We start from the raw sequence: 115,343 nt of genomic DNA, 5'->3' as shown, positions 1-115,343 counted from the left end.
CGTCCTCGGGTTTTAGGAATTGCGCAATTTTCATCGATTGGCCCATGGTGTGTCCGGTCATCCTTTGCGGCCGTCATGGCTATTCGGGTGGAACGATCACGCCTGATCGGCATCTCGCAGGCGGTAGCCGATACCGGTTTCCGTGATGAGATAATGCGGCTGATCGGGCACGGTTTCGATCTTCTGGCGTATCTGGCGAACATAGACGCGGAGATACTGGACGTCCGCCGATGCGCCCCAGACCTCCTTGAGCAGATAGTGATGGGTGAGCACCTTGCCCGCATGCTGCACGAGGACCCTGAGGATATCGTATTCCTTCGGCGAGAGTTTTACCTCCCGGCCCGCGATACGCACGATCCGCCTGACGAGATCGACGGAGAGTTCCCCCGTTTGAAAAATGGGTTTCTCGCCCTGCTGCTGCAGCTTGTGGCGTAGAGCCACCCGGATACGCGCGACGAGTTCGCGCATACCGAAAGGCTTTGTCACATAGTCGTCGGCGCCGTGTTCCAGAGCCTGGACGATGCCCGCCTCATCGGTCCTGCTGGACAGGATGATCACCGGCAACGCGGGCCGTGTCGCCTGCCAGCCTCCCAGCAGCACATGGCCGGGCTTGTCCGGCAATCCGAGATCGAGGATGACGAGATCCGGCGCCTCGGCCTCCACGGCCTCAGCGGCAGCCTGGGCGTTGCCGGCTTCGCTCACCGCAAAGCCCTCCGCCGTCAAGCCAAGCCGCAGGAGCTTGCGGATCGGCGGTTCGTCGTCCACGACGAGGATCTTCACAGCGGATGTCGTCATCGCAGATCATCCATTTCCGGCGTGTCATTCGCCAAGGGCAGGCGGATGAGGAAGATCGCTCCCGAGCGGTCCGTCCTGTTCATCGCAGTGATGGTGCCGCCCATGGCCTCGACGAAACCGCGGCAAATGGTGAGGCCGAGGCCGGTGCCCGCCAAAACCCGGTCCGTCTTCGCCACGCGGTAGAAGGTATCGAAGATGCGTTCGAGATCGCCAGGCGGAATGCCCGGCCCCTCGTCGATCACATGCAACGACAGGAAGCCGCCATCCGCTGATCCCTGGATGCGGATCAGCGAGCCCGCCGGCGCGTATTTCGTCGCATTGTCGATCAGGTTGAAGAGCACCTGCTCGAACAGAACCGCATCCAGCCTCACCATGGGAAGCGTTGGTGGAATATCGACGATGATGCGGTGGTTGGCGAGGATCTTCGCGGCGCGGCGCACGGCCGCGCCGACGATGTCGCCGACATAATGTAGCGACGTGTTCGGCGCCATGGCGCCGGATTCGATACGCGTCATGTCGAGGAGATTACCGATGAAGCGGTTTAAACGTTCCGATTCATCGACGACCGTGGTGAGGAGGTCAGTCTGGTCGCCGACAGGCAGTGAACCGCGATAGTCGCGCAGCGTGCCGGCCGCGCCCATGATGGCGGCAAGGGGCGTCTTCAGATCATGGGATATCGAGGTGAGCAGGGCGGAACGCAACCGGTCGGCCTCGGCGGCGAGGCGGGCGCGGTCGACATCGGCGACGAGCTGGATGCGCTCGATGGCGACGGCCGCCTGATCGGCGAGGGCATCGAACAGGCGCCTTTGTTCCGGCGTGAGGAGCGGCCCTTGGCGGTCATTGTCGAGCCCGACCACGCCGACGGGCTTGCGGCCGGTCTTCAAGGGCAGGTAGAGGCGCTTGGCGCCGGGAAGCGTGTCTGCGCCACGACCGGCCGGCCGATCGTGCTCCCAGGCCCAGCGGGCCGCGGCGATGTCGGCATCGACGAGGGTGTCGTCGGGAGGATAGCCGGCCCTGACCGCAATGGTATCGTCCTCCGGCAGAAGAATGACCACACGCAGCTTGAGCATGGCGGCCATCTGATGGGCGGTCGCCCACAGCACGTCATCGAGCGTACCCGCGCCCGCGAGCTTCTTCGAGAAAAGATAAAGATCTTCCGTGGTGCGGGCGCGCTGCCGGGCGGCTGTCGCCTGTCGCTGCACGCGCGCCGTCAGATTACTCGCGATGACGGCAACGCCAAGATAGAAAAAGAGCGCGATAACGCTCTCGGGATCGCCGATATCGAGTGTATAGAGCGGCGGCAGGAAGAAGAAGTTGAACGCCAGCGCACCAATAAGCGAGGCGAAAAGCGCAGGCCCGAGCCCCGCCGTGACCGCCGATGTGAGCACCGCCATCAGGAAGACGAGCGCGATGTTGCGCACGTCGAGGATGTGGGTGAGCAAAGACCCGAACAGGGTCGCTACCGCGATGTAGACAAGCGCGAGGCCAAAGGGCCTGACGTTGAACCCGCTTGGCTCGATCACGCGGACGCCGCGACTGGGCGAGGTCTCCCGCTCGTCGCCCGCAATCACGTGGACGCTTATGTCGCCAGCGTCGCGGATGAGATCGTGGGAGACCGAGCCGAAGAGAAGCTCCCGCCAGCGCGGCTTTTTGGGTGTGCCGATCACCACGTGGTTGAAGTTGCTGGCGGTCGCATAGTGCAAGATGTCCTGCGCAACATCCTGCCCGGGTATGGTCAGCGCCTCGCCGCCGAGCTGTTCGGCGAGGCGCAGCGTCGTTGCGATCTGATCCCGCTCGGCCTCCGAGAATGTGGTGGAACTGCCGGTCTCGATATGCAGCGCGGCCCAGGGCGCGCGCAACCGGTCCGCCTGCCGCCGCGCATAGCGCACCAGCGAGGGGCCGCGCGCCTGCTGGTCCACGCACACCAGCACCCGGTCTCCCGCCGACCACGGGCCGGGGATGGCATGGGCCTGCATGTGGCTGAGCAACTGGTCGTCGACCCGCTGCGCGGTGCGGCGCAGCGCCAGTTCCCGCAGGGCCGTGAGGTTGCCGGGGGAGAAATAGTTGGCGGTGGCCCGCTTCGCCGTCTTGGGCAGATAGACCTTCCCCTCGTTGAGGCGCTTGATGAGATCATCGGGCGTAATGTCGATGATCTCGATATCGTCGGCGCGATCGATCATCGAATCCGGAACGGTCTCTCGCACGCGGATCCGCGTGATCTGCGCGACCACATCGTTCAGGCTCTCGACATGCTGGATGTTGAGCGTCGTGTAGACGTCGATGCCACGATCGAGCAGTTCCTCGACGTCGAGATAGCGCTTGGGATGGCGGCTGCCCGGCGCGTTGGTATGGGCGAGCTCATCGACGAGGGCCAGCGCCGGCCGCCGGGCGATCAAGGCATCGAGGTCCATGTCCTCGAGCACATGACCCTCGTAGGCGATGCGCGCGCGGGGCACGATTTCGAGCCCGGGGAGCAGGGCCTCAGTCTCCCTCCGCCCATGGGTCTCGACGATGCCAACGACAACGTCGACGCCGTCGGCTCTGGCCGCCTGGCCGGCCATCAGCATCTCGTAGGTCTTGCCGACGCCGGGGGCCGCGCCGAGGAAGATCTTCAGCCGCCCGCGCGAGCCCAAGGATGCGGTCTGGAGGAGCGCATCCGGCGAAGGGCGGCTCTCACGATGGGCGATTTCCTCAGGCATCACGTCTAGCTTAATCCTTGCGGCGATCGGGACCTAGCGACTGGTTATTATTCAGAGGCACGCGTCCGTCCTCGGCTCGTGTCATCCCCGGCGTCGCGCAGCGACGGGAAGGGGATCCATGGAACCATGACGGTTGATCTCTGGATCCCCTTCCCGGGCTGCTGGGCAGCCCGCCGGGGATGACACCCGTGGTTCCCGAGAGCCCCCTTCCTACAAGGGCCCTCGTCCCAAGGGCTCTCCACTGCATCCTAACGCGCAACTGTGCCATCAAGGTCCAGATTGAGGGCGAGCACATTGACGACGGGCTCGCCGAGAAGGCCGAACTGGCGGCCCTCGACATGGCGCGCGATGACGGCGCGAACGGCGGCCTCGTCCAGACCGCGCGCCTTGGCGATGCGCGGGGCCTGGAAATAGGCCGCTTCCGGCGAGATATGGGGATCGAGGCCGCTGCCCGAGGTCGTCACCAGATCCATGGGGATGGCTGCCTGCGGGTTGCTCGCCCGCAATGCTTCGGCATCGCTTTTGATGCGCTCGATCAGTTTCGCGCTGGTCGGTCCGAGGTTCGAGCCGCTGGAGCTCGCGGCATCATAGCCGGCGCCGGCGGCGGACGGGCGTCCGTGGAAGTAACGGTCGCTGGTGAAGGCTTGTCCGATGATCTCGGAGCCGATCACCTTGCCGTCCCGCGCGATCAGGCTGCCCCCGGCCTGATGGGGGAACAGGGCCTGGGCGATGCCGGTCATGCCGAGCGGATAGATGAGCCCGGTGAGCACCGTGAAGGCCGTGATCATGACGAGCGCGGGGCGCAATTGCTTGAACATGGTGGCTGTCCTTCAGACGAGGCCGAGGCCGGTGATGACGAGGTCTATCGCCTTGATACCGATGAACGGGACGATCACGCCGCCGAGGCCGTAAATGAGGAGGTTGCGCGACAGGAGACTGCCGGCGCCGACGGCGCGATATCTCACGCCCTTCAGCGATAGCGGGATCAACGCGATGATGATGAGCGCGTTGAAGATGATGGCGGACAGGATGGCGCTCTGCGGCGTCGCGAGGCCCATGATGTTGAGCGCGCCGAGTTGCGGGTAGAAAGCGAGAAACATCGCCGGGATGATCGCGAAATACTTTGCGACGTCGTTGGCGATGGAGAATGTCGTCAGCGCGCCTCTGGTCATCAGGAGCTGCTTGCCGATCTCGACGATCTCGATGAGCTTCGTCGGGTCGCTATCGAGATCGACCATGTTGCCGGCTTCGCGCGCGGCCACCGTGCCGGTGTTCATGGCGACGCCGACATCCGCCTGGGCGAGCGCGGGCGCGTCATTGGTGCCGTCGCCGCACATGGCGACGAGCTTGCCCTTGGCCTGCTCCTCGCGGATGAGCGAGAGCTTGTTCTCCGGGGTCGCCTGGGCGAGGAAATCGTCGACGCCGGCTTCCGCGGCGATGGCGGCGGCGGTCATCGGGTTGTCGCCCGTAATCATGACGGTGCGGATGCCCATCCGCCTGAGTTCCGCGAAACGCTCACGGATGCCACCCTTGACGATGTCCTTCAGGTAGATGACGCCAAGCAGCCGGCCGTCCTTCACGACGGCGAGCGGCGTGCCGCCCGCGCGGGCAATCTCATCGGCGATGGCGCGGAGCTCGCGCAGGCTGTCGACGCTGGCGGGCGGCCGGCCCGTGGCGAGGCCCGTGTCTCCGACATATTTGAGCACCGCGTCGACGGCGCCCTTGCGGATCGTCGTGCCGTCGTGATCGACGCCGCTCATGCGGCTCTGCGCGGTGAAGGGCACGAAGGTGGCGTGCAGGCTCGCCATGTCCCGCGCGCGGATGCCGTATTTCTCCTTGGCCAGCACGACGATGGACCGGCCTTCCGGCGTCTCGTCGGCCAGCGAGGCAAGCTGCGCCGCATCGGCGAGCTCTTTTTCGCTGATGCCACGCACCGGCCGGAACTCGGTCGCCTGGCGGTTGCCGAGCGTGATCGTGCCGGTCTTGTCGAGCAGGAGCGTATCGACGTCGCCGGCCGCCTCCACGGCGCGGCCGGACATGGCGAGCACGTTGAAGCGCACCAGACGATCCATGCCGGCGATGCCGATGGCCGACAGCAGCGCGCCAATTGTGGTCGGGATAAGCGTGACGAACAGGGCGACGAGCACGATCACCGGAATATAGCCGCCGGCATAGGCGGCAAAGCTCGGGACGGTCACCACGGCGAAGACGAAGATCAAGGTCATGCCCGCGAGCAGGATGTTGAGGGCGATCTCGTTAGGCGTCTTCTGACGCTCCGCGCCCTCGACGAGCGCGATCATCCGGTCGATGAAGGTCGAGCCGGCGGCCGCCGTGATACGCACGCGGATCCAATCCGACAGGACCTGTGTGCCTCCGGTCACGGCCGAGCGATCGCCACCGGACTCGCGGATGACGGGCGCGGATTCGCCCGTGATCGCCGCCTCGTTCACCGAGGCGACGCCCTCGATGACCTCGCCGTCGGAGGGGATGATGTCTCCCGCCTCGACCAGCACGATATCGCCGACCTTGAGGCTCGCGCCCGGCACGATCTTGTGGTCGGCGCGGCCCTCCCCGGTCAGCAGCTTGGCTTGCGTTTCACTGCGCGTGCGACGCAGCGAATCCGCCTGCGCCTTGCCGCGTCCTTCCGCGACCGCCTCGGCAAAATTGGCGAACAGCACCGTGAACCACAGCCACAGCGTGATCTGGAAGGAGAAGGCGATGTCCTGCCCGCCGACCGCGATATCGCGAATCAACAGAATGGTGGTGAGCGCCGAGACGATCGCCACGACGAACATCACCGGGTTGCGCGCGAGGCTGCGCGGATCGAGCTTGCGCACGGCATCGCCGAGGGCGGGCACAAGGATACGAGCATCGATCAGGCTCGTGGATTTGGACTGGCTCATATGAGGCTCCAGCGAATGGTCCGGCGCTTGGCGGCGCGGATCAGACAGCGGCCAAAAGGGTAGCGAAGGTCGTGAGGAGTAACGCGATCGCGAGGGTGACGAGCATCATCGCCAGGATGATGCTCGAGGCGCGCGGATGGTGAGTGGCTGTCATCAGAAAACCTGTCCTCCGAGCACGGCCAGATGTTCGACGATCGGCCCCAGCGCCAGCGCCGGGAAGAATTCCAGGCCGCCCATGATGACGATGACGCCGAGCAAGAGGCCGACGAAGAGCGGGCCGTGGGTCGGAAATGTCCCGGCCGAGGCGGGGGCTGCCTTCTTGGCGACGAGCGATCCGGCCATGGCCATCACCGGCACGATCATGAAGAAGCGCCCGAACAACATCGCGATGCCGAGGCTGACCGTGTACCAGGGCGTGTTGGCGGTGAGGCCGCCAAAGGCGGAACCGTTGTTCGCGGCCGCCGACACATAGGCATAGAGGATCTCCGAGAAGCCGTGCGGGCCGGGATTGGCGATGCCGGCGAGGCCCGCCGGAAGCACGGTCGCGATTGCCGTGAAGCCCAGCATGAGAAGTGGCAGGATGAGCAGGGCGAGCATGGCCATCTTGATCTCTTTCGCCTCGATCTTCTTGCCGAGATATTCCGGCGTGCGGCCGACCATGAGACCGGCCACGAAGATCGCCACGATCACGAACAGCATGATGCCGTAGAGGCCGGCGCCGACGCCGCCGACGATGATCTCACCCAGCATCATATTGACGAGGGGCACCATGCCGCCGAGAGCCATGAAGCTGTCATGCATGGCGATGACCGCGCCGCAGGACGCGGCGGTGGTGATCACCGCGAACAGCGCCGACAGGGCGATGCCGAAGCGAACCTCCTTGCCTTCCATGTTGCCGCCGTCGATGCCGAGGGCATGGACGATGGGATTGCCGGCGGCCTCCGCCCAGTAGCAGACCGCGACGCCGACGATGAACAGCACGCCCATCACGGCGAGGATCGCCCAGCCCTGCCGCTGATCGCCGACCATGCGGCCGAACACATTGGTAAGCGCGGCGCCGATCGCGAAGATCGCGACCATATGGATGAGGTTGGTCAGCGCGGTCGGATTCTCGAAGGGATGGGCCGCATTGACGTTGAAGAAGCCGCCGCCGTTGGTGCCGAGATGCTTGATCATCATCTGCGAGGCGACGGGACCCTGCGCGATCGTCTGCTGCGCGCCTTCCAGCGTCGTCGCGACCGTATAAGGCGACAGGTTTTGCGGTATGCCCTGCCATACCAGAACGAGTGTACCCACCACGCAGATCGGCAGCAGGACATAGAGAATGGAACGCGTCAGGTCGACCCAGAAATTTCCGAGAGTTCTTGCGGATTTTCTCGAGAACGCCCGTATCAGCGCGATGGAGATGGCGATGCCTGTCGCTGCGGACACGAAATTCTGCACATTCAAGCCCACCATCTGCGTCAGATAGGACATGGTGGTCTCGCCACCATAGGACTGCCAGTTGGTGTTGGTGACGAAGCTTACCGCGGTGTTGAACGCGAGATCCGGCGCAATGGCGGCCATTCCAGCCGGGTTGAACGGCAGGATATCCTGCAGGCGCTGGACGATGTAGAGGACGATCAATCCGGCCGCATTGAAAAACAAAAGTGCAGCCGTGTAGGTCGTCCAATGGTGTTCGTCCTGATCACTTGTGCCGGCCAAGCGGTAGAGGCCGCGCTCAAGGGGGCCGAATGCCACGCTCAACCAGGTGCGCTCACCGTTGAACACGCGCGTCAAATAGTTGCCGAGCGGTTTGACCAGGAGAATGATAATCCCGCAGTAGACGGCGATTTGTATCCACCCGTTAAGGGTCATGATCATTGCTTTCGCTTGGTTGGTCTTCGCGCTCAGCCCGCGACGTCCGGATCCCCCCCCCCGCGAAGCGCGAGCTTCCGCGAGCCACGCCATGCGATGGCAAGGGTGATCACGGGAAGGGCGCGGGCGCCGGATCAGCTTGGCGTCAAAATCGCTCGGGGCGAACGAGAGCGTAAGTCAGATAGACAGTGAGAAAGAGGGCGACTGCACCGCCCAAGGTGTATTCAAGCAGCATGTCGCATACTCGCTAGAGTGCGTCGCATATCCAAGTATAGGAATGCGCAAGCAGGAAGAAAAATGCCGATATTCCAATGAAAATAACATCCATATCAAGGCCTCCACGCCCAGCGGCCGTGGCCATCGGCATGGCAGCGGCATTGCCGGATATATGGCACTGAAGGTCATAAAGGTTCGAGAGCGCCGGAAGGGCGCGGATATAAAAATCTCATAAAGAAACAGGCGGACTGAACATGAAAAACCCCGCCTCAATTAATGGGCAGGGCTGGTTATCCCAAGGGGCCTCGGCTGGATGTGTTCGTGGGCGAGGACACGCTTAGATCCCGCTGCGACCATGCGCAGCCAACCTTGCGATCGTCGGCCGTTGCGCGCTCCATCTCATTACGCGCATCGACGCCCCAAAGACGCCTGTATGCAGGCGTTTCAAGCGATGCGCATGGGGAAGGACGACTAACTCATCAACGCTCGCCAATATACGAGAGCCCTCCCCGAGCGGGGAGGGATCAGGACGGCGGATGGCAACAACGTAGCTTCCGCGCCGCAACTGACTTGATGGCTCGGCCTCACCAGGCGCCTAACACGCCTTCAGCCTGCTCAGCCCGCAAGGTGAGCCGAGATCGCCTCTTCCAGAGCCTCATGGGCTTTGTCCGACTGCTCGCCGAGCGCGGAGACGGCCTTCGCGTCCGCTTCAAGTCGCGTCTCGGCCGCGCCGATCTCGCGTAGGATGGCCTCGGGCGCCGGCCCGCCGTAGATGCCGCGGCGACGCACGAAGGCGGCCGGGTCCATGGCATCAGCGAAAACGGCATCAGGAAGCCCTGGCGCATCGATTCCGAGCGTCTCGGCTGCCTTGTCGAGGGACGTTGATGTCGCCTTGTCGGGCGTGATACCCGCCTCGATGTTCTGGCGCACGAAGACGCTGACAATCTGATGTGAGGTGCGCCAGTCGATCGCCCGCTCGCGCACCAGCGCCGAGGCGAGATCCGTGACCTGCGCCCAGTTGGCGCCGGCAAGCGCCCGCATACGCTCCACCCGCACCTTGAGGTCGCGCATCAACGGGCCGAGCGTCTCCAGCCGCACGCCGAGGCCACGGCCGAGGTCCCACAGAATGGCCTGGCTGTTGCGCCGCTCCATGATGGGGAAGCCCGTCGGCCCCTTCTCCGCCATCATCACGGTCGCGACGATGCCCAGCGACTGGGCGGCGACGCCCTTGATGTCCTCGAGCCCGTCGGGGTTCTTCTTCTGCGGCATGATGCTGCTCGTGCCGCAATAGCGGTCCGGCAATTCCACCATCGCGAATTCGATGGTCGACCAGAGGAAGAGGTCGTCCGCCAGCCGCCCGATGTTCTGCGCCAACACGGCGAGCACACCGGCATAATCCATCTCCAGATCGTGGCTGAGGATGGCGTCCATCGTATGCGACAGCGGCGCGTCGAAGCCCAGAAGATCCGAGATACGGTGGCGATTGAGCGGAAAATCGCTGCCGGTCATGATCGCCGCGCCCGCCGGCGAGCGGTTAACCCGGCCGTAGAACGAAAGGAGCCGCTGCGTGTCGCGGGCGAAGACCTCCTCGAACATCGTCAGCCAATGCGCGAAAGTCGTCGGCTGGGCGTGCTGGCCGTGCGTGTAGCCCGGCATCACGGTCTGGCGATGCTCGCGGGCCAGCGCGAGCAACGTGCCGCGCAGCCCGGTGAGTGCGGCGAGCATACGCTGGACGTGGCTGCGGAAGGTGATGCGGCGCGCCACTTCGATGAGATCCCCGGAGCTGCGGCCGAGATGCAGCCGGCCGCCAATGTCCTCGCCGAGTGTCTTGGTGAGATAATGCTCGCCCGAATGCATGCCGCCATCGGCCTCGGCGCGGGCCTTCTCGACGCCCTCCCCTTCCATCTGGCGGAAGGCCTTCAGCATCGCGACGCCGGTTGCGCGCGGCACGATGCCTTCCTCGCTCAACATCAGGGCGTGGGCCTTGTCGAAGGCGTGGATGGCGTGGACGGATTCACCCAGAAGGCTCGAGCGGTGGAAATCGAGATGGGCGAGCGGCTCCTCGGTCAACCGGGCTCCTGCGGTACGGAAACCGCGATAGTCCGTCGTCTTGCTCATGATGAACTCTCCGCAGAAACGGTCGCAACAATTGAGATGTCAGGCGCGGGTAAGGGCCGCGCTCACTTCATCAGGCGCGCGCGCCAGGATAAGGCCTTCTCCAGCCGCGTGATGAGGTAGAACAGGATCGCGCTGATCGCGACGATCAGGGCGAGCGCCGCGAAGAGCTTCGCGGTCGACAGCGAGGCATTGTAGGCGAGCAGGAGATAACCGAGCCCGCGATTGCCCACGACCCATTCGCCGACCACAGCGCCGATCACGCTGACGGTCAGGGCGAGCTTCAGCCCGGCGAAGATATGCGGCACGGCCGAAGGCAGGCGCACGTGACGGTAGACCTGCCAGAAGCGCGCATCGACCGAATGCATCAGTTCAAGATGCCCCTTGTCCGTGCCCTCGAGCCCCGTGACCGTATTGATGAGAACGGGAAAGAACGCGAGCAGCGCGATGATGAAGATCTTCGGCTCGACGCCGACGCCAAACCACAGGATCAGCAAGGGCGCGATGGCGATCTTCGGGATCGTCTGCGAGGCGACGATCAGCGGATAGAGCGCGCTGCGCACCGGCGGCAATAGCATCATGAGGATCGCGAGGCCGACACCGAAGATAACGCCCACGGCATAGCCGGCCGCGAGCACGCCGAGCGTAGTCCACATGTTGTCGACCAGCTCACGCCAGTTTTCGATGGCGGCGCGCACGATCACCGAGGGAGCGGGCAGGATGAACTCCTTGATGCCCCAGGCGATGCTCGCCCATTCCCAGAAGGCGAGGATCGCGATGATCGTTATTCCGGGCAGGAAGCGGTTAAACCGGTCCATGTGCTTGCTCCCAACTAGCGCATGTTGCTGACGAGGTGGTGATGGATCGTCTCGGTCGCGCGGGTCAGTTCCGGCCCGAAACGTTCCGCCGCCCGCCTGTCGCGCGGCATGTCGATGGCGATGTCGGCGACGACACGTCCCGGCCGGGGCGCCATCACGAACACCCGGTCGGATAGATAGACCGCCTCGGCGATGGAATGCGTCACGAAGATCACCGTGAGGCGGTTCTTCGACCAGATGCGCACGAGCTCGTCATTCATGCGCTCGCGGGTGAGTTCGTCCAGCGCGCCGAACGGCTCGTCCATCAGCAGGATCTTCGGCTTCAGGGCGTAGGCACGGGCGAGCGCCGCGCGCTGGCGCATGCCACCGGAGAGTTCATGCGGATAGTTGTCGATAAAGCCGCCGATGCCCACCATCTCGGCGAGGTCCTTGACCTCCTGGCGCGAGACGGGCCTTCCCGCGATATCCCCGAGCAACGCGATGTTCTCGCCGATGGTCTTCCACGGCAGGAGCGTCGCGTCCTGGAACATCTGCCCGACGAGGCGGCCGCGCCGCAGCTTCGCGGGTGGCTCGCCGTCGATGGTCAGCGTGCCGGATGTCGGTGCGAGCAGATCCCCGAAGATCTTCAGGAGCGTGGTCTTGCCGCAACCGGAAGGGCCTATCAGCGAGATGAACTGGCCGTTCTCGATGGTGAAGGAAACGTCCTCCAGCGCCGTTACCGGCCCGCTGCCGTGGCCCTTGTAGGTCAGGTTCAGGTTCTTGCCGACAATGGATTGCTGTCCAGCAGTCATGAAGCCATCTCCGTGGCGGGGCGGGGCAAGCCGCTCATGGCATAGTTCGCGCGTCCGATGGCGACGAGGGCGCCATCGGGCCCGAATACGTCGATGTCGACGAAGGCTATGCTCCGCCCGCTCTTGCGGATCGTCGCCCGCGCCGTCAACGCCTCGCCGACGATGGGGCGGAGATAATCGACGCGGAAATTAATGGTCGGCGGCGCGGCCCCATGCAGCATGATGAGCGCCACGTCGCCCGCCGTGTCGATCATCGCCGAAACGACACCGCCGTGCCAGCGCCCGGTGTGTCCAGCAGAGCGCTCGAATTCCGGCTTCAGCGCCATCCTGAGCGTCAGGGTGCCGGCAGCCGCGTCCATCTCATGCAGTTCGAGGCCGAGAAAGGCGATGAAGGGCGATCGGGCCAGCCAGCCCGACACCCCGGCAGGCGCGAGCGGCTTGACCGGCTCGTTGCTTTCTCTGGCTGTGTTGGGCAGATCAACCGTCATGGGCGGATCAACACTTTGCCGAGGACACGCCGGTTCTCGACGCGCTCGAAGGCCTCAGCCGCGTTTTCGAGCGTGAAGGTCTCATCAATCAAGGCCTTCAGCTTGCCCTCGCTGGCGAGCTCGAGGCAGCCCTCGATGTCTTCCTTCATATAGGCATTCGAGCCGAGCACCTTGAGCTCGAACACCCAGATATAGCGGATGTCTTCCTTGGGATCGAAGCCGGCGGTGGCGCCGCAGGTAAGCAGCCTCCCTCCCACGCGCAGCGTCTGCAGGGATTTCACCCATGTATCGCCACCGGTATAGTTCACGATGACATCAAGGCCATTGGTGGCGCGCGGCCCGCGCCGGCTCGGCTTGCCATAGATTTTGTGGACTTCTTCCAGAAAATCCGTCTCGTGGTAGTTGATGACGTGGTCGGCGCCGAGATCCTTGAGACGCGCCAGCTTGTCCGCGGAGGAGGCGAAGGCCACCACCTCGCAGCCCGCGAGCTTGGCAAGCTGCACGCAGCACACGCCGACCCCGCCGCTCGCGCCGAGAATACCGACCTTCTCGCCGGCCTTGACGTCGCCGTTGGTGTACATCATGCGCAGCGCCGTCGCATAAGCGGTCGGCATCACGGCGGCGGTATCAAAATCCACATTGTCCGGAATGCGGATGAGCTGATGCGCGGGCACGGCGCAGTATTCCGCGAGGCCACCGTCCGTCGTCTCGCCCACCACACCGCGGCTGAGGCGGTTGATCGGGTCGATGACCACACGATCCCCCACCTTCCAGCCCTCGACCCCGGCGCCGACCTCAACGATCTCGCCGGCCACATCGAGGCCGGGCACGACCGGCAGGTGAAGCGTGATGCCGGGCATGCCGCGACGGGTGAAGATGTCGTGGTAGTTCAGCGTCGAGGCGCGCACGCGCAGCACGACGCCGCCGGGCTGGACGACGGGATCCGGGTAATGCGCATCATACACGCAGGCCTCGGGGCCGCCGTGTTCCTTGATGTAGAATGCCTTCATGGCAAGCTTCCTCGCTTGTTGGTTTTATGACGTCAGCGCCAGCGCGCGTTCGGTCAGGGCCCGCCTGTCGACCTTATTGGTCGAGGCGAGCGGGAGTTCCGGCACGATGAAAACGCGCCGCGGATGCTGGTAGGCGGGGCCGTTGGCCAAGGCGAAAGCCTTCACCTCGTCCTCGCTCACGCTTTCGCCGCGCTTCGGCACGACGAAGGCGACCGGCTTCTGGCCCTTGATGGCGTCAGGCACCGGCACGACGCAGACCTCGGCGACAGCGGGCAATTGCATCAGCATGGCCTCGACATCACCGGGAAAGACATTTTCGCCACCGCAGACGAACATGTCGTCGGCGCGGCTCACGAAGAAATAAAAGCCGTCGGCGTCGCGCTCGAAGATGTCGCCGGTGATGTAGAAACCGTCATCGGTCATCGACTTCGCGGAGAGTTCGGGCTTGTTCAGATAGCCCATCATGACGGCGCGGCTGCGGATCTGCAGGACACCCTTGTCCGGCCGCACCTTGCCGTCCTCGACGAGCCGCAGCTCCACCGCCGGATGCGCATAACCGACCGACATGTCCGGCTGCGGCAGGCCATCGGGATGCGGGCCGAAGAAGATCGGGCCTGCCTCGGTCGTGCCGAAGCCGTTGACCACCTTCGCATTGGTGAAAATCCGCCTGATGTCGGCCATCAGCTCCGGCGTTGCCGGCGCGGACGAGACGCGCACCAGCTTGACCTTGGAAAAATCGAGCTCTTGGAGAAGGTCCGTGCGGCGGGCGAGCATCGCGATCATGGTCGGCACGGCCGTGATCATCTCGACGCCATAGGCGGCGATCGCCCGCACGAAGGTCTCCACCTCGAAGCTCGGCAGCAGGATCACCGTGCCGCCGCTGCCGAGCGTCGCCTGCGACGAGGCAAGACCGTTCTGGTGATAGAGCGGTGCCGCGACGATGGTGCGCTGGCCGACGGGGCTGTTGGCGCTGGTGCGGTGATCGAGCGCCCACAGATGTCCCCGGTGGGAGAAGATCACCCCCTTCGGCACACCCGAGGAACCGGACGTGTAGATGATCATGGCGACGTCTTGCGGCCCAGGTTCAACAGCCGTGAAAGGACCGGGATCGCGGAATTGGGCAAGCGCCGTCCCCTCCCCGCGATCGTCCATGCGGATGCGCTCGTAGGAGGCTGGGACGAGCGGCTCGCGCGGCCCATCGCAGAACACCAGCCGGGCGTCGCTATCCTCCAGGATGAAAGCCACCAGAGACGGCGGCAGCTTGTAGTTCACCGGTACGACCGTGATGCCGGCCCGGAGCGCTCCGAAAGCGATGGCGATGAAATGCACGCTGTTGGCGGCGACGATGGCGATGCGCTCGCCGGGTCCGATGCCCCGCCGCACAAAGCCGCGTGCATAGGCTGATATCAGCGCATCGAGCTCCGCGTAGCTGTAGCTGCGCGGCTCAGCGGACCCGAGATCGATGATCGCGGCCTGTTCGGCCGGAACATGGGTCGACAGGGCCGCGCCGAGATTGCTGAACATCACCATCAGAAAAATGCCTTTACTGCTGGAAGACCACCGCGCCGCCGGCGATCACCGTATGGACGAGATCGTTCTGGTCGATGAGCACGTAGTCCGCGTCGAAACCGGGGGCCACCTGGCCTTTGCGCGCATCGAGACCCAGCACGCGCGCAACGTTGGTCGTCATGGGCTGGAGCGCCTGATCAAGGGGAAGGCCGAGCTCATGCACCATTCGCACCAGGTCGCGGAAGAGCACGCTCGGCGGCACCGTGCGGTAACCCGTGAGCTTGCCATCCGCATCCCGCACCGCGGCCGGGATATTCCCGTCAGTCGAGACCGTGATCTGCGCGAGCGGGACGCCTCTCTCCAGACAAATGCGCATGGCGTCAGGAACATCGACGCCCGTCAGGTTTCCATCCAACCTGGAGACGCAGCAGGTCATGTCGATGGTGCCGCCGCGCAGGGCGAAGGCGATCGCCTCCTCGAAGACCGGTGAGAAATCCGGAGTGCGGTTGACATGCGTCGGGATGATCTGCTCGATCGGCATATCCAACTCGTCCACAAGCCGGACGAGAGGCGCCAGCGCCTCGTCGAGCGAACCGACATGGCAGTGCAACACAGCCGCCTTGCCGGACATCGCGCGCGCCCGCATCACCTGGCCAGCGAGGTCTGCCAGATCATTCCAGTCGCGATTGGGATGCAGACGCTCCGCGACGGCGGATTTCGCGCCGATCACCTGGTCGATGAAGGACACATCGGCGCAGATGCTGTCGAGAAGATGCCGGGCCGGCAGCGGCATGCCGCCGGTATAGATGAAGGCGGTCACGCCCCCAGCGCGCAATTCATGCGCTTTGCGAAGCAGAAGCCGTAAATCGCGGGTTTCGTTGTCGACGCCGAGCAGACCGACCGCTGTCGTCGTGCCAGCGGACAATAATTGCCGCGCCGTCAGTTCCTCGACGCGCCCGCGTGGGCCGTTGGCATCGCCGCCGCCGACGAAATGGATATGCTGGTCGATGAGCCCCGGAATGAGCCGGAGCCCGCGCGCATCAATCCGCCTGACGCCCTCAAGGCTCGCAAGCTGATGCGCCGCGTCGTCGCCGAGCCATAGGGTCCGGCCGCCGCCGGCGACGACAGACGTCGTGCCGAGCGGTGCTGGTGCGTAAACCTCCGCGCCCTCAATCACCAGGCAGGCGGTCGCCTTCGACGATTTTGACACGAGCTTGCAACCTCTTGCTGAACGCGGAACGCGCTGACCTCTTGCCGCCCAACGGTGTGGTATCGGGGGCATAGCGGAATAGCCCCAGACACGCAAAAGGCACCCACGTGTCATCGACGCGGGCGCCTCTTGAGAGCAACCCGCCTATTTCTTGGCCGGCAGATAGTCGTTCGTGTAGAGATCCGACACCTTGTAGCCGGGCTTCAGCACACCACCCTCCGCGAGGCCGTTATAGAGATTGTTCCAGGACGTATCGTCCATCCAGCCCCAGCCGTGTTCCTTCGAACGCGGGCTCTCCGTCAGATCGGCAATGATCTTGATGGCCTGCGGCAGGGTCTCTTTCGGCTGCGTCGGATCGATACGGCCCATCATCGCCACGGTGGCCGGGATGTCGGCGGATGCCTCAGCGTAGCCTCGGGCGGTTGCCGCCAGGAAGGCCTTCACGGCGTCGGGGTTCTTGGCGAGGAAGTCGCTGTTGGCCATGATGACATGACCAAGGATCGGGTATTCATCCGTGTTGAACGGCAGGAACAGCGGCTCGACGCCTTTCGCCTTGACCTGCAGCGCATGGGCGAACTCGAAGCCCGTGCAGCCGTCGGCCCGTTCGGCGAGCATCAGGGTGCAGACCGTCTGGGGATCGACCGAAAGCACCTTGACCTTGTCGGTCATGTCGCTGCGCTTCAGCGCGGCGCGGAGCAAGGTCGCAAGCGTCGTCGAATCCGACGTCACGATGGTCTTGCCGCCGAGATCCTTGAAGCTTGTGACCGGTCCCTTGGCCTTGTCGACGATGACGCCGGTCGCGTCCTTCTGGAGATGATTGGCGATGACCTTGATCGGCAGTCCCTGGATGCCGCCGGCCAGGGCCGAGTCGGCGGCGGCAATCCCGAGCTCGGATTGCGCCGCGCCGGTCGCCTGAACGGCAAGTGGCGACCCGCGCAGATACTGGAAGCTCACGTCGAGCCCCGCATCCTTGTAGTAGCCCTTCTCGTCCGCCCAGTACAAACCGTACCAGGACAGCTGCGGCACGTTGAAATGCATCGAGATCTTGACGGGCGTGGGGGTCTTGGCCTGCGCCAGCGCGGCTGACGCGGCCGGCACGGAGAGGCCGAGCGCGAGACACAACGACAGGAAACGCGGAAACTTCATGGATTACCCCTCTCTGGCGATCGCTTTATGGAAATGCGGCCTCACATGGCCGGCCCTTTCTGGTGGACCCGGCGCCCCAGCGCCCACCGACGATCAGACACGGCTATCATTGCAGCTATGAAGCAAGAGCCGCGACAGGGGCACAACTGATTATTCATCAGCAAAGACATGACGTAGCATCATGTTTAAAAATGAGGCGCCCTGCATAAGGTGGCGTCAAATCGCCAATCGATGAAATTTCTTCAGGCGATCACTGACAATCGATCACTTCACGCGGATCCTCTTCGATGCCTAACTAGCCGCCAGAATTGGCTAGGAGCGTTCCGTGACATCTCTCGATCTTCTGCCCCCGGGGCTTGTCGTCAATACCATGAAGGGCGATGTCGCCGAGCATCGCGCCGGTGCATGGCTCACCTGGGACGGGACCCTGGATCTCGACTGTGCGCTTGTCGGCGTGCCCTATGACGGCGCCTCGGTCGTTCGCACGGGCTCCCGCCACGGGCCTGACGCGGTGCGCCAGGCGATGATGTATTTCACCACCTATTCGAGCCGCGATCGCCGCGCCATGACCGATTTCCGCGCCGCGGACATCGGCGATGTCGAGGTCGTGCTGACCGATATGGAAGGTACCTTCGCGCGCATTACCGAGACCGTGCGCCAGCTCGTGTCGCGCGGCATTGTGCCGGTGATGATCGGCGGCGATCACTCCATCGCCTTCCCAAACCTCCGCGGTGTCATCGAGGCCATGGGCCCGGCCAAGAAGCTCGGCGTCATCCATTTCGACGCCCATCACGACCTGCGCAAGGCCCATCTCGGGGCCGAGTCGAGCGGCGTGCCGTTCCGCAAGGCACTCGAGCTTCCCGGCACCCTCCTCAACGGCCGCAACCTCGTGCAGGTCGGCATGGCCGAGTTCACCAATTCGCCACAGCTCGACGATTACGCCAAGGAGATGGGTGTCACAGTCATCTCCGGCCTTGAGGTACGGGAGCGCGGCATCGCCACGGTCGTCGAGCAGGCACTGGCGATCGCCGGCGAGGGAACGGATGCGATCTATCTCTCCGTCGATATCGACTGCCTGTCCCACGCGCAGGCGCCAGGAACCGCGGCGCCCAACCCCTTCGGGCTCGATCTCCATGACGTGCAATTCGCCATGCGCAAGATCGGCGCGAGCAACAAGCTGATCGGCGCCGATCTCGTGGAAATCTCGCCCCCCTTCGACCCGCGCAACATCACGGGTGCCAGCGGCGCGTCACTGATCCTCAGCCTGCTCTATGGGTTGTCATCACGCACCTCGGCGGCGTGATCACTCTCGCCATTGAGCGTCAGCAGCTTCCCGAAGCGACCCATCAGCCAATGCAGGAAGAGGCGATTGCTCGAACGCTCCAACCGGTAGCCGTCGCAGACGACATACCAGCCGCCGGTTGCCTGGATCATCGCCGCGAAAGGGCGCATGAGGCTACCCTCGCGCACATGGGCCATGGAGAGCGTATCGCTGACCATCACGACGCCGGCGCCCTCGACCGCCATGTCCATGGCGACGCTGAGGTCGTTGCAATAGAGGTGCCGGCGGTAGAGGCTGAAATCATGCTCGCCCTCATCCGCCAGCCAGCGGCGCCATTCGGAGCCGTCATCGCGGTGGAGAAGCACCACGTCGCGCAGATCGGACGCGCGCGTCAGCGTGCGTCCGGCGCGCTGGAACAGGAGCGGGCTGCAAGCCGGGGCGATAGAGACATTCTCCAGGAGGAAGGAGCGCTTGCCTGGCCAGTCCCCGGTCCCGAACTGGATGCCGATGTCCGCGTCAGCCACCTCGGCCACGCGGTCGTTCTCGGAGAGGTGAATATGGCATTCGATCGCCGGATGGTCCTCGCAGAAGGCCGGCAAATTCCGGGCGAGCCATTTGCTGGCGAACATCGGCGAGCAGGCGATCATCAGACGGCCGCCCTCAGCGTCGGCATCGACAAGACTGTGCGCGGTCCGGGCGATGTCCTGCAAAGCCGCTCCCACGGAGCGCGCAAAGATGCGGCCGGCGTCGGTGAGGGCGACACCGCGGCCGGATTTCTCGAAGAGATCGAAACCGAGCGCCTCTTCCAGCTTGCGCAGCTGGTGGCTGACCGCGCTATCCGTCAGGTTCAGCTCGGTGGCTGCCTTCGTCAGGCTCCCGTGGCGCGCCGCCACATCGAAGGTGCGCAGGGTGGCGAGCGGCAGGTTACGCGCGACCATGCAGCCCGCCCCGCCCTGAATGCCGCTGCCCATCGTCCGCCATCGGCCGCACCATCTCCCCGTTGCTCATCGTGTCTATCATAACCACACCCGGCAAGCGCCTTGCCGATCCTCGCATTCCGCTTAATCCCGAGGCTTCCGCATGACGACTATCCCCGCCCCCGCCAATCCCGCTCCGCCCGCCCCTGAATTTCCCTGGCCGCAGGGCAAGCGGTGCGCCTTGTTCCCAGCTTTCGACGTGGACGCGGAGTCGGTCTGGCTCGGCGGCGATCCCGCCAATGCCGACCGCCACGTCACCCTCTCCTACGGCGGTTACGAGGCCCGTGTCGGCATCCCGAAGATCCTCGAACTGCTGGCGCGTCACGAGATCCGCGCCACGTTCTTCGTGACCGGCTGGGCCGTCGAGGCCCATACAAGAAGCTGCGAGGCTATCCTCGCCGCCGGCCACGAGATTGCCCACCACGGCTATCTGCATCTGAAGCCGGACGCCGGGCGCTTCGATGTCATGATCGAGGAGATCGACCGGGGCCTCGACGCCATGCGGCGTGTGCTTGGCATCACGCCGGTCGGCTACAGGGCGCCGTGGGGCGAGAGCTTCCCCGCCCTTCTGCAATTGCTCGTGGATCGCGGCATCCGCTATTCCAGTTCCTGGCGGGATGACATCCGTCCCTATCGCCATGTCCTGCCCCAGGGCGCGGGGCCGGTCGAGATCCCCGTGAATTACAGCTTCGACGACTGGAGCTACGGCCTCACGCATCGCTCCAGCCCCAGGGCGCTGTTTGGCCGCGAAGCCGTACTGTCCATCTGGCGTGACGAATTCGACCAGACGCGGGAATGGGGCGGCGTCACGACCATGGTCATGCATCCGCAGGTGACCGGGCGGCCCATGCGCATCCGCATCCTCGACGATTTCCTGACCCACGTCCGCGCCTATGACGATGTCTGGATCGCGACGGGCCGCGAAATCATGGAGCACTACGAAGCCTGCGAGGCGGACGCCGGCGGGCCCCACCACCTCAGCCGCCCGCCCTCAGAATGATTTTCCCGACATGCCGCCCCTCCTCCATGTAGCGATGGGCGGCGGCGGCCTCGGCCAGGGGGAAGATCCGGTCGACCACCGGCTTGATGCGTCCGCTTTCGAGATGCGGCCAGAGATCGCGTCTTACACCGGCGATGATCCGATCCTTGGCGGCGGCGGGCCGGTCCCGCAATGATGTGGTGAACAGCGACGCCCGTTTTGCGAAGAGCGCGGCGAGCGAGAGCGACACCTCGCGACCGCCCTGCAGGCCAATGACCGCGATGCGCCCATCCTTGGCGAGAGCCTCGATGTTCTTCGGGAGATAGGAGGCTCCCATGTTGTCGAGAACGACATCGGCCCCGCGCCCGTCAGTGTGGGCGAGAACCTCGCGCGCGAAATCCTCTGTCCGATAGGAGATCGCGCGGCTTGCGCCGAGCTCCTCGCAACGCCGCAGCTTGTCCTCGCTTCCAGCTGTCGCCAGAACCTCCGCCCCCCAGGCCCGGCCGGCCTGCACGGCAAAGGAGCCGATGCCGCCCGTGCCGCCATGGACCAGGAGAACCTCTCCCGGCGCTAGCGCGCAAGTGTCGATGAGGTTGGACCATACCGTCGCGGCCGCCTCTGGAAGCGCCGCCGCCGTCAAAAGGTCGATCCCGCGCAGCAAGGGCAGGAGCTGACTCGCGGAAACAGCAACCCGCTCGGCATAGCCTCCGCCGGGGACGAGCGTGCAGACCCGGTCGCCTTTCTTCCACCCCGCGACACCCTCACCGACCTCGATGATCACACCGGAGCATTCGATGCCGAGAATTGTCGGGAGAGCGACGCCTTTGGTATAGGTACCATTGCGCTGCATGAGGTCGGCGAAGTTCAGCGCCGCCGCCTCCACCGCAATGACGACCTCGCCCGGCTTGGCCGCAGGGTCCTCGATTTCCGTGATATGCAGGACGTCCGGTCCGCCCGTCTCAGCCAGGATAACGGCGCGCATGTGCCATCCATGTAGGTTCAATGTATGAGGCGGTATAGGGCAGTGTGACTGAAAATGCCCGCTGTTTCAGCTGGTCGGACCGGGACTCCACCATCATAGGGCGAGTGATGCTTCTTCGGATGCGTGACGGGGCATACGGCCCGTGGCGCTCCTTGCCGCGCCCCGCGGCGCCAAATGGATCCCCGCCAGCATACAGCGCACGGAGCCGCCGGCCAGTTCGATAGTCGGCACATCGAGAGGCAGTAGTCCAACATGGCTTTCCAGCGCCGAGCGCTGGTCCGCCGTCAGGGCACGGAGCGCCCGGGTCGACAAGGCAAGCACCCTGCCGTCTCGCCCGTCGAGTTCGATGGCATTGCCGGCAAACTCATTGACCTGGCCGTGCGTCAGGTCGATCACCACGCGGCCCGTGTCCGCGAAGCGACCGGCAATCTCCGCTCGGCGTTCTGGATTGGAGATCGCGGAGAGGCCGATCATGCAGAAGTCCGTGCCAATGCACATCAGCACATTGGTGTGGTAGATCGGCCGGCCATCGCGATCGACCGCGTCGAACACCACCGGCTCGAAGTTGAAATGCGTGCAGAAGCGCTCGAGCGCCACTTCGTTGGTGCGGTTGGACCGCGCGGCATAGGCGACGCGCTCGATATGATCCAGTACCATCGCCCCGGTACCCTCGAGATAGACCGCATCCTGCTCCAGGCCGGAATAGTCGATGACGTCCTGCACCCGATAGCGATGCTTCAGCATCTCGATGACATCGCCGCGCCGCTCCCGCCTGCGGCTGGGCGAGAACATGGGATAGATGGCAACATGGCCGCCGGCGTGGGTCGAGAACCAGTTGTTGGGGAAGACCGAATCCGGAGTGTCACGGCTCTGGTCCTCGAAGAGGTGAACCGTTATCCCCGCACCGGCGAGCTGGTCCGCGGCGCGGCTCACCTCGTCATAGGCCGCTCCCGCGATCGCCTCGGCCGTCCGTTCACCGTCCTGCGCCTGGAAGGCGTTGTCGTGAGCCGTGGCGGGGTTCGGCGAAAAGTGATGCGGGCGGATCATGACGACGCTGCGCGGCGCCTGGACGGACAATTTATGGGCCATCATCGCGCCCCTCCGGTCGAAGTCATGGCAGCCGCGCCATGGTGCCTGGCGATCAGTCCGAAGAGATCGCGCGGATCCTCGGGCTCGGTCACGAGATCGATCTCGTCGAAGAAATCCGTGCCCGCCACGCGGTCCCGCAAATAGCGCAGCGCGGAAAAATCCTCTGTCGCAAAGCCGACCGAATCGAACAGCGTAATCTGCTCCGGCGCGCGTCGTCCGGGCGCTTCGCCGGCAATGACGCGCCAGAGCTCAGTCACCGGAAAGTCAGCCTCCATCTGCTGGATTTCACCCTCGATGCGTGTCTGTTCAGGGAATTCGACGAAGACATCGGCGCGCAGCAGGATGTCGCGATGAAGCTCTGTCTTTCCCGGGCAGTCTCCGCCAACCGCGTTGATATGCACGCCCGCCCCGACCATGTTGTCGCTGAGAATAGTGGCGTTGAGCTTGTCCGCGGTCACGGTCGTGATGATATCGGCGCCGAGCACTGCCTCTTCGGCACTGGCGGCGCTGGTGATCGAGAAGCCATAGCCTGAAAGGTTGCTGCGGAACTTGGCGGTCGCGGCGGGGTCGATGTCGAAGATCCGCAGGTTGCGAATGCCCAGCAAGGCCTTGAAGGCGAGTGCCTGGAACTCGGACTGCGCGCCAAGGCCGATGATCGCCATGCTGGATGCATCCGGGCGTGCGAGATAGCGGGCCGCGAGCGCCGACGTCGCTGCGGTCCGCAAGGCGGTCGTGATGGTCATTTCAGACAGAAGCTTGGGGTAGCCGGTCGCGACGTCGGACAGGACACCGAAGGCCGTGACGGTCTGCAGGCCGGACCGTGTGTTCTTCGGGTGACCGTTGACATATTTAAAGCCGTAGAGGGCGCCGTCACTGGCGGGCATGAGCTCGATGACGCCGTCCCGGGAGTGGCTGGCGACCCGTGGCGCCTTCTCGAACGCGGCCCAGCGACGAAAGTCTTCCTCGATATATCCCGCGAGCCCGACGAGAAAGGGCTCGACGCCGATCGTCTCGACCAGCCGGATCATATTGTCGACGCCGACATACTGGACCATAGCCGCCTCCACGCGCTGATATCATTCCGGAAATTGTATCCCGAGCGAATTGCAGCTAAAATTGATAAGCTGTACGAATCTCTCCGGTATTTTGAGCAAACTGCTCAATCAGATTGCGCATAGTGGACAGATGCATATCTTCGATGATCTCGATCGCCAGCTGATCGCCGCCTTGCGTGAGGACGGGCGGGCGCCGATATCGAAGCTCGCGACGATTCTCGGTATCTCGCGCGCCACCGTGCAAAGCCGCCTTGACCGGCTGCTCGAAAGCGGCGCGGTACTCGGGTTCACCATCCGCTCCCGTCAAGATTACGACGCCAACACCATCCGGGCGATCATGCTGATCGAGGTCACCGGCCGCTCGACCACAGCAGTCATCAAGCAGCTGCGGGGCTTGCCGGAGCTACACTCCCTCCACACGACCAACGGCGCCTGGGACCTTGTGGCGGAGATCCGCGCATCGAGCCTGAGCGATTTCGACCGCGTGCTCCGCGAGGTGCGTACGATCAACGGAATATTGAACAGCGAGACCAGCATCCTGCTCTCGTCGGTGGAATAGACGGACATCAGCCCGCCAATTTGCTGTGAGATCCTCATGTCTGGGCTGTGGCCGCGGTTGCGAATCGCCCGCCACCGAGCGCAGCATCCTGCCAACAGCCGGAGGATCGATGGCATCGGCACAGCAACCCAATTTCTTCGCGCTGCTCGACGGGGAACCAGACCCGCTGGAAGCGGAAGCGCGGGAGAAACCGCGCCGCAGGGCACGCACCAAAGCAGTTGCTGCCCCGCCGGCTGTCGGCCGTCTTCCGGTCGTCGCCTACGACGCGCAGCAGGAAGCCTGGGCTTGCGAACTGGAACGGTCCGGCCGCTATCGCATCCTGCGTCAGCTACAGTTCCGGCCAGTCGTCGCCCGCGCGCCCCTGCCGGATGAGAAGGTCGCGGTCATCGTCGATGTGGAGACGACAGGCCTCGATCACACCAGGGATGAGGTGATCGAACTCGGCATGGTCGCCGTCACCTACAAGGACGATGGCGGCTTCGGCGACGTGATCGCCACATTCAGCGAATTGCGCGAGCCGAGCATCCCCATCAGCGCCGAGAGCGTGCGCATTACCGGGATCACGCCGGAGATGGTCGCGGGCAAGGTTCTCGACCTTGATGCCATCACCCGGTTCATCGAGCCGGCATCTCTTGTCATCGCCCACAACGCCCGCTTCGACCGGCCGTTCTGCGAGAAGCTGACGCGCGGCTTCGACGTCAAGGCCTGGGCCTGCTCAGCCTCGGAAATCGACTGGGCTAGCCTTGGGTTCGAGGGCGTCAAGCTCGGTTATCTCGTCGGCCAGTCCGGCTGGTTCCACAATGGCCATCGCGCGGTGGACGACTGCCACGCCTTGCTCGAAGTGCTTGGAGCACCCCTTAAGGAGGGGAGCGGATCGGCCTTTCCACGACTTCTCGCCAGCGCCCGCCGCGCCCGCTACCGCATCTGGGCCGAACACAGCCCCTTCGACATGAAGGACGTGCTGAAGGGACGCGGCTATCGTTGGAACGACGGCTCCGATGGGCGTCCCAAATCCTGGTGGGTCGAGACAACCGAGGAGACCCTCGAGGCTGAACTGCAATTCCTGCGGACCGACATCTACCAGCGCGATGCCGAGCCGCGTGTTGACCGCATTACCGCCCTCGAGCGCTTCAAGTCCGCGCGATGATCTCGGCGGGTCAGGGGTTGTTCTTCAGGAATTGCTGATAGCGCTGCTTGGTCTCATCATTCATGGGATAGAGGCCGGGCAGCGCCAGGCCGCGATCCACCTCCTGCATGATCCAGGCTTCCATGCGCTCCTGATCGACCGCCTCGGCAGCAACCGCCTCCATGAGCGCGGCGGGAATGACGACGGCACCGTCATCGTCGACCACGATGACGTCATCGGGGAAGATGGCGACGCCACCGCAGGCCACGGGCTCCTGCCAGCCGACAAAAGTGAGCCCGGCCACGGACGGTGGCGCCGCGACGCCCTGGCACCAGACGGGAAGGCCCGAGGTCTCGACGCCGGCGATGTCGCGAACCACGCCATCGGTGATGAGGGCGGCCACGCCGCGCTTAGCCATGCGCGCGCAGAGAATGTCGCCGAAGATGCCGGCGTCTGTCACGCCCATCGCATCGACGACGGCAATGACGCCTTCTGGCATGGCTTCGATGGCAGCGCGCGTCGAGATCGGCGAGGCCCAGGACGCTGGGGTAGCCAGATCCTCGCGTGCCGGCACGAAGCGAAGGGTGAAGGCGGGGCCGACGAATTTGCCCTGGCCTGCCCGCAGCGGCTTGGCGCCGCGGATCCAGACGTTACGCAATCCCTTCTTCAGCAACACGGTCGTCAGCGTCGCGGTGGAGACGCCTTCGAGCGTCGCGCGCAGATCGGGGGAAAGCGCCATTGAACTTGTCCTCGCCAGAATTGGGTGACGTATGACTACGTCGCGCGGCGGCGTGGGACAAGGGCCGCGTGCTCAGAGCTTGGCGACCGTGTATTCCGTTTCAATGGACGAGGCGTGCATCTGATGATCGAAACCGTAGATGTGGATGGAAATCGCCTCGCTGTCACCGCAGTTCTCCATACGGTGGATATTCGGCCCTGACGGCAACATGCAGGCGACATAGCCGGGCGCGCGGTCATGCACCTCGGCCGGCACCGCCTGCGTCGCAGTGATGGCGCGGTACCAGGTCTCGCGTACAACGCCGCTCACAACCCCGAAGCAGCAGGAACAATGGTGATCATGGATGGATGTCGCGCAGCCGGGGCTCCAGACCATCGCCCAGATGCTGACCTGTGCATCGCCGGCCAGCAGGTTGCGGGCATAGCCGCCGGGCTTCCGCTGCAAGGACAACCCCGCGAATGGAGCGGGCTGCGCGACGAGATCCTCAAGAACCCGCCGCGCTGCCTTGAGATAATCCCGCGACAGCGTATCGGAGTCGGTGTGCAGACCACGCAGGAGCGCGCTGCCGCGCATCTCGTTGATCAACAGTCCCTGCATGACAGCTCCTCTCTCCGGCACCACGAGAGAATTCTACGTCCTAGCCCGGGAAATAGGTTTGCGAGTTTGGCCCGCGATCTCAGCGCCTGGAGAATTTTTTTCCATTCATGACGTGAATCGAGAATGATTTTGCGTGCTAACCAAGCGCATTGACACAGGGTTTCATCCAACCATACTGCCGCGCATGAAACTCGACGCCTTCGACCGGAAGATTCTGGCCTTGCTGCAGGACGATGCGAGCCTGCCCCTCGCGGAGATCGCCGCGCAGGTCGGGCTGTCGCAGACGCCATGCTGGCGACGTATCCAAAAGCTCGAGGCGAGCGGCATCATCCGCAAGCGTGTGGCGCTGCTGGACCGCAAGCAGCTTGGCGTCGGCGTCACGGTGTTCATCGCCGTCAAGACCAACGTCCATTCGCTCAAATGGCTTGAACAGTTTCACGATGCCGTCCGTGAACTGCCGGAGATCATCGATTTCTACCGTATGAGCGGTGATATCGACTATCTGCTCAAGGCCTATATTGCCGATATCAGTGCCTATGACGCGCTCTACAAGAAATTGATCTCGCGGATTGAGCTGAGTGACGTCACATCCATGTTCGCTATGGAAGAGCTGAAATCGACCACCGCCATATCCCTTGCCAGCGCCGGAACGTCCTAGGCCAACCGGACCTCAAGCGTCTTCACACAACACAGGCTAGTCGGCACGTGAGTGAAATCTTACCGTTTCCGGGCGATTGATAGCCTTTGAGATCAAACTTCGCGGCGCGATCAGCGCAGGAAGCGGCGAAAACGGCGCAGCGCGAGGAAAAAGAGAACCCCGCCAATCAGAGCCAGGGCCGCGAATTGTGGCCAGACCACCGACAAGCCCGCGCCCCTGAACAAGACGGCCTGCGCCAGCATCACGAAATGCGTGTTGGGCGCAGCCAGCATGATCGTCTGGATGACCTCCGGCATGCTTTCCCGCGGCGTCATCCCCCCCGACAGGACCTGCAGCGGCAGCAGAACGAGCATCAGCAGCAAGCCGAACTGCGGCATAGATCCAGCGACGGTCGCGAGAAAAATCCCCATCGATGTGGTGGCGAAGAGTTGCAGCGCCGTGCCCGCCAAAAAGAGCGCGACGGAGCCCTGGATCGGCACGGCGAGAATGCCCTGGACAATGAAGATGATGGACAGGCTGGATGCAAGCAGGACGACAAGCCCCATGGACCAGATCTTGCTCACCATGATCTCGGTGGCTGTGACCGGCATCACCAGAAGATGCTCGATCGTGCCGTGCTCACGCTCACGGATCAGCGCGGCTCCCGTCAGAACGATGGAGAGCATCGTGATCGATGAGATGATGTTATTGATGGCACCGAACCAGCCTCTATAGAGCTGGGGATTGAAGCGCGCGCGCAAGGCGAGCGCGACAGGTACGTCAACCTCGCCGCGATGACGGTTGAGAAACTCTGTAACCTCCCCAGATACGATCGTCTGGATATAGCCGCCGCCCGTGAAGGCCTGGGACATCCGCGTCGCATCGATATTGAGCTGTATGGTCGGGGAGCGACCGGCGAGGAGATCGCGCTGGAAATTGGGCGGAATATCGATGGCGAAGGTATCGAGCCCCGCGTCCATCCGCGCGTCCATCTCATGAGGGCTGATCACTCGAGGCACGACGAAATAGGGAGGATAGAACGCTGTCAGGATTCGGGATGAAACGGGTGACTGATCCTCGTCGACCACCGCGATCGCGGCGCGATTGAGCGTTTCCGGCATCGCCGTGGCGGCCGTATAGACGGCGAGCGTGAACGAATAGACGATCAGGATTAGGAGCATGGGGTCGCGGACCAGCCCCCGGAGCTCCTTTATACCGAGATTGAATACATTCGCGAGCCGCATGGTCAACTCGCCTGTTTCTTGAGAAGCAGCGTCCCGAGGCCGAACATGACAGGCACGGCGATCATAAGTGGCACGAAGGAACTCGCGAGATCGCTGAAATCGAGCCCCTTTGAGAAGGTGCCGCGCGAAATCGTCATGAAATAGGTCGTCGGATAAATCCGTCCGATGAAGGCCCCCGCCCCCTCAAGCGACGACACCGGATCGATCATGCCTGAATACTGGACGGCCGGGATGAGCGTGATGATAGCCGTGCCGAAGATCGCGGCGATCTGGCTGCTCATGAATGTCGACATCACGAGGCCCATGCCGGTCGTGAAGATGACATACAGGAGAGCCGCCATAGTATAGGTGAGGAAGCTGCCAGTGAACGGCACCCGGAACACAAAGACCGCGAAAGCTGTCAGCATCAGGAAGTTCAGCATCGCCAGCCCGATATAAGGAAGCTGCTTGCCAAGCAGGAACTCCATTTTTGTAACCGGCGTCACGTAGAAGTTGATGATGGAACCGAGTTCCTTCTCCCGCACGACGCTAAGGACGGCGAGCATCGCGGGGATCATCAGAAGAAGGAGCGGGATGACCGCGGGCACCATCGCGACCAGGCTCTGGACGTCCGGATTGTATCGGTAGCGTATTTCAAGCTGGAAATTGCCGATCGTGGCGGCATTGCCATAAAGCTCCCGTGCCTTCTGGGTCAGCCAGGTCTGATGCATGCCCTGCACATAGCCACGCACGGTCTCGGCGCGCTGCGGCATGGCGCCATCGATCCAGGCGCCCACCTCGACGGCGCGGCCGCGTGCGACATCACGACCGAAGCCGGGGGGAATCTCGATGGCCAGGCTGATTTCGCCGCTCGCCATGCGCCGGTCGAGATCCTCGTAATTCGTGATCGGCGGCTGTTCGATAAAGTAGCGCGAGCCTGCGATCTGCTGGACGTAGTCGCGGCTGACCGTCGTGTCGTCACGGTCGAGGACCGCGAAGGTCAGGTCCTCGACATCCATGTTGATGCCATAGCCGATCACGAACATCAGCAGGACGGAGCCCAGGATGGCCAGCGTCGCGCGGATCGGATCGCGCCGCAGTTCCAGCGTCTCGCGCTCGCTGTAGGCGAACATACGGCGAATGTCGAAGAAGCGACGTCTGGCTTCCCCGGCGGGCTTCCCCTCCCGCGGCTCGACGGGCGCGGCTTCCACCGCGGTCGCGGATGCCGTATCCGGCCGCGTTCCTGTGGCAGGCGTGGGCACTGCGTGTTTGGGCGATGCAACCTGGGGCGACGCATCCTGGGCCGATGCGTCTTTGATGGCATCTTCGAGATAGCCGACGAAAGCCTCCTCGAGCGTCGCTGCGGAACGCTTCTCCACGATGGCCTTTGGCGTGTCGCTGATCAGCACCTTGCCGGCATGCATCAGCGAGATGCGGTCGCACAGCTCGGCCTCGTTCATAAAGTGGGTCGACACGAAGATCGTGACGTTATCCCTGCGCGAGAGGTCGGACAGGATCTGCCAGAAGCCGTCGCGCGCCACCGGATCAACGCCGGAGGTCGGCTCGTCGAGGATAAGGATGTCCGGCGAATGAATGAGCGCCACCGCCAGCGACAACCGCTGGCGTATGCCAAGCGGCAGGGCATCCGGCAAGCTCTCGAGCACATCCTCGAGATCGAAACGTCGCGTCATGTCCGCGATGCGGCCGGGAATGTCGGCCTCGGGCAGGTTGAACAGGCGGGCATGGAGCTCGAGGTTCTGCCGGACCGTCAATTCCGTGTAGAGCGAGAAGGCCTGCGACATGTAACCGACACGCCGGCGCACCTCGATATCCCGGGGATCGACCTCCCGACCAAACAACCGCGCCGTGCCATCGCTCGCGGGCAGTAGTCCCGTGAGGACTTTCATGGTCGTGGTCTTGCCGCAACCATTCGAGCCGAGGAAGCCGAAGATCTCACCGCGCGGAATACGGAAGCTCACGTTGTTGACGGCCGTGAAGTCACCGAAGCGGACGGTGACATGCTCGGCCTCGATGGCGACCTCTGCTTCCGCGCCGTCGGCGCGCGGCGGGATCACCACCGCCTTGTGATCGCGCCGCTCATCCTCCGGCAAAAGTGCGATAAAGGCCGCGTCGAGATTGGCCGTTCCCGTCTGTTCCAGGAGTTTCGCGGGGGAGCCGGTGGCCAGCACCTCTCCCGCGTTCATCGCGACGAGCCAGTCGAAGCGCGCGGCCTCCTCCATATAGGCGGTGGCGACGATGACGCTCATGCCGGGCCTGTCACGTCTGATATCGTCGATCAGTTCCCAGAACTGCCGCCGCGACAACGGATCCACACCCGTTGTCGGCTCATCGAGGATCAGAAGATCAGGATCATGGATGAGCGAGCAGCACAGGCTTGTCTTCTGCTTCATGCCGCCGGACAATTTGCCGGCGGGCCGGTGGGCGAATTTCTCCATGCCCGTGCGCTGAAGAAGCTCGCCAATGCGCCGTTCGCGTTCCTGCCGCCCATGGCCGAAGAGGCGACCGAAGAAATCGATATTCTCGAAGACAGAGAGGGTTGGATAAAGGTTCTTGCCGAGCCCTTGCGGCATATAGGCAATGCGCGGGCAGGTAGCCAGCCGGTGCGCGGCGTCGGCGATATCACCGCCGAGCACATGCACGGAGCCTTGCTGCACGGCACGCGCGCCGGCAACGAGAGACAGCAGGCTCGACTTGCCCACGCCGTCCGGCCCGATCAAACCGATCATGCGGCCGGCGGGCACGTCCAACGTCACATTCTTCAACGCGAGCACCTTGCCATAGGCGAGACTGACGGCGTTCAGGCGGACGACAGGATTCGAGGTGGGCAACGGCTGGTCTGCCGACGGTGTTGTCATTGAACGAGCGTTCCCGACAGTCGCGCGGGCCATTCGGCGCTCGGATCAAGCCGGATATAGGCCATGCCGGGCAAGCCTGTTTTCACGTACTGGATGTATTTCTTGAGGAGTTCCTTGGGAATGCGGGCCTTGACCCGGAACATGAGCTTCTGCCGCTCTTCCTCGGTCTCGACACTCCTGGGCGTGAACTGCGCGACGTCGGACACGAAGGTTGCCGTCGCAGGGATCACATATTGCGGGGCCGCGTCGAGAACGAGGCGCACATCCGTGCCAATTGCCACGCGCCCAGCCTGCGCCGTCGGCAGGAAGAAGGTCATGTAGACCTCACTGAGATCGACGAGATTAAGCACCCGGCCACCGGCTGAAAGAACTTCGCCCGGCTGGGCCACGCGATATTGGACACGGCCATCACGCGGGGACCTCAGCACCGCGTCGTTGATATCAGTCGTGATGCTTTCAATCTGTGCCTTGGCCGCATCGACGGCCGCCTCCGCATCAATGACCTGGGCCTTCGCGGCACCGATCGCGGCCTCGGAAGCGGCAAGCTGGGCCTTGGCTGCGCTGATCGCTGCCCGCGCACCCTGGGCGGCGGCCCTGTCATCGTCCAGCGTCTGCTGCGATGTGGCGTTCGTCTTGATCAGTTGTTCCGAGCGCGCCAGCTTGCGATCCGCCGAATCGAGTTCCGCCTCGCGTTGGGCGACCACCGCCTCAGCGGCCGTCCGCTCAGCCTCCCTCTGCGTGACGAGGCTGCGCGCGGTATCGATGCTGATCTCGGCGCGACGCAACTGAGCCTCCGCCTGCCGACGCTGGGCTTCCAACTGGTCAGTGTCCATGCGCGCCAACACCTGACCGGCGGTAACGAGATCTCCCTCGTCAACCAGGATTTCGCGGATGCGTCCCGGTGTTTTCGTCGAAATATCGATCTCGACGGCTTCGATGCGGCCGTTGCCGGAAGCGATGCCAACGGGCAGATCGCTTCCTGTCAGCTTCTGCCAACCATAGTAAGCCGCCCCGATCACGATCACCGCGAGAACAGCGAACAGCCAGGGTCTTTTACTCCAGGTCATGACATCAGCTCCGTATAACTCATCAGCTCAAGGGTACGGGGTAAGACGAGCAAGTGTCACCCACTTCAACGATCGACACAGAATTTCCTATCCCGTCTTGTGCTGAGGAGCGGCCAAGCGCTCACGCGAGGGACCACTGCTTGCGATGGCCGCGAACAAGGGATGCGGAGCAGGCTATGACGTTCTTCGCATGAGAAATCAGCCTTCCGGCTGATGCCGTGTGGCAGTCACGGCATTCCGGCCTGCTTCCAGGCAGGCCTCCAGCATATGGCATGCATAAACGTTGCTGCATGTCAGAATATCAGCCGGATTCTCGCAAGCCGCGAGGTCCTTCACGTAATCGGCCTGGGCTTGCAGCCCGCGAGCGGTGGCTTCCAGAGCCTGCCGTGCAAAGCCTGCATAGAAACGGAGGGACGTGTCAAAAGGATAGGCCAGTTGGATCCCGTCTGCCCCCATGAAGGGCGCATTTGCGGCGGTTTTTGAGTAAACCATGATCAACTCCCTGAAACACCCGCCCAGAACCAATCCGGGTAGCCTAGCGGAAGAGCGGAAAACCACTTTGACGCATGTCAACCGCCTGTCAACATCCGTTGACTAGGCAGCTGTGCAAGACTAGCCTCCGTTGTGGGGACTGTTCCAAGACGTCAACCCACGGGTTGAAGCGCCTGACGTTAAAAAGCTCCGGATCAGCCACTTGCAGCGCGACCTGAACATGATGAGTATATTCTGCCGAGAGGCAAAAATCGCCAGCCGGTTCGACTTGGATGAAAACTTTCTCGCAACAGGCTGCAAAGCCTGAAAAAATTGGAACTCTCATGGGAACCGCAGCCGTCTGCTTATCACCGCCCTCTTCAACGCGTTCCCGTATCCTCAACGCGGCCATCAAACGTTTCGCCCGCTTCTCCTACGAGGAAACGGGACTGCGCGACATCGCCGACGACGTCGGTGTCGACGTCGCCTATGTCCATCGCAGTTTTGGTTCCAAGGAACGGCTGTTCGCCGAAGCGGTACGAGCCACCGCCCAGGCGGACCGCATTACCGCTCTGGACGAAGCGAATTTTCCTGGCGAGCTCGCGCGGGAATTCCTCGCCGAGGATCCCGAAACCGAGCACGGCGTCCGGCCGTTCGATATCTCCGTTCGCTCGCTCTCGAGTGCCTCGGCCGCACCGGTACTGCGCGAATTCATCCTCAACGACGTAATCGTTCCGCTGAATGACAAAATTCAATCCACCGATCTGAAGCGAGCTGCCATGGTCGCGGCGCTGCTTTCGGGTCTTGGAATCCTGAGGGATGTGCTCAAGATTGATCCTCTCGTCAGCGATGACGATGGTGAACTGGAGCTCCTCATCCGTGACACCGTCGCCGCCATCATCGAGCACCCGGGCCGGAGATAGAATCCGCGCGCATATGCAGATAATGCGAGGCAGATGGAAATATTTTTCCCATTCACCTCAATAACCCGGCAATAATCCTCTCCTATAGTACCAGATTGATCCCATCGCTTCGAGTCTGCATGATGATAAGTCCGGCCACAGGGCGGTGTGATCTGGCGCGCGCGGGGGATGTCCGAGGCGACCCTGTCGGCCGTATCGCCGCACAAGCGGTTTGCGCCCTATGTAGCTTCGTACGCTGCGGCCTGCTCGGTACCCTGCTCATTCTGCTAGCCGCCTGCGCCACAAGGCCCGGGCCCGATGCCCTCAATATAGTCAGTGCCCCGCCGCGAGGGGCCAAACTGATCAAGGTCTATGTCGCAACGACCCGCGAGCGAATGAGCAGCAACAGCAACGCCTTCTCCGCCGGCCGCGCGCCGGGACTGAACTACGCGGAATTCACCATCGCAATTCCGCCAGGGCACAAGCCTGGAGAAATCGAATGGTCGGCGGGAGCAAGCGATCCAGCGCGCAATTTTGTTGTCGTTGCCCAGGAGATTCTTGACGCGCAGCAATTCTACAGACAGGTCGCGCGCCAACGTGGAGGCAAGGGGCCGGAGCGGATCGGCGTATTCGTGCATGGCTTCAACACCAACTTCCAGGAAGCGCTGTTTCGCCTCGCGCAAATGACCGCCGATGCAGACATCGACGGAGTTCCGATCCTCTTTGCATGGCCCTCGGAGGCCACCGTAACCGGCTACATCGCCGACAAGGACGCCGCTACCTATTCGCGCGACGGGCTCGTGCAGCTGCTGACCACGCTCGCGCGTGCGTACCCCAACGACAAGATCACACTCGTAGGCCACAGCATGGGCGGGTGGCTCACGGTGGAAGCTCTGCGCCAACTCAAGCTGACGGGGCGTTTCGGAGTGCTCGACCGCCTCGATGTCGTCCTCGCGGCCCCTGATATCGACGTCGATGTGTTCCGCAGCCAGATGATGGTCATTGGTCCCCTGCGCGAACCTATCACGGTGCTCGTGGCCTCCGATGATCGCGCGCTCTCGGTGTCCGGGAGGCTCGCGGGCGACCGTCCCCGGCTTGGCGCGCTCGATATCAACGACGCACGCATTCAGGAAGCGGCCCTGAAAGCCAATCTGCAGATTGTCGACATATCCAAGCTGACGGCCTCCGACAGCTTCAACCACGACCGCTACGTCAATCTCGCCCAGCTCTATCCGAGCCTCGCCGCGACAGCGGGCAGCGGCGCGGGGAATGGGTTGAGACGCGCCGGCGCATTCATCTTCAACGCGGTTGGAACCACACTCTCCAGTCCCTTCGACCTCGCGGGCCGGGCCCTGGCGCCGGATTGAGGCCCTCAAGGCAAGCCCCTGGCCGGGGTACACCGAACCTCAGGCAACGATCAGCGGCTCCAGTTCCTCGTCCAGCCTGATCGTGCGGATGAGCCCGTCCTGGCTGTCATGGCGCAACACGACGAGGGCCCTGAGGCCGCGGCTGATCTTGCCGACATAGCCGAGATCGTTGAGCAGCGAACTCAATTGCAGGCCATCGATCTCATTCGCGCGCAGGGCCGCAAATGCGTTCTCGCGGAAATGAACCTCGAATGTCCGGATATTCTGATCCAGCTGGTTGGTCAGCGCCTCCCAATCCGCCTCGTCCGCATTGGCGGTGCCACGGATTTCCTGCATGACGGTGATGAGCTGGCGCCGCAATTCGACATACGCGCGTCGGACGGGAGAATCCGGCTGCCGCAGATAATAGCCCAGGTTTTTCTGGAGATGTTTGGCATCCTTGACCGTCTCAACCAGTTGCAGCGCGGCGAGTTGGCAAACTGTCCAGAAATTCTGCTTTTCCGGGCTCTCCTTGCTCGTATCGATGCGCCCCATGAAGCTGAGGAGATCGCCGTACACGCCCTTGATGTGGCGCTGATACAGCGTCTCGGCGTCCGCGTAGGTGTCGGCGGGGCGCGATGCGAGCAAAGCCTCGTCATGCTGCGCGCGGTCCAGCTCGCTCACCGGCAGATAGAGCGCATGGCAGATGACCTCGGCGCCGAGACGTCCGAGATGCTGGAGCTCCATCACCACGGCTGAAGCGGCCGTGTCGGGCGAGCTCAGCGCCTGCTTCGTCAGGTATCGGGCGCGGGTGCGCTCGAGAGGCGCGGCGGCCCCAGGCCCACTGGGCAGGAGGACGTGCGGCTCCTCTTCCTCCGGCAATACTCTGCGCAAAAAGCCGGCGAATACGTCAAGCAGGGGCCAGAACAGCGCGACGCCAAGCCCGTTGAACAGCGAATGGAAGATCGCTAGCATGATGAGATCATTGCCGGCGAAGCCGATCAGACCGGCGATCTCCTTGGTCAGCCAGAGGAAGCCGGGCAGCAGCACGAAGGCAACGACCGCCGTGACCACATTGAACAGGACATGCGCCAACGCCAGTTGCTGGCCGCTGCGATTGCCACCGAGCGCGCCCGCGAGCCCGGTTGTCACACTGCTCCCGACATTCGCGCCGATCGCGATCGCGGCTCCCTGCGTCACGTCGATCTGACCGAGCGAGAGCGCTGTCAGTGTCAGCATCAGCGTGGCATGCGTCGACTGCAGGACAAGCGTCAGCACCAGCCCAGCGCCGAGGAAGACCAGGCTGCCGAGCCATCCCGTGAGCTGAACCGACGCGAGATCGAGCGTCTCAGTGACGCTCGAGAAGCCCGCCCTGATCTGGTCTATGCCAAGCAGGATGAAAGCGATGCCGAGCAGGATGCGCCCGGCGGCTTTCGCCTTAGGCCCCATGAAGCTGGCCAGGACGCCAAAGATCATCAGCGGCATGGCCAATGGCGCCAGCCCGAAATTCTGGCCCGCCAGTGCCAGCAGCCATATGCCAGTCGTCGCGCCGAGATTGGCGCCGAAGATGATGGCGATGCCAGCGACCAGGCCGATCAGGCCCGTCGTGATGAAGGCGATCGTCATCAGCGAGACAAGCGTGCTCGACTGCAGCACCGTCGTGCCGATGAGGCCGATTATCAGGCTCTTGAAGCGTGTCGAGGTGCCGCGCGCCAGCATGCTCTCCAGCTTCTCGCCGGCCAGATTGCGTAGCCCCTCCTCCAGGCATTGCATGCCGAAAAGAAACAGCGCCAGCCCCGCGCAGAGCGTGGTCCAGTTCCGGCTGTGCCAGAAACTCGCGGCGAGAGCGCCCACCAGGAGAATGACGAGGCTATTCGTGGCGAAGCGGCGCCACGTCCCCCCCGTCCCATCCAGCGCGTTCATGGTCGCGGACTCCGTTGACGGAAGCCTCCGCGCGCTCCCAGCGCGCTTTCCGCCGGGGCTGCTCCTGCCATTGACGCTTCTCCCCATACCGAGGGCTTCGTGCCCATACTATACCAGCCGCCAAGAACGATTGCCGGCTTAGCACAATACGAGGCGAGGGAAAGCGTCTTCCCAGGTGGAAATCACAGGCTCAGGCTTGGGACGTCGGCGTCCTGAGATAAGCGCCATGCGAACGCAGGTCATCCTGGAGTGCCGCGACATTGATGTTGCGCGGCGACACGTCCCCCCTGATCGCGAGCTTCGCGGCCCGGCCCGCCGCCTCTCCCATGGCCATGCAGGTGGCCATAACACGGATCGCACCCATGGCCTCGTGCGTGGTGGAAATGGCGCGGCCAGCGACGATCAGCTGTTCCACCTTTTTGGGAAGCAGTGACCGGTATGGAATGTCATAGCAGTCACCACACCAGATCAACGTACATCCGTCGTCACCGGGCCGGTGGATGTCGATGGGGTAGCTCGCGACGGCGATCGCCTCGTTGAAGTAACGGCAGGAGAGCACATCATCCTGATTCATTATATAGTCACCGACGATCCGCCGCGTTTCCCGGATGCCGAGAAATGGCGCGGTCTTGGTGAAGTAGGCGCCCTCGAAGCCGGGAACGTAGTTTTTCAAATAGGTGAAGATGTCGTCGATCTGGTGTCGCGCTTCGATCTCGCCCATGCTGAGACTGCGTGAATCCGTGCCGTCGACACCCTTCACGCGGGTCATGTTGATCCATACCTCGCCGGAGCGCAGCCCCGTGATGATGATCGTTCGCTCGTTCGGGATCTCGAGCCCACGTTCCTCGCGCGCCTTGGCTATCAACTCGCGTAGGCCGACGACGATGAACTGGTGGTTCTGCCCGAAATATTCGGCCGGTATGAAGTCGGTCAGATAGGTCCGCGGCTGGACCGCAATGCTGTTGCGCAACTTGTCCGTGTCCACACCGGCAATACAGAACATCAAGGTCGGCGGCTGCATGCCGCCGTGCTCGTCCCCCTTTTCACATGGCACCCCGGCCCGGTAAGCCACATCCGCGTCACCGGTACAGTCGATGACGACCTTGGCCAGAATGGCCGAGCGACCGTCCTTCCCCTCAGTGATGATGCCGCGTATCGTATCGCCAGCCTCGTTCATGACGACCCCAACGCAGGCTGTGTAAAACACCACATCGACACCCGCCTCCAGCAGCATGTCGAGGGCAACCGTCTTCACCGCCTCCGGCTCGACCAGCGTGATGCCCATATGCAACGGGCATGGGCGGTGCTCACTAGCACCCCCGCGTGCTTTCAGGCGATCAATGAACTTCTGGGGCAATCCCTCGATGACCTGATTGCCCTTTTGACCAAGGAAGCCGAGCACCGGCAGGCCGATCGTCATATTGCCGCCGACGAAGCTCCTGTTCTCGACGAGGCCGACGCTCAGCCCGTCCTCAGCGGCCGCCAGCGCCGAGGTCAGGCCTGCCGGACCACCGCCGACGACCAGCACATCATATTCAGCGCGCACCGGCGTCGAGCGGGCAGGTTCATGGATCGCGAGTTGTTCCGTCATCATCAGACCTTCATCTTGTCCAGCCACGCACGTCGGGCCTCAGGCCACACCGGTAATTCGCAGTCGTGACGGCGCCCCACGCGCGAAGACATGGGCGCGGGGCGGCCGTGAATTCATGCGGGCAACAGCGGCCTCACACGGGAGGCGATGTCGGCGACAGCCGCCTTCACGGGCTTGCGGCCGAGAACAGCCAACTGCACCTCCTCAAGAAAAATGGTCTGGGCACGAGCGGCCTCCGGGAAGGGTGGAAAGGCACCACGCGCGTTCTTGAGCACCGCCGCCTCTACCGCCGCAACCGGATTAGCTGCCGCGAAATCCTTCTCCGCGTAAGTCGAAACGCGCACAGGCCCATTGCCGTTGATTGCCATGCCCAGGGTCACACGCTTGCTCGCCACCTCGCGCAGGAAGCTCCAGGCGAGATCCTTGTCGCTGGCGTTCGCGGGAATGACCATGCCCCAGGATTCGACGACCGAGGCCATCGGCGTCTTGCCCTTCAGGCTTTCGGCGATCGGGAATTCCACCGCCTTGATCTTGCCGGGGAAGCTCGACTGGTCCTTGTTGTTGAGCTGGGCATTCCGGGCGAATGGCAGCACGGTGTAGGCGGCGCGTCCCTGCTGCAACCAAGTGACCTGGTCGTCGTTGCGTGTCGTCGCGTAGCTCCGGGGCAACGCCCCCGCGTCGAAAAGCTCCTTGAGCACGGAGAGCCCTTTCTCCATGGCCTCGGGATTGGGGAGCAGCTTGAAGTCACGGGTGATGAAGTCCCCGCCATAGGCGCGGGCAAACATGACGGGAAACACCGCGAGATCGCTCGCCAAGACAAGACCGACAACCGGAGTGCCTGACTTGGTGGTGAAGGTCAGTTGCTTGGCTTGCTCGACCAGTTCCTCCAGCGACGCCGCTGGTGCCTTGATGCCTTTTTCTTCAAGCAAGTCCTGATTATAGAACAGGCCTTGCGTTGCGTGCCGAACCGGGATGCCGATCATCTTGCCGCCCACGGTCATCGCCTGTACGAGACCGGGAGCGATGTCGGAGAAATCCTCGATGGGCGCCTTCGACTGATAGTCGTCCAGCGGCGTGAACAACTTGGCGATTTCGGCGGTCGGCCGATTGTCGATAATGTAGCCCACACCAAAGTCGCTCTTCGGCAGGCTGGCCTCGCGGAAAAGACGATCCTGCAGCGGGTTGGAATCGAACGTCACCCAAGAAAGTTCGGCGTCGTTCGCCTTGCGCCAGGCTTCCGTGAGATCACCGGTCGCCGGGCCGTTGAGAACGGTTTGGTGCACCTTGTGGCTCAGAATATTCAATGTCTTCGCCGCCGCGAACGCAGAGCGCCCGGCTAAAAGGCCGGCCCCCGCCAATGTCGTGCCGAGCATCCGTCGGCGTGTCATCGTGAGTCTATTTTTCTTTGTCATGATCTCCTCCCTCCACATCCCCAGTATTCGCGCCCATTCCAAGCGCTTTTCTCCGATGGATCACCCCTTGGTAGCACCAGCCGTCAGACCTGCGACGAGATAGCGGTGCATGAAGGCGACGAACAACAACACGGGCACGAGCTGCACGGTCGCAGCCGCGAACAGGATCCCCCAGTCCACACCGTCGATGGAGCCAATCATCTCCGAGATGACGAGCGGCGCCGTCTTCGCGCGCGTCGCTGTGAAGACAAAGGCGAACAGGAACTCGTTCCAGGCGAAGACGACGACGAACACCGACACCGCGAGGATGCCTGGCGCGACGATAGGAAGGATGATGCTGCGCATGATGGTAACCCGCGAGGCTCCGTCGATGAGTGCCGCCTCATCGAGTTCGCGCGGGACCTGATCGATGAACGTACGCATCAACAGAGTGCCAAGCGACACGAAGAAGGTCGCGTAGAGCAGGATGAGGACGAGATGCGTATCGTTCAGTCGCAACCAGTTCACGACGGGAAACAGAGGCAGCGTAATCGCTATCGGCGGAATAAGGCGCACGACGATGAGAAAGACCGCACTTGCCGTAAGAAACCGCCCGCTATGGCGCGAATAGATGTAACCCGCTGCAACACTCGTGACGACCGCCAGCAAAGTGGCACCGACGGTAACGATGAAGCTGTTCAACAGCCCGTCAAAGAAGCCGCCCCATTTGGCGACAAGCTCCATATAGTGCCGCACTGTTGGCTCGAAGACGAATTTGGGAGGCGCCGCGAAGATATCCTTCGCGGGCTTCAACGACGACATCAGCACGAATGCGATCGGGAAGAGCGACCAGATCAGGATCAGAGCCACCGCGACCAACCGTCCGCCCATGGCGAGGAGGCGTTCAATGCGCATGGGCGCCTCCCTGACGACGCAGGATGAGCACATAGCCAGCCGCAAGGAGGAGCGATATCAGCACCATGATCCAGGCCGTCGCTGCCGCCGTACCGAAGGCATTGAAGCGGAAGGCTTCCTGATAGAGATAGACCGCGACCACCTCGGTGGAACGGGCGGGACCGCCCTGCGTCATCAGCCACACTTCCGAAAACAGCCGGAAAGCGAAGATGTAACGAAACAGCAAGGCAATCAGCATGGCCGGCCCGAGCAAAGGCAAGGTCACGCGGCGGAAACTCTGCAAGGTCGTCGCGCCGTCGACCTTCGCCGCCTCATAAAGCTCACCGGGAATGGCAAGGCGGGCCGCGTAGAGGATGACGAAGGTGAAAGGCAGGTGCAGCCAGATCGTCAACAACGCGATGATCAGAAGCCCATGAGACGGCACATAGGACCATTCGAGGATAGGCAGATGAAGCGCCTTCAGCGCCATCGTGACCGGCCCGATGTCCGGATCGAAGAGAAAGCGCCACATGGCGACCGCCGTCACCTCGCTGATCGCATAGGGCGCCAGCACCGCGACGAGAAGGAAGCGCCGGCCGGGCAGCCCGCCCGCGAACAGAAGCGCCATCCCGAGCGCGAGCACCAATTCCAGATGCACCGCGACGACGACGATGATGCCCGTATTGATGAGGGCTTCGCGGAATGCGGGGTCGGCCAAAACCTTCATGTAGTTCGCCAAGCCGACATAGACAGGCGCCTGGCCAAAGCTCGATGTATTGAGACTGAGCCAACCCACATAGAATGACGGTATAACAATAATGCTCAGCAGAAGCACATGTACAGGAGCAAGAAATGGGAAAAAGCCCAGTGCATTTCTCACACGTTCCGGGATGCGGATGATCCGCGCTGGCGTCCGGCCCGGCTGGGGCGATGACCTGCGGGCCGCCCGTTCCCTCTCCGGCACGGCATTGGCATGAATTGCGCTCACGGATTGGGAACCTCCGTCATGGCGCGCAGCCGATGCATTCCGTCCTTGAGGGCGGGATACAGCGACCGGTAGACTTCGAAACAGGCGTCATAGATGCGCTGCTCCCGTTCGCGTGGTTCAGCACTGGCGGCAAGCCGCACCCATCCATCGGCAGCCTGCCGCGCGCTGACGAGGCCGGCCCCGAGTGCAGCCAGAAGTGCCGCCCCCATGGCCGCCTCCACGTTCTCGGCAATGGTCAGGACACGTCGTCCTGTCACATTGGCGATGATCTGGAGCCACAGACTGGATTGCGCCGCACCTCCAACCACGATGAGATCCTCGTCGAGAAGCGTCGTGTCGCTTGCCTCGATATTGTGGCGGAGTGCAAAGGCAACGCCCTCGAGCACGGCGCGATAGGCGTGGGCGCGCGTATGGTACAGGCTAAGGCCGACAAAGGCCCCGCTCGCCCGGCCATCCCAGATGGGGCTACGCTCTCCCATGAGATAGGGCAGAAAGATCAAGCCGTCCGCTCCGGCCGGCAACGGGGCAGCCGCCTCGTTCAGCAGGTCATGCACGTCGCATGCGCGATGCAGTGCAGCGTCCGAATCGGCCTTGCAGAACTGCTCGCGAAACCATGTGACGGACGCCCCCGCCGCGATCGCGCCGCCGAAGACATAGGCGTCGCACTCGCCATTGAAGACATGCGGCATGCTCACAAGCTTGCTCGCGGGGTCGACCTCCGGCGTGATGTGTCCCCAGCACATGCTGGTGCCGATCATCGCCACGTGCTGCCCCTGGCGCGTCGCGCCCGCGGCGAAGGTCGCGACAGCCGCATCCACGCCGCCAGCGACCACCGGCGTACCCGCGGCAAGGCCGAGCCGTGACGCGACATCAGCCTTGAGCCCCCCGACGATTTCATGGGAATGGACCAGCCGTTCCGGCATCATCGCCAATGGAATACCAAGCCGCGAAAGCATCTCCTCTGACCAGCAGCGCCGACCGAGATCATAGACACCGCCGATGTTGCCGGCAGAGGAATGATCAACAGCGAGCTCACCTGTCAGCGCATGGATGACGAAAGCATTTGGCGGCAGCCAATATTTCGTTCTCGCCCAGATCTCCGGCCTATTCGCCTTCAGCCACAGGATCTTCGTATAGCCATAGTAGCTGTCGACGTGGTTACCCGTGATTTCCGCGAGCCTCTCCAGGTCGATGGTGCGCCGGACCCACGCCACCTCGGCTTCGGCGCGTCGGTCCATCCAGATCAGGCAAGGATGAAGAGGATTGAGATCTTCATCGACCGGTATGCCGGAACCGCCGTAGAGGCTTGATATGCAGATCGACTTGATCTGCGCGGCTTCGAAGCCGGGAACGATTGCGCGGGCGCGCTCGACACCGCCCGCGATACTGGCGAGCGTTGCCTCAAGCCAGACCGAAGCATGCTGCTCGGCCCAGAGCGGGCGGGGCGTATCGGGATGGTACCCCCTGCTCATCTGCGCCACGATATGTCCACTCGTGTCGCAGAGGAGAGCCTTGGTGCTTTGGGTGCCGATATCGACGCCAATCACATAGTTCATGGCAGGGACCGTCCGCTCTCCGGTTGCATCAGCACCTTGATGGATTCGAGCGAACTCGCGACCTTTATGGCCTCATCCCACGCCTCGAGCCCATATCGATGGGTGACGATGCCTTCCGAGGTGACGAGGCCCCGCGCGAGAAGATCGATTGCAATGGGATAGCAGTAAGGCCCGAGATGCGCGCCGCGCACGTCGAGCTCCTTCCGGTCTCCGATGATGGACCAGTCGACCGTGGCTGGCGCGCCGAAGACAGAGAACTCCACGAAACGTCCGAGCTTGCGGACAAGCGTGAGCCCTTGTTCGACACCGCTCGGCGAGCCGGTTGCCTCGATATAGGCGTCGCAGCCATAGCCGTCGGTCAGTCCGCTGACGATCGACCAAGCATCATCCTCACACGGGTTGATGGCCACATCAGCTCCGAACCGCCGGGCGAGCTCCAGCCGCGCCGGCACCAGGTCGATGACGACCAGTTTCCGCGGTGTCTTCAGGCGCGCCACCTGCACCATCATCAGGCCGATCGGCCCCGCACCCGCGATGACGAGCACATCGTCGAGCTGCACCTCGGCGCGATTGACGGTATGGATGGCACAGGCCAGAGGCTCGATGATGGCTGCGTCGTCCAACGAAATGCCATCGGGTATTTTGTGGACGCGCGCGGTCGCGGGAATGCGCATGAATTCGGCCATGCCGCCCTCTGCCACTTCGCGCTGAAAGCCGAAAATATTGTGTACCTCGCACATCCAGTATTGCCCCGAGCGGCAATAGCGGCAGCGGTCGCATGGAACGATCTGTTCAGCGATCACCCGATCCCCGATGGCAACGCCGAAGTGTTCGGCGGCACCCACGCCGAGCTCTTCAACATATCCGAAGAACTCGTGGCCCGGGACGACTGGCGCCTTCACCCACGGGCTCTCCCCACCCCAGAACATTTTCGCGCCAGACCAGCATTTGCAATCGCTGGCGCAAACGCCGCAAGCACCGATACGGATGACCATCTCGCGATCACCGGGCCGTGGCCGGCCGACGTCTTCGACGCGATAATCTTCCGGACCGTGACAAACGATGGCTCTCATCGTCGTCGATCGACGGGAATTCTCAACGCGCGCATGCGTATCCGTGAAAGCCATCTGTCGATGCCTCTGCCTGTTTCTGTCTACGGGTCGCGCCCTCGCCGACTGCGCCTTGCAGCCCGTTCAGCGCCGTGGTGCGATCGTCTGTCCGCTACGAACCCCGTCCGGAGCCATTGTTGCGCCGGAGCGGATGGTCATCCGGTGAGGCGATGGATCAATGAACTGTGTCGCGTTCTGCCGATGCAAGCGCCGGAACACGGAGGGCGGCATGCCACGCAACGCGATGAAATGACGATTGAAATTCGAAAGATTATTGAAGCCGACCTCGAAGCAGATGTCAGCCACGCCCTGCTCGCTGTTACGAAGCAATTCACAGCCGCGATCGATGCGCAGGCGATTGACGTAGCGGACGAAAGTCAAACCCGTGTGTTGTTTGAAGGCCCGCGAGAAAGCCGACGGCGTAAAGCCGCTGAGCTCCGCAAGTTCCGCCTGCCGCAGATCACTGCAGAGATTGCGCGCGATATGGTCCAGCACATGGTTGAGCGGTTCGGCGACGTAATTCTCAGGCCGCGACCGGTAGCTCGCGCTTGCAAGCTGGTGGAACTCCGAGCCGCGCAAGACGCTGAGCAGATGGAAAAACAGGCTGATGCGCTCCGGACCGCTTGCCGCCAGCAGTTGTTCGATGACCGGTCGGACCGACGCGCCAACCCCGTCCGCGAATTCCACCCCTGAGCCGGAGGCCGCGAGCACAGGCTCCAGCGACCGCAATTCCGGCATGGTTGCGATGCAGGCCTGGATGAATTCGTGAGTGAATTGTACCACAAGCCCGCGTTGAGCGACGACCTGTCCCTTTTCGATGTCACTGATCCAGTTATGCGGAAGATTCGGACCGGTCATCACGAGATTTCCCGGTTCGAAGGTGCCGATGTAATCACCGATGAAGGATCGCCCGCATGTCTCCGTTACCAGATGGATCTCGTACTCCGGGTGGAAATGCCAGCGCACTGTGCGAAAGGGGTAGCCATGCGCCCAAGCCTTGAAGGAACTTTCCCGCGGCACATCGACGACTTCGAGATCCGGTGAGGTATCAAGCCGCCCATCCACCTCACACCCGGACTGGCCGCAGGCCTCGCAGATCCGCACGTCATCATCCGAAAGAGTATTCCCAGCGGATTGCGACAACCTGCCTGACCGCAATACCTTTCTTTTCTGCGAAGACTTGCCCTGGGCCGTCGCAATGCGTGCGTCGCCTAACGGTTGCGACGCGTATACGCTTTCGGTCAACGCGGGATGCCATGCGTATTTTTTTGCGGACCCTATGTTGCCGCATAATTCGCATGAAGATGCAGCGCCGTAGCGGTCGTGTGGATGCACGTGAAATCCTCCCACGCCGTGCATTCTCTTCTTATGGCGAGATTCATCGCATGGGCGGTCATGGGCCTGCAACCACGTTTCGGCGCGAGAACCGATACTTTTTTGCGGGAGGCGGCACCTGGAGAACCCTCCGATCGCCACGCGGTCGGAAGGGCAATTCCGGTTTGGTTTAACCTGGATGTCCAGAGCATAGTACGACCGGCGTGGAACGAAGATCGAGAAGATTATGCTTTCAACAAAAAAAGGTTAGGGCGCCGATCTGACTGAATCAGATCGGCGCCCTAACCGTGCAGCGTCGCCGGCGCGCGGGCTCCTGACAGGGAGGCAAAGCGGTCAATGCCGAAAGGCGCTATCGGCAGATGTGTCACCTTGTCCACCACAAGGTCCCTCACGATACGTCCGGTGATGGGCCCGAGACAGAAGCCGTGCCCGGAAAAACCCATGGCCACGACCAGCCCCTCGGCACCCTCGGGTACGTCGATCACCGGCAGCGCATCCGGCGTCAGATCGATCAGGCCGGACCAGATGTCCTCGATCTCGGCGCCTTGAAAGGCTGGGATGACCTCACCGATCAGACGAACGACTTCCCCAATGCTCTCAGCCGTCGGCAGCACGCGTGGCCTGATGCCCTCCGGCCCCGCCACGTCCAGCATCCCGCCCGGCCAGCTCTTCAAGCCGCTCGTGACACGAAAGCGGCCGTTGTGTTCCTGGCGGCCGGCACAGTCCGCATTGGCGACGCCGATCACCTGTTCGAGCATGGCCCTCATGGGAGCCGAGCGCAGCACGGTGACCATGGGGACCTCAAGGGGCACGTGAAGGCCGAAGGGGGCGATCAGTTCATTGCCGAAGATGCCCGCGGCCACCACGACATGGCGGGCGGGAATGCTGCCCTTGTCCGTCTCGACGCCCGCGATCCGTCCCCGCTCGGTCTGGAGCCTGATAACCCGTTCGCCGAAACGCAGCGTCGCGCCAAGGCGCTCGGCGGCCCTGACGAAGGCCGCGACGCTGGCGGCCGCATCGGCGCTGCCGTCGCTCGGGCACAGCGAAGCGCAGACGACCCGCTCCGAGAGCGCTGGCGCGACGGCGCGTACGTCGGCGGAAGTCGTAAGAAGCGTAATCTCCAGCCCGGCGGCGGATTGCTCATCGACCAACTGGCGGATGACCGTCGCTTCCGCCTCGGTCCGCGCAAGACGCAGATTGCCGCCACGGCGATAGTGGGTTTCGCCGTCGAGTTCACTCGCCAGCGTCGGCCAAAGCGCGACGGCCGCCCGTGCCAGCGGTAATTCAGCCGGATGGCGGCCGGACTGGCGCACTCCGGCGAGCGTCCAGCCCGATGCCATCGCGGCGGGACCGAAGCGATCGACAAGGACGACATCAAGCCCGGCCTTCGCCAGCTCATAGGCGCTCGCGGCGCCGCTGATGCCAGCCCCGATGACGACCACGTCGCTCATAGTTATAATCCTCTTTGGATGGAATCGAGGAGATCAGCGAGGCCCTCGGTCCACATCAGGGCTGACTGGCGACGCGCGGTGCGCGGCCGAAGAACGCAACCTTGAGAAACGCCGCGCGCGCGGGGGAGCGCCCGCGTGGATCGAGGACATCCCGCAGGCCGTCGCAGAGCGCGTTCAGCAGCAGCACGGTCAGGCTCAGCGCGAGACAGGGCCAGATCAGCAGGAGCGGCGACTGCGCCATCGTGGCGCGCGCCGCGCCGATCATCAGTCCCCATGATGGCGTCGGCGGTACCACGCCGAGCCCGAGGAAGGACAATCCCGACTCCAGCATGATCGCCGCGGCGGTCGCGAGGCTGACCTGCACGATTACCGGCCCCATGATGTTGGGAAGTATGGTGCGCAGCATGATGTGCGTGCGCCCCGCGCCGATGACCTGCATGGCGTCGACATAGTCCTGGTTGCGCACCTGCAGCACGCCCGCATAGGTCACGCGCACGAAGCCCGGCAGATAGACGATCGCGAGCGTGGGGATGAGCGTGCCCGCGCCCGGCCCCGCCAACGTGACGACGAGGAGGGCGAGCAGGAGCGGCGGGAAGCACTGCACAACGTCCATGCTGCGGATACAGAACAACTCCGCCCAGCCCCTGAGATAGCCGCCGAGAAGGCCCAGCGTGACACCGATGACGCAGGCGATGAGCGACGCCGAGAGGGCCACGAACAGGGAGATGCGCGCGCCCCAGAGCAGGCGCGAGAAGACGTCGCGGCCATACTCATCCTGTCCCAGCCAATGGGCGGCGGACGGGCCGGCGAAGCGGCCCGCGACATCCATGGCGGTCGGATCCTGAAGGCCGAGCACGGGCACAAGCAGCACGACGACCACAAATGCGATGGCGATGAAAAGGGGAACGCGTAGCCTGTTCATGAGCGTCGCACCCGCGGATCGAGGACGCCATAGATGAGGTCGACGCCAAGGTTGATGAGAACGAACAGGATGGCGATGACCAGAACGACCCCTTCCACGAAGGGGTAATCGCGCGCGTTGACGGCATCGACCATCAGTCCCGACAGCCCAGGGAAATTGAAGACGTATTCGACCAGCACCGTGCCGCCCAGAAGCGTGCCGAGCTGCAGGCCGAGCACGGTGACGACTGGCATGAGGGCGTTGCGCAACACATGCCGGGACATGATCGCGCCATGCGACAGACCCTTCGCCGTCGCGGTGCGGACGAAATCACGCTGCAGAACCTCCAGCACGGACGCCCGCGTCATCCGGAAAATGATCGGAAAGAGGCCGAGCGCGATCGTGAGGGCCGGCATGGCCAGCAGCATGAAATGACGGGCGGGATCGGGCCAGAGCGGTACATAGCCGCCGGCCGGGACGAGCCCCAGCGTTTGCGAGAACACGAGGACGAGCAGCGTCCCCACGACGAAGATGGGCACGGACAAGCCAAGCGCCGACATCCAGCCCGACAGCCTATCGAGCCAGCCGCCGGGATGGTTGGCGGCGATGAGCCCGGCGGGAATGCCGAAGATGAGCGCCAGAAGCGCCGATACCGCAATGAGTTCCAGCGTGCGTGGCAGACGCCGCATGATCTCGGAGGCCACCGGCGTGCCATCCGTGAGGCTTTCACCCAAGTCGCCGCGGAAGAGGCCGACGAAGCGATCGGCGTATTGGACCGGCAAAGGCTTGTCGAGCCCGAGCTGGGAATGGATCTCGGCGACGAGCGAAGGATCCGGCGCGATACCGCCCTGCGACAGCAGAATCTCGGCCGGATCGCCCGGCACCATGCGAATCGCCAGGAAAACGATGCTGGCGACGATCCAGATCAGGATGACTGATACGCCGATCCGGCGCAGAAACCATGTCATGGCGGCTCACTCCTATCGCGAGACGGCGGGGGAGTTGGCGGTTCCTATGATGCCGGCGGAGGCCCCCTTGCTGGACGCCTCCGGGGCAGACTTCGCCGCTCAGGCGATGGCGGTCGTTTCCAGCGTCATGCCCGAGAAGAACGTGAGCTGGCTCGGCAGGTTCACGAAACCATCGACGGCGGTCTTCATCGCATAACCCTGTTCGCGCCAGGCAAGCGGCGCCAGCGGCACCTGGTCGAGGAAGGCCGTCTCGAGCTTCTTGTACACGGCCTTGCGTGCCTCCGGCTCGAAGGTGCGCCGCCCTTCGGCGAGAAGCGCGTGGATCTCCGGCACATCGAGCTTGAAGCTTCGCACGAAGGACACCGGCAGCGTGCCGTCGATCAGCGAGGCCAGTCCGTCGGGGTCGTTATAGTCGGCCGTGTTGCCCACTACGGCCATATCGTACTGGCCACGATTGCCGAGTGTCGTATAGGTCGCATAGTCGGGCAGGTTCAGCTCGGCCTGGATGCCGATCGCCGCGAGACTTTGCTGGACGACCTCGGCGGTCGAGCGGTGCATGCCATATTGCGCGTTGGACAACAGTTTGCAGGCGAAACCGTTGGGATGGCCGGCCTCCGCAAGCAAAGCCTTGGCCTTCGCGGGATCGAACGCGAAGTGGTTCGCGGTCGCCGGGTCATAGAACGGGCTCTCCTTCGCCAGCGGCATCCCTTCCAGCAGCCCACCACGACCGAAGAACGCACTCTTGACGATATCGTCACGCTTCACGCCATAGGCGACAGCCTGGCGGACGCGCTTATCGGCGAAGGGCCCGGACTGACCGTTGAAGGTCAGGTACATGAACGGGCCGAGGGTTGTTTCCAGCTTGAACTTCTTGTCCGCCTCGATTTCCGCCATCGCCTGCCAGGGCACGTATTCGATCAGGTCGACATCCCCGGATTTCAGGGCGGAGACCCGCAAGGTCTCGTCCGCGTAGGCCACCATGCGCAGCTTCGCCATCTTCGGCAGGCCCGGCTTGTAGAACTTGTCGAAGCGCTCGAAATCCAACGCGACACCGCGCTCCTGGCGGACGAGCTTGTAGGGGCCGGCGCCCATCGGCAGGGTGCTGCGCTCGAAGACCGTGTTCTTCGGCACAATCATCATATGCGGCATGGCGAGGATGAGCGGCAGCGTCGACAATGGCTCCTTCATGACGATGGTCACCGTTCGCGCATCCGGCGTCTCGATGGCCTGAACGCCTTGCATCACGGCGCGGTAGTAAGCGGTGGAATTGTCCTGACCGATCTGCTCGAAGCTCCATTTCACATCGGCCGAGGTCACCGGGCGCCCGTCGTGGAAGACGGCGTCGCGCAGCTTGAAGGTCCAGCCGGCGTCACCCGCCCGCGCGAAGCTTTCGGCGATCTCGGGCTGGATCTCTCCCTTGTGGTCGAAGGACAAGAGACCGCGATGCGTCATCAGCTTAACGGTGGTGGCGGCGGTGCCCACCTGTCCCCACACGGAGAAGGCGCCGGGATAGGCGGAGAGGCCGAAGGTCAAGGTTTCCTTGCCGGCCGCGAAGCCGCGCGTCGTTCCCAGGCAGGGGAGCGCGATGCCGGCGGCGATGAGACTACGGCGAGTAAGCTGCATGGTGTCTCTCCTCATTGTCACTGAACCGCCGCGGCGGTGTCGGCAAAACGATCGATACGGAACGCTTCCAGGGGAATTTCGGTCTGGCCGTCGAGGACGAGCTCGGCGAGGATCGATCCGATGGCGGGACCGAGCTGGAACCCATGTCCCGAAAAACCGAAGGCATGGAACAGGTTGGGGATCGTCCGGCTCGGCCCTATGACGGGGATATGGTCGGGCATCTCGCCGTCGATGCCCGTCCACGAGCGGATGACCGTCGCTGAGACGAGTGCCGGCACGAGCTGGATAGCCAGTCCCATGATCTCGCGGCTGACCTCCGGCAGGGGGCGCGACCATGGCACGGACGGGTCGCTGATGCCGTAGCCGCCGCCGAAGACGATGTTGCCGCGTCGTGTCTGTCGGAGGTAGACGTTGCCGCCGACCACACCGAGATTGGGCACGATGAAATAAGGCATTGGCTCCGAGACCATCATGTTCGGATTGAAGGGCGCAACCGGCACGGGCTCGCCGAAGCGCTCCGCGATCGCCCCGCCCCAAAAACCTGCCGTATTGATCATCACGGGCGCGCGGAAGGTTTCGCCGCCGGCCTCGGCCATGAAGCCCGCACCGTCATGCTGGATACGGTCGACGTTCATGAACTCGCGAATGATGGCCCCGGCGGCACGCGCCGCATGAGCGATACCCGGCGCGAGCAGACGCGGATTGGCCACGCCATCCTCGGGCGCGAAGGAGCCCGCGACGATCGTCGGCCCAAGAAACGGGTAGGCCTCATGGACCTCGTTGTTGCCCATGAAATGCAGCGGCAGCCCGTAGTCCCGCGCCACATCGAGATATGCGACGAGGTCCGCCTCCTCATCGGCGTTCCGGGCGAGCTTGAGGTGGCCCGTGTTCTCGAATTCCGCATCACTGCCGATGAGCTCGGGCAGTCGCCCCCATATCTCCCGTGAACGCCGGGCTATCGGCAGTTCCGCCGGATGCCGTCCTTGCTGGCGCACGCCACCATAGTTCACGCCCGAGGCCTGGCCGCCGATCTGGCCGCGCTCGAGCAGGACAACCTTGGTCCCGCGCAGCGCGAGATGCAGCGCCGCCGAAGTGCCGGCGCCACCACCGCCGACGATCAGCACGTCGGCATCATGGAGGGAGGACAGGGCGCTCATGATGCTTTCGCCTTGAGCACCACATCTGCATCAGCGCGGATAGGGATTGGTTTGACGGGTGACTGACCGCGCAGACGGCCCACCTCCGGCAAGGCGCAGCCGAGCGCCGCCGCCAGAACCTCCGCGCCCGCGGGACCGCAGACTCGCCCCTGGCAGCGGCCCATGCCGACACGCGTGAAGGCCTTGGCGCGGTTGACCTCGGGCGCGGCCAGCCGGACTTCCTCGCGGGCGGTCGCGCGCAGCTCTCCAGCGGTAATTCTCTCACAGCGACACAGCACGGTCTCATCGGCGACGCCGGCCGCGAGATCCACCGGGAACGGACCCGCCTTCTCCACCGCCCGGCGGAAACGGTCCTCGCGCGCGAGGGCGCGGTCTATCCTTGCGATCGCCGTTCTGTTCACGGCGACGCCAATGTCCTCCAGCAGGGACCAGCCGGCTCGCGCGCCGGCCAACTCCGCCACATCGGCGCCGCCGATGCGGACGCCGTCGCCGGCCATATAGACCCCCTCGAGCGGTGTGCGCCCCGTCGCATCCACCTGGGGTAGCCAGCCGCGCTGGCGTTCGCTGTAGGCGAAGGGCACACCGGCGAGATCCGCGAGCTGGGTCTCCGGCTTGAGACCCCAGCCGACGGCTACAGCGTCGCACGCGGTTTCCTGCTCCACACCCTTGGCATCGCGCCAAGCGAGAGCGGTGACCCCGCGTTCTCCGCTGATGGCACATGGAGCGGCGCCCTCGACGACGCGGACGCTGTGGCTCCTCAGCCAGCCGTAATAGTAGACACCCTTGGCGAAGGTTTTCGGCGCATTCAGGAGGCCGGGCGTCGCCGAGGCCTTGTCCCCGAAGGTCGCCGTATCGAGCACAAGAGCGACGTTGGCGCCAGCCTTGGCGTATTGATAGGCGACGAGGAAAAGCAGCGGCCCGGTGCCGACGAAGGCGACCCGCCGCCCGATGCCGACGCCCTGCGCCTTAAGGGCGACCTGCGCGCCGCCGAGCGTCGTGACACCCGGCAGCGTCCAGCCGGGCAGCGGGATGACCCGGTCCATCGCGCCTGTCGCGAGGATCAACCGGTCATAAGCCAGCCGATCGTAGTCGCCATCACGCATGAGGTCGAGCTGCCCCTGCCCGATATTCCAGACAAGCGTGCCCGGCCTGTAGTCGATGCGCCCGGAAAGCGCGTCGAACGCGCCGTGCACCGCCCGTGCCTTCTTCGCCTCGAAGCCGTATAGCGTCTCCGGCGTGCGGGAAAAGCCCGCCGGCTGGCGTTGGTAGACACGCCCGCCGTTGGCGGCGGCCTCGTCGATCACGACGGGATGCAATCCGGCAGCGACAAGGACCTCCGCCGCCCGGGTGCCGGCTGGCCCCGCGCCGACGATGGCGACGCGCGGCTTGTCGCTGTCCCTCATCATGTGCGTATCACCTTCATGCCGTCCTCAACGGGGGTGGAGCAGGCGCGCAAGCGCCCCCTGCCCTGCACGGTGACCCAGCAGTCCTGGCATGCGCCCATCCAGCAGAAGCCGGCACGTGGACCATCGCCAAACTCACTCGCGCGGACACGGCCATCGGCAGCGAGGATCGCGACGAGCAGCGTGTCGCCGACGAGCGCTTCCGTCTTCAAACCGTCCAACGTGAAGGTGATCGCAGGGCGGGCGGTCTCGGCCAGGCGGACGATCCGCATGGCCTCACCGCCCGCCCCGTCGCGGGGTGCCCTCAGCGCCGCGCGCTCAGCCATAGATGGCCTCCGCCGCTTCGGCCGTGATCGTGCCGTCAGCCACATCGCGGGCGATCGCCTCGCGCGAGCGCTCCGCCGCAGGACCATAACCGCCCCCGCCGGGCGTCTGGATGGTGACGATCTGCCCGCGATCGAGCTCGCCCTGGCCGAACAGAAGCGGCTTCGCGCCCTCGCCGAGATCGAGATGCGAGCCGGAGGCCTTGGCGCCGCCGAAGAGGCCCCAGGGCTGCGAGCGGATGCGCGAGGTGTCGAACTCGATCCGGCAATCGGCTTCGGCGCGGTAGACGCGGCGCAGCCCGAGGCCGCCGCGATGGCGGCCGGCGCCGCCCGAGCCTTCCGCGAGCTCATAGCGCAGCACGGTCAGCGGATATTCCACCTCCAGCGCCTCGACCGGCAGGTTCGACGTATTCGTCATGTGGACGTGGACCCCATCGAGACCGTCCTTGTGAGGCCGGGCGCCGAAACCGCCACCGATGGTCTCGATGTAGATCCACGGATCGCCGTTCGTGGGATGCACGCCGCTGAAACAGGCCATCATCACCGTGCCGCAGCAGGCAGCCGTCACCCGTTCGGGCACCGCCTTTGCGAGCGCGCCATGCACGAGATCGACGACACGCTGGCTTGGCCCGATGCGGTTGAACACCGCGGCCGGCGCCTTGGCATTGACGACGGTTCCGACCGGCGCCGTCACCGTCAGAGCGCGCGAAAGGCCCGCGTTCGGCAGGATGGTCGGATCCACCACGGTCTTCACGGCGTAATAGACCGTGGAGAGAAGCGCGGTATAGGTCATGTTGAAGCCGGCGCGCATCTGCGGCGGCGCGTCGAAATGCAGACGCATCGCGTCGCCCTCGACAGTAATCGCGATCGACAGCGGCACCTCGCCATCGAATTCGGGATTGTCGTAGACATCCGCGAAGGTATATGTGCCGTCCGGAATGGTCGCGATACCCGCGCGCATCTTGCGCTCGGCATAATCCATCAGCGCACCGCCGGCGGACAATACGATATCCCTGCCGTATTTCTCACAGAGCACCTGCATGCGCTGCACGCCGAGGCGGTTGGCCGCCATCTGGGCGCGCAGGTCCGACAGACGCTCGCGCGGCACCTGGCAATTGAGCAGGATGAGATCCTGCACGTCCTTCTGCAACGTGCCGGCGCTGTAAAGCCGGATCGGCGGGATGCGGATGCCCTCCTGGTAGATATGGGCGTGGCCGCGATCAGCAAAATCGGAATGGTGGGCGGTATTGATGGCCCACGCCACGATCTCCCTCTCGAAGAAGATGGGCTCCGCGAGCACGATATCCGGCAGATGGGTGCCGCCGCCCTCGTAGGCGTCATTGCCGATGAAGACATCGCCCGGCTGCATCTCCGCCACGGGAAACCGCTTGGTGATCAGGGGGATCATGGCGAGGAAGGAGCCGAGATGCATCGGGATGTGCTCGGCCTGGCAGAGCGTCTCGCCGTTGATGGTGAACAGAGCCGTCGAGCAGTCGCGACGCTCCTTGATATTGGTGGAATAGCTGGCGCGGACGAGAGCCTCGCCCATCTCTTCCACGATGGAGGAGAGCGCGCTGCCGATGACCTCGACGGTGATCGGATCGACCGCCACGCGCTGGCGGGGAGCGAGGAGCTTGTTCATGCGTCTTCCAGGATCAGGTTGAGATAAGGATCGACGTGGGCCGACATGCCGGGGAGCACGACGGTGGTGGTGTCCATCTGCTCGACGATGGCCGGCCCCTCGATGCGGTTGCCTGTGGCGAGGGCTTCGCGGGAGTAGACGGGGCATGTCACGAAGCCGCCCGCTTCGGGCATCCACACCTCACGAGATCCAACCCGCGCCGAGGACGCATCCGCGCCCTGGTCGCTCATCGGCTCGAAGCGGGCCTTACGGACGACGCCCGCGGCCTCGACGCGGAAGGTCACGAGCTGGATGGTTTCACCCTCGGCGATGAAGCCATACATGCGCTTATGGGCAGCCTCGAAGCCGGCGGCCAGCGCATCGAGCGTCGCCTTGGTGACCGGTCCGTCCGGCAGCGGGATCGAGAGTTCGTAATTCTGACCCTGGTAGCGCATGTCGACGGTGCGCGTCAGACGACGGGAGGCGGGCAGGATGCCCTCGTTTTCGAGCCAGCCGTCGGCATCCTTGATGAGGCCGGCGAAGGCTTCCTCGATTGTGGGCAGGATATCGGTCTTCAACACCATCAGCCGCGTCGTCGCGAAATCCGCGCGCAGATCGGTGAGCAGGAGCCCCATGGCACAGAGGATGCCGGGGTAGCGCGGCACCAGGATACGCTTCATATCGAGCTCGCGCGCCAGCCGCGCGGCATGCAGCGGCCCTGCACCGCCGAAGGCGGCGAGCGCATAGTCACGCGGGTCATGGCCGCGCTGCACGGAGATGACGCGGATGGCGCGCGCCATATTCGCCGTCACCACCGCAATGATACCCTGCGCCGTCGCCATGACATCCATGCCGAGCTTGTCGGCCAGGCGTCCGATCGCGGCCTTGGAGAGGTCCTGGCGGATGGCCATGCGGCCGGCGAGCAGATGCGTCGGGTTCAGGGTCTGCAGGACGACATTGGCGTCCGTCACCGCCGGCTCCGCCTGGCCCTTGTCGTAGCAGACCGGGCCGGGGAAAGCGCCGCAGCTCTGCGGGCCGACCTTCAGGAGCCCGCCCGTGTCGATATGGGCGATCGAACCGCCGCCTGCGCCGACCGTATGGATGTCGAGCATGGGTGCCTTGATCGGGTAACCATGGACGATCGCCTCGCTGGTGAGGCGGCACTGGCCGTCATGCAGAAGGGCGACGTCCGTCGAGGTGCCACCCATGTCGAAGGTGATGAGGCGGTCCATGCCTGTCATCTGACCGATGGCCTGGGCGGCAACGACACCCGTGGAAGGCCCCGAGAGCACCGTGCGCACGGGCAAGCGCGCCGCCTGCTCGAAACCGATGACCCCGCCGTTCGATTGCGTGAGGTGCGGCGCGACCTTCAATCCGAGTTCCTTGAGCCGGTTCGCCAGTCGATGGATGTATTTCTCCATGACCGGACCTAGATAGGCGTTCACGACGGCAGTCGACATACGCTCATATTCGCGAAATTCCGGCGCGACTTCATGGCCGGCAGAGAGAAATACGTCTGGTAATTCTTCCTTGAGGATTTCGAGAACCCGCGCCTCATGCTCGGCACGCACGAAACCATAGAGAAACGAGATGGCGACGGCGGCGACCCCCGCCTCCTTCAGGGTACTGGCGGCCTCGCGCACGGCGGTCTCGTCGAGCGCCGTTTCAATGCGGCCATCGTGGCGGACGCGTTCGGGCACCTCCAAACGCAGAGACCGCGCGACCAGCACCTCCGGCTTGTCCGCATTGAGATCATAGAGGTCCGGCCGCTTCTGGCGACCGATTTCGAGGAGATCGCGAAATCCTTCCGTAGTCACAAGGCCCGTCTTGACACCCTTGTGCTGGATAAGCGCGTTGGTTCCAACAGTCGTCCCATGACCGAGATAGGCGATATCGCTCGCCGCGATACCGATATTATCTATGCCTTGCTGAACACCCTCGGAAATACCACGCGAGGGATCATCCGGCGTCGACGACACCTTCCAGACCACAACCTCCCCGCTGTTGTCCTCGAACATACAAACGTCGGTGAAGGTGCCGCCTGAATCGACGCCAATTCTCCAGACCATGGCCTTGTCTCTCCTCGGATAGAACCCACACCGGATGCGAACGCCCATGCGGCCGCACCCCGGCAAAGACATCGCGTCCGCCACACGGACCGACGCGACTATCGCTGATATGACGCAGGCATCGGGCCTTAATCGCGCAGCGGATGCCGGCTCAACACGTCAAAGCGCGTGTTCGTAGCGGCAGTTGACCAATAACTCGGCGACCGCCGCAGTATTCGGAAGCGTTACGATAGTACCCACTAACCGCGCCAGATCCTCAGCCTGGATCATCTCATCCGGGGCCACGGAGGAAACATCAGACGTCATCTCGGTGCTGACGTAGCCGGGGCAGAGCGCGACGGCACGAATACCGTGCTCCCAGCCAGCGCGGCGAATAGCGTGGTTCAACGCCATCACGGCGTGTTTGGACATCTGGTAGCCGACATTGAGGCCCATCACACGTTTGCCCGACAACGACGCGACCGTGACGACGCGTCCACGACCACTTTGTTTGAGAATCGGAAATGCCGCCCGAGCAAGACGGAAGGGAGCCTTCACATTGATATCAAGGAGGGCGTCGAGCATCGCATTCTCCGCTGCCTCATCCTCAGCCTCGAGGCCCACATGGCCAAGGATACCCGCGTTGAGCACAAGCGCATCCAGACCGCCGAAACGCGCGACGACGGCATCAACAAGGGCTTTTTCCCCGCCCTTCTCGGCATCATAGACGAAGACGGCGGTGTTCTCGCCGACAAGTTCGTCGGGGATACGGGAGGGGTCGCGGACAGCGAGGGCGATGGAGAAGCCGTGCCGGCGCAATTCGAGCGCGATAGCGCGGCCAATCCCACGGGAGGCCCCCGTGATCAAGGCGATGCTCAATTCATCTTTCCTCTCTGGAATTTCCCAAAGGAGACCAGAGAGGGCCGGATGCGTCAAGACGATTTCATATGTCAGAACTTGACAGCAATAAGTATTCCGATTATCGGAAAATATGGCAGACAAGACGATTTCCGAAACAGTCGAAAAAGCGCTCATACTGCTGTCCCATCTCGCCGAGGGTGGCCACGATGGCCTGAGCCTCGGTGACGCGGCGGAGCGCGCGGGCATCAGCAAGCCGACGGCTCACCGCCTGCTCAATACGCTGGTACAGCAGGCCTTCGCCGAGCGCCCACCCTATTCCCGCAACTACCGGCTCGGGCCCGCCATCAGCGCTCTGGCGCGCGTGGACATCGCCGCTGACCTTCATGGGGAGCGCTGGCGCACCTGCCTGTCCGAGATATCGGCGGAAACGGGGGCGGCAGCATTTCTATTCGTGCGGGCGGGCGATGAGGCGCTGTGCGTGGAGGCGAATTTCGGCGCTTTTCTCCTGCCGACGCTTTCGTCTGGCATCGGCGGCCGCGTTCCACTGGGCTTGGGGCCCGGAAGCATAGCCATCCTGGCCGGCCTCGGCGAGAGCGAGGCCGAGGCCATCCTCGCGCGCAACGCGCCGCGGTTGCGCCTCAGTGCAACCCGCACCCTCGAAACCTTATATGCGCAGGTCAAATCCGCCCGTTGCAATGGCTATGCCTTCGACCCCGGAGAAATATTGGCCGAGGTGCGGGGCGTGGCCATCGGGGTTGTCCACCACGGCAACGCGTTGCCGATGGCCGTCACCACGGCCAGCCTCGCCTCACGTCTTCCGGAGGATCGCATTTCCGAGACCTGCGGGCTGATGCGCAAGGCGGTGGCACAGGCATTGGGCGCGCGGTCGTAAGATGAAGATTTACGCCCGTCCGTAGGCACTTTCCGTCAACGATAGCGGTCGCGCGACCTCGCCAGCAACGCAAAAATCCGAAAGGAATGAGCACCTTGGATGTGCTCACAAAAAGCCGGATATCCGCCCTGCCGCGTGAAAGAGCAGGGCGGACGATATTTTAAGCTCAAAAAGAATGAAATTTCATGCATAATCCCGATCGTCGGATTTGCGCCCATAGGCAAGCCGGCGGAAAGAGGCGATGATCGCCCGCCAGAGGGGATAGAAGGGAGCGTGGATCGATATGACCAGGTTTCGGCAGAAACAGCGCCGGTCGGCGCTTGAGCGTAGCTTTAAGCTTGAGCATGGCCTGGTGTTGGCTTGCGCCATCGCGGCGTCGGCGGCGGGGCTCGCGACGGCCAGCGCACAAACCATTCCGACGATTCGCGTGGGCTGGACCGTTCCGGCGGAGGACGCGAAATACTGGATGATGAAGCGCCCCCAGGAATTTCCCAATCTCGGCAAGAAGTATAACGTCGAATGGGTGCAGTTTCAGGGCACCGCGCAGATGGTGCAGGCGATGGCGGCCGGCGCGCTCGACTGCTCGACCCAGGGCGTCCTGTCGCTCGCGCAGGGAGCCGCTTCCGCTGGCCTGCAAACCTACATCGTCGCCCAGCATGTCGGCGAGAAGGCTCCGGAGAGCTTTTCCGTGTATTGGGCCGTGAAGGACGACAGCCCGATCAAATCCGTGAAGGACTTCAAGGGTAAGACCATCGGCCTCAATGTGCTCGGCACCGGCATCTGGGGGCCGCTTGCCATCGCCCTGAAGAAGAACGGCATCGATCCGGACAAGGATGTCAAGCTCGTGGAAGCGGCCTTCCCCACCCAGGAAGACGCCATCAGGACCGGCCGTCTTGATATCGGCGTGCTTAACCAGCCGTTCGCCGCGCGTGCGGAGGCGAAGGGCGGGCTGCGCAAGGTCTTCTCGATTTCCGAGGAAATTCCGGACATTGTCCATATCCTCGAGGCCTGCAGTAAGACCTTCGTGGACAAGAACCCCGAGCTCGCCGCGCTCTATGTCGAGGATCTCACCGCGGGCATGGGCAAGGCCCTCGCCAACCGCGACGAGACCCTGAAAATCGTCACGGAGATCTTCAAGGCGCCGGTCCAGGTCTTCGATCCATTCTACTTCAAGACCCGCGCATCCAATGATGCGCCCCTGGGCTCGGCGGATTTTGCGCGTGATCCGGGCGCGGCCGCCAACTACGATGGCATTCAGGCCATGTTCAAGCTTTACTACGATGTCGGCATGCTGCCGAAGCAGCTCGACGTGAAGGACTTCAAGCACGCAAAAATCTTCGCCCCCCTCAAACCATGAGCCAAGCAGAACTGATGCAACAACGGATCGCGGCCGGGGGGCGGAACGCGTTGCCTCAACGCTCGATGATCTCCATCGAGAGCGTGTCGAAATTCTTCGACACGCGGCGTGACAAGCGTCATCTTGCTCTCAGCGAGATAACCCTCCCTGTCGCGCGTGGCGAATTCGTTTCGATCCTCGGGCCTTCCGGCTGTGGGAAGTCGACGTTGTTGTACATCGTTGGCGGCTTCGTGCAGCCGTCTGCGGGGCAGGTACTGGTCAACGACCGGCCTGTCGAGGGGCCGGGGCCGGATCGCGGCCCCGTCTTCCAGGAATTCGCGCTCTTCCCCTGGAAGACTGTGCTCGGCAATGTGACCTACGGGCTTGACCAGCGTGGCGTGCCGAAAGCAGAGGCCGTGGCGCGCGCGCGGGAATTGCTCGCCATGGTCAGCCTCTCCGGCTATGAGAATTTTTACCCGAAGGAGTTGTCCGGCGGCATGAAGCAGCGCGTGGCGATTGCCCGCACGCTCGCCTATAAGCCCAATATTCTCCTCATGGATGAGCCTTTCGGCGCGCTCGATGCACAGACACGCACACGGTTGCAGAACGATCTCCTGAAGATCTGGGACGAGGATCGCAAGACGGTGCTGTTCGTCACCCATAGTGTCGAGGAGGCCGTGTTCCTGTCCGACCGTGTGGTAATGATGTCGCGCTCGCCAGGCCGCATCCAGGAGATCATCGACATCGACCTGCCGCGCCCGCGCGATCGGGCCTCGCTCCTTCTTGACCGACGGTATCAGGACTACGTCGTCAGTATCGAGCGCATGATGGACGCCCAGACCGGGGACCATTCGTGATAGCGCGGGTCGCGTCGATCCCCGCCCTGGCGACCGCGCTGGCCTGCGCGGGCATCCTTGTCGTCTGGGAACTCCTGTCGCTCTACTTCGGCCTCGACGGCCTGCCGCCACCGTCGGTTGCGCTGTGGCAAGTGCCGGTCATCCTCACCGATCCGCAGTCGCTCTACGATATCGCCGATTCCCTGCGGCGCATGGCCATCGGCATTGCGCTGGCGCTCGTCTTCGCCATCCCCGTCGGTCTGTGGATGGGCCGCAGCCGGCTCGCGGCGGCCTTCTTCAATCCGCTCCTGTCCGTCATCTATCCCGTGCCGAAGGCAGCCCTGATGCCCATCATCATGCTGTGGCTCGGCGTCGGCGATGCCTCGAAGATCCTCGTCATCTTCCTCGGTGTCACCCTGCCGCTGATCTACCACAGCTATCAGGGCAGCCGCGCGGTGGAGGAGAAGCTCCTCTGGTCGGCGGCAGCCATGGGCATGCAACCGGCCGCGCGGCTCGCCCGCATCGTGCTGCCCGCCGCCTTGCCGGAGATCCTCGTCGGCTGCCGCACGGCCCTCGTGCTGGGGCTGATCACCATGGTGACGAGCGAGATGATCGCCCGGCAGACCGGCATCGGCAATCTCGTCTTCCAGTCGCTGGAGATGGGCATCTATGACACCGTCTACGCGATGATCGTCATCATCGGCGCCCTCGGGTTCATCCTCGATGCCCTGTTCGAGCGGCTGCGCGGCTGGCTTGTCGGCTGGGCGGAGCCTGCGCAGTCCATCGTCGTGGGTTCCACATGAACGCGCGTTATTCGCCCGTCGTCATCGGCATGCTCGGCGCGCTTCCCATCGTCGGGCTACTCGTCCTCTGGCAGGCTATATACGTCTCCGGAATCGCGCCGCCGGCGCTGCTGCCCTCGCCGGTGGCGGTCTTCACGCGCTTCTTCCAACAGCTGGGCGATGCGAATTTTCTGCAGAATGTCGGCGTGACGCTCTACCGGCTTTTCGTCGGTTTCGCCGTGGCGGCGATACTCGGCATCGCGGCCGGGGTCCTGGCGACCGGCAGCAAGCTGTTCGCAAGCTTCCTGCTGCCGCTCGTGCGAGTGCTCGCGCCCGTGCCGAAAATCGCGCTGTACCCGGCCTTCACGCTGACGCTCGGTTATGACGATGCCTCGAAGATCGCACTCGTCATCGCCGACGCGCTCTTTCCCATCCTGCTTGCCACCTACCAGGGAACATCAGCCGTCGAGCCCAAGCTCGCTTGGTCGGCGCGCGCGGCCGGGGTATCGCCGCTGCGCACATTGTTCACCGTGGTCTTGCCCGCAGCCCTTCCCTCGGTGCTGACAGGCTGCCGCATCGGCCTCGTCATCTCCTGCATCGTGGTTTTTCTCGCGGAGATGATCACCTCGACGGATGGCCTCGGCCATCTCCTGATGCGCGCGGCGCGCAATTTCCAGACGGTCGATATGTTCGTGCCGCTGATCGCCATCTCGATCCTCGGCCTCCTCCTCAATGCGGCCTTCAACGCCCTGAGGCGTCATCTCCTGCGTGGATTTCCCGAGGAGAAATAGCCGCCTATCGCCGCGTGCGCTCGGCGCGCTCGCGGATCAGCAGATCGAGAGCCTTCAGGATCATGGCGCGCTCCTCCAGGGTCAGAGGCGCCAGCATGGCGGTCTCATGCTCCTTCGCCGCCTTCAGCATGGGGACCGCCCGCGCCCGTCCGTCCGCGGTGAGGTGGATGAGGACCCGGCGTCTGTCGCGCGTGTCGGCACGCCGCTCGACAAGTCCCTGACGCTCCATGCGATCGAGAATCTTGGTCATGCGCGACTGGCCCATGATGGCCATGGCCGCGAGATCGCTGACACCGAGACCCTCGGCGCCCGTGAGGCAAGCCAGCACCCGATATTCGGGCACCGACAGCTTCCAGGTCTTGAGCTTCTGGTGAAAGCCGCTCGCAACGATATGGCTCGCGCGGGCAAGGAGATAGGACAGATAGGTCGCGGCGAAGCTGTCGGACGGCTTCTCCGCCGAAGGCGATGCGATCGTGATCTCGTGCGGTGCGTCCTGCATGCGTCCTATCCGACCGCCCTTCTGTACGGCCTATTCCTTTTCATATAGTCTTCATCCAAGCATGGCCTGTGCATCGGGGCTTGTCCATCTTCTCTCGCTGCTCGTCTTGGCCGGACGATCGCCGCTGACTGATCAAGGCTGAGGTGAGATGGCATTTGGACCATGATCCAAAGCAACACGCTTCGCCATGTCGATATTTTTTTGGCCATGTCGGTAGTTTTGCGGCGGAATTGACGGATCAATCAAATAGAATGATCGATGCGTTCGCCGAAATAAAGTGCATACTGCGCCAGGGGGTTGACGATGCTTGCGGATCGTATCGAGGGAAAGTGGATCGACGCCTTCACGGAAGTGATCGGGCGCTGCGGAATCAAGCCGGGCGAGACTGCCGCCATCCTGTCCGAGACCCAGTCGCGCCCGTTGAACGTGCACCTCGCCGAACTCGCGCTTCTGCGCCTCGGCGCCCGGCCCTTCCACATCGTGCTGCCGACGCCGCGCAATCCCCATCCCGTGCCAGTGCGGTCCACCGGTGCCAGCACGGCGATCGGGGGGCTTGAACCTGTCATCACGGCGCTGTCGCAGGCAGGCTTCATCGTGGACTGCACGATCGAGGGGCCGATGCATGCGCCGGAAACGCCGGCAATCCTGAAATCAGGCGCGCGCATCCTGTCCATCTCCAACGAACATCCGGAAGCCCTCGAGCGCATGCGCCCGGATCCCGTCCTGGAGCAGCAGGTTCGCAACGCCGCGCGCATGGCGCGCGCCAGCCGTCGCATGGCGGTGACGTCGGCCGCGGGCACCGATCTTACTATCGACATGACGGGCGCGTCGACCGTCGGCATCTGGGGCTGGACGGAGAAGCCCGGCACGCTCGCCCATTGGCCCGGCGGCATCGTCGTCAGCTTTCCGGCCAAGGGCACGGTCAATGGAACCCTGGTGCTCGATCGCGGCGACATCAACCTGACCTTCAAGCGCTATCTGGAATCGCCGATCCGGCTGACGCTCGCGGATGACTACATCACGGACATTGCCGGCGATGGCACCGACGCCGCCCTCATGCGCCGCTATCTCGAAGCCTGGGGAGATCGAGAGGCCTATGCGGTCTCGCATGTAGGCTGGGGCATGAACCCCGGCGCCCGCTATGAGGCCCTGACGATGTATGACCAACGGGATACCAATGGCACCGAGCTGCGCGCCGTGCCCGGAAATTTCCTGTTCTCAACCGGCGCCAACGAGTTCGCCGGGCGCTTCACGGCCGGACATTTCGACATTCCTGTCATGAACACCACCATCAAGCTCGATGAAACCGTCGTCGTGAAGGACGGGATCTTGCAGGATGTGTTCGGCTGAGGCCACGTAGGCAGCAGTGGTCGGCCGCAGTGGTGGGCATGGCTGTCGCGACATCTGTTCAGACCTGGCCGGCAAGCCTGAACGTCGGATCCTGATCAGCCCCCGCCGCTTTTCCCCTGCGCCATCCGAGCGCCCGCGCATAGCTGCCGAGCAAGCCACTGGCGGCAAGATCCGCCTCCTCGGGGATAGCGCTCGGCTCGGCGATCGGGCTGACATAGAGTGCATCGACGGGGCAATAGATCTCGCAGAGAAAACAGGTCTGGCAATCCTGCTGCCGCGCGATGACGGGCACGCCATCTTGCGTGGCCTCAAAGACATTGGCCGGGCAGGCCTTCACGCAGATATCGCAGGCGACGCAGCGGTCGGTGGACAGGATCTCGATCATGAGGCGGCTCGCATGGGGTAAGCAGGCGCGAGGAGCGACGCCGCGCGAGACGTATCGAGCATGGCTTTCCCACCCAGGGTGATCCTGCGCGTGTCGCTGTCAGGGCCGGCCGGCCGATCAACGCGGCGATGCATGCCTCTGTATTCGTCACGCAGCAGCGCCGCCGTATAGGCGAGCCGCCCTGTGAAGGTCATAGCCGCCGCCTCGCGCTCTCGCAGAGGGCCGGCTGGCGATACCGAGGCCACGACGCCGAGACCGGTGGCGGCATCGTTCCAGGCACGGTCCAGCCTGTCGAGGGAATGCTGCAAGACCGGTTCCGAGCGGAAGAAATTGCGATCGAGCGGCAGCATCTCCCCCTGGACCAGACGGGTAAGTTCGCCGGCGTCCACGCCGCCCGCCCTGTGCGATGGCCGCAAGCCCACCCCGCCAAGTGGCCGGACAGGCCTGTCGCGATGGCTCCCCACGATGCGGCCGAAGACGGCGGCCGCCTCCCCCGCCGCGACGCCGGTCGCGATCGCCCAGCCGGCGTTCGGGCCACCTCCGCCCGTGGTCGCGCCGGCGAGATCCTGCCGATCCAGGGTATCGCCGGCGGCAAAGAGACCGGGCACATCCGTGGCGCCGCGCCCGTCGGCCCGAATCCCGCCGGTCCCCCGAACCGTCCCCTCGCAGCGAAGGTCGACGCGGAAGCGTTGCGTGAAGGGATCGATCCCGAGACGGTCGAACGGCAGGAAGCAGTTCGGCTGCCGCGCCGCAAGGCGTCCTGGATGGCCGGCGTCGCGAGGTCAAAGGTCGCGAAGACCGGACCATCGGCCATGGCCCGCGCGAGCGGCGGATAGCGATCCACCACCGTTGCGTGGATCGGCGTTCCGTCCTCACGGAAGAAGCTCGCGAAGGTGAAGGATATACCCTTGTTCACCGCGCTGCCGAGCGGCGCGATGCCATATTGCGCGGAGAACTCCATGCCGGAGAAGCGCACGCCCGCCTCAGCGCCCATGAGATAGGCATCCCCCGTCAGGCCGGTCGCGCCGAGGATGCGGTCTCCGAAGGCGCAACCGCCGGTCGCCAGCACCACCGCGCCGGCACGCGCCGTCCAGGGTGTCCCGTTCTGGCGGGCGACGCCGCTCGCGCCGCCGATGCCGTCGCCCGCCGCCAGCAGCTCCAGGGCCGGATGATGGTCGAGGATCCTGACCCTTGCCAACAGAAGCTGCCGCCTCATGAAGCGCAGATAGTCCGGCCCGCGCAGATTGGCGAGATAGGGGTTGCCCTCGTCGTCGCGGGGAAAGGGATAGCCCCATTCCGCCAGTCGCTTGATATGCTCGGTGGCGACTTCGACGATGCGTGCCATGCGGACGCCATCGCCGAGCCCACAGGCGCGCCCTAGCCGTCGCTCGACCAGGGCATCCCGGCGCCTCTCGTCCGCCGCGAACCAGACGCCTGTCGTCGAGGGCGCGGTCGCGCCGCTCGTGCCGACATAGCCCTTGTCGACGAGGATGACGCTGGCACCGGCGAGAGCCGCAGTCAGCGCCGCCCAGCAGGCGGCGGGGCCGCCACCGACGACGAGCACGTCAGCCGCATGGTCGGATGCCGGAGCTTTGTCGTGCTTGGCCATGGCTCAGTTGACCAGAGCCTTGCCGTCATCCGCATAGCGCGTCCAATAGTTGGTCAGGCCAAGCTCCTTCAGCGCCGCATCAAGATATTTCGGCTCAAACCACGCGTCGACGCTGACATCCCGGCGGACCAACCCAAATTCCTTGGATTGGGCGGCGCGCGTGCGATACTGCCCGATGATGAAGGGATCAATCAGCGGCGAGTGACGAAATGCAAGCGGATCAGGCGCGAGGTCGGCGCGCAGGATCGATTCCGGCGTGCCGGATTTAGCCCATAGCGCAATCAGCGCTTCGCGGTTCTGTTCCTCGGACGACCACTGGGCGGCCTTGACGAAAGCCTTCACCACCCGCGCCGTGATGTCCGGATGGGCTTTCTCGAAGTCCTCGGTCACGAAGGTCGAGCCCGTCCGGCTGAAGATCGGATTGTCATCGTTGCTGTTGTAGGCGATCTCGACGAGCCCCTGCTCCTTCAGGCGCAGGAAGCTGGTGTCGCCGAAGGCGGCATCGACGTCCTTGCTGGCGAGTGCGGCATTAGCGGAGCTGGCATCAAGGTTGATGATCGAAACCGTCTTGTCGGAAAGCCCGTGCGCGGCCAGCACCTTGGCGGCCGACAGATGATTGTTGGTGCCGAGCTGGAGGGCGACCTTGCGGCCCTTGAGATCCTCGATCGTCTTGATTGGGGACCCCTTCGGCACGGCGAGATAGACGGGACGACGCGTCCCGCCGACAAGAAGGAGTTTGGTCTTCAGGCCGTTGGAACGGCCGATGATGGACGGAAGATCGCCCTGCGACGCGAAATCGAGCTGCTTGTTGGCGAGGGCCTCGTTCACCGCCGGGCCCGCGCCGCGGAAGAAGTACCACTCGAGCTTGATATTAGGATCGTTCTTGAACTCCTCTTCGAGAAAGCCGCCAGCATGGGCGGTGGCCCAGGTATTGCCGCTGGCAAACTGGCGGTTGTCGGCGCCGACGCCGGCGTAGCCGAGCCGTATCACCAGCGGCTCGGCCGCCTTGGCCGGCTGCGCGGCCCAGACGCCGAGCGCGGCCAGCGCGACCAGAAAGGGTTTAAAAGAGATGCGTGCCATGGGATCGATTCCATCGCTGGAGGATTGGTAGGTCAGCGGGTCGCCGCGGTCGCAGCTGCCACGGGCTTTCCGTCCGGCGCGTAGACCGTCCAGTAATCTTGCAGGCCCTGCGCCTTCAGCGCCGCTTCGAGATATTTCGGCTCGAACCAGTCGTCGACGGTGATATCCCGGCGGATCAATCCGAATTCTTTTGCAAGCTTGGCCTGCACTTCGAAATGCGCGCGGATATAGGGGTCGATCAGCGGGCTGTTGCGATACTTCAGGGGATCCCCCTCGAAATCGGCCTCATAGACGGAGATGGGCGTGCCAGATCTCGCCCAGGCCTCGAAAAGTGCCCTGCGATTGGCTTCGTCGGATGACCAGCGCGCCGACTTGACCAAGGCATTCACAACCCGCTGCACGACTTCCGGGTGGGCCTGCTCGAAGTCTTCGCGCACGACGAGCGAATTGTTGCGCTGGAACGGCTTGTCCTGACCACGGGTCGTATAGACGAACTTGCCGGTTCCATTCTGGATATTGCGCAGCAACGCTGTGCTGCCGAAAATTCCATCGATATCTTTACTGGCGAGCGCCGCCACCTGGTCGGATGGATTGAGGCTGACGAGCTTGAAATCCTTCTCTGTCAGGCCCTGGTTCGCGAGAACACGGCTGATCGTCAGATGGCTCGAAACACCCCGGTGAAAGCCGACCTTGCGGCCCTTGAGGTCCGCGATTGTCTTGATGTCGAGATCGGACCTCGCGACGATATAGACGGGCGCGTGAACACCATCGGCGGCGATGATCTTGGTCTTGACGCCCCCGGCGCGATGGACGATCGACGGCAAGTCGCCAATCGTCACGATATCGATCTGGTTGGTCGCGAGGGCCTCGTTGGCGGCCGGCCCCTCACCACGAAAGAACACCCATTCCACTTTGACGTTGGGATCGTCGGCGAATTCCTTCTCGTAGAACTCAAGAGCCCGCGCCGTCGCCTGCGGTGATCCGCCGACATAGGGCCGGTTATCGGCGCCAATGCCGGCAAAGCCGACCCGGACCGTCAGCGGTTCGGCGAGGGCTGGCGAAGCCGCAGCGAGGGCCAGCGCCGCCACAAGGAGGCGCGACAGGGTTCTTTTCATGATCAGATGTCCTTGATGGAAAATTACTCGGCAGCTTGGACGACCGGCGTCGCATAGCGACTGGCGGGCCGGCGCAGGCCGAGATGGTCGCGGAGCGTGCGACCGGCATATTCATGACGAAACAGGCCCCGGCGCCTGAGTTCGGGAAGGACGAGTTCGACGAAATCGTCGAGGCCCGTCGGAGACGGTGGCATCACATTGAAGCCGTCCGCGCCGAACGACACGAAGCGCTCTTCCAGTTCGTCGGCGATCTGCTTGGGCGTGCCGACGAGCTGCCAATGCCCCCGCGCGCCGGCAATCCGCAGATAGAGCTGGCGGATGGTGAGGTTCTCGCGTCGGGCGAGGTCGAGCAGCAATTGCTGGCGGCTCTTGCCGCCGTTCGTCTCGGGCAGAACATCCGGCACCGGGCCATCGAGCGGGTAGCCCGAGAGATCGGCCCCGCCGAGATGCTGCGCGATATAGGCCAGTCCGACCACCGGATGGACGAGCGACTGCAGGAGCTCGAACTTCTCCCGCGCTTCGTCCTCGCTGCGTCCGACCACCGGGAACACCCCCGGCAGGATCTTCAGGTCTTCCGGCGCGCGGCCAAAAGAGCGCAGGCGCTCCTTGACATCGCCATAAAACTCCTGCGCCTCGGCCAGCGTCTGCTGCGCTGTGAAGATGACCTCGGCGGTGCGGGCGGCCAGATCACGACCATCGGCTGACGAGCCTGCCTGCACCAGCACGGGCTGTCCTTGCGGAGAACGCGGGACGCCAAGCGGACCTCTGACGGCAAAATGCTCGCCGCGATGGTTCAGCGCATGGAGCTTGGCGGGATCGGAATAGACGCCGTTCTCCTTGTCGAAGAGAAAGGCATCATCGTCCCAGCTGTCCCAGAGGCCCTTGACCACATCGGCGAATTCGCCGGCGCGGCGGTAGCGCTCGGCATGGCGGTAATGGGCCGGCAGGCTGAAGTTTGCCGCCTCCAGATCCGAGCCTGATGTCACCAGATTCCAGCCCGATCGCCCACCGCTGATCTGGTCGAGCGAGGCGAAATAGCGCGCCATGTTGAAGGGCTCGTTGAAACTGGTCGAGACCGTGGCGATCAGGCCGATCGTCTCGGTGACGGCGGAAAGGGCCGAGAGCAGGGTCAGCGGCTCGAACAGCGAGGCGCGGGTGGTGCGGCTGATATAGGCGAGATTGCGATCGCTGACACCGGCGGTGTCCGCCAGGAACACGAGATCGAATTTGGCGGCCTCCGCCAGACGCGCCAGGCGCGTGTAATTCTCGATATTGACGCCGCCGTCGGGCAAGGCATCCGGATGTCGCCAGGCGGCCACGTGATGCCCCGACGGGTGGAGGAAGGCGCCGAGGCTGAACTGCCCGCGCGCCGAAGCCGGCTTGCTCATCGTTATCTCCTATTCGGCAGCAACCGCGGGCGGGACCACCTGTCGGCGCGGCGGGCGGCGCAGTCCCAGATGGTCGCGCAATGTCTTGCCCTCGTATTCGGTGCGGAACAGGCCGCGCCGTTGCAGCTCGGGCACGACCAGTGCGATGAAGTCATCGAGACCCGCCGGCAGCTGCGGCGGCATCACGTTGAAGCCGTCAGCGGCCCCATTGACGAAATGATATTCAAGCTCGTCGACGATCTGCGCCGCCGTGCCGACGATCTGCCAATGCCCGCGCGCGCCCGCGATGCGCAGATAGAGCTGCCTGATCGTCAGGTTCTCGCGCCGGGCGAGATCGACAAGCAACCGCTGCCGGGATTTGCCGGAGTTGCTTTCCGGAAGATCGGGCAGAGGCCCATCAAGCGGATAGGTGGAAAGATCGACCCCCGCATTGATGGTGTTGAGCATCGACAGCCCGACGACCGGGTCCACCAAGGCCTGCAGCGCGTCGCATTTCTCGCGGGCCTCGGCTTCCGTTCGTCCGACGACCGGCAGGACGCCGGGCAGGATCTTGAGATCATCGGGCTCGCGCCCGTAGAGCGCCAGCCGGCCCTTCACGTCCGCATAGAACTCGCGCGCCTCCGCGAAGGTCTGATGCGCGGAGAAGATGACCTCGGCGCTGCGCGCGGCCAGATCCCGGCCGTCCGGCGAGGCGCCGGCCTGCACCAGCACCGGCCGGCCCTGCGGTGACGGACGGACATTGAGGGGGCCGCGCACCTGGAAATAGGGTCCACGATGGTCGAGCGCATGCAGCTTTGCGGGATCGAAATAAACGCCTTCGGCCTTGTCGAAATGGAAAGCGCCCTCATCCCAGCTGTCCCACAGGCCCTCGACGACAGCCGCGAATTCGGCCGCGCGCCGGTAGCGCTCGTCATGGGCGAGCGGTGCCTCGAGCCCGAAATTGAACGGCTCGGCCTCGTTGACCGACGTGACAAGGTTCCAGCCTGCCCGCCCGCCGCTGAGAAGATCGAGCGAGGCGAAGCGCCGCGCCAGATTGAACGGGTCGTTATAGGTGGTGGAGGCCGTCGCGACGAGCCCCACCCGCCGCGTCAGTGGTGCCAGCGCCGAGAGAAGCGTGAACGGTTCAAGGTGAGCGGCCCGTGATGTGTGATGCAAGGCCGGGCTTTCGGGAAAGCGGATCGAGGAACTGTCAGCGAGGAAGACGAGATCGAACTTGGCGCGCTCGGCCGATTGGGCGAGGCGCACGTAATGGTCGAAATCAAACGCCGCACCCGGCGGCGCATCGGGCGTGCGCCACGCCGCGATATGGTGCCCGTCCGTATGCAGGAAGGCTCCCAATGCAAGCTTTTTCCCGGCTTTGCGATGCTCAGCTTCAGGCATGTCCATTCTCCTTGCCGGTTTAGTATTCTTAGTTTATAGATTTAGTCAATTATTAGTTTGGCGCTTTTCAGAAGAGCGCCAAACCGCCCGGTTGGAGGTGGACCTTGGCTGAAAATCGCCTGGCAATTCGCGCCGTGAACAAAACATTCCATGTGGACGGGTCAGCTCTGACCGCGCTCAGCGACATCGATCTCGACATCGCGCCCGGCTCCTTCGTGACGATCGTCGGCGCAAGCGGATGCGGGAAGTCCACGCTCCTGCGGATCATTGCCGGCCTTGATGCCGGCGAGGGCGAGGTTCTGCACGGCGGCCAGCCCGTCGCGGGGCCAAGCCTCGACCGCGGCCTCGTCTTCCAGGAACCGCGGCTCTTCCCCTGGCTGACGGTCGAGCAGAATGTCGCGCTCGGGCTGGAGAATGCGCCCCTCGATACGGCCGCCAAGCGGCGCACGGTCGCCAGCCATCTCGCCCTCGTCGGGCTGTCGGTCTTCGCCAAGGCGTTGCCGCGACAACTGTCCGGCGGAATGGCGCAGCGTGTCGCGATCGCCCGCGGTCTCGTCAACCGCCCGAGCGTCCTCCTCCTCGATGAGCCCTTCGGCGCGCTTGACGCGCTCACCCGCGCCCATCTGCAGGACGAATTGCAGCGCATCTGGGCCCATGAGCGAATCACGACGGTCCTCGTGACCCATGATGTCGACGAGGCTGTGCTTCTCGGCGACCGGGTCGTCGTGATGGCGCCGCGCCCTGGCCGCATCGCCCATATCTTCGACATCGACCTGCCGCGGCTGCGCGACAGGCGCTCGGAAGAACTCGTGCGCCTGCGGAATGTCGTTCTCGACGCGCTTGAAACGGTCAGCGGCAATTCGCTCGCCCACGAGGCGGCAGAGCCGGCCGACCGCTGGCGCTCCCTCCCAATCGGCGACGCCGCCCTTCCAGCTTGAGGCTTACCGATGAGCGAGCAGGTCATCCCTCTCCGACAAGTCACCGCGCGCCCTGCCATTGCCGCGATCTTCAACCGGGCGAGCACGGTCGCCGTCGCTCTCCTCTTCCCACTCGCAATCCTCTTAATATGGAGCTGGGCCTCGGCGCGCGGCTGGCTGCCCGAACAGATTCTGCCACCGCCGTCCTATGTCTGGCAGGCAGCCGTTGAGACCATCCGGGGCGGGGATCTGCTGCAGCATATCGGCTTCAGCGCGGCGCGTGTCGCGCTGGGCTTTGCGATCGGGGCCGGCGTAGGCCTGGCGCTTGGCCTCGCCATGGGGCTGTTCCCCGTGGTCGACGACTATGTGCGTCCGACCTTCACGGCGATCGCGCAGGTTCCGACCCTCGGCTGGATTCCGCTGCTCATGCTTTTTCTCGGCATCGGCGAGGCACTGAAGATCGTCATCATCGCCAAGGCCGCCTTCGTTCCCGTGGTGTTGAACACCGCGGCCGGCATCCGCTCGATCCCCAAAGGCTATATGGAGGTGGCGGATGCGTTCCAACTCACCCATTGGCAGCGGTTGCGAAGGCTCATCCTTCCCGCCGCCGTGCCGCAGATCTTCACCGGCATCCGCTACAGCCTGACGAAAGCGTGGACGGCCCTGGTCGCGGTAGAGCTCCTCGCCTCATCCGAGGGCCTGGGCTATCTCCTGGTCTGGGGTCGCCAGATGTTCTGGCTCGACATCATGATTTTTGCGATGATCGTCATCGGCGTCGTCGGCTATGCCATGGACGCCATCCTCGCGCGTGTGGAGGCCCATTTTCAATCCTGGCGCGTGGAGACAATCGCATGACCCTCGTGACCGCCATTCACCCACAGTCAAGCCGCCGCTGGCGTGGCCTTGCGCTTCCGGTTGTGATCTTCCTGTTCTGGGAGATCTCCAGCCATATCGGCCTTATCGACCCGCGCTTCCTTCCTCCCTTGGAGAAGATCGCCGCGACCGCCTGGCACGAAACCGTCTCGGGTGATCTCTTCACCCATCTCGCTGCAAGCCTCGCGCGCAATCTCACCGGCTTTGCCATCGGGACGGCGGCCGGCATAAGCTTTGGCATGCTGCTGGGGCTGTCACGGCTCGCCGAACGCCTGATCGGCCCGACATTCCACGCAGCCAAACAGATCGCCGTGCTCGCCTGGATCCCCATCATCTCGATCTGGTGCGGCTTCGCGGAGACCGCCAAAATCGCCTTCATCGCGTTGGCGGCCTTCATTCCCGTGGCGCTCAACACGATCGAGGGCATGCGCGGCGCGCCGGCCCACATCATCGAAGTGGCGAGGGCCCTGCGCTTCAGCCGCCTGCAGCTGATCAGGCGCGTCTATCTGCCGGCCGCCGTTCCCTCCATCCTCACCGGTGTCCACCTGGCACTGATCTATTCCTGGTTGGCGACGGTCGGAGCGGAATATTTCATGGCGGTCGGCCCCGGCGTCGGCGGCCTGATCATCGCCGGCAGGGAACGGTTCGAGATGGATCTGGTGATGCTCGGCGTCGTCATCCTCGGCCTTGTCGGCTTTGCCATGAACGCCACCGCCGAGCGTATCGAGCGGCATGCGCTGTCCTGGCGAGACGGCCGTTGAACAGCATTCCACAACGAGGCCCTGTAGACCGTGAAATTCGAGGAATGGCGCCTATATGATTAAAGTTGTCGATTTAGTATACGAACGAACTTGAAGCATTCGCCGGTGGTCGGACGATACATTCGCCCCACTGTTGGCGGCGCGGTGTGGAGTGGGATAGGAGAAGACATCGAGATGCGTTCCGCTCGTCAGAACATCGCGCTGGCCGATCCGATCTGGCTCACGATCCAGGCCGAAGCACGCGAAGGCGTCGCGCATGAGCCTGAACTGGCGAGCTTGCTCTATGCGGGCATTCTCCATCACAGCAGTCTGGAAGAGGCCGTCGCGGCGCGTGTCGCCAACCGCATAGCCCATGATTTCCTACCGCCCGATCTGATCAACGCCGCCTTCGCGCAGGCCCTTCGCGCCGATCGCACAATAAGGCAGGCCATCAGGGCGGATCTGGCAGCCATTCTCGATCGGGATCCGGCCACGACGCGCTACCTTGAGCCGTTGCTACATTTCAAGGGCTTCCATGCCCTGCAGGCCCATCGCCTCTCCCACTGGCTCTGGCGCGAGGGGCGCAAGGATCTCTCTCTCGCGATCCAGAGCGCCGCCGCCGAGGCGCTGCAGGTCGACATCCATCCGGCGGTGAGGATCGGCCTCGGCATCTTCTTCGATCACGCGACGGGCATCGTCATCGGAGAAACCAGCGAGATCGAGGATGACGTGTCGCTGCTGCAGGGCGTCACCCTGGGCGGCACGGGCAGCCGCAACTGCAAGAGGCATCCAAAGGTGCGCTCGGGCGTCCTGATCGGCGCAGGCGCGATCCTGCTCGGCGACATCGAGATCGGCCATGGCGCGCGGGTGGGCGCGGGATCGGTCGTGCTGCATTCCGTGCCGCCCTACACGACCGTCGCCGGCGTCCCCGCGGTTAAGGTTGGCATGGTCGATCGCACGATCGAACCCGCCAAGAGCATGGATCAGATGTTCTATGACGTCGGGCTGTGACGGCGCCATCGCCGCCATTCCAGAACGCAGCGCCCTCTACGGCACCGTTTTTCTACCGGACCGGGAGCCGGACGGACGCCAACTTGCGCGGGCCTGACAGACAGGAGGCAAGGCAGTGCTGACCAAGAAGGGCAAGTATGGCCTGAAGGCAATCGTATTTCTTGCCAGCCTGAAGCCTGGCGAATCTGTCCAGGTCGCCGAGATCGCCGAAGCCAATAACATTCCGAAGAAGTTCCTGGACGCTATTCTCGGGGAACTCCGTAACGCCCGTTTCCTCAACAGTCGAAAAGGCAAGGGCGGCGGCTATATGCTGGCCCGACCGGCTGAGGAGATCATCATTGGCGACGTCATCCGCGTATTGGACGGTCCGCTCGCGCCGATCCAATGCGCCAGCCGCACCGCCTATCGCCGCTGCGACGACTGCGACGAGGCGCGCTGCGAGATACGCCTGATGATGCTGGAGGTTCGCGAAGCCATCGCGAACGTGCTGGACAACAGGACCCTCGCCGACATGCGCGAACTGACGGATGATGCGATGGCATCCTTCATCTATCACATCTGAGGCGTCCGGCCGGAGCTCCCCGCCGCTCTATTCGTCGAGGACGGGCGGGCGCTTCAGCCCATACTGGTCGAGCATCGCGGCGAAGGCTTTCAGCCTGTCGCGACGATAAGCGTCGAGATCGAGGTTGTCGTAGTCCAGGAAGCCCTTGCCTGTCTTGAGCCCGATGCGCCCCTCCCGCATATTATGCTCGACGATGGCTGGGGGCGCATGGCGCGGATCATCGAGCGCTTTCGCCAGGTAATGGCTGGCATAGTAAAGAATATCGCCGCCGCCCCAGTCGATGAATTCGAGCAACCCGAGCACCGCGAAGCGGAAGCCGAAGCCGTATTTGATCGCCTTGTCGAGTTCCTCCGCCGTGGCGACCCCTTCCTCGACCATGCGCGCGGCCTCGTTCATGGCGAGCGCCTGGATGCGCGGCACGATATAGCCAGGGCTCGGCGCGCAGGTCACGGGCACCTTGCCGACGGCCTCCAGCAAGCCACGCAGTCGCACCGTCACAGCCGGGTCCGTGGTCTTGCCCGGCGACAGTTCGACCAGCGGCACGAGATAAGCGGGGTTGAGCCAATGGGCGTTGAGGAAGCGTTCGGGATGCTCCACCACGTCGGACAGGTCATCAACCAGGATGGTCGATGTAGTCGAGGCGATGATGGGGGCGGGACCTGCCAGCCGCGAGGCCCTGGCAAGTGCCTCGCGCTTGAGATCGAGCACCTCCGGCACGCCCTCGAAGATGACCGTGGCGGAAGACAAGGCCGTTTCCGCCTCAGCATCCGGCACGACGGAAACCCTCGCCGCGATCCGCTCGACAGCGGCACTGTCGAACATACCGAGTTCCGCCAGCATGCCGAGCGTGCCGCGCACCTCGCCCAGCGCCTCGGCGGCCAGGCGCGAGAAATCGTCCGCAGCGCGGGGCTTGAGATCGACGATGACGACGTCATGGCCGGCATAGGCGAAGACCGCGGCTATGCCGCGCCCCATACGGCCCGCGCCGAGACAGGCAATGCGTTCCCGCCCGCTCATTGGAAGCCGTCCCTCAGGAGCGCCTGCAGGGATGCGCGGTCGTAGTCGCCGAAACCGGTGCTGCGCAAGGTGCGGCCCGTCTGCATGAAGTCCTCGCCGCAGACCGCTCCGCCGATTGCCGTGAAGGCGCGCATCAACGGCGTTTCGACGCCGGCGAGCGCGGCGACAGAGCGGAAGAAGGACAGACCGATGCGCGTATCCTCGACCATATAGCGATGTTCCGTGAGGATGATGTTCTCGCGCCAATCGCCGGAATCGGTGAGCCGGTCATGGGAGCCGCGTCCATACATCCATTCCTCGCCGTCGCGCGCATAGTGATGGGCGAGCGGGAAATGCGGCCCGCCATAGCCCACCGCCTCGCGGATGGCGATGCGCTCCGCATCGAGCGCATCGGTGACGCGGCGGATGGCGGGCTGCGTACCTTCCTTGTGAATATCCCAGCGCGGGAAATGCTCCAGCGGCCCCGCGTTCATGGTGATGAGCGGCGGGTGAATGATCGGCCCGGCATTCATCAGCGCGCCGGAGAGGGCGTCGCCGCAATCCTCGATCACGCCCGGGAAAGCCTGCCCGATGACCTCAAGCGCATGGGCCTTCCGCGTAAGCGGGAAGACGCCGGTCGGCAGGCGCTTCGCGCGCACGGTGATCGCCACCTCGAAGGGGCCGTGCTTGCGCGTCAGCCAGGGCAGCGTGCCGGTTTCGGCGAAGGCGACCGCCGCCCTGTTGCCCGCATCATGGGCGGCCTTGGCGAAGATCATCGAGCCGAAGGTGCCCGGCGGCAGATAGACCACCTGGCCATCGGTGAGATGGGGGGCGAGCCAACGCGCGATATCGGGCTGGGCGGTCGCCGGCGCCGGGCAGACGATGAGTTCGGCATCACGCACGGCGGCGGCGATATCGTCGGTGATGAGGCCGATCGTCGCTTGATGCCGGCCTGTGAAATCCTTGATCTCGATGATGCGGCCGGCTGCATTATGCGCCTTCACGGCCTCGCTGTCGCGCCGCCACAGCCGGACATCATGGCCCGCGAGCGCGAAATCCCCGGCCGCCGCGAACGAGCCGTTGCCTCCGCCAAGAACGGCAATCTTCATCACGGCAATCTTCATCAGGGATCTCCCATCACGCCAATTGTTGTTTGAGAACGAAATGCTGCACCTTGCCCATGGCATTGCGTGGCAGGCTGTCGACGAAGACGATCTCGCGCGGCACCTTGAAACGAGCGAGGTTGTCGCGCGCGTGGGCGATGAGTGCCTCGGCATCGACCGCGCAGTCGCGGCGGATCACCACATAGGCGACGGGCACTTCCTGCCATCTCGGATCGGGCCGGCCGATGACAGCCACTTCCGCGACTGCCACATGTTCACCGAGAACGCGCTCCAATTCGGCCGGATAGATGTTCTCACCGCCTGAGATGATGACGTTCTTCTTGCGGTCATGGATGTGGAAATAGCCATCCGCATCGCGCGTGCCGATATCACCGGTGTAATACCAGCCGTTCTTCAAGGCCTCGGCCGTGGCGGCCTCGTTGCCCCAATACTCGAAGAAGACGCTTGGTCCGCGCACGACGACCTCGCCGGCGGTGCCGTGGGGCACCTCCTCCCCCTTCTCATTGACGATGCGCGCCTCGCAATGGAGGCCGGGCAGGCCCGTCGAAGTGCCGCGCGCCTCGCCGCCGAGACGCGTATAGACGGCGATGGGGCAGGTCTCGGTGGAGCCATAGACCTGCAGCACAGGAATGCCGCGCGCGGCGACCGCGTCGATCAACTGCTGCGGCACGTTGACGGAGCCCGTGGACAGTGCCCGCAGGCTGGAGAGATCCGTCGTCGCCCAATCCGGATGCGCGACGACAGCCTGGATCGTGGTGGGGACAAGCACTGTATGGGTCGTCCGGTCCTCGGCGATGGCCGCGAGCGTCGCGTCGGGCGCGAAGCGCCGGTGGATGGTGACGGTCGCGCCGAGGTGAAGCGCCGGCGTCGTCTGGATGTTCAAGCCGCCCACATGGAAGAACGGCAGCACCGTGAGGATATGGTCGTCGCTCGTCAGGCCATGCATATGCTGGCTCATGGCGGCGTTCCACACCAGCGCCTCCTGCCGCAGCACCGCGCCCTTGGGCCGCCCTGTCGTGCCGGACGTGTAGACGATCAGCAGCGGACAGGAGAAATCGATATGGGGATTGCGTCCATCCCCGCTGCCCACGGCCAACAGATCGTCGAAGGAGATCGCGTCCGGTGGCACAAATTCAAGGCCGACGACGCGCGTTTCCGGTGCCGCCTCCGCGAGCGGCGCGACCACGGCGGCATAGGTCTCCTCGACGAACAGCACCTTCACCGAGGCATCGGTGAGGATGAAGACCTGCTCCGGCACCGCAAGCCGCCAGTTGATCGGCACCAGCATCGCCCCGAGCCGTGCACAGGCATAGAGCAGCACGAGATAGTCGGGATGATTGGCCGCGAGGATCGCCACCCGGTCGCCGCGCCCCACCCCGAAATGCGACTTCAGCGCGCGTGCCGTCGCGGCAATGCGTTGCGACAGGGCCCGATAGGTGAACGTCGCGCCCTCGAAGCGTATCGCCACCTTGTCCGGCGTGAAGGCCGCGTTGCGGTCAATGAGATCGGACAGATCCATGCGCGTTCTCAGTCGTCCTTTTCGCCGGGCTCGTAGAGCGCCTCGCGGCCGATGCGATCGACGCAGATCTCGGCGGTCCAGGGCAGCATCAAGGCGCCGCAGCGGCTGTCGCGGTAGATCCGCTCCAGGGGCAGGCTCTTCAGCATGGCCTGGCCGCCGCAGGTGCGGATCGCCTTCACGGCGATCGCGTTGGCGTTCTCCATCACCGTGTGCTGGGCCGCATAGGCGCGCAAAACCTGCTCGCGGCTCGGATTGGCGCATGCCTCGGTAATGGCCTGGAACCACAGGGCCTTGGTCTGCTCCAGCATGATCCGCATCTCGGCCACGGCGATCTGTTTGGTGGGGAACATGCGCCGCTTCACCGGCGGCATGCCGGGCAGTTCGCCGCGCAGATAGGACACCGTGAAGTCATAGGCCGCTTGCGCCAAACCCATATAGGTCGGTGACAGCGTCAGGAACATATGCGGCCAGCGGGTCGCCGCCTGGAAATAAACGCCATGCGGCATCAGCATAGCGTCGTCCGGCACGAACACATCCTTGAAGAGGAGCGTCCGCGACACCGTCCCCCGCATGCCGAGCGGATCCCAGTCGCCGACCACGGAGACGCCTTCGGCGTTAGCCGGCACGGCGAGATAAAGCGTGTTGCGTCGGCTCGCCGCCTCGCCCTCGGCGCGTTCCGTGCACAACACACCGTAGTAGTCGGCGGCGCCGGAGAGGGACGCGAAGATCTTCTTGCCGTTCACGATGAAGCCGCCCTCGACCGGCCTCGCCTCGGTGCCGAAGGCAATCGCGCCGGCAGCAGCGGCGCCACCCTCAGAGAAGGGTTGGGCATAGACGGCGCCATCATTCACGATGCGCTGGTAATGGACGCTGCGGCGTGCCCGATGGGCCGCGCGATCCGCGGGCGTCATCTCGAGTTCGTCGGCCAGAGGGCCGGACCATAGCGTCGAGCAGACATGCATGTTCCAGGAGAGCGCCGTCGCCCCGCAATAGCGGCCGAGTTCGGCGGCCGAGAGGCAATAGGTCTGGAAGTCCGCGCCGAGGCCGCCCTCGTCCTTCGGAATACAGAGCCGGAGCAGCCCCTCGCCGTGCATGTCCCGGAAATTCTCGATCGGGAAAGTGGCCTCGCGATCATGTTTGGCGGCGCGGGGAGCCACCACCTCTCGACCGAAGGCGCGGACTTTTGCAGTCAACGCGGCCTGCTCATCCGTGAGCCGGAAGGCCTGGGGCGCGAACAGCGGCGCATCGACGGGCTCGCGGTCGAGATCGATAGGATAGGCGCTCATTGGATGGTTTCCCTCATGCGCTCTGGTCGCATTCTGCCAGATAGTCGAGAATGGCGGCGTTGAAGCTGTCGGGCGCCTCGCAGTTCGGCAGATGGCCGACATCGGGCAGCAACCGGAAACGGGCGCCGGGAATGCGGGACGCCATGCGCTCCATCATCGACGCAGGCGCGTTGCGGTCATGCTCCCCGGCAAGGCACAGCACCGGCACACGGATTGCGCCGAGATTGGCGCGCTCGTCGAAATTCACGAGGCACAACACGGCCGCGCGATAGGTGGCGGCGGGTGTCGCGGCCATGGTGGAGACGGCGAGCGCCCTGCCCTCACCATCCGGCGAAGGGCCCATCATGCCGTCGACCATCTCCGGCGCGAGTTCCGCCATCGTCCTGCCGCTCTCCAACGGCTCAAGCCGCGCGGCCACGAAAGCCTTCTGGAAGTCGCCTTGCGGGTTGCCGAAGGCAGGGCTTGTGCCGACCAGGACGGCGGCATGATAGGCATCAGGGCGACGCCGCAGCATCGTCTGCACCACCATTCCGCCCATGGAATGCCCGACAAGCACAGGCTTTAGTCGATCGACTTGACCGATGGCAGCCTCGACATCGGCCGCCAGCTCCTCGAAATCCATGGTGGTGACGGCCGGACGCGCGCCGTAGCCGGGCATGTCGAGCGGTATGGGCCGGAAGCCCGCCGCCGCGAAAGCCGCCATCTGCGGTGTCCATACCCGCGCGCTGCCGCCAATGCCGTGGATGAACACGACAGCACGCTTTTCGTCATTCCCCTCGCCGGAGCGATCGCCCCTTGCGTCCGCGCTCATATGGGCCTCCCGAGCGTTCTTACGCGGGACCCATGCTAGCAAACCCAATCTATATGAAAAGGAATACTTTTAGCGCCACCTCGCCCGAATCTGCGGCAGATGGCGATAAACATTGTATTTCAATATATTACGCTGAAATGGCGTGCTGATTGGCGCGCTTCCGTGGGGCCAGAAGCCGCGCTCGGAGTGTCGCCACGGTTCGGGGACTGGGCAGGGATTGAGCAGAACGGCCATCATCGGTCTGGCTGACCAGCCAGTGAGGAGGCCCTCGCCGGGTTCGCGGCTCCCCCAAAAATCTTGATTCCGAGCACAAGGATCAATCGATGTTCAGTTTGCCAGAAATGGGCTCTGGACCCTCTGTATCATCCTGGAACCATCCCCTCCGGCAAGGAGGCGCCGCGTCTCAATGCTGATGGCCGGACGCGAATCGTATCGGTTCTGGATCCCGGGCCCGAGCTTTGGCTCGTCCCGGGATGACCGGCGCAGATTACCGATCGATCCTATCGGGAGGTTCTCGGCGGGTTGGGCCAGCCCACGGACTTGCCCATGTCGGTGGTGTGGCAGGCAGCCAAGGCACCGGTGAGAAACAACAGGGTGACCAACCTGACGATCATGAAAGCGACCTTTGCAACGTCTCGTTCCGGCGTCGCGCCAAGGATCCGGCGTCGCGCCAAGACGCATATGGGTACGTCGGGCGCGGCGCCAATGGGGACCTCCACAAAAGGCAGGCTAGTCGACGCTACGCCGGCTTGGTCGCAACGCTTGCCGCTGCCGCCTTCAACCAAAGCGCGACAGCTTCCGCACCCGGGTCCGGATAGCCCAGCGCACGCTCACCGATATAGCTGGAGCGCCCGCGGCGCGGCATCATGTCGGCCGTGCGGGCGGCGGCCAGGCTCGCGGCTTCGGCGGCGGCGGCCAGCTGCGCGGCTACCCCGCCGCCCTGGGCGATCGCCTCGGCCGCCGGCAGAAGCGCATCCACCATAGTCCGGTCGCCCGCCTTGGCGCCGCCGAGCTGTGATACAGATGCCACCGCCGTGGAAAATGCCATGGCGAGGGATGCCGAGGCGTCCCCGTGGGGCTCTTTCAGGCTGTTGCTCGCGCTCAGCGCCATCGCCGCATAGAGCGGTCCGGACGTACCGCCCATGGCGCGCCGAATGGTGAGGGAGAGTTCACGCAGCACCGCATAGGTCGCATAACCCGGCATCGCGTCGAGCCGCGTCAGAACGGCTTCCGCGCCCTGCGCCAGCGAGCGGCCGATATCGCCGTCGCCGACATGGCGATCCATCTCGGTGAGCCGGTCCTCGGCCGCGAGCAGGGCCTCGCAGCCAGCGCGAATGGCTGCGATGACCGCCTCCGGCGCGGGCGTCGCGCGGCCGTCATCGGCGTTCACTTCGGCCTGCCCGGCCGGCACCGTCACCGCCTTAGCGAGCGGTGGCTGTTTGGCCCGCGCGTTGGCGAGCCATGCGGGCGCCTCGGTGGGGGCGTCGAGAGCGTTGCGCAAGGACGGATCGAGCTTCATCAGGCTGAGCGACACGCCGTCCATCTCGATGGCGGTCAGGAACGTGCCGCAATAGGCGCGGTCGACGGCGATGCCATGCCCCTGGAGGTGATCGAGCGCGTTCTTCGCTACGATATTCATCTCCATGGTCGGCGTGCCGCCGAGATTGTTGACGAGCAGCGCCACTTCATCGCCCGTCGCGATGGCGCGATCCTTGATGATGGTATCGAGCAGGATGCCGGTCAGCGTCGCGGCACTGGCGATGCTGCGTCGCTCGACGCCCGCCTCGCCATGGATGCCGAGCCCGAGCTCGATCTCATCCGCGCCGAGCTCGAAATTGGCCTTGCCGGCTGCGGGCAGCGTGCAGGGCGACAGCCCGACGCCCATGGAAGCGAGCCCCGCAACCGCAGCCTGCGCATTCCGCGCCACGTCGGCGAGGCTCAAGCCTGCTTCCGCCGCCGCGCCCGCCACCTTGTGGACGAGCACGGTGCCGGCGATACCACGCCGCCCTGCGGTCGCCTCTGCACTGCCGAGCGCCGCGTCATCGTCGACCACCACGGTTTCAACCGGAATGCCATGCGCGCGCGCCATTTCCGCCGCGAGGCCGAAATTGATGCGGTCGCCGGTATAGTTCTTCACCACCATCAGGACACCGGCCGGGGTGCCAACCGCCATCAGCGCCGCGAACACGGCGTCGGTGCTCGGTGAGGCGAAGACATCGCCCGACACGGCCGCCGTCAGCATGCCGCGACCGACATAACCGGCATGGGCAGGCTCGTGGCCTGCGCCGCCACCACTGATCACAGCGACCTTGCCGCTCGCCCGAAACGACTCGATATCGCCGCGGATCACTGTGGCGTAGCCATCGAGCAGCGCCAGATCCGGATGCAGGCGAACAAATCCCTCAAGGGTTTCCGGCACAACCTTCAGAACGTCGTTGATCAGCTTCTTCAAGGCATCCTCGCTCCGTTGATGCCTTGAGTATGATCACATCGCCCGATCGATCAACCGCTGCAGCCGTTAATATACAGCGGGGACCCGTTCCTCTCAGGCGAAGCCGGCCTGTTTCAGCACCGCAATTCCGGAGCGCGCAACAGCCGCACCATCGTCGAACAGGTTCCGCCATGCGCCGACCCCGGCCGCCACCTCCGGGCCGGAAATCGCGCTCGAAAACGCCTCGACGCCGATCATGTCCGTATAGTCGGAGTCCTTGAGGAACGCGAGCATCGGGGCGAAATCGATGGCGCCGCGATCAAGAGGCCCCCGGTTGTTCTGGTCTATCTCGAAATAAGCGAGATAGGGGCGCGCTGCCTTGAGCGCTTCCAGAGGGTCATCTTCCTCGATATTCATGTGGAACGTGTCGAGATGAAGATGAAGATTGGGCGCGCCGACACGGCGGACCATGTCGATACCTTGGGCGGCGGTGTTGAGGAGATTGCTCTCGTAGCGATTGACGATCTCCAAGGCGATCCGCATGCCGAAGCCGGCGGCTTCATCGGCCAGCAACGCCAGGGCTTCCGCTGCTGCCTTCACATTCTCATCCGTCGCCGCCCGCTGGGCCTTGCCGAACACGCTGTAGAGGATGCCGCCCATGTGCTTGGCGCCGAGATCGCGCGCCAGCCGCAGGGAGCGGCGATGACGCTCCAGCCCGGCTGCCCAGACGGCGCGATCGGTGCTCGAAATGTCCGCCTCCGGCCGCTGATTGGCCGTCGTGACGGGCTGCAGTCCCTCCCGCTCCATCATGCGAACGATGGCCGCCGGCTCGATGACGTCATGATCCCGCAGCGGAATAACGAGGCGGTCGTAGCCGGCCGCCCGCGCCTCGCGGGCCGCATCCTCGCCATGCTGCGTCGTCCATGTCGGCAGGAACGTATAGGAGTGGATGGAAAGCGGATTCATTGCGACAACCTTCTGAAGCCTTCCGGTGACACCACCGAAGCCTAAGCACGAGACAAGCTGGAGGGCGGGCTCAATCCTTGACGGCGCTGCCGGTAAAGCCCTGCACCAGGTATTTCTGAAGAAAGACGTAGAGCGTGGCCGGTATGACGCTGCCGATGACGGTGGCTGCCATAATTTCCGACCATTGCACGCGGAATTGCCCGATGAGCCGCGTAATGCCGAGTGTCATCGTCTGCTTCGCCTGATCTTCGATGAGGCAGAGCGCCCACAACAGATCGCCCCAGGCGAGAAGAAAGGCGAAAGTCGCTGTGGCGACGAAACCCGGGATGATGTTGGGCGCGATGATCCGCAGCAGGATCTGCAGACGGTTGGCGCCGTCAATCATCGCCGCGTTGTCGATCTCGGCGGGGACGGTGTCGATGTAGCCCTTCAACATCCAGACACTGAACGGCAGCGTGATCGTCGTCTGTGCGAGAATGAGACCGAACAAGGTGTCATAGAGCCCGGCGAAGGTCAGCATGCGGAAATAGGCGCCGACCAGGAGCACCCCCGGCAGCATCTGGCTGCCGAGGAACAGGGACATCCACGCCATGCGCCCCTTGAACTTGAAGCGCGAGAAGCCGTAAGCCGCGAAAAGGCCGACGCCCGACGACAAGAGCGCCGTGCTGAGCGACACGATCAGGCTGTTGCGGAAATAGGCGACGAAACCTTCCTGCAGCCAGATGTTGCGATAGGCATCCGTCGTCCACGCCTGCGGCACGAGCGTCGCGGGATAGGAGACGACCTCGAGCGAGCTTTTGAAGGAGGAGGTCACCATCCAATAGAAAGGAAACAGGTTGAAGATCGCGACGGCGAGAAGCGCGACCCAGACGAAGAGGTTGGATTGAGCGGATCCGCGCATCATTCTCACGCCTCCTTCTTCAGGCTGGAGCGCACATAGGGCACCGCGAAGACCAGCATCACCGCTGCGAGAACGACCGCCATGGACGCCGCATAGCTCGCGTTGAAGAATTCAAAGTAATTGCGGTAAATCAGCAGCGGCATCACTTCCGTTGCATTGCCAGGGCCGCCGCTCGTCATGCCGAAGACAAGACCGAACAGGCGCGCCTGCCAGATCAGATCCAGCACCGCGGCCACGAGCAGCATGGGCTTCAGGTTCGGGATGGTGACATGCATGAAGCACTGCCAGGTCGAGGCGCCGTCGAGCTGGGCCGCCTCGTATTGCTGCTGGCCGATGGATTGCAGGCCCGCGAGCAGGATCAGCATGATGAAGGGATAGCCGCGCCAGCCTTCCGCGAAGACGACGGCGGCGAAGGCAAGCTGCGGGTCGCCCAGCCAGTCGATCGGCGCCGCGATGAGCCCGGCCGTTGTCAGGAGCGCGTTCACGAAACCCGCCAGCGGATCGAACATGAAGCGCCAGAGAATACCGCTGATGACGTCGGGAACGGTCCACGGCAGGATCGCGGTGACCCGGAACAGCCACTTGCCCTTGACATCGGCATTGAGCAGAAGCGCCACGCACAGGCCGAGCGTGATGTGGATGCTCACGGTAGATGCGACGAACAGGGTCGTATTCCGGAAAGCCTGCCAGAATTGCGGATCCATCGCGAGCTGGACGTAGTTCGCGATGCCCGGTACGTCTCCGGACCCCCAGAGCACATTGAAACTCTGGAGGATAGCCGCGACGGCAGGGAAGCCAAGAATGCCTACAAGAAGAATAATGGCAGGCAACGCGAAGAATAAGCCGACACGTTGATCAGTCATTGCCACCCTGTCTTTATCACTATGCGGCTCACGCGAAATTGATGCGCAGAGAGCCATGGCCCTCCGCGCGGTGTGTCAAGACACGTGCCCATTCTCATCCCGTGTCATCCCCGGCGGGCTGCCCAGCAGCCCGGGAAGGGGATCCAAAGTCGAGCGTTGCAGTTCATGGATCCCCTTCCCGTCGCTGCGCGACGCCGGGGATAACACGCTTGGTTCCCAAGGCCATGTTTCCATGGAGGCTCATGGCCTTGTTCGTCACTGGCAGGGCAAACTGGAGCCCCCCTCCGGCGGCGTGCAGTCGAATGGCCTAGGACCAATCGACATTCAAGAATGGCGCAAGGCATACCATTGTCATCACCGGGCTTGTCCCGATGATCCCGACCGGAAAGGCGCCTCAATTCATCGGGATGGCCGGGACAAGCCCGGCCATGACAGCTGAGAACGCTGAATGTCGATTGGCCCTAGCGCGCCAGGATCGCCTCGATCTGGTTGTGGGCGTCGGCGAGGGCGGCCTCCGGCGTCTTGGTCTGGGCGACGGCAGCCTGCAGGTTCTGGCGGAAGGCCGTCAGGATTTCCGGCCACTGCGGGATGAGCGGCAGGAAGGACGCATGGCCGATTTCAGCCTTCACGACCTGGGCGAACTTGCTGTCCTGGATCGGCTTGAACTCATCGTTAACGGACTGACGGCCCGCCAGCATGTTGTTGTCCACGAACCACTTTTCCATGCGCTGGCGATCGGTCATGAACTGGATCAGCTTCCAGGCCGCATCCGCGTTCTTGGTGTTGGGGTTCATGAAGAGGCCGTCCACATAGAGCGTGGACCGGACCTTGGGGTCGGTTCCCGCCTTCACAGGGATCGGCGCCATGGCGAGCGTGTTCCAGGCATCGAAGGCCGGATTGATCGCCTGGATGATCGGCAGGGCCCAGAGGGTCTCGACGATCGTGCCCACCTTGCTCTGCGCCATGAACTGGCGGGCGGCGTTGGCATCCACCTGGGAGACGCCGGGCGGCATGACCTTGTCCTTCTGGATGAGGTCGACCACGTACTGGAAGGCTTCCTTCGCCTCAGGCGTGTTGAGTGCGGAGTGTTTATTGTCCGGCGTCAGGAAATCAGCCCCGAAACCGCGCAGGATGACAGACACACGCAGATCAAAACCGGCCGGCTGCAGAATAAGCGCCGTTCCCCACTGGTCGACCGGGCCGCCTTCCTTTGTCGCACGCGTCAGTTTCTGCGCGGCCGTACGGAACTCTTCCCAGGTCGCGGGAGCCTGGGTGACGCCTGCCGCGTCGAATAGCTTCTTGTTGTAGGTCAGGACCATCGCCGCCGTATTCTTCGGCACACCATAGACCTTGCCGTCGTTGGTGACGGCGTCGCGGAGCGAGGGGTAGAAGTCCGCCATGAAAGCCTTGGCGCCGCCCTCCTTCTCCATATAGGGCGTCAGGTCCTTGACCCAGCCTTCCTTGATGTACTGGCTGATGGGGTTGGCATCGAGCTGGAAGATGTCCGGCCCGCGCCCGGCGCGGATGGCGGTCGTCAGCGTGACGTCGCGCTGTCCGAGCGACACCGGTTGCGGCACGATCTTGATGCCGGGATTGAGGCGCTCGAACTCGGCGAAGCCCTCCTTGAGCGAGGTCGCCCAGGGCTCTTCCGCTAGATGCCAGCTCTGGTAGGTCAGCCGGATATCCTCAGCCTTTGCCGCCGTGAGTGAACCAAGCGCCGTGAGCGAAGCCCCGACCAGGGCGGCCTTCGCCAACCCGCGCATCCCAAATCCCATCACCGCATCCTCCTGGGTGTCCACGGCTCTATGACCGTCCTCGGGGGCGGACAGTGCAGAGGGCCCGGGTATTTGTCAACAAGTATGAAATTTGTTGGACAACATTTCTCCGAGCAAAATAGGCGATTCACACAAATTTCTGAGTTCGCTGATATTTTCCACAGCCGGCCGCGCATTCTTGTATGATGACTTGACGCTAGAGTGAAGCCGTCGTCTGTTGCGCAAAGGCAAGCGAGAGAGAGTATCGATGTCGTCTGGCGATCTGTCCCCGGCCGGTGGCCAACCGTCACGCCGCACCGCATCCAAGGTCTATGACCATATCTTCGACCGGATCGCGGCCGGCGACTATCTGAAGGGACAGAAGCTCCCGACCGAGACGGACATCGCAGAACAGTTCAAGGTGTCGCGCACGGTGGTGCGCGAAGCGCTCGCCCGCCTCAGGGACGACGGCCTCATCCAGTCGCGCCAGGGCGCCGGCAGCTTCATCCTCGCCAGCGCCGACCAGGCCATCCGCCGCTTCGCCCCCGTGATGAGCATTGGCGATATCCAGCGCTGCTATGAGTTCCGCATGTTCATCGAGGAGGCCGCCTGCGGGCTGGCCGCGCTGCGCCGCACCGACAGCGAACTGCAGGACCTGCGGAAGCTCTTGCGCGAAACGGAGGATATCGGCGACGTGAGCCTTGGCGTCGAGGCGGACCTCGACTTTCACCTCGCCATCGCCTCCGCCTCGCATAATCGTTTCTTCGTCGACACGCTGGTCTCCATGCGCAGCCATATGACCGTCGGCATGGAGTTGACGCGCAAGCTCTCCCTCACCCGCCCGCAGGATGCGCTGCAGCTGATGTACGCGGAGCACCAGGTCATCTACGACGCGATCGCCGCCGGGCAGGTCGATGCCGCCTCGGCGGCCATGCGCAACCATCTGGAAGCCGCCCGCAAGCGCGTCTTCGAGGATTGATGCGTCGCCAAGATCTCAATCGTCGTGATCTCTAAACCCTGTCCATCACGAGGGGCAGCCGGAGACGCCGGGGCGGACCGGCCGATGACCTGCCTTGACCAACATGGTCAGGCGCGGCCGCGAATGGCCCACGCGCGCGTCGTGAAGCGAAGGCTGCCGTCCTGTGCGGGGGCAAGGGTTGCGGCGAGCTTATCCGCAAGACGCCGGCGCTTGTCCGGGCTCAGACGCGCACAATAGCCTGAGGCCGGCCCGGTACCGAGCGTGAACGGGTGCCAGAAATCGTCGAAATCCCGAAAGACGGCCTCCGCCTCGATAGCCCGCGCCTCGACCGCGATGAGCCCGCCACGTTCCGCCAGCGCGCTGAGCGCAGCGGGCGTGCAGAAGGGAAAGCGCTTGTTCTCCTGAAGCTCCTCCGCCGCCGGGTCGATCTCCGCCGCGGCCGCCCAGAAGGCGCGCACAAAGCCGAGCCCGCCGCCCGGATAATCCCACACATAGAAGCCGACCGTACCGCCGGGACGCGTGACGCGCCGCATTTCCGCGAGCGCCCGTTCGCGATCAGGCACGAAATTGAGGACGAGGGCTGATACCACGACATCGCGGCTGCCGGTCTCGACAGGCAGCGCGCCGGCATCCCCCAGCTGGAAGACGGCCCGCGCATCCGGCACATGGGCGCGTGCACGCGCGAGAAAGCCTTGCGAGGGGTCGATGCCGAGGAGGCTGCGCGGGTTGGCGCGGGCCAGCACTGTCGCGGACAATGCGCCTGTTCCGCATCCCACCTCGAGCCAGTCGCGCCCCGCGCCGGCATCGAGCCAGTCGATGAACACCGGCGCGATCTGCCGGCTCCAGCGGCCCATGTAGAGGTCGTAGCTGTCGCCTGCCACCCAGGCGTCATGACGGGATATGTCGGGCATGGCACGCGCTCCGGCCCCGGTGACCGGGCGGGAGGTTACACCAAAACCGCGCCACCGGAAACGCCCCGCCCTTTCGCCGCAGCGCAACATGGCCTACATGCACGGGGCTGAAAGTCTCCGCCAGGTTCCCGCGCTCATGATTCGTCTCGACAATATCGGTAAGCAGAACGGCAAGCAGATCGTCTTCATCGAGGCCGGCATGGCGCTCCTGAAGGGCGAGAAAGTCGGCCTCGTCGGCCCCAACGGCGCTGGCAAGACCACGCTGTTCCGCATGATCACGGGCGAGGAAGGGCCGGACGAGGGGCAGGTCTCCATCGATCGCGGCGTGACCATCGGCTATTTCAGCCAGGACATCGGCGAGATGGCGGGCCGCAGCGCGGTGGCCGAGGTCACCGACGGCGCGGGGCCCGTCAGCACCGTCGCCGCCGAGCTGCGCGAGCTGGAAACGGCGATGGCTGATCCCGACCAGGCCGACCGGATGGACGCCATCATCGAGCGCTACGGCGAGGTGCAGGGGCGCTTCGAGGAGCTTGGCGGCTACGCGCTGGAGGGCCGCGCGCAGGAAGTGCTGGCCGGCCTCGGCTTCAGCCAGGCGATGATGGACGGCGATGTCGGCGCCCTCTCGGGCGGCTGGAAGATGCGCGTCGGGCTGGCGCGCATCCTCCTCATGCGCCCGGATGTCATGCTGCTCGACGAGCCGAGCAACCATCTCGACATCGAGAGCCTGATCTGGCTGGAGCAGTTCCTGAAGGGCTACGACGGCGCCCTGATGATGACCTCGCACGACCGCGCCTTCATGAACCGCATCGTCACCAAGGTGGTGGAGATCGACGGCGGCGCGCTCACCACCTATTCCGGCGACTACGAGTTCTACGCCGAGCAGCGCGCGCTCAATGAGAAGCACCAGCAGGCGCAGTTCGAGCGCCAGCAGGCGATGCTCGCCAAGGAGATCCAGTTCATCGAGCGCTTCAAGGCGCGCGCCTCGCACGCCGCGCAGGTGCAGAGCCGCGTCAAGAAGCTGGAGAAGATCGACCGGGTGGAGCCGCCGAAGCGCCGCCAGACCGTGATCTTCGAGTTCCAGCCGCCGCCGCGCTCGGGCGACGATGTCGTCAGCCTGAAGAACGTGCACAAGCGCTATGGCAGCCGCAGCATCTATGAGGGGCTCGATTTCGCCGTGCGCCGCCGCGAGCGCTGGTGCGTCATGGGCGTCAACGGCGCCGGCAAGTCGACGCTCCTGAAGCTCATCGCCGGCACCACGACGCCGGATGACGGCACGGTCGCTATCGGTGCCAATGTGAAGATGGCCTATTTCGCCCAGCATGCCATGGAGGTGCTGGAGGGCGAGGACACCATCTTCCAGTCGCTGGAGCATTCCTTCCCGCAGGCCGGCCAGGGCTCGCTCCGGACGCTCGCCGGCTGCTTCGGCTTTTCCGGCGACGACGTGGAGAAGCGCTGCCGCGTGCTCTCGGGCGGCGAGAAGGCGCGCCTCGTGATGGCCAAGATGCTCTTCGACCCGCCGAACTTCCTGGTGCTCGACGAGCCCACCAACCATCTCGACATGGCGACCAAGGAGATGCTGATCACCGCGCTCGCCAATTACGAAGGCACCATGCTCTTCGTCAGCCACGACCGCCACTTCCTCGCCGCGCTGTCGAACCGCGTGCTCGAAGTGAGCCCCGACGGAGTGCATCAATATGCGGGCGGGTATACGGAATATGTCGCGCGCACCGGCCAGGAGGCGCCGGGGTTGAGGGGGTGATGAAGAGTTCATAGCTGGTAAGTTATACAAATGCGGGCCGGCGTCGACTGCACGGGGTGATAGGGTAATTGAAGCACCTAACCTCGATCGACACTTACGCTACCAAGCGGCCTCCCAGAGCTCGGCAGAAACTGTAGCCTCCCCAAGCTGCAATAATCGTGGAAACATTTGCATCTACGCAGTATGAGACCTTCAGAGGCTACTCTCGGGGGAGATTCGGCGTTGCCAAAAAGAAGCATTACCGATGATGAAATCGCCTTGATAAAGGCGATGCTTAAGCGCGGGATGGAAAACAAAGTTATCCAGTTTTTCTTCAACCATCCCAAACGGGCAGTAAATAGCGGTCGCATATCAGGAATCCGATCGGGATCGTACTCAAATTCGGCATCAATAGCAGAAGCACCAGAAGCTGTTCTTGATAGCTTTATCGAGCGACATTCGATCTCCGAAAATATAATTTCCTCCAGCGCGGCTACTGAGGGCGAGAAATTAATATACGAAGCCCCCATCGAGAAACTATTTACGAAGGGCAGCGATGGGCTGTGGCGACTTACAGGGGGAGAAACTGACCGATTCGAATGCAAAACAAATTTTGGTTTTAGGCATCAGGATAAATGGCTACGAGCGATCGCTGCTTTGGCAAACAACGTCGGTGGCATTATCTTTTTTGGCGTATATGACAAAGACGAAAAGGGCCCGGACAACGAGGACCTCAGCTATGTCGCCTGCGGGCTAGGCAATAACGAATTTCTGGAAACAGACCCAGCCGAATTTGCCACACGCGTTAAGTCTATATTTGATCCGACGCCCGCATTTCGCATAGGAAGCATACTATTAAATGGGAAAATAGTTGGCTTTATTCAAGTCGATCCGCATCAAAGCCGCCCCATAATCGCCACCAAGCAAGAAGGATCGATTAGAGAAGGCGACATATTTTATAGATATCCAGGACAATCATCGCGTATAAAATACAGCGATTTACGTGCAATACTTGATGCTAGAGACGCGGAGGTGCGTCAGCAAATATTGCCTATGATTGAGCATCTGTTGAGGCTCGGCCCAATGAGGGCGATGATTGCCGATCTAGAGGATGGAAAGCTGGAAGACGGAAAACGCTCAATTCAAATCGACACATCCCTGGTCGATAAACTGACCTTTATCAAAGAAGGTGAGTTTCACGAAAAGGACGGCGCACCGACACTTCGTCTGATAGGGGACGTGCATACTATCAATGCAAACGATGGTATAAAAACTAAATTGAGCCTACTTACACGCGACGACATTTTGTCAGCATTTCTAGGCCAAGCCAAAATCGATCACCCCTTAGAATACATCCGGTTCGTGGTGGAGGTGTCTCGGAATGAGCGCCTACCTTTGCATTACTTCGCAAAACAGGCAGGCCTTTCAAAATTACAAGCAATTGATTTCATCCAGAAATCAAATGGAAGCGCGCCCCGAAAGAAGGCCTGCATCGGGTGGCTGGACGAGGATGCGGCTTTCCGTGCCGCGACAGGAAACCCAAAGCGGCTTTTGGAAGGCATTTTGAAAGGAGATATTCCTGATCTGCCCTCTCCGAAAGAGGCCTCACACACGGCGCAAGCACTAACCGGCCTCCCAAGAGGTGCGGCATTTAATAAAGACGAAATACTCAGGCTACTGAGGAAATGCTGCGAGATGGCAGATGTACCGTCTATGAGCTTCGTAAGGCGTGGCATTTGTCGCGTCGATGAAATATTATTCAGCATCACCTAAGTTGTCAGATAGCCCTCCACGCGATCGTCTAACACTATATTTCCATTACATAGCAAAGCGGTATAAATAGGCCACCGCCCCCCTCACCCCCCATTCGCCTCCCGCACATGCACCAGCAACCCCTGCCCACCGCGCTCGATATCCTCGCGGCTGGCGGCGCGGGCTGTCTCGGGGTCGCGTTCGCGCAGCGCGGTAATGAGGCGCAGATGCGGGTGGGGTTCCCAGTCCGGCAGGCCCTCGTCGTAGAGATGCGAGAGGATGGGTCCGCAGCGCACCCATAGGCCTTCGACGATGTCGTAGAGGATGGGCAGGCGCGCCATGCGGCAGAAGGTAAGGTGGAACTCGGTGTTGAGATCCACCGCCTGCACGAAGCTCCGGCTCGCGTGGCATGCGGAAATCTGCGCGTGGATGGCGACGAGGGCCTCGATCTCTGCCTCGGTGGCGACGAGGGCCGCGGCAGCGGCGGCGCGCCCCTCGAGATCCGTGCGGATGGCGCGGATCTCCTGCAGCTGCTCCAGCGTCAGGGTCGGCACCACCACCGAATTGCGCGCATCGAGCGCCAGCGCCTTCTCACCGACGAGCCGCAGCAGGGCCTCGCGCATCGGCGTCGCGCTGATTCCGAACCTCACCGACATGGGCCGAAGCCGCAGGCGCTCGCCGGGCCGTAGCCGCCCACGCATGAGGGCGGCGCGCAGATCTGTATAGGCGCGCTCGCTCAGGTTCTCCTTGACGATCGGCTGCACCCAATCGCCCGTCGCCGGGGTTCTCTCTTTATTTTGCGGCATCCGACTTGACACAGGGCAGTTTCCTCGACCAAAACTGTTATAACAAATTACTTATTGCATCAACCCAAGGCTCGGACCAACACGACCGGGCAGCGACCGCCGGGGCCGATGTGGCCTCCGCCGGCGCGCGGGCTGATAACGGGAGGAAGCGGTGATCGCGCTTCGTAAGACAACCACGGCCTTCGGGGCCGAACTGGTCGAGATGGACAGGGAGCCCGCGCCGCGCGAGGGCGAGGTTGTCATCGCGGTCGCCGCCGCCGGCATCTGCGGCAGCGACATCCACGCCTATGAGTGGACGCCGGGCTATGAATTCATGACCGACGCGATGCCGCTCACCATCGGCCACGAATTCGCGGGCACGGTGCGGGCGCTCGGCGCCGGCGTCACCGGCCTCAAGGCCGGCGACCGCGTCACCTGCTGGCCCACGGTGAGCTGCGGCCATTGCGCCGCCTGCGATGCCGGCACGCCGGAGCACTGCCAGAACCGCAGCATCATCGGCCTGCATATCGACGGCGGTTTCGCCGACCTCGTGCGCGTGCCCGCCGCCAACTGCCGTGCCATACCCGATAGCCTGCCCTTCACGGTCGCCGCCCTGACGGAACCGCTCTCGGTCGCCGTGAACGCGGCGGATGTCGGCGATGTCGGGCCAGGCGACCGGGTCGTCGTGCTCGGCCCCGGGCCGATCGGCCTCGGCATCGCCTTCGTGGCGCAGACACGCGGCGCCACGGTGCTCTTGTGCGGGCTGAACGACGCGCTTCGCCTCGACAAGGCGCGCGAGATCGGCATCGTCCACTGCGTCGACCTCGCTGACGAGAGCATGACGGACGCCGTCCAGCGCGTCTTCGGCGGCCCCGCCGATTGCGTCATCGAGGCGACGGGCGTCGCCCGCTCGGTCAGCGACGGGCTCGCCGTGCTGCGCTCGGGCGGCGTCATGGTGGTAGCGGGCATTCACTCCGGTCATCTCGATCTCGATCTGACGCGATTCGTGCGGGACAAGAAGCAGCTTCGTGCCGCGCACGATACCACCGCGCAAGCCCTTGAGAACGCGATCGCCCTGCTCGCCGCCCATGCGGACGTGCTGGCCCGCCTGATCACCCATCGCGAGCCGCTCAGCCGCGCCATCGAGGCCTTCGAGCTGGCGCGCAGCCGCCAGGCGGTAAAGGTTCTGCTGGTTCCGCAGACCCTGTCGCAAGATTTGCCCCAAACCGAAAGTGAATTCGCATGACCTCGGTCACACGCGTTGTTGTCGCGCCCGTCCCAGGTGGTCCGGACGCGCTCAAGATCGTCGAGCGGGAGCGCCCCACGCCGGGTGAGGGACAGGCGCTCGTCAGGGTGCATGCCGCCGGCATCAACCGTCCGGACGTGATGCAACGGGAGGGCAACTATCCGCCGCCGCCCGGCGCGAGCGACGTGCTCGGGCTCGAGCTCGCCGGCGTGGTCGAGGGCCTCGGCCCGGGCACCACGCGCCTCAAGCCCGGCGACCGGGTGATGGCGCTTGTTGCCAGCGGCGCCTATGCCGAATGGGCCGTCGTCGACGAGACGGTGGCGCTGCCCATCCCGGACGGCATGTCCTTCGTCGAGGCCGGCGCCTTCCCCGAGACCTATTATACGGTCTGGTCGAACCTCTTTCAGCGCGCGGGCCTGAAGGCCGGCGAAACCGTGCTCATCCATGGAGGCACCTCGGGCATCGGCACCACGGCGATCCTGCTCGCCAAGGCGCTCGGCGCGCGGGTTCTCGTCACGGCCGGCTCGGACGAGAAATGCGCCGCGAGCCGCGCCGTCGGCGCTGATCTCGCCATCAACTATCGCACAGACGATTTCGTCGCCGCCGCCCGCGCCGCCACCGACGGCCGGGGGCCGGAGGTGATCCTCGACATGGTGGGCGGGGACTATATCCCGCGCAATCTCGATTGCATCGCCGCCGACGGGCGCATCGCGCAGATCGCCTTTCAGCGCGGCTCGAAGCTCGAGCTGGATCTGCTGCCGCTTCTGATGAAGCGCATCACCTTCACGGGCGCCACGCTCAGGGCGCGGCCCGTCGCCATGAAGGCGGCGCTCACCGCATCGCTGGCCGAACACGTGCTGCCGCTGCTCACGGCCGGTAAGGCCAAGCCTCTCATCGATTCAACCTTCCCCCTAGCTGACGTCGCCAAGGCCCATGCCCGCATGGATGCCGGCGCGCATGTGGGGAAGATCGTTCTTGTCATGCAGGACGGCGCTTAAGCGCCACATCAAGCGGGCGCGTGAGCGCCACGGCATCAGGGCGCCCAGGCGCCACGGAAGGAAACAGGAGCATGAACGCAGTGACCAAGCCCGCGCCGCGCGCAGCCAGCAACATCACCGGCGCGCATCTCATCGCCGCGGCCTTGCAGCGCCATGGCGTGCGGGAGATCTTCGGCCAGAGCATCCCTTCGGCGCTCTTTCTCGCCGCGCCCGACTACGGTATCCGCCAGGTCGGCTATCGCACGGAAAACGCGGGCGCGGCCATGGCCGATGCCTATGCGCGCATTTCCGGCAAGGTCGCCGTCGTCACGGCGCAGAACGGCCCGGCCGCGACGCTCTTGGTGCCCGGCCTCGCCGAAGCGCTGAAGGCCTCGATCCCGGTGGTCGCCATCGTCCAGGACGTCAGCCGCAAGTTCACGGACAAGAACGCCTTCCAGGAACTCGACCATTTCGCGCTGTTCGGCGGTGTCGCCAAATGGATCCGCCGGGTCGAGGATCCCGCGCGCATCGATGACTACGTGGACATGGCCTTCACGGCGGCCGCCAGCGGCCGGGCCGGCCCGGCCGTGCTGCTGGTGCCGCTCGACGTGCTCGACGAACGCCCGGATTTCGCGCCCGAGGCGCCCCAGCGCGCGAGCCATCTCGGCACCTTCCCACTTGACCGCACGGCCGCCGATCCGGCGCGCGTGGCCGAGGCGGCCAAGCTGATCGCCGGGGCCAAGGCACCCATCGTCATCGCCGGCGGCGGTGTCCACGCCTCGCAGGCTTCCGCCGAGCTTGCAGCCCTGCAGGCGCTGGGCATCCCCGTTGCGACGACCGTCATGGGCAAGGGCGCGGTGGACGAGACCAACCCGCTCTCCGTTGGCGTGGTCGGATATTTCATGGCGCCGCGCGGGCGTTCCTCACATCTGCGGGACCTCGTCACCGAGGCGGATGTGGTCGTGCTCGTCGGCAACCGCACCAACCAGAACGGCACGGACAGCTGGTCGCTCTATCCGCCGCAGGCGCGCTACATCCACATCGACATCGACAGCAACGAAATCGGTCGCAACTACGAGGCGCTCCGCCTCGCCGGCGATGCCAAGCTGACGCTTGCCGCGCTCACGACGGCGGTCGAAGCGGCCAAACCCGCCTCACTTGCGGCGCGGCGGCCTGCGCTGGAGGACAAGATCGCCCAGGGGCGCAAGCTGCACGCCGAAGACATGAAGCAGCTTGTCGATCTCGATGCGGTGCCGGTGCGCCCGGAACGACTGATGGCCGATATCGACAGCGTGCTCACGCCGGAGAGCATCGTCGTCGCGGATGCGAGCTATTCGTCGATCTGGATCGCCAATTTCCTCACCGCTCGCAAAGCGGGACAGCGCTTCCTCACGCCGCGCGGCCTCGCCGGCCTCGGCTGGGGCCTGCCTTTCGCACTCGGCGCCAAGGCCGCCCGACCCGACGCGCCGGTGATCGCGGTCACCGGTGATGGCGGTTTCGGACACGTATGGTCGGAGCTCGAGACCGCGCGGCGCATGAAGCTGCCGATCGTTCTCGTCGTCCTGAACAACCAAATCCTCGGCTACCAGAAGCATGCCGAGCTCAGCCTCTTCGGCAATTTCACCGATGTCGTCGACTTCGAGGCGGTGGACCATGCCGCGATCGCGCGGGCTTGCGGCTGCAGCGGGATACGTGTGGAGAAGCCTGTCGACTTTCTGCCCGCCTTGAAGGAGGCGCTCGCGCGCAACGATGTCACGGTCATCGATGTCGTCACCGACGAGCGCGCCCATCCGCCGATCACCGTCTTCGAGGGCAAGGACGCCCTGAATTACTGATGATTGCAGCGGGCTATCCCTGATTTGGCTCGCAATAATATAACCGGGAGGAAACACATGAAATTGTCATTGTTGCTGAAGACGACCGCCGTGGCCGTGCTGTTCACGGCCACGGCGGCCCATGCGGACGTCAAATTCGGCGCCCTCTATCCCTTCAGCGGCCAGCTCGCGCTTCTCGGCGATGAAAGCGCGCGGGGCCTGGAGATCGCGGTCGACGAGATCAACGCCGCGGGCGGCGTCCAAGGCGAAAAAGTGGTGCTGGTTCGCGGCGACGCCGTGGACAACAACCAGGCGATCGGCGAGGCCCGCCGCCTGATCTCCCGCGAAAAGGTCGCCGCCATCTTCGGCTCCTATTCGTCGGCCCGTTCCATCGCGGCGAGCCAGGTCGCCGAACTCTCCGGCATCCCCTATTTTGAAATGGGCGCGGTCGCCGACGAGGTCACAGGTCGCGGCTTGAAGTTTCTGTACCGCACCAATCCGACCGCCGAGGACATGGGCAAGTTGATCGTCGAGATGATCGTCAACAAGGTCGCTCCCGGCATCGGCAAGAAGCCGGAGGATTTGAAGATCGGCATCATCTATGAGGATTCCAGTTATGGAACCTCAGTTGCCGGACACCAGAGGAAATATGCGGCAGAAGCAGGCTTGAACGTCGTCGCCTCGCAGGGCTATCCCGCATCGACGGTCGATATGTCCTCGCTGGTGCTGGATCTCAAGCAGCGCGGTGTCGATATCGTTCTGCAAACATCTTACCAGAACGACTCGGTGCTCTTTCTCCAGCAGGCCAATGAAGCCAATTTCAAGCCGGCTGCCATTATCGGCGGTGGCGGTGGCTACTCCATGCAGCCGACAGCCGACGCCGTCGGCCATAAGGTTATCGATGGCGTTCTGGATGCGGATTTCACCCAGTTCCTCGTCAACACGAAGTATACGCCCGGTCTGGAGAATTTCGTCGAGGCGTACAGGAAGAAATACGGTGAGCCCCCGCGCTCAGGCCATTCGCTCAACAACTATGTCGGCGCCAAGGTTTTGCTTGAGGCGCTCAACAAGGGCAAAGGCTTTACGCCGGACGCGATCGTGGCGGCCGTCAATAACATCGACATCGGCGAAGGCGTGACGGCGGCCGGTTACGGCATGAAGTTCGGAAAGAACAACCAGAACGAGCGCGCGAAGATGATGGGAATGCAGTGGCAGGACGGCAAGCTCGTCACGGTTTATCCGGATGCTGCCGCCGTCTCCCCGATGCGGCTCAGCAAGTAACTGACCTCAACGGGGGATGCTCAGGCATCCCCCGGCCTTCTCCCGAAAGCGTGCCGCGACTTCCTGAACTCGCCGCCGCGCTTTTCAATTTTGGTTTTATCGCATGGCGATGACGCAAGACCTCCGAACAGTTTTGCACGACATGCTTTAGCGAGGGCGCGATGGATACCGTTCTCCAATTGCTCGCCAATGGCTTGATGCTTGGCGGCCTCTTTGCGATCGTCGCGGTCGGGCTGACGCTGATCTTCGGCATCGTCAAGGTCGTGAACTTCGCCCATGGCGAATTCCTGATGGTCGGGATGTACCTGACCTTTCTGGTCACCCGCATGCTCGGGCTTCATCCCTTTGTGGCGGTCATCGTCGTCGTGCCCGCGCTCTTCCTGCTCGGGGCCTTGACGCAGCGCCTCATCATCCAGCCTCTGATGAGCGCGCGCGATGATCACATCCAGATTTTCGCGACGGTCGGCTTGTCGACCGCGCTGATCAATCTGGCCTTGCTTGTTTTCGGCGCCGACATTGCCAATACGCCGGCGAGCGGGCTCAGAACACCCATCGAGATCGGCCCCGTCCGCATCCTCAGCGGTCAGCTCGTGATCTTCGCGGCCTCCATCGCCCTCGTCATCGGGCTGCAGACGTTTCTGCAGACCACGGCGACGGGCCGCGCCATTCGCGCCGTCGCGCAGAACCGCGCCGCAGCCCAGCTCATGGGCATCAATGTCGATCGCATCTACATCCTGACCTTCGGCATCGGCGCGGCCTGCGTCGGCGTCGCCGCCGTGCTGATCGCGCCGCTTTACCCGACGTCGCCGACCATCGGCACCTATTTCGTGCTGACGGCCTTCGTCGTTGTGGTCCTCGGCGGGCTGGGCTCGATTCCAGGGGCCTTCGTCGGTTCTCTGGTCATCGGGCTGATCGACAGTTTCGCGGGATTCTATGTCGGCTCAGACATGCGCGAAGTCGCTGTCTTCGGCATGTTCCTCATCATTCTCATCCTGAAGCCGGCCGGCCTGTTCGGAAAGCGTCTGAACCTGTCGCACGTATCGCCATGACAGGATTGCCATGACGGATCTCTCTCTCGCCTCCCCAGCTCCCACGCGGTTTGCCGGCGTGACCTGGCGCAATCTGATCGCGCTTGTCGCCTTCCTCGCTGCGCTGTTCGCTATTCCCGTGATGATAGATGATGACTTCATCTTTCATATCTTCGTCACACTTTTTATCTTTGCGGCATTGTCGACCGCGTGGAACATCGTTGGCGGGTTCGCCGGCCAGCTTTCACTCGGCCACGCCATCTTCTATGGCCTTGGCGCCTATGTCGGCATCATCCTGATGAACATGGGCATCACCCCGTGGCTCGGCATGTTCGCGGGCGCCGCGGTTTCGGTCATCGTGGCGATCGCCATCAGTTATCCCTGCTTCAGGCTGCGCGGCCCCTTCTTCGCCTTGGCGACCATCGCCTTTCTGGAGGTGTTCCGCGTCGTCGCGCTGCATTTCCGTGACCTCACGGGCGGCGCCACCGGCCTGATGATCCCGCTGAAATTCGGCTGGGAGTGGATGGTGTTCCGCGAGCGCCTGCCACCGCTGATCATCGCTTTCGGCATGCTGCTGGTTTGCCTGGCTGTCGCCTGGTGGATCCGGTCGCATCGCATCGGCTTCCAGCTCGTCGCCACGCGCGAGCGTGAATCCGCCGCGAAGGCCGCCGGCGTCAACACGGTGAAGGTGCGTCTCATCGCCGTGTCGGTCTCGGCGGCGCTCACCGCCATGGTCGGCACTTTCCATGCCATGTATCTCACCTTCATCGAGCCGGCCGCGATGTTCTCGCTGCCCCTCTCGATCCAGATCGCCATGTTCGCCCTCATCGGCGGCATCGGCACCGTCTTCGGCCCTTTGCTCGGAGCTGTCCTTCTGGTGCCGATCTCTGAGGTGGCGCGCGGCTGGCTCGGCGCGCACGCGCTCGGGCTGCACGGCTTCGTCTACGGCGCGGTGCTGATCCTGGTCGTGCTCTTCATGCCCAACGGCTTGATGGGACTGCTCGCGCGCCTGAACGGCAATGGCGCCACGACACGCCAGAAGCAGGCCACCGCGATCACCGCGCCACTCGTCCCGACGGCACGACCGGCGCTTGGGGACGAGATCGTCAAGGTCGAAGCCCTGCAGAAGCATTTTGGTGGCTTGCATGTCACCAACAATGTCGGTTTCACCCTGCGCGAAGGGGAGATCCTTGGCCTGATCGGTCCGAACGGCGCCGGCAAGACCACCGTGTTCAACATGATCTCGGGCTTCCTGTCTCAAGACAGCGGCTCGGTATCCGTGCGGGGCGCCGATGGCGCCTGGCACAAGCCGGTGACGCCGGCGGACTACGCGTCGATCGGTGTCGGCCGCACGTTCCAGATCGTCCAGCCCTTCGCGGCCATGACGGTCGAGGAAAACATCATGGTCGGTGCCTTCCACCGGTTCAGTGACGTCCATGAGGCGCGCGAGGTGGCACGCGAGACGGCCCACCGCATGGGGCTCGGCCCCTGGCTCGATGCCGAAGCGCGAGGCCTGACCATCGGCGGCCTGAAGCGGCTGGAGATGGCGCGTGTCATGGCGATGAAGCCGCGCGTTCTTCTACTCGACGAGGTGATGGCCGGCATCAACCAGACGGATGTGCGTCGCGCCATCGACCTCACCCTGTCGATCCGTGACAGCGGCGTCAGCATCATCGCCATCGAGCATGTCATGCAGGCGGTGATGTCCCTGTCGGACCGGGTCATCGTGCTGTCCTCCGGGCAGATCATCGCGCAGGGCAAGCCGCAGGAGGTGGTGCGCGACCCCACCGTCATCGAAGCCTATCTCGGCAAGGAGTTCGTCCATGCTCAAGCTTGAGAACATCGATGCCGGCTACGGCGCCACGACGATCCTTCACGACGTGTCGCTGGATGTGAACGCCGGCGAGGTGGTGACCATCGTCGGCGCCAACGGCGCGGGCAAGACAACCACCTTGCGCACCATCGCCGGGTTGATCCGGCCAACGTCGGGCCGCATCCTGTTCGAGGGGCAGGACATCACGCGCCTGTCCGCCCACGAGACGGTCGACCTTGGCATTACGCTCATCCCGGAGGGGCGCCAGCTCTTTCCGGAGATGACCGTGCACGAGAACCTCCTGATGGGCGCCTATCGCAGCGCGGCCCGCGAGAAGCAGGCCGACACGCTGGAGGAAGTGCTCACGCTCTTCCCGCGCGTACGCGAGCGCCTCGATCAGAATGCCGCCTCGCTCTCCGGCGGCGAGCAGCAGATGGTCGCCATCGCGCGGGGCATGATGGCCCGCCCGAAGCTCCTCATGTTCGACGAGCCCTCGCTTGGCCTTGCCCCCATCATCGTCGCGCAGGTCTTCGAGGTGATCGACTCGATCGTCAAGACAGGCGCGACAGTGCTGATCGTTGAGCAGAACGTCTTCCACACGCTGAAGGCCGCGGACCGAGGCTATGTGCTTGAAAATGGTGAGATCGTTCTGACGGACAGCGGCAAGGCCCTGCTCGCCAACGACCATGTCCGCCAAGCCTATCTGGGCATTTGAGAATGCTGCGTTCGGGAGAAAACCCGCTGTCATTCCGGGGCCTCGCAACAGCGAGGAGCCCGGAATCCATGGACACGCGGTCTGATAATAAGGCACCGCCAAACCGGCTCCCTCTTGATGCACTCCCGTGTTCATGGATTCCGGGTTCGGGCCTGTCGGCCCGCCGCGGAATGACCGCGGCGGTTCCCTCATAAAACCAGCGCGCCCTAGCCCGTCCCGCATCTGAACACCGACACCACAGCGCAGTCCCGGAACACTCGGAAATCCTGGAAACTCCCATGGCAACACGTGAAATCAATCCTGATGAAATAGCGATCCGGCCGAGCCATCAGGGCCGCCGCGTCCTCGTCACCGGCGCCGGCCGCGGCATCGGGCAGGCGATCGCCGTCAGTTTCGCCCGCCGCGGCGCGATCGTCGGCGTCGCCGACGTGACGGGGGCCGACGTCAATGACACCGTCGCGGCGATCGAGGCGGCGGGCGGCAAGGCCGTGCCGCTCGTCCTCGACGTCGCCGATTATGCCGCCGTGGACCGCGGGCTGGCGGAGGCCGCCCGCGTGATCGGCGGGCCGTTCGACACCATCATCAACAATGCCGGCATATCGCCCAAGCACGATGGCGTCGCGCACAAGGTTTGGGAGATGGATCCGGCCGAATGGGGCCGCGTCGTCGCGGTCAATCTGTCCGGTCCCTTCAACACCATTCGTGCGCTCAGCCCGTCCATGCGCGAGGCCGGGCGCGGCTGGATCGTCAATATGTCCTCCGTCGCCGGCAAGACCTATTCGCCGATCGTCGCCTGCCACTATGCGGCAACGAAATCAGCGCTGATCGGCTTCACCAAGCATCTCGCCGCCGAGCTTGGGCCGTTCGGCATCCGCGTCAATGCGCTCGCCCCCGGCCGTATCGAAACGCCGATGGTGAGAGCCGTGGCCGGTGCCGTCAACGACGAACAGGTGCGCCTCACGCCCATGGGCCGTCTCGGCGCGCCGGACGAGGTGGCCGATGTCGCCCTCTATCTGACTTCGGCGGAAGCAAGCTTCGTCACCGGCCAGACGGTGGATGTCGCAGGCGGTCTCTATATGACCTGAGCTTGCGCCCGGTTGGGCCATCGGCAACCCTGTCGCTCCCGGTGGCGCGTGCGAACCGCGCGCCTCGCTGGAACGGCAATACCGCAAAAGTGACATGGGACGGAACGAATGCGAGAGATTACCGGGCGCACACGGATACTCGGCATCCTGGCCGACCCAATCTATCATGTGAAAACGCCACAAGTGATGAACGCGCTGTTGACGCACCATGGTGTCGACGCCGTGCTGGTGCCCTTCCACGTGGCTCCCGCGCAGCTCGCGGCTCTGCTGGACGGGCTTCGCGCCATGCAGAACTTCGGCGGCTTCATCGCCACCGTGCCGCACAAACCGGCCATGCTGGCCCTCTGCGATGAGACCACGCCGGAAGCGCGCCATATCGGCGCGGTTAATTGCGTGCGGCGGGAGGCCGACGGCCGCATGGTCGGCGCCATGCTGGACGGCATCGGCTTCGTCGAGGCGCTGCGGGCCTCAGGGGTCGAGCCGAAGGGCCTGCGCGCCTATCTCGCCGGCGCGGGCGGCGCCGCGAGCGCGATTGCCTTCGCGCTCGCCGAGGCCGGGGTTCGCGAACTCACCATCGCCAACCGCACGCGCGACAAGGCCGAGGCGCTCGCGGCCCGCGTGCGCGGCATCTATCCGGCGCTCGCACTCAGCACGGATGCGGACCGGGTGAGGGAGCAGGATCTCCTCGTCAATGCCACCTCGCTCGGCATGCGCCCCGACGATCCACCGCCGCTCGATGTCGCGCTGATAGAGCCCCGGCAGTTCGTGGCCGAGGCGATCATGGACCCGGAGATGACCCCACTCCTCAAAGCAGCCGAAGCCAAGGGATGTCGCATCCAGCGCGGACTGCCCATGCTGGAATCCCAGATCGTTCTGATGGCACGGCATATGGGCGCACTCTGATTCATTTTTTGACAGCATGCAGCCTTCCGCCGCCCGATAGCCTAACTCCGATGCAGTAACCCGGACAACACCGCCCATGACCGATATTTCCGCTGAAACCTTCGACTACATCATTGTCGGCGGCGGTACCGCAGGTTGCGTCCTTGCCAACCGCCTCACGGCCTCGGGCCGGCATTCTGTTCTTCTGCTCGAGGCGGGCCAGGAAGCGAGAAGCCCATGGGTCCCCATTCCTGCCGGTTTCAGCAAGCTTCTTACCAATCCCACCTATAACTGGCGCTTCCAGACCGAGCCCGAGGAGGCCACCGGCAACCGGATCATCGCCGTGCCGCGCGGCAAGGGCTTAGGAGGCTCCACGCTGATCAACGGCATGATCTATGTACGCGGACAACCGCAGGACTATGACGGCTGGGCGCAGCGGGGTTGTCTTGGCTGGAGCTTCGACGACGTCCTGCCCTATTTCAAGCGGCTGGAGGACTACGAGGGTGTCTCCGGGGGCCTGCGCGCGCGCGGGGGCCCGCTGCCCCTTGTCGAGGTGTCGGAACGCCCGGCCATCGCCGAGGCCTTCATCGCGGCGGCCGGGCAGGCCGGCTTCCCCCGCAATCCCGACTATAACGGGGAAAGCCAGGACGGCTTCGGCTATTATCAGGTGAACCAGCGCAAGGGCCGGCGCATCAGCGCGGCGGAAGCCTATCTCAAGCCAGCGCGGGGGCGTTCCAATCTTGACGTGCGGACTGATGCCCATGTGCTGCGCGTGGAGTTCGAAGGCAGCCGCGCCGTCGGCGTCACGGTGCGCATCGCCGGCCAAACCCATCGCTTCTCGGCACGCGCCGAGGTGATCCTGGCGGCGGGCGCCGCCCAGACGCCCCAGTTGCTGGAACTCTCCGGCGTCGGTGATCCCGCGATCCTGCAGGCCCTCGACATCCCCGTCCGGGCCGCGCTGCCCGGCGTCGGCGCGAACTACATCGACCATTTCTGCACGCGCATGAACTGGCGGGTCAAACAGCCCGTCACGCTCAATGAACAAACGCGCGGGGTGAAGCTTGGCCTGTCGGTCCTGCAGTATGTCGCGACACGGCGCGGCATCCTCACCCTCGGTACGGGCCTCGCCTTCGGCTTCGTGCGCACGCGGCCGGAATTGGCCGGGCCCGATGTGCAGTATTTCTTCATGCACGCGAGCTACGCCAATGCCGCCGAACGCAAGCTCGACCGTCTGCCCGGCATGACCATCGGCGTCACCCAGCTGCGCCCGGAATCGCGCGGCACCATCCATGCCGTTTCACCGGACCCGATGCGCGCCCCCGCGATCCGTCCCAATTTCCTGGCGGCGGCAGAGGATTGCCGCGTCATGGTGGAAGGCATGAAGATCGCGCGCCATATCGTGGATCAGGCCGCGATGGACCCCTATCGCCAGATGGAGATGGCGCCGGGGCAAAATTGCCGCACGGATGCGGAATGGCTCGCCTTCGCCCGCCGCGACGGCCAGACGATCTATCATATCTGCGGTACCTGCCGCATGGGGCGGGACAGCCTCGCCGTCACGGATCCCGAATTGCGGGTCCACGGTGTCGAAGGGCTGCGGATCGTCGATGCCTCGATCATGCCGACAATCGTCTCGGGCAACACGCAGGCGGCCGTCTTCATGATCGCGGAGAAGGCGGCGGACATGATCCTGTCCGCCACCCAGCAGACGGCGCGGCCAGGCAAGGTTGCCTCGCGCTGAACCCATCGGCGAAGCCCATCACGATCCGCGCCGAACTGCATCCATGATATGATCTCCTCAAGGGAGGGCGCAGCAAGCCCTCACGCGAGGAGACCGAGCTTGGACAACGACCCTATCATCATCGCCTCCATCGCGCGCACCCCGATGGGCGGATTCCAGGGAGAGCTGAAGGCGGCCTCCGCTCCGGAGCTCGGGGCCGTCGCTGTCAGGGCCGCCGTAGAGCGCGCGGCGCTGGCCGGCGACGACATCGATGAAGTTCTGATGGGCAACGTGCTCAGCGCCGGCGTCGGCCAGGCCCCGGCGCGCCAGGCTGCCCTCGGCGCGGGCCTGCCGCAAGCTGTCCCCTGCACGACCGTCAGCAAGGTCTGTGGTTCGGGCATGAAGGCCTTGATGCTGGGGCACGACCTGATCGCGGCCGGAAGCGCCGGTGTCGTCGTGGCCGGTGGCATGGAGAGCATGACCAATGCGCCCTATCTGTTCGACCGCGCACGCCAGGGCCTGCGTCTCGGCCATGGACGCGTGCTCGACCACATGTTCCTCGACGGCCTGGAGGATGCCTACGACAAGGGCCGGCTGATGGGCAGCTTTGCCGAGGACACCGCGCAGCATTACCAGTTCACCCGCGAGACGCAGGATCGCTATGCGCTGACCTCGCTAGAGCGCGCCAAGCGTGCCATCGCCGAAGGGGACTTCTCATCGGAGATCGTGCCCGTGCCCTCAGGGCAGGATGCCATCCGTGTCGACGAGCAGCCGGGGAAAGCGAAGCCCGACAAAATCCCAACGCTGAAGCCCGCTTTCCGCGCCGACGGCACTGTGACGGCCGCCAACGCGTCCTCCATCTCGGACGGCGCCGCGGCGCTTGTCCTGATGCGCCTCTCTGAAGCCGAGCGTCGGGGCATTGCGCCCGTCGCGGTCATTCGCGGCCACGCCGGCCACGCCCGCGCGCCGGCATGGTTCTCCACGGCGCCCGTTGGCGCGCTGGAAACCTTGTTCGCCAAGACCGGCTGGAACAAGGCCGATGTCGATCTGTTCGAGATCAACGAGGCTTTCGCGGTGGTCGTTCTGGCCGCCATGCGCGAGCTCGACCTGCCGCACGACAAGATCAATGTGAATGGCGGCGCCTGCGCGCTCGGCCATCCCATCGGCGCGTCCGGCGCGCGTATCCTCGTCACCCTCGCGGCCGCGCTTGAGCGGCGCGGCCTGAGGAAAGGCGTAGCGACGCTCTGCATCGGGGGCGGAGAAGCGACAGCCGTCGCCATCGAGCGGCTGTGACCGGATCCGACGGGCCGCTCAACCGTAGATCAGGTTCGGCAGGAACAGGCTGATCGCAGGTACATAAGTGATCAGCAGGAGCGAAACGAGCAACATTCCGAAGATGAGCCAGAAGTAGCGCATGAATTCCGACGACGTGCATCCAACGATTGTACTCGCCACGAAGATCAGCGTTGCCACCGGCGGCGTCAGCGCGCCCAGCGTCAGATTGAAGACCAGGATGACGCCGAAATGCACGAGGTCGACGCCGAGGCCCGTCATCAGCGGCACCAGGATCGGCGTCAGAATGATTAACAGAGGCGGGCCCTCCAGAGCGAGGCCGAGCAGACGCAGCACCACGTTGATGATCATCAGGATGACGAACTTGTTGTCGCTGGCGCTCAGGAACCAGTTCGCGATGGCTTGCGGCAGCCTCTCCCAGGCAATCGCATAGTTGAGCCCTGTGCTCGAAGCCAGGATAAACATGATGATCGCCGTGAGAAGCGCCGATTCCTGGAAGATCGCCGGCAGTTCCTCGAGCTTCAGCTCCTTGTACACGAAGACGCTAATAACCAGGCAGTAAAGGGCGACGAAGGCGCCAAGCTCGGTTGGCGTGAACAGGCCTCCCCGCAGGCCCACCCAGACGAAGACCGGAAACATCAAGGCCCAGAAGCCCCGCTTCACCGCCTGCCAGAGGTCCCCGGCCGTCGCTTTTGGCTGGAGTGGAATTTCGATGGCGTGCTGCTTCATGACGAGAAGATTGGCGATCATCAGCGCGCCCGCCACGACCAGGCCGGGCAGGACGCCCGCCATGAACAGCCGGCCGATCGACACCTCGGCCATGAGCCCGTAGAGGATCATCATGATGCTGGGCGGGATGAGCGGGCCGAGGACGCCGGCAACCGCGGCCACCGAGGCCGCGAAGCCGCGCGGATAGCCCTCGCGGACCATCTCGCGGGAAACCGTCTTGGAGAGAATGGCCGTATCCGCGGTCGCCGAACCGGACACGGCGCTGATCAAGGCTCCGCCCAACACGCCGACCTGGGCCAGCCCACCGCGCATATGGCCGACAGAGACACGGGCGACATCGATGAGGCGCCGTGCGATGCCGCCCCGCTGCATGATCTCACCCGCGAGGACGAAGAACGGGATGGCCAGCATGGGAAACGATGCCGTGCCACTCGCGACGCGCTGCGCGAACAACGCCTCGGGCAATCCCGCCGCGACGAAATACAAGGCGCAAGGAATAAGCACCGCGAAGGCGATCGGCATGCCAAGGCCGATCAGGACCATGACACCGATAAGCATGAGCGTCATGTTAAACCTCCGGATCGGTGTAGTTCTTGAGCCGTACGCACTCAGCCTCTTGCCAATTGCGCAAAATATCGATGACTTGGGCGAGTGAATGGATCGCAATAAGGGCAAAGCTTATCGGGATTGCTATATAGACATAAAAATACGGTACACTGACCATATCGATTTCGCGATCCCACGAATTCATGCTCAGGTTATAGCCGATCCGGACCATATGCAGCGATACGAGAAAGATGGCTCCGGACATCGCAAGGTGAAGCCACGGCTTGCCCGCCTTCGGGATAAATACTGAGAAGCCCTCGATGCCTATGTGCTGCAACTTCCGGACCGCGCCGGCGCTCCCAAGGAAGACGAGCCAGACGAATAACGCGGTCGCGACTTCGGCGGAACCCGCGAAGCTGACATTGAGGATATAGCGGCAGAGCACATCGATGATCACCAGAACTGTCATCAATGCGAGCAGAGAGCCTGGAAGAACATTTTCCGCCCACTGCACGAAGCGCTTTGCGAACATGGGACCCCGTCTTCTTTGAGCACTTTCAGATCTGATGGAATTGCCGAGCCCCAAGCATCATGGCCGGGCTTTGTCCCGGCCATCGCGATGTGTCTGGCGCGTGCCTTGTTATGCGGGATCCCCGGCAAGAGACCAACTTATCGGAATGGCCGGGGATGACGCCGGTAAGGCAGGTGCTTCAATGGGTCGGACAATGCACACACGTTCCACTTACATCTGAGCGCCGACAATGGCGCGGACCTTGTCCAAGAGGCCAGGGCTCCAGTCCTTGTAGTCCTTGTAGATCGGCATGACGGCTGCCTTGTAGCCCTCGATGTCGGGGGTGACGATCGTCACGCCGGCCTTCTGCATCTGCGCCTGCAACTCACCCTGGCGTTCGGCGCCCTGCTTGCTGTAGCGCTCGCCGCCAGCAGCCATTTCCTCGATCAGGACAGTGCGCTGGTCGGCGGGAAGGCTGTCGAACACGGTCTTGTTCATCATGAGCCCGAGAACCTGCTTGACGTGCCCGGTCTTGGTGATGAACGGCGCGGGCTCATAGAGTTTCGAGCTGTAGATCGAACCCGTCGGGCCTTCCGCCGCATCGACCACGCCCTGCTGGAGGGCGCTGTAGACCTCGGCGAAATCAAGCGTCACGGGCGAAACGCCGAGCGCCTTGAAGGAATCGATGTAGATCGGGATTGGGGCGAGCCGGAACTTAACATGAGCGAGATCGCTGACCTTCGGGTAGCCTTTGCGGCCCACGATGTGGCGATCACCGAAGAACCAGTTGAACGCGAGCATCTTGATGCCGTTTTTCTCACCCTGGGCAAGCCAGCTCTTGGCAAGATCGGACTTGAGGACCTTCGTGACCTCCTCGTAGTCCTTGAAGACGAAAGGCGCCGACAGGATTCCGACATCCTTTGTCGCATAGCTGGCAAAATAGCCGGAATCGACGATCGTTATGATCGGCGCGCCCATCTTCACCTGTTCGTGCACATCGCGCTCGCTGCCAAGCTGCCCGCCGGGGAAGAGTTCGAGCACAAGCTTGCCGCCCGTGCGCTCCTTCACCCGCGCCGCGACCTCCTGCAGGATGACGTTCTGCAGCTCCGCCGCGGCCTGGCCCGTGCCGATACGCAGGACCGTCTGAGCCTGTGCGGGCAAGGCCATTGCGAGCGCTGCCGCGGCAATACCAACTCCAACCAGCTTCTTGAATAATTTCACGTGACCCTCCCGAATTCCTTCAGCAAGGGCGACCTGATACCAATGATATGGCGGTCGCCGGCCTCACTGGGCAGAAGCAGCCCGCCCGCCCCTGAGACGGGCTTGTCCCGAGGCTTGCCGCGCTGCCAGATTGAATATTCGCCGGTCCGTTCGACCGATCTCATCATCTTGGGAGACGCTGTCTCCGCTTCCACACACCCTTGCAGCGCCACGGCCCGGCGGAGCTCAGGCCACAGCCTGAGCCTGCGTCGCGCCCACGAGGTCACGCATCGCCGCCAGCAATGCCGACCGCGTCGTCTCCTTTCTCAGGTAGGAACCGACATGGTGGCCGGCCTGCTTTTCAAATCGGCCGAAGCCTCTGAAGCGGGGGCGGATCGCGGCGTGCTGCAACGTCTCTCCCACCGCTGAAAAATAGCCGTTGAAGGCTTGATCGATCGCGCCGTCCGACCACGCCGACATCGTCGCCGGCTGGCCGTGATGGCTGGCGAAAATGCCATCTTGCGTTTCGCTTTGCAGGAGGAAGGCGACATAGGCTCTCGCGGCTTCGGGATCGGCGCAATGCGCCGTTATACCGACGGCCGCGCCGCCAACCAATGTCCCCGCGCATAGCGGCGCATCAAGCCCGGGGAAAGGGCCGAACGCCAGACGTCTTTGGCCGAAATCAGCTTCGCCATAGGTGGCGTAGCCATAGGTCAGCGGACAATACGCAAGATCATCCCGGGTCGTCATCGCGTCATGCAAGGCGATGGAGTTGAAATGTCCACTGTCGGGATGAGCATAGCCCAGGACTTCATCAAGAGCATCGAGCGCCTGCGCGAACGCATCCAGATCGAAGACGAGGCCACCTTCAGGCGTCGCCGTCCAAGGCGCGCCCCGGTTGTGCATCAGCGTGCCGGCCGCCAGAAAGCCGTGGTGATCGCCATTGGCGAGGCCGAGCCAAAGCCCTTGTCGGCGCGCGGCGCGGCCCAGCGCGATCACCTCCTCCCACCGCTGGGGAACGGGACAGTCCAACGACCGGAGCAGGTCCGGACGGTAAATCGCGTTCATGGTCGCCGCATCGACCGGCGCCCCCCAGACCTTCCCTCGCCAGCGGTAGCTTCTCAGCGACGGCCCGGCGTAAGTCGCCTCAGCCGTGCCGCCGGGAACCCGCGCCAGCACGTCATCGAGCGGAAGAAACAAGCCCGAGCCCGCAATTTCCCCGATGAAGGGATGATCGAACACCAGGAGATCGCAATCGCGGATGGCCTCGGCGAGCGGCTGGTGCTCAAACGCCCTGAGATCGCGAACCGCCCATTCGACGCCCCGGCCCCCGTGCCGCGCGGCAAACACGCGGCTCGCCTCGACCAACGGGTCGATCGCGCGCCGATGACCCCAGGTGATCCCGCGCAGCGGCTGATGTGACAGGCTTCCCTCATCCGCCATGCCTGCCCCCATCACGGCGTCTTGCGCGCGTTGAACATTTGCGCCCCCGCCTTGTCGTTACCGGCGGCGAAGCACAGCGCCATCAGCTCGTTCTCGATCTGAAGGCCAAGATCGAGATTGCCGTTCATGCCGGCCCGCACGGCAGCCTTTGTCGCCTGGGTGGCAACGGGCGAATAGCTGGCGATCTGCTTGGCGAGTTCGCGGGCCCGCGGCAGAACCTCGTCATCCTCCACCACTTCCTCGACGAGGCCGATCCGCAGGGCCTCCTCGGCGGTGATCCGCTGGCCCGTCAGCAAAATCCGCATGGCCTGGCCGTAGCCGATCAGGCGTGGCAGATACTGGGATGTCCCGCCGGCCCCCACCCAGCCCAGCCCGATTTCCGGCGAGCCGAGAACCGCGCTGCGCGCGGCGATGCGAATGTCGGAGGCGACCGCGAGTTCATGGCCGCCGCCGAGCGCCCAGCCGCGCAGAACGGCAATGACCGGCTGCCGAATGGCGCGGATCTGGGTGACATAGTCGACGCGGTTGCGCCAATCCCAGAAGTCCTCGTATTCCTTGAGCGTGTTGATGTCGGTGCCGGCACAGAAGGCCCGCTCGCCCTCCCCCCTCAGGACGACGACGTGGATGGAGCGCGTCTGGTTGATCTCCTGGCTCAATTCGCGCAACAGCTTGAACATCGCCGGCGTCATGGTGTTCAACTTGGCCGGCCGGTTAAGCACGAGTTCAGCCACATGCCCGTCCTGCTCAATATATATGTCCGCCTTCATCGGGCCGCTCCCGTCGTGTGCAGCGCCTGACGCGCGCTGTCGTCAAAGCCGAGTTCCGCCAGCACTTCGTCAGTGTGCTCGCCGAGGCGCGGGGCAGTCCTGAGCGTACGTGTCTCGCCGGTGTCGATCGCCGGGGCCAGGGTGCGATACGGGCCGCCGGCATGGTCGATCTCCGTGACAAAGGGGCGGAACTGCTCATGCTGTGCGAGGTCCGCGTAGCTCTGCACCGGATTGACCCAGATATCGAGCGGGGTCAGCCGGCTGATCAGCTCTTCCGTCGTATATTTAGCGACATGCCGCGCGACATGGCTCGCCGCCTTGTCACGCCAGCGGCGGCGCGCCTCGACATCCGCATGGGGCGGCGCTTCCTCGCCGAGCCCGGCGAGTTCCGGATCCCCGAAGGCATCGGCAAGTGCCGGAAAGCGTGCCTGCGCGATCGCGAGGAAGCCATCCGCGGTCCGGTAGATGCCGTAGGGCGGCTCCATGTACACGCTGGCGAAAGGCCGTTCGGACCGTGGTGCCAGACGCCCGGTGTTGAGAAAAGTGGAGATCTCCTGGATCTGGATCTCCAGCGCGGCGGCGAGCAGCGACACCTTGAATTCGCGCCCCTTGCCCGTGCGCTGGGCCTCGATATAGCCGGACAGCGCCGCCTCCGTCGCCAGATGCGAGGCTGAGGTATCGACCATATAGACCGGAGAGGGATGGGGCAGGCCGTCGTCGGTGCCCGCGTTAAAGGCTAGCCCTGAGAATGACTGTACCAGAAGGTCCTGGCCCGGCCTGTCGACCATCGGCCCCTCGTCGCCGTAACCGCTGATGGCCACATAGACCAGCTTTGGGTTGATGCGATTGAGCGTGGCGAAATCGATGCCGAGTTTTGCGGCGACGCGCGGCCGGAAATTCTGCACCAGAATATCGGACTGGGCGACGAGCCGATGCAAAACCTCCTGGGACGACGGCTGCTTCAGGTCGAGGCAAATGCCACGCTTGCCGCGATTGAGCATGAGGAAGGCGCTCGATTCCTCACCGTGCCAATAGCCGTCGATCGGCCACTGCCGGGAGAAATCCCCGGTCGGGGATTCGATCTTGATAACGTCGGCGCCAAGATCGCTCATGCGTGACGTTGCCAATGGGCCCGCCATGGCAATCGTCAAATCGAGCACTCTGACACCCTTGAGGACGGAACTGGAGGAATGAGCTGCGGCGGACACGGGCACCTGCCTGGTTAAACAATCCATAGATCATAAATCATATATGATCTATGATCGCAAGCGGCAAAAGGCGCGTTATCCCGGTCTATCCCCGGCGAAGGCATGAACGGGAGACG

At 63.9% G+C, this 115,343-nt stretch carries 101 protein-coding genes (1 of these 101 running past the window's edge); 32 read left to right on the top strand and 69 right to left on the bottom strand.

The genetic code is table 11. The features are described from left to right. The 15 genes from KIO74_RS29450 to KIO74_RS29380 all read right to left on the bottom strand — a co-directional run. A protein-coding gene (locus tag KIO74_RS29450) for a PTS sugar transporter subunit IIA (RefSeq protein ID WP_213339059.1) crosses the window boundary here: on the bottom strand, positions 1-34 show its start. The gene continues 416 nt to the left of window position 1, outside the view; only the first 34 of its 450 coding nucleotides appear in the window; it begins with the start codon at positions 32-34; the stop codon falls past the left edge of the window. Positions 35-96: 62 nt separating this feature from the next. Further along, positions 97-795 carry a response regulator gene (locus KIO74_RS29445; protein WP_213339058.1) on the bottom strand — a complete coding sequence of 233 codons (699 nt, stop codon included), beginning with the start codon at positions 793-795 and terminating at the stop codon, positions 97-99. Then, complete coding sequence (locus KIO74_RS29440) at positions 792-3,494, bottom strand: DUF4118 domain-containing protein (RefSeq protein ID WP_213339353.1); 2,703 nt, start codon at positions 3,492-3,494, stop codon at positions 792-794. The genes KIO74_RS29445 and KIO74_RS29440 overlap by 4 nt, the downstream gene beginning before the upstream one ends. Positions 3,495-3,742: 248 nt before the next feature. Beyond that, positions 3,743-4,312: a potassium-transporting ATPase subunit KdpC gene (gene kdpC / locus KIO74_RS29435; RefSeq protein WP_213339056.1), complete on the bottom strand. Its 570-nt coding sequence runs from the start codon at positions 4,310-4,312 to the stop codon at positions 3,743-3,745. 12 nt (positions 4,313-4,324) lie between these two features. Then, positions 4,325-6,397 carry a potassium-transporting ATPase subunit KdpB gene (kdpB, locus tag KIO74_RS29430; RefSeq protein WP_213339054.1) on the bottom strand — a complete coding sequence of 691 codons (2,073 nt, stop codon included), beginning with the start codon at positions 6,395-6,397 and terminating at the stop codon, positions 4,325-4,327. Between the two features lie 153 nt (positions 6,398-6,550). After that, positions 6,551-8,254 (bottom strand): potassium-transporting ATPase subunit KdpA, encoded by a 1,704-nt coding sequence (gene kdpA / locus KIO74_RS29425; protein WP_213339350.1) that lies wholly within the window; start codon positions 8,252-8,254, stop codon positions 6,551-6,553. A gap of 145 nt (positions 8,255-8,399) precedes the next feature. Next, entirely contained in the window at positions 8,400-8,489 is a 90-nt protein-coding gene (gene kdpF, locus KIO74_RS32735) for a K(+)-transporting ATPase subunit F (RefSeq protein ID WP_213339048.1), read from the bottom strand. Between the two features lie 596 nt (positions 8,490-9,085). Next, positions 9,086-10,588 (bottom strand): argininosuccinate lyase, encoded by a 1,503-nt coding sequence (gene argH, locus KIO74_RS29415; RefSeq protein WP_213339043.1) that lies wholly within the window; start codon positions 10,586-10,588, stop codon positions 9,086-9,088. Between the two features lie 62 nt (positions 10,589-10,650). After that, a complete protein-coding gene (locus KIO74_RS29410) occupies positions 10,651-11,403 on the bottom strand; it encodes an ABC transporter permease (RefSeq protein WP_213339042.1) in 753 nt (250 codons plus the stop codon). Positions 11,404-11,417: 14 nt separating this feature from the next. After that, entirely contained in the window at positions 11,418-12,194 is a 777-nt protein-coding gene (locus KIO74_RS29405) for an ABC transporter ATP-binding protein (protein ID WP_213339041.1), read from the bottom strand. Then, positions 12,191-12,682, bottom strand: a complete 492-nt coding sequence (locus KIO74_RS29400) for a PaaI family thioesterase (protein ID WP_213339039.1) — start codon at positions 12,680-12,682, stop codon at positions 12,191-12,193. The genes KIO74_RS29405 and KIO74_RS29400 overlap by 4 nt, the downstream gene beginning before the upstream one ends. After that, on the bottom strand, positions 12,679-13,692 hold the full coding sequence (locus KIO74_RS29395; RefSeq protein ID WP_213339037.1) for a zinc-binding dehydrogenase: 1,014 nt from the start codon (positions 13,690-13,692) through the stop codon (positions 12,679-12,681). Before KIO74_RS29395 ends, KIO74_RS29400 begins: the two co-directional genes overlap by 4 nt. Before the next feature lie 24 nt (positions 13,693-13,716). Continuing rightward, positions 13,717-15,222 carry a class I adenylate-forming enzyme family protein gene (locus KIO74_RS29390; RefSeq protein ID WP_213339036.1) on the bottom strand — a complete coding sequence of 502 codons (1,506 nt, stop codon included), beginning with the start codon at positions 15,220-15,222 and terminating at the stop codon, positions 13,717-13,719. Positions 15,223-15,235: 13 nt separating this feature from the next. After that, positions 15,236-16,411: an amidohydrolase family protein gene (locus KIO74_RS29385; RefSeq protein WP_213339032.1), complete on the bottom strand. Its 1,176-nt coding sequence runs from the start codon at positions 16,409-16,411 to the stop codon at positions 15,236-15,238. Positions 16,412-16,555: 144 nt separating this feature from the next. Continuing rightward, positions 16,556-17,557, bottom strand: a complete 1,002-nt coding sequence (locus KIO74_RS29380; protein ID WP_213339025.1) for an ABC transporter substrate-binding protein — start codon at positions 17,555-17,557, stop codon at positions 16,556-16,558. A 325-nt stretch (positions 17,558-17,882) separates the two neighbouring features. Here KIO74_RS29380 and KIO74_RS29375 point away from each other — a divergent pair, with 325 nt between their 5' ends. Beyond that, positions 17,883-18,860 carry an agmatinase family protein gene (locus tag KIO74_RS29375; protein WP_213339023.1) on the top strand — a complete coding sequence of 326 codons (978 nt, stop codon included), beginning with the start codon at positions 17,883-17,885 and terminating at the stop codon, positions 18,858-18,860. On the opposite strand, the gene KIO74_RS29370 is transcribed toward KIO74_RS29375, so the two are convergent. After that, positions 18,827-19,810: a LysR substrate-binding domain-containing protein gene (locus KIO74_RS29370; RefSeq protein WP_213339017.1), complete on the bottom strand. Its 984-nt coding sequence runs from the start codon at positions 19,808-19,810 to the stop codon at positions 18,827-18,829. The genes KIO74_RS29375 and KIO74_RS29370 overlap by 34 nt on opposite strands. Positions 19,811-19,919: 109 nt before the next feature. Between KIO74_RS29370 and KIO74_RS29365 the strand changes: the two genes are divergently transcribed. Further along, a complete protein-coding gene (locus tag KIO74_RS29365) occupies positions 19,920-20,816 on the top strand; it encodes a polysaccharide deacetylase family protein (protein WP_213339014.1) in 897 nt (298 codons plus the stop codon). On the opposite strand, the gene KIO74_RS29360 is transcribed toward KIO74_RS29365, so the two are convergent. From KIO74_RS29360 to ocd, 3 genes are all read right to left on the bottom strand, one after another. Continuing rightward, a complete protein-coding gene (locus KIO74_RS29360; RefSeq protein WP_213339012.1) occupies positions 20,794-21,777 on the bottom strand; it encodes an NAD(P)H-quinone oxidoreductase in 984 nt (327 codons plus the stop codon). The genes KIO74_RS29365 and KIO74_RS29360 overlap by 23 nt on opposite strands. A 93-nt stretch (positions 21,778-21,870) precedes the next feature. Beyond that, on the bottom strand, positions 21,871-22,866 hold the full coding sequence (gene ctlX / locus KIO74_RS29355) for a citrulline utilization hydrolase CtlX (protein WP_502762138.1): 996 nt from the start codon (positions 22,864-22,866) through the stop codon (positions 21,871-21,873). Further along, complete coding sequence (gene ocd / locus KIO74_RS29350) at positions 22,866-23,921, bottom strand: ornithine cyclodeaminase (protein WP_213339008.1); 1,056 nt, start codon at positions 23,919-23,921, stop codon at positions 22,866-22,868. Before ocd ends, ctlX begins: the two co-directional genes overlap by 1 nt. 130 nt (positions 23,922-24,051) lie before the next feature. On the opposite strand from ocd, the gene KIO74_RS29345 reads away from it, so the two are divergent. Both KIO74_RS29345 and KIO74_RS29340 read left to right on the top strand, forming a co-directional pair. Further along, complete coding sequence (locus KIO74_RS29345; protein ID WP_213339007.1) at positions 24,052-24,480, top strand: Lrp/AsnC family transcriptional regulator; 429 nt, start codon at positions 24,052-24,054, stop codon at positions 24,478-24,480. 109 nt (positions 24,481-24,589) lie between these two features. Beyond that, a complete protein-coding gene (locus KIO74_RS29340) occupies positions 24,590-25,627 on the top strand; it encodes a 3'-5' exonuclease (RefSeq protein WP_213339006.1) in 1,038 nt (345 codons plus the stop codon). 10 nt (positions 25,628-25,637) lie between these two features. Here the strand turns inward: KIO74_RS29340 and KIO74_RS29335 are convergent, their stop codons facing one another. Both KIO74_RS29335 and KIO74_RS29330 read right to left on the bottom strand, forming a co-directional pair. Continuing rightward, the gene (locus KIO74_RS29335) at positions 25,638-26,345 is read right to left on the bottom strand and encodes a ribonuclease activity regulator RraA (protein ID WP_213339005.1); all 708 of its coding nucleotides are present in this window, start codon (positions 26,343-26,345) and stop codon (positions 25,638-25,640) included. A gap of 72 nt (positions 26,346-26,417) precedes the next feature. Next, positions 26,418-26,942, bottom strand: coding sequence for a cysteine dioxygenase (locus tag KIO74_RS29330; RefSeq protein WP_249731521.1), 525 nt, complete (start codon positions 26,940-26,942; stop codon positions 26,418-26,420). 184 nt (positions 26,943-27,126) lie between these two features. Here KIO74_RS29330 and KIO74_RS29325 point away from each other — a divergent pair, with 184 nt between their 5' ends. Further along, positions 27,127-27,600, top strand: coding sequence for an Lrp/AsnC family transcriptional regulator (locus KIO74_RS29325; protein WP_213339003.1), 474 nt, complete (start codon positions 27,127-27,129; stop codon positions 27,598-27,600). A 110-nt stretch (positions 27,601-27,710) separates the two neighbouring features. Here KIO74_RS29325 and KIO74_RS29320 read toward each other — a convergent pair whose 3' ends face one another. From KIO74_RS29320 to KIO74_RS29305, 4 genes are all read right to left on the bottom strand, one after another. Continuing rightward, positions 27,711-28,823, bottom strand: coding sequence for an ABC transporter permease (locus tag KIO74_RS29320; RefSeq protein ID WP_213339001.1), 1,113 nt, complete (start codon positions 28,821-28,823; stop codon positions 27,711-27,713). A gap of 2 nt (positions 28,824-28,825) precedes the next feature. Continuing rightward, entirely contained in the window at positions 28,826-31,678 is a 2,853-nt protein-coding gene (rbbA, locus tag KIO74_RS29315) for a ribosome-associated ATPase/putative transporter RbbA (protein WP_213339000.1), read from the bottom strand. Beyond that, on the bottom strand, positions 31,675-32,745 hold the full coding sequence (locus KIO74_RS29310; protein WP_213338998.1) for an HlyD family secretion protein: 1,071 nt from the start codon (positions 32,743-32,745) through the stop codon (positions 31,675-31,677). The genes rbbA and KIO74_RS29310 overlap by 4 nt, the downstream gene beginning before the upstream one ends. Before the next feature lie 198 nt (positions 32,746-32,943). Then, positions 32,944-33,243 (bottom strand): hypothetical protein, encoded by a 300-nt coding sequence (locus tag KIO74_RS29305; protein ID WP_213338996.1) that lies wholly within the window; start codon positions 33,241-33,243, stop codon positions 32,944-32,946. A gap of 317 nt (positions 33,244-33,560) precedes the next feature. Between KIO74_RS29305 and KIO74_RS29300 the strand changes: the two genes are divergently transcribed. Both KIO74_RS29300 and KIO74_RS29295 read left to right on the top strand, forming a co-directional pair. Continuing rightward, positions 33,561-34,139, top strand: coding sequence for a TetR/AcrR family transcriptional regulator (locus KIO74_RS29300; protein ID WP_213338995.1), 579 nt, complete (start codon positions 33,561-33,563; stop codon positions 34,137-34,139). Positions 34,140-34,513: 374 nt separating this feature from the next. Further along, positions 34,514-35,485 carry an alpha/beta hydrolase gene (locus KIO74_RS29295; RefSeq protein ID WP_249731520.1) on the top strand — a complete coding sequence of 324 codons (972 nt, stop codon included), beginning with the start codon at positions 34,514-34,516 and terminating at the stop codon, positions 35,483-35,485. Between the two features lie 39 nt (positions 35,486-35,524). Here KIO74_RS29295 and KIO74_RS29290 read toward each other — a convergent pair whose 3' ends face one another. The 18 genes from KIO74_RS29290 to KIO74_RS29205 all read right to left on the bottom strand — a co-directional run bounded on the left by KIO74_RS29290 (position 35,525) and on the right by KIO74_RS29205 (position 58,625). Further along, entirely contained in the window at positions 35,525-37,387 is a 1,863-nt protein-coding gene (locus KIO74_RS29290; RefSeq protein ID WP_213338993.1) for a Na/Pi cotransporter family protein, read from the bottom strand. A 190-nt stretch (positions 37,388-37,577) separates the two neighbouring features. Beyond that, positions 37,578-38,981: an FAD-dependent oxidoreductase gene (locus tag KIO74_RS29285; protein ID WP_213338987.1), complete on the bottom strand. Its 1,404-nt coding sequence runs from the start codon at positions 38,979-38,981 to the stop codon at positions 37,578-37,580. Positions 38,982-39,091: 110 nt separating this feature from the next. Beyond that, on the bottom strand, positions 39,092-40,390 hold the full coding sequence (locus KIO74_RS29280; RefSeq protein ID WP_213338986.1) for an ABC transporter substrate-binding protein: 1,299 nt from the start codon (positions 40,388-40,390) through the stop codon (positions 39,092-39,094). 60 nt (positions 40,391-40,450) lie between these two features. After that, complete coding sequence (locus tag KIO74_RS29275) at positions 40,451-41,284, bottom strand: carbohydrate ABC transporter permease (RefSeq protein ID WP_213338985.1); 834 nt, start codon at positions 41,282-41,284, stop codon at positions 40,451-40,453. Next, positions 41,274-42,251, bottom strand: coding sequence for a carbohydrate ABC transporter permease (locus tag KIO74_RS29270; RefSeq protein WP_291978338.1), 978 nt, complete (start codon positions 42,249-42,251; stop codon positions 41,274-41,276). Before KIO74_RS29270 ends, KIO74_RS29275 begins: the two co-directional genes overlap by 11 nt. Continuing rightward, positions 42,248-43,807, bottom strand: coding sequence for an FGGY-family carbohydrate kinase (locus KIO74_RS29265; RefSeq protein ID WP_213338983.1), 1,560 nt, complete (start codon positions 43,805-43,807; stop codon positions 42,248-42,250). Before KIO74_RS29265 ends, KIO74_RS29270 begins: the two co-directional genes overlap by 4 nt. Beyond that, a complete protein-coding gene (locus KIO74_RS29260) occupies positions 43,804-44,880 on the bottom strand; it encodes an alcohol dehydrogenase catalytic domain-containing protein (protein WP_213338981.1) in 1,077 nt (358 codons plus the stop codon). The genes KIO74_RS29265 and KIO74_RS29260 overlap by 4 nt, the downstream gene beginning before the upstream one ends. Positions 44,881-45,000: 120 nt before the next feature. Then, positions 45,001-46,020, bottom strand: coding sequence for an AraC family transcriptional regulator (locus KIO74_RS29255; protein ID WP_349629243.1), 1,020 nt, complete (start codon positions 46,018-46,020; stop codon positions 45,001-45,003). Between the two features lie 512 nt (positions 46,021-46,532). Continuing rightward, entirely contained in the window at positions 46,533-47,702 is a 1,170-nt protein-coding gene (locus KIO74_RS29250) for an NAD(P)/FAD-dependent oxidoreductase (RefSeq protein WP_213338979.1), read from the bottom strand. A 55-nt stretch (positions 47,703-47,757) separates the two neighbouring features. Then, positions 47,758-48,624, bottom strand: a complete 867-nt coding sequence (locus KIO74_RS29245) for an ABC transporter permease (RefSeq protein ID WP_213338977.1) — start codon at positions 48,622-48,624, stop codon at positions 47,758-47,760. Further along, complete coding sequence (locus KIO74_RS29240) at positions 48,621-49,571, bottom strand: ABC transporter permease (RefSeq protein WP_213338975.1); 951 nt, start codon at positions 49,569-49,571, stop codon at positions 48,621-48,623. Before KIO74_RS29240 ends, KIO74_RS29245 begins: the two co-directional genes overlap by 4 nt. A 99-nt stretch (positions 49,572-49,670) precedes the next feature. Beyond that, the gene (locus tag KIO74_RS29235; protein WP_213338974.1) at positions 49,671-51,194 is read right to left on the bottom strand and encodes an ABC transporter substrate-binding protein; all 1,524 of its coding nucleotides are present in this window, start codon (positions 51,192-51,194) and stop codon (positions 49,671-49,673) included. A 17-nt stretch (positions 51,195-51,211) separates the two neighbouring features. Then, entirely contained in the window at positions 51,212-52,351 is a 1,140-nt protein-coding gene (locus tag KIO74_RS29230; RefSeq protein ID WP_213338972.1) for an NAD(P)/FAD-dependent oxidoreductase, read from the bottom strand. Continuing rightward, positions 52,348-53,757 carry an FAD/NAD(P)-dependent oxidoreductase gene (locus tag KIO74_RS29225; protein ID WP_502762131.1) on the bottom strand — a complete coding sequence of 470 codons (1,410 nt, stop codon included), beginning with the start codon at positions 53,755-53,757 and terminating at the stop codon, positions 52,348-52,350. Before KIO74_RS29225 ends, KIO74_RS29230 begins: the two co-directional genes overlap by 4 nt. After that, positions 53,754-54,080 carry a (2Fe-2S)-binding protein gene (locus tag KIO74_RS29220; protein WP_249731519.1) on the bottom strand — a complete coding sequence of 109 codons (327 nt, stop codon included), beginning with the start codon at positions 54,078-54,080 and terminating at the stop codon, positions 53,754-53,756. Before KIO74_RS29220 ends, KIO74_RS29225 begins: the two co-directional genes overlap by 4 nt. After that, the gene (locus KIO74_RS29215; protein WP_213338970.1) at positions 54,073-55,719 is read right to left on the bottom strand and encodes a hydantoinase B/oxoprolinase family protein; all 1,647 of its coding nucleotides are present in this window, start codon (positions 55,717-55,719) and stop codon (positions 54,073-54,075) included. Before KIO74_RS29215 ends, KIO74_RS29220 begins: the two co-directional genes overlap by 8 nt. After that, entirely contained in the window at positions 55,716-57,767 is a 2,052-nt protein-coding gene (locus KIO74_RS29210; RefSeq protein ID WP_213338968.1) for a hydantoinase/oxoprolinase family protein, read from the bottom strand. The genes KIO74_RS29215 and KIO74_RS29210 overlap by 4 nt, the downstream gene beginning before the upstream one ends. A gap of 159 nt (positions 57,768-57,926) precedes the next feature. Beyond that, positions 57,927-58,625 (bottom strand): SDR family NAD(P)-dependent oxidoreductase, encoded by a 699-nt coding sequence (locus tag KIO74_RS29205; protein ID WP_249731518.1) that lies wholly within the window; start codon positions 58,623-58,625, stop codon positions 57,927-57,929. 112 nt (positions 58,626-58,737) lie between these two features. Here KIO74_RS29205 and KIO74_RS29200 point away from each other — a divergent pair, with 112 nt between their 5' ends. From KIO74_RS29200 to KIO74_RS29180, 5 genes are all read left to right on the top strand, one after another. Next, positions 58,738-59,499, top strand: a complete 762-nt coding sequence (locus KIO74_RS29200) for an IclR family transcriptional regulator (RefSeq protein WP_213338967.1) — start codon at positions 58,738-58,740, stop codon at positions 59,497-59,499. Between the two features lie 283 nt (positions 59,500-59,782). Then, the gene (locus KIO74_RS29195; protein WP_213338964.1) at positions 59,783-60,856 is read left to right on the top strand and encodes an ABC transporter substrate-binding protein; all 1,074 of its coding nucleotides are present in this window, start codon (positions 59,783-59,785) and stop codon (positions 60,854-60,856) included. Between the two features lie 14 nt (positions 60,857-60,870). After that, a complete protein-coding gene (locus tag KIO74_RS29190) occupies positions 60,871-61,692 on the top strand; it encodes an ABC transporter ATP-binding protein (protein WP_213338962.1) in 822 nt (273 codons plus the stop codon). Next, a complete protein-coding gene (locus KIO74_RS29185; protein WP_213338960.1) occupies positions 61,689-62,474 on the top strand; it encodes an ABC transporter permease in 786 nt (261 codons plus the stop codon). Before KIO74_RS29190 ends, KIO74_RS29185 begins: the two co-directional genes overlap by 4 nt. Next, a complete protein-coding gene (locus KIO74_RS29180; RefSeq protein WP_213338959.1) occupies positions 62,471-63,244 on the top strand; it encodes an ABC transporter permease in 774 nt (257 codons plus the stop codon). The genes KIO74_RS29185 and KIO74_RS29180 overlap by 4 nt, the downstream gene beginning before the upstream one ends. A gap of 4 nt (positions 63,245-63,248) precedes the next feature. Here KIO74_RS29180 and KIO74_RS29175 read toward each other — a convergent pair whose 3' ends face one another. Beyond that, a complete protein-coding gene (locus KIO74_RS29175) occupies positions 63,249-63,743 on the bottom strand; it encodes a MarR family winged helix-turn-helix transcriptional regulator (protein WP_213338957.1) in 495 nt (164 codons plus the stop codon). A gap of 303 nt (positions 63,744-64,046) precedes the next feature. Here KIO74_RS29175 and KIO74_RS29170 point away from each other — a divergent pair, with 303 nt between their 5' ends. Then, on the top strand, positions 64,047-65,093 hold the full coding sequence (locus KIO74_RS29170; RefSeq protein ID WP_213338955.1) for a 2,5-dihydroxypyridine 5,6-dioxygenase NicX family protein: 1,047 nt from the start codon (positions 64,047-64,049) through the stop codon (positions 65,091-65,093). 58 nt (positions 65,094-65,151) lie between these two features. Here the strand turns inward: KIO74_RS29170 and KIO74_RS29165 are convergent, their stop codons facing one another. From KIO74_RS29165 to KIO74_RS29135, 7 genes are read right to left on the bottom strand one after another with little or no spacing between them, the layout of a single operon-like run. Beyond that, positions 65,152-65,478 carry a 4Fe-4S dicluster domain-containing protein gene (locus tag KIO74_RS29165; RefSeq protein ID WP_213338954.1) on the bottom strand — a complete coding sequence of 109 codons (327 nt, stop codon included), beginning with the start codon at positions 65,476-65,478 and terminating at the stop codon, positions 65,152-65,154. Further along, positions 65,475-65,672 (bottom strand): hypothetical protein, encoded by a 198-nt coding sequence (locus KIO74_RS29160; RefSeq protein WP_213338953.1) that lies wholly within the window; start codon positions 65,670-65,672, stop codon positions 65,475-65,477. Before KIO74_RS29160 ends, KIO74_RS29165 begins: the two co-directional genes overlap by 4 nt. Beyond that, positions 65,669-67,087, bottom strand: a complete 1,419-nt coding sequence (locus KIO74_RS29155; protein WP_213338952.1) for an FAD-dependent oxidoreductase — start codon at positions 67,085-67,087, stop codon at positions 65,669-65,671. The genes KIO74_RS29160 and KIO74_RS29155 overlap by 4 nt, the downstream gene beginning before the upstream one ends. A 3-nt stretch (positions 67,088-67,090) precedes the next feature. Then, positions 67,091-68,167 (bottom strand): ABC transporter substrate-binding protein, encoded by a 1,077-nt coding sequence (locus KIO74_RS29150; protein ID WP_213338951.1) that lies wholly within the window; start codon positions 68,165-68,167, stop codon positions 67,091-67,093. A gap of 32 nt (positions 68,168-68,199) precedes the next feature. After that, positions 68,200-69,282, bottom strand: coding sequence for an ABC transporter substrate-binding protein (locus tag KIO74_RS29145; RefSeq protein WP_213338950.1), 1,083 nt, complete (start codon positions 69,280-69,282; stop codon positions 68,200-68,202). A 23-nt stretch (positions 69,283-69,305) separates the two neighbouring features. Further along, positions 69,306-70,670 (bottom strand): LLM class flavin-dependent oxidoreductase, encoded by a 1,365-nt coding sequence (locus KIO74_RS29140; protein WP_213338949.1) that lies wholly within the window; start codon positions 70,668-70,670, stop codon positions 69,306-69,308. A gap of 9 nt (positions 70,671-70,679) precedes the next feature. Beyond that, positions 70,680-72,050 carry an LLM class flavin-dependent oxidoreductase gene (locus tag KIO74_RS29135; RefSeq protein WP_213338947.1) on the bottom strand — a complete coding sequence of 457 codons (1,371 nt, stop codon included), beginning with the start codon at positions 72,048-72,050 and terminating at the stop codon, positions 70,680-70,682. A gap of 104 nt (positions 72,051-72,154) precedes the next feature. On the opposite strand from KIO74_RS29135, the gene KIO74_RS29130 reads away from it, so the two are divergent. The 5 genes from KIO74_RS29130 to KIO74_RS29110 all read left to right on the top strand — a co-directional run bounded on the left by KIO74_RS29130 (position 72,155) and on the right by KIO74_RS29110 (position 76,153). Continuing rightward, a complete protein-coding gene (locus KIO74_RS29130) occupies positions 72,155-72,988 on the top strand; it encodes an ABC transporter ATP-binding protein (RefSeq protein ID WP_213338946.1) in 834 nt (277 codons plus the stop codon). A gap of 9 nt (positions 72,989-72,997) precedes the next feature. Next, positions 72,998-73,822, top strand: a complete 825-nt coding sequence (locus KIO74_RS29125) for an ABC transporter permease (protein WP_213338945.1) — start codon at positions 72,998-73,000, stop codon at positions 73,820-73,822. Next, positions 73,819-74,601, top strand: a complete 783-nt coding sequence (locus KIO74_RS29120) for an ABC transporter permease (RefSeq protein WP_213338944.1) — start codon at positions 73,819-73,821, stop codon at positions 74,599-74,601. The genes KIO74_RS29125 and KIO74_RS29120 overlap by 4 nt, the downstream gene beginning before the upstream one ends. Before the next feature lie 174 nt (positions 74,602-74,775). Continuing rightward, complete coding sequence (gene cysE / locus KIO74_RS29115) at positions 74,776-75,591, top strand: serine O-acetyltransferase (protein WP_213338943.1); 816 nt, start codon at positions 74,776-74,778, stop codon at positions 75,589-75,591. Positions 75,592-75,706: 115 nt separating this feature from the next. Next, positions 75,707-76,153, top strand: coding sequence for an RrF2 family transcriptional regulator (locus KIO74_RS29110; protein WP_213338941.1), 447 nt, complete (start codon positions 75,707-75,709; stop codon positions 76,151-76,153). 27 nt (positions 76,154-76,180) lie between these two features. Here the strand turns inward: KIO74_RS29110 and KIO74_RS29105 are convergent, their stop codons facing one another. The 10 genes from KIO74_RS29105 to KIO74_RS29060 all read right to left on the bottom strand — a co-directional run bounded on the left by KIO74_RS29105 (position 76,181) and on the right by KIO74_RS29060 (position 88,825). Further along, positions 76,181-77,170, bottom strand: a complete 990-nt coding sequence (locus KIO74_RS29105; protein WP_213338940.1) for a 3-hydroxybutyryl-CoA dehydrogenase — start codon at positions 77,168-77,170, stop codon at positions 76,181-76,183. Next, entirely contained in the window at positions 77,167-78,258 is a 1,092-nt protein-coding gene (locus tag KIO74_RS29100; protein ID WP_213339332.1) for an NAD/NADP-dependent octopine/nopaline dehydrogenase family protein, read from the bottom strand. The genes KIO74_RS29105 and KIO74_RS29100 overlap by 4 nt, the downstream gene beginning before the upstream one ends. Positions 78,259-78,286: 28 nt before the next feature. Next, positions 78,287-79,792 carry a class I adenylate-forming enzyme family protein gene (locus KIO74_RS29095; protein ID WP_213338938.1) on the bottom strand — a complete coding sequence of 502 codons (1,506 nt, stop codon included), beginning with the start codon at positions 79,790-79,792 and terminating at the stop codon, positions 78,287-78,289. A gap of 8 nt (positions 79,793-79,800) precedes the next feature. Then, positions 79,801-81,078, bottom strand: coding sequence for an acyl-CoA dehydrogenase family protein (locus KIO74_RS29090; protein WP_213338936.1), 1,278 nt, complete (start codon positions 81,076-81,078; stop codon positions 79,801-79,803). Between the two features lie 13 nt (positions 81,079-81,091). Then, positions 81,092-81,889 (bottom strand): alpha/beta fold hydrolase, encoded by a 798-nt coding sequence (locus KIO74_RS29085; protein ID WP_213338934.1) that lies wholly within the window; start codon positions 81,887-81,889, stop codon positions 81,092-81,094. Positions 81,890-82,628: 739 nt separating this feature from the next. Continuing rightward, entirely contained in the window at positions 82,629-84,341 is a 1,713-nt protein-coding gene (dhaL, locus tag KIO74_RS29080; RefSeq protein WP_213338931.1) for a dihydroxyacetone kinase subunit DhaL, read from the bottom strand. Positions 84,342-84,434: 93 nt separating this feature from the next. Next, positions 84,435-85,286: a sugar phosphate isomerase/epimerase family protein gene (locus KIO74_RS29075; RefSeq protein ID WP_213338930.1), complete on the bottom strand. Its 852-nt coding sequence runs from the start codon at positions 85,284-85,286 to the stop codon at positions 84,435-84,437. Between the two features lie 70 nt (positions 85,287-85,356). Beyond that, positions 85,357-86,190: a carbohydrate ABC transporter permease gene (locus KIO74_RS29070; protein ID WP_213338927.1), complete on the bottom strand. Its 834-nt coding sequence runs from the start codon at positions 86,188-86,190 to the stop codon at positions 85,357-85,359. A 2-nt stretch (positions 86,191-86,192) separates the two neighbouring features. Next, a complete protein-coding gene (locus tag KIO74_RS29065) occupies positions 86,193-87,050 on the bottom strand; it encodes a carbohydrate ABC transporter permease (protein WP_213338926.1) in 858 nt (285 codons plus the stop codon). Positions 87,051-87,511: 461 nt separating this feature from the next. Continuing rightward, entirely contained in the window at positions 87,512-88,825 is a 1,314-nt protein-coding gene (locus KIO74_RS29060) for an ABC transporter substrate-binding protein (protein WP_213338924.1), read from the bottom strand. 247 nt (positions 88,826-89,072) lie between these two features. Here KIO74_RS29060 and KIO74_RS29055 point away from each other — a divergent pair, with 247 nt between their 5' ends. Next, entirely contained in the window at positions 89,073-89,783 is a 711-nt protein-coding gene (locus KIO74_RS29055; RefSeq protein WP_213338922.1) for a FadR/GntR family transcriptional regulator, read from the top strand. Between the two features lie 107 nt (positions 89,784-89,890). Here KIO74_RS29055 and KIO74_RS29050 read toward each other — a convergent pair whose 3' ends face one another. Next, positions 89,891-90,694, bottom strand: a complete 804-nt coding sequence (locus tag KIO74_RS29050; protein ID WP_213338920.1) for a class I SAM-dependent methyltransferase — start codon at positions 90,692-90,694, stop codon at positions 89,891-89,893. Positions 90,695-90,830: 136 nt separating this feature from the next. Between KIO74_RS29050 and KIO74_RS29045 the strand changes: the two genes are divergently transcribed. Next, positions 90,831-92,453 (top strand): ABC-F family ATP-binding cassette domain-containing protein, encoded by a 1,623-nt coding sequence (locus tag KIO74_RS29045; RefSeq protein WP_213339331.1) that lies wholly within the window; start codon positions 90,831-90,833, stop codon positions 92,451-92,453. Between the two features lie 222 nt (positions 92,454-92,675). Further along, the gene (locus KIO74_RS29040) at positions 92,676-94,205 is read left to right on the top strand and encodes an AlbA family DNA-binding domain-containing protein (RefSeq protein ID WP_213338919.1); all 1,530 of its coding nucleotides are present in this window, start codon (positions 92,676-92,678) and stop codon (positions 94,203-94,205) included. Positions 94,206-94,288: 83 nt separating this feature from the next. Here the strand turns inward: KIO74_RS29040 and KIO74_RS29035 are convergent, their stop codons facing one another. Continuing rightward, positions 94,289-94,990 (bottom strand): GntR family transcriptional regulator, encoded by a 702-nt coding sequence (locus tag KIO74_RS29035; protein ID WP_213338918.1) that lies wholly within the window; start codon positions 94,988-94,990, stop codon positions 94,289-94,291. A 151-nt stretch (positions 94,991-95,141) separates the two neighbouring features. On the opposite strand from KIO74_RS29035, the gene KIO74_RS29030 reads away from it, so the two are divergent. The 11 genes from KIO74_RS29030 (at position 95,142) to KIO74_RS28980 (ending at position 108,823) form a co-directional block, all read left to right on the top strand. Then, complete coding sequence (locus tag KIO74_RS29030; protein ID WP_213338917.1) at positions 95,142-96,215, top strand: zinc-dependent alcohol dehydrogenase; 1,074 nt, start codon at positions 95,142-95,144, stop codon at positions 96,213-96,215. Continuing rightward, positions 96,212-97,213, top strand: a complete 1,002-nt coding sequence (locus KIO74_RS29025; protein WP_213338916.1) for an NAD(P)H-quinone oxidoreductase — start codon at positions 96,212-96,214, stop codon at positions 97,211-97,213. The genes KIO74_RS29030 and KIO74_RS29025 overlap by 4 nt, the downstream gene beginning before the upstream one ends. Before the next feature lie 71 nt (positions 97,214-97,284). Next, positions 97,285-99,027: an acetolactate synthase catalytic subunit gene (locus KIO74_RS29020; RefSeq protein ID WP_213338911.1), complete on the top strand. Its 1,743-nt coding sequence runs from the start codon at positions 97,285-97,287 to the stop codon at positions 99,025-99,027. A 57-nt stretch (positions 99,028-99,084) separates the two neighbouring features. After that, complete coding sequence (locus KIO74_RS29015) at positions 99,085-100,287, top strand: ABC transporter substrate-binding protein (RefSeq protein WP_213338909.1); 1,203 nt, start codon at positions 99,085-99,087, stop codon at positions 100,285-100,287. A 161-nt stretch (positions 100,288-100,448) separates the two neighbouring features. Then, positions 100,449-101,336 carry a branched-chain amino acid ABC transporter permease gene (locus KIO74_RS29010; RefSeq protein ID WP_213338907.1) on the top strand — a complete coding sequence of 296 codons (888 nt, stop codon included), beginning with the start codon at positions 100,449-100,451 and terminating at the stop codon, positions 101,334-101,336. Positions 101,337-101,457: 121 nt separating this feature from the next. Further along, entirely contained in the window at positions 101,458-103,152 is a 1,695-nt protein-coding gene (locus KIO74_RS29005; protein ID WP_249731645.1) for a branched-chain amino acid ABC transporter ATP-binding protein/permease, read from the top strand. Next, entirely contained in the window at positions 103,139-103,843 is a 705-nt protein-coding gene (locus KIO74_RS29000; RefSeq protein ID WP_213338903.1) for an ABC transporter ATP-binding protein, read from the top strand. Before KIO74_RS29005 ends, KIO74_RS29000 begins: the two co-directional genes overlap by 14 nt. 278 nt (positions 103,844-104,121) lie before the next feature. Further along, positions 104,122-104,928 (top strand): 3-oxoacyl-ACP reductase FabG, encoded by an 807-nt coding sequence (gene fabG, locus KIO74_RS28995; RefSeq protein ID WP_213338900.1) that lies wholly within the window; start codon positions 104,122-104,124, stop codon positions 104,926-104,928. Between the two features lie 108 nt (positions 104,929-105,036). After that, a complete protein-coding gene (locus KIO74_RS28990) occupies positions 105,037-105,831 on the top strand; it encodes a shikimate dehydrogenase family protein (RefSeq protein ID WP_213338896.1) in 795 nt (264 codons plus the stop codon). 76 nt (positions 105,832-105,907) lie between these two features. After that, complete coding sequence (locus KIO74_RS28985) at positions 105,908-107,551, top strand: GMC family oxidoreductase (RefSeq protein WP_213338894.1); 1,644 nt, start codon at positions 105,908-105,910, stop codon at positions 107,549-107,551. A gap of 99 nt (positions 107,552-107,650) precedes the next feature. Beyond that, entirely contained in the window at positions 107,651-108,823 is a 1,173-nt protein-coding gene (locus tag KIO74_RS28980) for an acetyl-CoA C-acyltransferase (RefSeq protein ID WP_283772195.1), read from the top strand. Between the two features lie 18 nt (positions 108,824-108,841). On the opposite strand, the gene KIO74_RS28975 is transcribed toward KIO74_RS28980, so the two are convergent. The 6 genes from KIO74_RS28975 to KIO74_RS28950 all read right to left on the bottom strand — a co-directional run bounded on the left by KIO74_RS28975 (position 108,842) and on the right by KIO74_RS28950 (position 115,254). Beyond that, positions 108,842-110,119, bottom strand: coding sequence for a TRAP transporter large permease (locus KIO74_RS28975; protein WP_213338890.1), 1,278 nt, complete (start codon positions 110,117-110,119; stop codon positions 108,842-108,844). 1 nt (position 110,120) lies between these two features. Continuing rightward, on the bottom strand, positions 110,121-110,555 hold the full coding sequence (locus tag KIO74_RS28970) for a TRAP transporter small permease (protein WP_213338888.1): 435 nt from the start codon (positions 110,553-110,555) through the stop codon (positions 110,121-110,123). A 285-nt stretch (positions 110,556-110,840) separates the two neighbouring features. Then, positions 110,841-111,830, bottom strand: coding sequence for a C4-dicarboxylate TRAP transporter substrate-binding protein (locus tag KIO74_RS28965; protein ID WP_213338886.1), 990 nt, complete (start codon positions 111,828-111,830; stop codon positions 110,841-110,843). Between the two features lie 225 nt (positions 111,831-112,055). After that, on the bottom strand, positions 112,056-113,252 hold the full coding sequence (locus KIO74_RS28960; protein ID WP_213338885.1) for an ABC transporter substrate-binding protein: 1,197 nt from the start codon (positions 113,250-113,252) through the stop codon (positions 112,056-112,058). An 11-nt stretch (positions 113,253-113,263) separates the two neighbouring features. Further along, on the bottom strand, positions 113,264-114,019 hold the full coding sequence (locus KIO74_RS28955; protein WP_213338883.1) for an enoyl-CoA hydratase/isomerase family protein: 756 nt from the start codon (positions 114,017-114,019) through the stop codon (positions 113,264-113,266). After that, entirely contained in the window at positions 114,016-115,254 is a 1,239-nt protein-coding gene (locus tag KIO74_RS28950) for a CaiB/BaiF CoA transferase family protein (protein WP_283772194.1), read from the bottom strand. The genes KIO74_RS28955 and KIO74_RS28950 overlap by 4 nt, the downstream gene beginning before the upstream one ends. Positions 115,255-115,343 lie beyond the last annotated feature (89 nt).

The sequence above is a fragment of the Chelatococcus sp. HY11 genome (assembly GCF_018398335.1).
GTDB lineage: Bacteria > Pseudomonadota > Alphaproteobacteria > Rhizobiales > Beijerinckiaceae > Chelatococcus.
The sequence above is the reverse complement of the archived record's forward strand: the minus strand, read 5'-3'. Positions and strand labels throughout refer to the sequence as shown.

Coding starts and splice junctions, on each gene's coding strand:
- KIO74_RS29445 (WP_213339058.1), bottom strand. CDS start 795: ATGACGACATCCGCTGTGAAGATCCTCGTCGTGGACGACGAACCGCCG.
- KIO74_RS29440 (WP_213339353.1), bottom strand. CDS start 3,494: ATGCCTGAGGAAATCGCCCATCGTGAGAGCCGCCCTTCGCCGGATGCG.
- kdpC (WP_213339056.1), bottom strand. CDS start 4,312: ATGTTCAAGCAATTGCGCCCCGCGCTCGTCATGATCACGGCCTTCACG.
- kdpB (WP_213339054.1), bottom strand. CDS start 6,397: ATGAGCCAGTCCAAATCCACGAGCCTGATCGATGCTCGTATCCTTGTG.
- kdpA (WP_213339350.1), bottom strand. CDS start 8,254: ATGACCCTTAACGGGTGGATACAAATCGCCGTCTACTGCGGGATTATC.
- kdpF (WP_213339048.1), bottom strand. CDS start 8,489: ATGCTGCTTGAATACACCTTGGGCGGTGCAGTCGCCCTCTTTCTCACT.
- argH (WP_213339043.1), bottom strand. CDS start 10,588: ATGAGCAAGACGACGGACTATCGCGGTTTCCGTACCGCAGGAGCCCGG.
- KIO74_RS29410 (WP_213339042.1), bottom strand. CDS start 11,403: ATGGACCGGTTTAACCGCTTCCTGCCCGGAATAACGATCATCGCGATC.
- KIO74_RS29405 (WP_213339041.1), bottom strand. CDS start 12,194: ATGACTGCTGGACAGCAATCCATTGTCGGCAAGAACCTGAACCTGACC.
- KIO74_RS29400 (WP_213339039.1), bottom strand. CDS start 12,682: ATGACGGTTGATCTGCCCAACACAGCCAGAGAAAGCAACGAGCCGGTC.
- KIO74_RS29395 (WP_213339037.1), bottom strand. CDS start 13,692: ATGAAGGCATTCTACATCAAGGAACACGGCGGCCCCGAGGCCTGCGTG.
- KIO74_RS29390 (WP_213339036.1), bottom strand. CDS start 15,222: ATGGTGATGTTCAGCAATCTCGGCGCGGCCCTGTCGACCCATGTTCCG.
- KIO74_RS29380 (WP_213339025.1), bottom strand. CDS start 17,557: ATGAAGTTTCCGCGTTTCCTGTCGTTGTGTCTCGCGCTCGGCCTCTCC.
- KIO74_RS29370 (WP_213339017.1), bottom strand. CDS start 19,810: ATGGGCAGCGGCATTCAGGGCGGGGCGGGCTGCATGGTCGCGCGTAAC.
- KIO74_RS29365 (WP_213339014.1), top strand. CDS start 19,920: ATGACGACTATCCCCGCCCCCGCCAATCCCGCTCCGCCCGCCCCTGAA.
- KIO74_RS29360 (WP_213339012.1), bottom strand. CDS start 21,777: ATGCGCGCCGTTATCCTGGCTGAGACGGGCGGACCGGACGTCCTGCAT.
- ctlX (WP_502762138.1), bottom strand. CDS start 22,866: ATGGCCCATAAATTGTCCGTCCAGGCGCCGCGCAGCGTCGTCATGATC.
- ocd (WP_213339008.1), bottom strand. CDS start 23,921: ATGGTCCAGTATGTCGGCGTCGACAATATGATCCGGCTGGTCGAGACG.
- KIO74_RS29345 (WP_213339007.1), top strand. CDS start 24,052: ATGCATATCTTCGATGATCTCGATCGCCAGCTGATCGCCGCCTTGCGT.
- KIO74_RS29340 (WP_213339006.1), top strand. CDS start 24,590: ATGGCATCGGCACAGCAACCCAATTTCTTCGCGCTGCTCGACGGGGAA.
- KIO74_RS29335 (WP_213339005.1), bottom strand. CDS start 26,345: ATGGCGCTTTCCCCCGATCTGCGCGCGACGCTCGAAGGCGTCTCCACC.
- KIO74_RS29330 (WP_249731521.1), bottom strand. CDS start 26,942: ATGCAGGGACTGTTGATCAACGAGATGCGCGGCAGCGCGCTCCTGCGT.
- KIO74_RS29325 (WP_213339003.1), top strand. CDS start 27,127: ATGAAACTCGACGCCTTCGACCGGAAGATTCTGGCCTTGCTGCAGGAC.
- KIO74_RS29320 (WP_213339001.1), bottom strand. CDS start 28,823: ATGCGGCTCGCGAATGTATTCAATCTCGGTATAAAGGAGCTCCGGGGG.
- rbbA (WP_213339000.1), bottom strand. CDS start 31,678: ATGACAACACCGTCGGCAGACCAGCCGTTGCCCACCTCGAATCCTGTC.
- KIO74_RS29310 (WP_213338998.1), bottom strand. CDS start 32,745: ATGACCTGGAGTAAAAGACCCTGGCTGTTCGCTGTTCTCGCGGTGATC.
- KIO74_RS29300 (WP_213338995.1), top strand. CDS start 33,561: ATGGGAACCGCAGCCGTCTGCTTATCACCGCCCTCTTCAACGCGTTCC.
- KIO74_RS29295 (WP_249731520.1), top strand. CDS start 34,514: ATGAGCAGCAACAGCAACGCCTTCTCCGCCGGCCGCGCGCCGGGACTG.
- KIO74_RS29290 (WP_213338993.1), bottom strand. CDS start 37,387: ATGAACGCGCTGGATGGGACGGGGGGGACGTGGCGCCGCTTCGCCACG.
- KIO74_RS29285 (WP_213338987.1), bottom strand. CDS start 38,981: ATGATGACGGAACAACTCGCGATCCATGAACCTGCCCGCTCGACGCCG.
- KIO74_RS29280 (WP_213338986.1), bottom strand. CDS start 40,390: ATGACAAAGAAAAATAGACTCACGATGACACGCCGACGGATGCTCGGC.
- KIO74_RS29275 (WP_213338985.1), bottom strand. CDS start 41,284: ATGCGCATTGAACGCCTCCTCGCCATGGGCGGACGGTTGGTCGCGGTG.
- KIO74_RS29265 (WP_213338983.1), bottom strand. CDS start 43,807: ATGAACTATGTGATTGGCGTCGATATCGGCACCCAAAGCACCAAGGCT.
- KIO74_RS29260 (WP_213338981.1), bottom strand. CDS start 44,880: ATGAGAGCCATCGTTTGTCACGGTCCGGAAGATTATCGCGTCGAAGAC.
- KIO74_RS29250 (WP_213338979.1), bottom strand. CDS start 47,702: ATGAGCGACGTGGTCGTCATCGGGGCTGGCATCAGCGGCGCCGCGAGC.
- KIO74_RS29245 (WP_213338977.1), bottom strand. CDS start 48,624: ATGAACAGGCTACGCGTTCCCCTTTTCATCGCCATCGCATTTGTGGTC.
- KIO74_RS29240 (WP_213338975.1), bottom strand. CDS start 49,571: ATGACATGGTTTCTGCGCCGGATCGGCGTATCAGTCATCCTGATCTGG.
- KIO74_RS29235 (WP_213338974.1), bottom strand. CDS start 51,194: ATGCAGCTTACTCGCCGTAGTCTCATCGCCGCCGGCATCGCGCTCCCC.
- KIO74_RS29230 (WP_213338972.1), bottom strand. CDS start 52,351: ATGAGCGCCCTGTCCTCCCTCCATGATGCCGACGTGCTGATCGTCGGC.
- KIO74_RS29225 (WP_502762131.1), bottom strand. CDS start 53,757: ATGATGAGGGACAGCGACAAGCCGCGCGTCGCCATCGTCGGCGCGGGG.
- KIO74_RS29220 (WP_249731519.1), bottom strand. CDS start 54,080: ATGGCTGAGCGCGCGGCGCTGAGGGCACCCCGCGACGGGGCGGGCGGT.
- KIO74_RS29215 (WP_213338970.1), bottom strand. CDS start 55,719: ATGAACAAGCTCCTCGCTCCCCGCCAGCGCGTGGCGGTCGATCCGATC.
- KIO74_RS29210 (WP_213338968.1), bottom strand. CDS start 57,767: ATGGTCTGGAGAATTGGCGTCGATTCAGGCGGCACCTTCACCGACGTT.
- KIO74_RS29200 (WP_213338967.1), top strand. CDS start 58,738: ATGGCAGACAAGACGATTTCCGAAACAGTCGAAAAAGCGCTCATACTG.
- KIO74_RS29195 (WP_213338964.1), top strand. CDS start 59,783: ATGACCAGGTTTCGGCAGAAACAGCGCCGGTCGGCGCTTGAGCGTAGC.
- KIO74_RS29190 (WP_213338962.1), top strand. CDS start 60,871: ATGCAACAACGGATCGCGGCCGGGGGGCGGAACGCGTTGCCTCAACGC.
- KIO74_RS29180 (WP_213338959.1), top strand. CDS start 62,471: ATGAACGCGCGTTATTCGCCCGTCGTCATCGGCATGCTCGGCGCGCTT.
- KIO74_RS29175 (WP_213338957.1), bottom strand. CDS start 63,743: ATGCAGGACGCACCGCACGAGATCACGATCGCATCGCCTTCGGCGGAG.
- KIO74_RS29170 (WP_213338955.1), top strand. CDS start 64,047: ATGCTTGCGGATCGTATCGAGGGAAAGTGGATCGACGCCTTCACGGAA.
- KIO74_RS29165 (WP_213338954.1), bottom strand. CDS start 65,478: ATGATCGAGATCCTGTCCACCGACCGCTGCGTCGCCTGCGATATCTGC.
- KIO74_RS29160 (WP_213338953.1), bottom strand. CDS start 65,672: ATGACCTTCACAGGGCGGCTCGCCTATACGGCGGCGCTGCTGCGTGAC.
- KIO74_RS29155 (WP_213338952.1), bottom strand. CDS start 67,087: ATGGCCAAGCACGACAAAGCTCCGGCATCCGACCATGCGGCTGACGTG.
- KIO74_RS29150 (WP_213338951.1), bottom strand. CDS start 68,167: ATGGCACGCATCTCTTTTAAACCCTTTCTGGTCGCGCTGGCCGCGCTC.
- KIO74_RS29145 (WP_213338950.1), bottom strand. CDS start 69,282: ATGAAAAGAACCCTGTCGCGCCTCCTTGTGGCGGCGCTGGCCCTCGCT.
- KIO74_RS29140 (WP_213338949.1), bottom strand. CDS start 70,670: ATGAGCAAGCCGGCTTCGGCGCGCGGGCAGTTCAGCCTCGGCGCCTTC.
- KIO74_RS29135 (WP_213338947.1), bottom strand. CDS start 72,050: ATGCCTGAAGCTGAGCATCGCAAAGCCGGGAAAAAGCTTGCATTGGGA.
- KIO74_RS29125 (WP_213338945.1), top strand. CDS start 72,998: ATGAGCGAGCAGGTCATCCCTCTCCGACAAGTCACCGCGCGCCCTGCC.
- KIO74_RS29120 (WP_213338944.1), top strand. CDS start 73,819: ATGACCCTCGTGACCGCCATTCACCCACAGTCAAGCCGCCGCTGGCGT.
- cysE (WP_213338943.1), top strand. CDS start 74,776: ATGCGTTCCGCTCGTCAGAACATCGCGCTGGCCGATCCGATCTGGCTC.
- KIO74_RS29105 (WP_213338940.1), bottom strand. CDS start 77,170: ATGAGCGGGCGGGAACGCATTGCCTGTCTCGGCGCGGGCCGTATGGGG.
- KIO74_RS29100 (WP_213339332.1), bottom strand. CDS start 78,258: ATGAAGATTGCCGTTCTTGGCGGAGGCAACGGCTCGTTCGCGGCGGCC.
- KIO74_RS29095 (WP_213338938.1), bottom strand. CDS start 79,792: ATGGATCTGTCCGATCTCATTGACCGCAACGCGGCCTTCACGCCGGAC.
- KIO74_RS29090 (WP_213338936.1), bottom strand. CDS start 81,078: ATGAGCGCCTATCCTATCGATCTCGACCGCGAGCCCGTCGATGCGCCG.
- KIO74_RS29085 (WP_213338934.1), bottom strand. CDS start 81,889: ATGAGCGCGGACGCAAGGGGCGATCGCTCCGGCGAGGGGAATGACGAA.
- KIO74_RS29075 (WP_213338930.1), bottom strand. CDS start 85,286: ATGAATCCGCTTTCCATCCACTCCTATACGTTCCTGCCGACATGGACG.
- KIO74_RS29070 (WP_213338927.1), bottom strand. CDS start 86,190: ATGATGCGCGGATCCGCTCAATCCAACCTCTTCGTCTGGGTCGCGCTT.
- KIO74_RS29065 (WP_213338926.1), bottom strand. CDS start 87,050: ATGACTGATCAACGTGTCGGCTTATTCTTCGCGTTGCCTGCCATTATT.
- KIO74_RS29060 (WP_213338924.1), bottom strand. CDS start 88,825: ATGGGATTTGGGATGCGCGGGTTGGCGAAGGCCGCCCTGGTCGGGGCT.
- KIO74_RS29055 (WP_213338922.1), top strand. CDS start 89,073: ATGTCGTCTGGCGATCTGTCCCCGGCCGGTGGCCAACCGTCACGCCGC.
- KIO74_RS29050 (WP_213338920.1), bottom strand. CDS start 90,694: ATGCCCGACATATCCCGTCATGACGCCTGGGTGGCAGGCGACAGCTAC.
- KIO74_RS29045 (WP_213339331.1), top strand. CDS start 90,831: ATGATTCGTCTCGACAATATCGGTAAGCAGAACGGCAAGCAGATCGTC.
- KIO74_RS29035 (WP_213338918.1), bottom strand. CDS start 94,990: ATGCCGCAAAATAAAGAGAGAACCCCGGCGACGGGCGATTGGGTGCAG.
- KIO74_RS29025 (WP_213338916.1), top strand. CDS start 96,212: ATGACCTCGGTCACACGCGTTGTTGTCGCGCCCGTCCCAGGTGGTCCG.
- KIO74_RS29020 (WP_213338911.1), top strand. CDS start 97,285: ATGAACGCAGTGACCAAGCCCGCGCCGCGCGCAGCCAGCAACATCACC.
- KIO74_RS29015 (WP_213338909.1), top strand. CDS start 99,085: ATGAAATTGTCATTGTTGCTGAAGACGACCGCCGTGGCCGTGCTGTTC.
- KIO74_RS29010 (WP_213338907.1), top strand. CDS start 100,449: ATGGATACCGTTCTCCAATTGCTCGCCAATGGCTTGATGCTTGGCGGC.
- KIO74_RS29005 (WP_249731645.1), top strand. CDS start 101,458: ATGATAGATGATGACTTCATCTTTCATATCTTCGTCACACTTTTTATC.
- KIO74_RS29000 (WP_213338903.1), top strand. CDS start 103,139: ATGCTCAAGCTTGAGAACATCGATGCCGGCTACGGCGCCACGACGATC.
- fabG (WP_213338900.1), top strand. CDS start 104,122: ATGGCAACACGTGAAATCAATCCTGATGAAATAGCGATCCGGCCGAGC.
- KIO74_RS28990 (WP_213338896.1), top strand. CDS start 105,037: ATGCGAGAGATTACCGGGCGCACACGGATACTCGGCATCCTGGCCGAC.
- KIO74_RS28985 (WP_213338894.1), top strand. CDS start 105,908: ATGACCGATATTTCCGCTGAAACCTTCGACTACATCATTGTCGGCGGC.
- KIO74_RS28975 (WP_213338890.1), bottom strand. CDS start 110,119: ATGACGCTCATGCTTATCGGTGTCATGGTCCTGATCGGCCTTGGCATG.
- KIO74_RS28960 (WP_213338885.1), bottom strand. CDS start 113,252: ATGGCGGATGAGGGAAGCCTGTCACATCAGCCGCTGCGCGGGATCACC.
- KIO74_RS28955 (WP_213338883.1), bottom strand. CDS start 114,019: ATGAAGGCGGACATATATATTGAGCAGGACGGGCATGTGGCTGAACTC.
- KIO74_RS28950 (WP_283772194.1), bottom strand. CDS start 115,254: ATGGATTGTTTAACCAGGCAGGTGCCCGTGTCCGCCGCAGCTCATTCC.